The 112,931-nt window shown below is 61.4% G+C and carries 106 protein-coding genes and 4 pseudogenes (1 of these 110 running past the window's edge); 59 read left to right on the top strand and 51 right to left on the bottom strand.

Translation table 11 applies throughout. The annotated features are described in order from the left end of the window. A protein-coding gene (locus tag B5P46_RS17270) for a hypothetical protein (RefSeq protein WP_129419715.1) crosses the window boundary here: on the bottom strand, positions 1-465 show its beginning. Its footprint begins 633 nt before the window's first position; 465 of the gene's 1,098 nt are visible here — the first part of the coding sequence; its start codon is at positions 463-465; the stop codon falls past the left edge of the window. A gap of 81 nt (positions 466-546) precedes the next feature. Here B5P46_RS17270 and B5P46_RS17265 point away from each other — a divergent pair, with 81 nt between their 5' ends. Continuing rightward, positions 547-1,038, top strand: a complete 492-nt coding sequence (locus tag B5P46_RS17265) for a MaoC family dehydratase (protein WP_129419714.1) — start codon at positions 547-549, stop codon at positions 1,036-1,038. Next, entirely contained in the window at positions 1,035-1,502 is a 468-nt protein-coding gene (locus B5P46_RS17260; RefSeq protein ID WP_129419713.1) for a MaoC family dehydratase, read from the top strand. The genes B5P46_RS17265 and B5P46_RS17260 overlap by 4 nt, the downstream gene beginning before the upstream one ends. A 24-nt stretch (positions 1,503-1,526) precedes the next feature. Here B5P46_RS17260 and B5P46_RS17255 read toward each other — a convergent pair whose 3' ends face one another. The 4 genes from B5P46_RS17255 to petA all read right to left on the bottom strand — a co-directional run bounded on the left by B5P46_RS17255 (position 1,527) and on the right by petA (position 4,965). Next, a complete protein-coding gene (locus B5P46_RS17255; protein WP_003561340.1) occupies positions 1,527-2,069 on the bottom strand; it encodes an adenine phosphoribosyltransferase in 543 nt (180 codons plus the stop codon). A 115-nt stretch (positions 2,070-2,184) separates the two neighbouring features. Then, positions 2,185-3,066: a cytochrome c1 gene (locus tag B5P46_RS17250; RefSeq protein WP_129419712.1), complete on the bottom strand. Its 882-nt coding sequence runs from the start codon at positions 3,064-3,066 to the stop codon at positions 2,185-2,187. A gap of 25 nt (positions 3,067-3,091) precedes the next feature. Then, positions 3,092-4,372 (bottom strand): cytochrome b, encoded by a 1,281-nt coding sequence (locus B5P46_RS17245; protein ID WP_129419711.1) that lies wholly within the window; start codon positions 4,370-4,372, stop codon positions 3,092-3,094. A gap of 14 nt (positions 4,373-4,386) precedes the next feature. Further along, positions 4,387-4,965 (bottom strand): ubiquinol-cytochrome c reductase iron-sulfur subunit, encoded by a 579-nt coding sequence (petA, locus tag B5P46_RS17240; RefSeq protein WP_129419710.1) that lies wholly within the window; start codon positions 4,963-4,965, stop codon positions 4,387-4,389. A gap of 283 nt (positions 4,966-5,248) precedes the next feature. Here petA and B5P46_RS17235 point away from each other — a divergent pair, with 283 nt between their 5' ends. Then, positions 5,249-6,181: an endonuclease/exonuclease/phosphatase family protein gene (locus B5P46_RS17235; protein WP_129419709.1), complete on the top strand. Its 933-nt coding sequence runs from the start codon at positions 5,249-5,251 to the stop codon at positions 6,179-6,181. Here the strand turns inward: B5P46_RS17235 and B5P46_RS17230 are convergent. Next, complete coding sequence (locus tag B5P46_RS17230; protein ID WP_129419708.1) at positions 6,137-8,047, bottom strand: ABC transporter ATP-binding protein; 1,911 nt, start codon at positions 8,045-8,047, stop codon at positions 6,137-6,139. The two genes, B5P46_RS17235 and B5P46_RS17230, sit on opposite strands and share 45 nt — an antisense overlap. A gap of 162 nt (positions 8,048-8,209) precedes the next feature. Between B5P46_RS17230 and B5P46_RS17225 the strand changes: the two genes are divergently transcribed. After that, positions 8,210-8,440 (top strand): CopG family ribbon-helix-helix protein, encoded by a 231-nt coding sequence (locus B5P46_RS17225; RefSeq protein WP_129419707.1) that lies wholly within the window; start codon positions 8,210-8,212, stop codon positions 8,438-8,440. A gap of 37 nt (positions 8,441-8,477) precedes the next feature. Here B5P46_RS17225 and B5P46_RS17220 read toward each other — a convergent pair whose 3' ends face one another. From B5P46_RS17220 to B5P46_RS17210, 3 genes are all read right to left on the bottom strand, one after another. Then, positions 8,478-8,792, bottom strand: a complete 315-nt coding sequence (locus B5P46_RS17220; RefSeq protein WP_129419706.1) for a type II toxin-antitoxin system RelE/ParE family toxin — start codon at positions 8,790-8,792, stop codon at positions 8,478-8,480. Next, positions 8,789-9,058 (bottom strand): ribbon-helix-helix domain-containing protein, encoded by a 270-nt coding sequence (locus B5P46_RS17215; protein WP_003541771.1) that lies wholly within the window; start codon positions 9,056-9,058, stop codon positions 8,789-8,791. Before B5P46_RS17215 ends, B5P46_RS17220 begins: the two co-directional genes overlap by 4 nt. Positions 9,059-9,156: 98 nt before the next feature. Further along, the gene (locus tag B5P46_RS17210; protein WP_129419705.1) at positions 9,157-11,013 is read right to left on the bottom strand and encodes an ABC transporter ATP-binding protein; all 1,857 of its coding nucleotides are present in this window, start codon (positions 11,011-11,013) and stop codon (positions 9,157-9,159) included. Between the two features lie 386 nt (positions 11,014-11,399). On the opposite strand from B5P46_RS17210, the gene B5P46_RS17205 reads away from it, so the two are divergent. Further along, positions 11,400-11,861, top strand: a complete 462-nt coding sequence (locus tag B5P46_RS17205; RefSeq protein WP_129419704.1) for a tRNA (cytidine(34)-2'-O)-methyltransferase — start codon at positions 11,400-11,402, stop codon at positions 11,859-11,861. Between the two features lie 214 nt (positions 11,862-12,075). Further along, positions 12,076-13,722, top strand: coding sequence for a Na/Pi cotransporter family protein (locus B5P46_RS17200; RefSeq protein ID WP_129419703.1), 1,647 nt, complete (start codon positions 12,076-12,078; stop codon positions 13,720-13,722). Between the two features lie 3 nt (positions 13,723-13,725). On the opposite strand, the gene B5P46_RS17195 is transcribed toward B5P46_RS17200, so the two are convergent. Then, on the bottom strand, positions 13,726-13,986 hold the full coding sequence (locus B5P46_RS17195; RefSeq protein ID WP_003541775.1) for a hypothetical protein: 261 nt from the start codon (positions 13,984-13,986) through the stop codon (positions 13,726-13,728). Positions 13,987-14,160: 174 nt separating this feature from the next. Between B5P46_RS17195 and hemF the strand changes: the two genes are divergently transcribed. The 3 genes from hemF to B5P46_RS17180 all read left to right on the top strand — a co-directional run bounded on the left by hemF (position 14,161) and on the right by B5P46_RS17180 (position 15,746). Beyond that, positions 14,161-15,072: an oxygen-dependent coproporphyrinogen oxidase gene (gene hemF, locus B5P46_RS17190; protein ID WP_129419702.1), complete on the top strand. Its 912-nt coding sequence runs from the start codon at positions 14,161-14,163 to the stop codon at positions 15,070-15,072. Positions 15,073-15,175: 103 nt separating this feature from the next. Continuing rightward, the gene (locus tag B5P46_RS17185) at positions 15,176-15,445 is read left to right on the top strand and encodes a hypothetical protein (RefSeq protein ID WP_129419701.1); all 270 of its coding nucleotides are present in this window, start codon (positions 15,176-15,178) and stop codon (positions 15,443-15,445) included. Positions 15,446-15,560: 115 nt separating this feature from the next. Further along, positions 15,561-15,746: a DUF1059 domain-containing protein gene (locus B5P46_RS17180; RefSeq protein WP_003565542.1), complete on the top strand. Its 186-nt coding sequence runs from the start codon at positions 15,561-15,563 to the stop codon at positions 15,744-15,746. On the opposite strand, the gene B5P46_RS17175 is transcribed toward B5P46_RS17180, so the two are convergent. The 3 genes from B5P46_RS17175 to B5P46_RS17165 are packed head-to-tail and all read right to left on the bottom strand — an operon-like array spanning position 15,747 to position 18,279. After that, entirely contained in the window at positions 15,747-17,012 is a 1,266-nt protein-coding gene (locus tag B5P46_RS17175) for a CCA tRNA nucleotidyltransferase (RefSeq protein ID WP_129419700.1), read from the bottom strand. Then, the gene (locus B5P46_RS17170; protein ID WP_129419699.1) at positions 17,009-17,659 is read right to left on the bottom strand and encodes a CoA pyrophosphatase; all 651 of its coding nucleotides are present in this window, start codon (positions 17,657-17,659) and stop codon (positions 17,009-17,011) included. The genes B5P46_RS17175 and B5P46_RS17170 overlap by 4 nt, the downstream gene beginning before the upstream one ends. Beyond that, a complete protein-coding gene (locus tag B5P46_RS17165) occupies positions 17,656-18,279 on the bottom strand; it encodes a DUF1285 domain-containing protein (RefSeq protein ID WP_129419698.1) in 624 nt (207 codons plus the stop codon). Before B5P46_RS17165 ends, B5P46_RS17170 begins: the two co-directional genes overlap by 4 nt. Before the next feature lie 158 nt (positions 18,280-18,437). Between B5P46_RS17165 and B5P46_RS17160 the strand changes: the two genes are divergently transcribed. The 5 genes and pseudogenes from B5P46_RS17160 to B5P46_RS17140 all read left to right on the top strand — a co-directional run bounded on the left by B5P46_RS17160 (position 18,438) and on the right by B5P46_RS17140 (position 25,656). After that, the gene (locus tag B5P46_RS17160) at positions 18,438-19,448 is read left to right on the top strand and encodes an AAA family ATPase (RefSeq protein ID WP_129419697.1); all 1,011 of its coding nucleotides are present in this window, start codon (positions 18,438-18,440) and stop codon (positions 19,446-19,448) included. 13 nt (positions 19,449-19,461) lie between these two features. After that, positions 19,462-20,382, top strand: coding sequence for a DUF58 domain-containing protein (locus tag B5P46_RS17155; protein ID WP_129419696.1), 921 nt, complete (start codon positions 19,462-19,464; stop codon positions 20,380-20,382). Beyond that, positions 20,379-23,192, top strand: coding sequence for a DUF4159 domain-containing protein (locus B5P46_RS17150; RefSeq protein WP_129419695.1), 2,814 nt, complete (start codon positions 20,379-20,381; stop codon positions 23,190-23,192). Before B5P46_RS17155 ends, B5P46_RS17150 begins: the two co-directional genes overlap by 4 nt. Before the next feature lies 1 nt (position 23,193). Beyond that, a complete protein-coding gene (locus B5P46_RS17145; RefSeq protein WP_129419694.1) occupies positions 23,194-25,263 on the top strand; it encodes a hypothetical protein in 2,070 nt (689 codons plus the stop codon). A 4-nt stretch (positions 25,264-25,267) separates the two neighbouring features. Further along, a pseudogene (locus B5P46_RS17140) lies at positions 25,268-25,656 on the top strand (GNAT family N-acetyltransferase). Between the two features lie 15 nt (positions 25,657-25,671). Here the strand turns inward: B5P46_RS17140 and B5P46_RS17135 are convergent. Continuing rightward, entirely contained in the window at positions 25,672-26,235 is a 564-nt protein-coding gene (locus tag B5P46_RS17135; RefSeq protein WP_129419693.1) for a GNAT family N-acetyltransferase, read from the bottom strand. On the opposite strand from B5P46_RS17135, the gene B5P46_RS34450 reads away from it, so the two are divergent. After that, the gene (locus B5P46_RS34450) at positions 26,200-26,445 is read left to right on the top strand and encodes a hypothetical protein (RefSeq protein WP_164986504.1); all 246 of its coding nucleotides are present in this window, start codon (positions 26,200-26,202) and stop codon (positions 26,443-26,445) included. The two genes, B5P46_RS17135 and B5P46_RS34450, sit on opposite strands and share 36 nt — an antisense overlap. 56 nt (positions 26,446-26,501) lie before the next feature. Then, the gene (locus tag B5P46_RS17130) at positions 26,502-27,512 is read left to right on the top strand and encodes a glutathione S-transferase family protein (protein WP_129419692.1); all 1,011 of its coding nucleotides are present in this window, start codon (positions 26,502-26,504) and stop codon (positions 27,510-27,512) included. Positions 27,513-27,535: 23 nt separating this feature from the next. Here B5P46_RS17130 and B5P46_RS17125 read toward each other — a convergent pair whose 3' ends face one another. Next, positions 27,536-28,015, bottom strand: coding sequence for an NUDIX domain-containing protein (locus B5P46_RS17125; RefSeq protein ID WP_129419691.1), 480 nt, complete (start codon positions 28,013-28,015; stop codon positions 27,536-27,538). A 70-nt stretch (positions 28,016-28,085) separates the two neighbouring features. Here B5P46_RS17125 and B5P46_RS17120 point away from each other — a divergent pair, with 70 nt between their 5' ends. From B5P46_RS17120 to B5P46_RS17105, 4 genes are all read left to right on the top strand, one after another. After that, complete coding sequence (locus B5P46_RS17120) at positions 28,086-28,994, top strand: metallophosphoesterase family protein (RefSeq protein WP_129420510.1); 909 nt, start codon at positions 28,086-28,088, stop codon at positions 28,992-28,994. Positions 28,995-29,153: 159 nt separating this feature from the next. After that, positions 29,154-29,714, top strand: a complete 561-nt coding sequence (locus tag B5P46_RS17115; RefSeq protein WP_129419690.1) for a tetratricopeptide repeat protein — start codon at positions 29,154-29,156, stop codon at positions 29,712-29,714. A gap of 187 nt (positions 29,715-29,901) precedes the next feature. Beyond that, a complete protein-coding gene (locus tag B5P46_RS17110; protein ID WP_129419689.1) occupies positions 29,902-30,411 on the top strand; it encodes an RNA polymerase sigma factor in 510 nt (169 codons plus the stop codon). 2 nt (positions 30,412-30,413) lie between these two features. Beyond that, positions 30,414-31,259 (top strand): anti-sigma factor family protein, encoded by an 846-nt coding sequence (locus B5P46_RS17105; RefSeq protein WP_064651968.1) that lies wholly within the window; start codon positions 30,414-30,416, stop codon positions 31,257-31,259. 53 nt (positions 31,260-31,312) lie between these two features. Here the strand turns inward: B5P46_RS17105 and B5P46_RS17100 are convergent, their stop codons facing one another. Continuing rightward, on the bottom strand, positions 31,313-32,296 hold the full coding sequence (locus B5P46_RS17100) for a quinone oxidoreductase family protein (RefSeq protein ID WP_129419688.1): 984 nt from the start codon (positions 32,294-32,296) through the stop codon (positions 31,313-31,315). A 5-nt stretch (positions 32,297-32,301) separates the two neighbouring features. Between B5P46_RS17100 and B5P46_RS17095 the strand changes: the two genes are divergently transcribed. After that, entirely contained in the window at positions 32,302-32,787 is a 486-nt protein-coding gene (locus B5P46_RS17095; protein WP_206735364.1) for a winged helix-turn-helix transcriptional regulator, read from the top strand. A gap of 26 nt (positions 32,788-32,813) precedes the next feature. Here the strand turns inward: B5P46_RS17095 and leuA are convergent, their stop codons facing one another. The 3 genes from leuA to B5P46_RS17080 form a co-directional block, all read right to left on the bottom strand. After that, positions 32,814-34,565 (bottom strand): 2-isopropylmalate synthase, encoded by a 1,752-nt coding sequence (leuA, locus tag B5P46_RS17090; protein ID WP_129419686.1) that lies wholly within the window; start codon positions 34,563-34,565, stop codon positions 32,814-32,816. Between the two features lie 428 nt (positions 34,566-34,993). Then, on the bottom strand, positions 34,994-36,223 hold the full coding sequence (locus B5P46_RS17085; protein ID WP_129419685.1) for a benzoate/H(+) symporter BenE family transporter: 1,230 nt from the start codon (positions 36,221-36,223) through the stop codon (positions 34,994-34,996). Between the two features lie 162 nt (positions 36,224-36,385). After that, the gene (locus tag B5P46_RS17080) at positions 36,386-36,970 is read right to left on the bottom strand and encodes an ATP-dependent Clp protease proteolytic subunit (protein ID WP_017961514.1); all 585 of its coding nucleotides are present in this window, start codon (positions 36,968-36,970) and stop codon (positions 36,386-36,388) included. A gap of 232 nt (positions 36,971-37,202) precedes the next feature. Here B5P46_RS17080 and B5P46_RS17075 point away from each other — a divergent pair, with 232 nt between their 5' ends. Next, positions 37,203-37,991, top strand: a complete 789-nt coding sequence (locus tag B5P46_RS17075; RefSeq protein WP_129419684.1) for a DUF2076 domain-containing protein — start codon at positions 37,203-37,205, stop codon at positions 37,989-37,991. Between the two features lie 136 nt (positions 37,992-38,127). On the opposite strand, the gene queF is transcribed toward B5P46_RS17075, so the two are convergent. The 6 genes from queF to B5P46_RS17040 all read right to left on the bottom strand — a co-directional run bounded on the left by queF (position 38,128) and on the right by B5P46_RS17040 (position 45,423). Then, a complete protein-coding gene (gene queF, locus B5P46_RS17070; protein WP_129420509.1) occupies positions 38,128-38,592 on the bottom strand; it encodes a preQ(1) synthase in 465 nt (154 codons plus the stop codon). Further along, entirely contained in the window at positions 38,592-39,506 is a 915-nt protein-coding gene (emfA, locus tag B5P46_RS17065; protein ID WP_129419683.1) for a CDF family cation efflux transporter EmfA, read from the bottom strand. Before emfA ends, queF begins: the two co-directional genes overlap by 1 nt. A 153-nt stretch (positions 39,507-39,659) precedes the next feature. After that, entirely contained in the window at positions 39,660-40,331 is a 672-nt protein-coding gene (locus B5P46_RS17055) for a DUF2161 domain-containing phosphodiesterase (protein WP_129419681.1), read from the bottom strand. 15 nt (positions 40,332-40,346) lie between these two features. Beyond that, the gene (locus B5P46_RS17050; protein WP_003561395.1) at positions 40,347-40,586 is read right to left on the bottom strand and encodes a hypothetical protein; all 240 of its coding nucleotides are present in this window, start codon (positions 40,584-40,586) and stop codon (positions 40,347-40,349) included. Between the two features lie 121 nt (positions 40,587-40,707). Further along, complete coding sequence (locus B5P46_RS17045; protein ID WP_129419680.1) at positions 40,708-42,897, bottom strand: anthranilate synthase; 2,190 nt, start codon at positions 42,895-42,897, stop codon at positions 40,708-40,710. Positions 42,898-43,164: 267 nt separating this feature from the next. Then, a complete protein-coding gene (locus B5P46_RS17040; protein ID WP_129419679.1) occupies positions 43,165-45,423 on the bottom strand; it encodes a TonB-dependent hemoglobin/transferrin/lactoferrin family receptor in 2,259 nt (752 codons plus the stop codon). Between the two features lie 210 nt (positions 45,424-45,633). Between B5P46_RS17040 and B5P46_RS17035 the strand changes: the two genes are divergently transcribed. Next, positions 45,634-46,629, top strand: a complete 996-nt coding sequence (locus B5P46_RS17035; RefSeq protein ID WP_129419678.1) for an extensin-like domain-containing protein — start codon at positions 45,634-45,636, stop codon at positions 46,627-46,629. 333 nt (positions 46,630-46,962) lie between these two features. On the opposite strand, the gene B5P46_RS17025 is transcribed toward B5P46_RS17035, so the two are convergent. Further along, positions 46,963-48,642: a formate--tetrahydrofolate ligase gene (locus B5P46_RS17025; RefSeq protein WP_129419676.1), complete on the bottom strand. Its 1,680-nt coding sequence runs from the start codon at positions 48,640-48,642 to the stop codon at positions 46,963-46,965. 191 nt (positions 48,643-48,833) lie between these two features. Then, positions 48,834-50,543: a hypothetical protein gene (locus B5P46_RS17020; protein WP_129419675.1), complete on the bottom strand. Its 1,710-nt coding sequence runs from the start codon at positions 50,541-50,543 to the stop codon at positions 48,834-48,836. A gap of 479 nt (positions 50,544-51,022) precedes the next feature. On the opposite strand from B5P46_RS17020, the gene B5P46_RS17015 reads away from it, so the two are divergent. Together B5P46_RS17015 and B5P46_RS17010 are read left to right on the top strand one after the other, a co-directional pair. Then, positions 51,023-51,748 (top strand): helix-turn-helix transcriptional regulator, encoded by a 726-nt coding sequence (locus B5P46_RS17015; RefSeq protein WP_129419674.1) that lies wholly within the window; start codon positions 51,023-51,025, stop codon positions 51,746-51,748. Between the two features lie 46 nt (positions 51,749-51,794). Further along, on the top strand, positions 51,795-52,256 hold the full coding sequence (locus B5P46_RS17010; RefSeq protein ID WP_129419673.1) for a PAS domain-containing protein: 462 nt from the start codon (positions 51,795-51,797) through the stop codon (positions 52,254-52,256). Positions 52,257-52,267: 11 nt separating this feature from the next. Here B5P46_RS17010 and B5P46_RS17005 read toward each other — a convergent pair whose 3' ends face one another. From B5P46_RS17005 to B5P46_RS16995, 3 genes are all read right to left on the bottom strand, one after another. After that, entirely contained in the window at positions 52,268-53,398 is a 1,131-nt protein-coding gene (locus B5P46_RS17005; protein WP_129419672.1) for a DUF2333 family protein, read from the bottom strand. 151 nt (positions 53,399-53,549) lie between these two features. Further along, positions 53,550-54,623 (bottom strand): hypothetical protein, encoded by a 1,074-nt coding sequence (locus B5P46_RS17000; protein WP_129419671.1) that lies wholly within the window; start codon positions 54,621-54,623, stop codon positions 53,550-53,552. A gap of 75 nt (positions 54,624-54,698) precedes the next feature. Further along, complete coding sequence (locus B5P46_RS16995) at positions 54,699-55,301, bottom strand: thymidine kinase (RefSeq protein WP_062944413.1); 603 nt, start codon at positions 55,299-55,301, stop codon at positions 54,699-54,701. A gap of 236 nt (positions 55,302-55,537) precedes the next feature. Here B5P46_RS16995 and B5P46_RS16990 point away from each other — a divergent pair, with 236 nt between their 5' ends. The 5 genes from B5P46_RS16990 (at position 55,538) to B5P46_RS16970 (ending at position 59,675) form a co-directional block, all read left to right on the top strand. Beyond that, positions 55,538-56,494: a choline ABC transporter substrate-binding protein gene (locus B5P46_RS16990; protein ID WP_129419670.1), complete on the top strand. Its 957-nt coding sequence runs from the start codon at positions 55,538-55,540 to the stop codon at positions 56,492-56,494. A 72-nt stretch (positions 56,495-56,566) separates the two neighbouring features. Then, positions 56,567-57,412, top strand: coding sequence for a choline ABC transporter permease subunit (choW, locus tag B5P46_RS16985; protein ID WP_129419669.1), 846 nt, complete (start codon positions 56,567-56,569; stop codon positions 57,410-57,412). Beyond that, positions 57,409-58,461 (top strand): choline ABC transporter ATP-binding protein, encoded by a 1,053-nt coding sequence (choV, locus tag B5P46_RS16980; RefSeq protein WP_129419668.1) that lies wholly within the window; start codon positions 57,409-57,411, stop codon positions 58,459-58,461. Before choW ends, choV begins: the two co-directional genes overlap by 4 nt. Before the next feature lie 31 nt (positions 58,462-58,492). After that, complete coding sequence (locus B5P46_RS16975) at positions 58,493-59,242, top strand: HugZ family protein (protein WP_129419667.1); 750 nt, start codon at positions 58,493-58,495, stop codon at positions 59,240-59,242. A gap of 115 nt (positions 59,243-59,357) precedes the next feature. Then, positions 59,358-59,675, top strand: a complete 318-nt coding sequence (locus tag B5P46_RS16970; RefSeq protein WP_003561417.1) for an ArsR/SmtB family transcription factor — start codon at positions 59,358-59,360, stop codon at positions 59,673-59,675. A gap of 230 nt (positions 59,676-59,905) precedes the next feature. On the opposite strand, the pseudogene B5P46_RS16965 reads toward B5P46_RS16970, so the two are convergent. Further along, positions 59,906-61,669: pseudogene (locus B5P46_RS16965) on the bottom strand (PhoX family protein). Next, positions 61,632-61,883 (bottom strand): hypothetical protein, encoded by a 252-nt coding sequence (locus B5P46_RS34935; RefSeq protein ID WP_245456186.1) that lies wholly within the window; start codon positions 61,881-61,883, stop codon positions 61,632-61,634. The pseudogene B5P46_RS16965 and the gene B5P46_RS34935 overlap by 38 nt, the downstream one beginning before the upstream one ends. Positions 61,884-62,174: 291 nt before the next feature. Between B5P46_RS34935 and B5P46_RS16960 the strand changes: the two genes are divergently transcribed. Beyond that, positions 62,175-63,500, top strand: coding sequence for an aspartate aminotransferase family protein (locus B5P46_RS16960; RefSeq protein WP_129419666.1), 1,326 nt, complete (start codon positions 62,175-62,177; stop codon positions 63,498-63,500). 124 nt (positions 63,501-63,624) lie between these two features. On the opposite strand, the gene B5P46_RS16955 is transcribed toward B5P46_RS16960, so the two are convergent. After that, on the bottom strand, positions 63,625-64,539 hold the full coding sequence (locus B5P46_RS16955; RefSeq protein ID WP_129419665.1) for an HD-GYP domain-containing protein: 915 nt from the start codon (positions 64,537-64,539) through the stop codon (positions 63,625-63,627). A 484-nt stretch (positions 64,540-65,023) separates the two neighbouring features. Here B5P46_RS16955 and B5P46_RS16950 point away from each other — a divergent pair, with 484 nt between their 5' ends. From B5P46_RS16950 to B5P46_RS34930, 4 genes are all read left to right on the top strand, one after another. Continuing rightward, positions 65,024-66,127 carry a branched-chain amino acid ABC transporter substrate-binding protein gene (locus B5P46_RS16950; protein ID WP_129419664.1) on the top strand — a complete coding sequence of 368 codons (1,104 nt, stop codon included), beginning with the start codon at positions 65,024-65,026 and terminating at the stop codon, positions 66,125-66,127. Between the two features lie 118 nt (positions 66,128-66,245). Then, a complete protein-coding gene (gene ade, locus B5P46_RS16945; protein ID WP_129419663.1) occupies positions 66,246-67,943 on the top strand; it encodes an adenine deaminase in 1,698 nt (565 codons plus the stop codon). Positions 67,944-68,001: 58 nt separating this feature from the next. Further along, entirely contained in the window at positions 68,002-68,202 is a 201-nt protein-coding gene (locus B5P46_RS16940) for a hypothetical protein (RefSeq protein ID WP_129419662.1), read from the top strand. Further along, complete coding sequence (locus B5P46_RS34930) at positions 68,199-68,453, top strand: type II toxin-antitoxin system RelE family toxin (RefSeq protein ID WP_129419661.1); 255 nt, start codon at positions 68,199-68,201, stop codon at positions 68,451-68,453. The genes B5P46_RS16940 and B5P46_RS34930 overlap by 4 nt, the downstream gene beginning before the upstream one ends. Before the next feature lie 3 nt (positions 68,454-68,456). Here B5P46_RS34930 and B5P46_RS16930 read toward each other — a convergent pair whose 3' ends face one another. Next, on the bottom strand, positions 68,457-70,103 hold the full coding sequence (locus tag B5P46_RS16930) for an alpha-glucosidase family protein (protein ID WP_129419660.1): 1,647 nt from the start codon (positions 70,101-70,103) through the stop codon (positions 68,457-68,459). Positions 70,104-70,390: 287 nt separating this feature from the next. Between B5P46_RS16930 and B5P46_RS16925 the strand changes: the two genes are divergently transcribed. From B5P46_RS16925 to B5P46_RS16900, 6 genes are all read left to right on the top strand, one after another. Continuing rightward, positions 70,391-71,971 (top strand): peptide ABC transporter substrate-binding protein, encoded by a 1,581-nt coding sequence (locus tag B5P46_RS16925; RefSeq protein ID WP_129419659.1) that lies wholly within the window; start codon positions 70,391-70,393, stop codon positions 71,969-71,971. Positions 71,972-72,019: 48 nt separating this feature from the next. After that, positions 72,020-72,943 (top strand): ABC transporter permease subunit, encoded by a 924-nt coding sequence (locus B5P46_RS16920; protein ID WP_129419658.1) that lies wholly within the window; start codon positions 72,020-72,022, stop codon positions 72,941-72,943. Further along, positions 72,940-73,857, top strand: coding sequence for an ABC transporter permease (locus tag B5P46_RS16915; protein WP_064651996.1), 918 nt, complete (start codon positions 72,940-72,942; stop codon positions 73,855-73,857). Before B5P46_RS16920 ends, B5P46_RS16915 begins: the two co-directional genes overlap by 4 nt. A gap of 4 nt (positions 73,858-73,861) precedes the next feature. Continuing rightward, positions 73,862-74,854, top strand: a complete 993-nt coding sequence (locus B5P46_RS16910) for an ABC transporter ATP-binding protein (protein WP_129419657.1) — start codon at positions 73,862-73,864, stop codon at positions 74,852-74,854. Then, the gene (locus B5P46_RS16905; protein ID WP_129419656.1) at positions 74,847-75,833 is read left to right on the top strand and encodes an ABC transporter ATP-binding protein; all 987 of its coding nucleotides are present in this window, start codon (positions 74,847-74,849) and stop codon (positions 75,831-75,833) included. The genes B5P46_RS16910 and B5P46_RS16905 overlap by 8 nt, the downstream gene beginning before the upstream one ends. Before the next feature lie 236 nt (positions 75,834-76,069). Further along, positions 76,070-76,990, top strand: a complete 921-nt coding sequence (locus tag B5P46_RS16900) for a sugar kinase (RefSeq protein ID WP_129419655.1) — start codon at positions 76,070-76,072, stop codon at positions 76,988-76,990. Between the two features lie 126 nt (positions 76,991-77,116). Here B5P46_RS16900 and gstI read toward each other — a convergent pair whose 3' ends face one another. Further along, complete coding sequence (gstI, locus tag B5P46_RS16895) at positions 77,117-77,308, bottom strand: glutamine synthetase translation inhibitor GstI (RefSeq protein ID WP_027664062.1); 192 nt, start codon at positions 77,306-77,308, stop codon at positions 77,117-77,119. A gap of 432 nt (positions 77,309-77,740) precedes the next feature. Between gstI and B5P46_RS16890 the strand changes: the two genes are divergently transcribed. Further along, positions 77,741-78,781, top strand: coding sequence for a glutamine synthetase beta-grasp domain-containing protein (locus B5P46_RS16890; RefSeq protein WP_129419654.1), 1,041 nt, complete (start codon positions 77,741-77,743; stop codon positions 78,779-78,781). Positions 78,782-79,029: 248 nt separating this feature from the next. Further along, positions 79,030-80,211 carry a glycosyltransferase family 4 protein gene (locus tag B5P46_RS16885; protein WP_129419653.1) on the top strand — a complete coding sequence of 394 codons (1,182 nt, stop codon included), beginning with the start codon at positions 79,030-79,032 and terminating at the stop codon, positions 80,209-80,211. A 6-nt stretch (positions 80,212-80,217) separates the two neighbouring features. Here B5P46_RS16885 and B5P46_RS16880 read toward each other — a convergent pair whose 3' ends face one another. After that, positions 80,218-81,231, bottom strand: a complete 1,014-nt coding sequence (locus B5P46_RS16880; RefSeq protein ID WP_129419652.1) for an alpha/beta hydrolase — start codon at positions 81,229-81,231, stop codon at positions 80,218-80,220. Between the two features lie 162 nt (positions 81,232-81,393). Here B5P46_RS16880 and B5P46_RS16870 point away from each other — a divergent pair, with 162 nt between their 5' ends. Continuing rightward, positions 81,394-81,831: a MarR family winged helix-turn-helix transcriptional regulator gene (locus tag B5P46_RS16870; protein WP_129419651.1), complete on the top strand. Its 438-nt coding sequence runs from the start codon at positions 81,394-81,396 to the stop codon at positions 81,829-81,831. 127 nt (positions 81,832-81,958) lie between these two features. Here the strand turns inward: B5P46_RS16870 and der are convergent, their stop codons facing one another. From der to B5P46_RS16855, 3 genes are all read right to left on the bottom strand, one after another. Continuing rightward, a complete protein-coding gene (der, locus tag B5P46_RS16865; protein ID WP_129419650.1) occupies positions 81,959-83,380 on the bottom strand; it encodes a ribosome biogenesis GTPase Der in 1,422 nt (473 codons plus the stop codon). An 18-nt stretch (positions 83,381-83,398) separates the two neighbouring features. Then, entirely contained in the window at positions 83,399-84,082 is a 684-nt protein-coding gene (locus B5P46_RS16860) for a tetratricopeptide repeat protein (RefSeq protein ID WP_129419649.1), read from the bottom strand. Positions 84,083-84,292: 210 nt separating this feature from the next. Next, on the bottom strand, positions 84,293-84,877 hold the full coding sequence (locus tag B5P46_RS16855; protein WP_129419648.1) for an NnrU family protein: 585 nt from the start codon (positions 84,875-84,877) through the stop codon (positions 84,293-84,295). Between the two features lie 121 nt (positions 84,878-84,998). Between B5P46_RS16855 and B5P46_RS16850 the strand changes: the two genes are divergently transcribed. Both B5P46_RS16850 and B5P46_RS35525 read left to right on the top strand, forming a co-directional pair. After that, entirely contained in the window at positions 84,999-85,985 is a 987-nt protein-coding gene (locus B5P46_RS16850) for a polysaccharide deacetylase (RefSeq protein WP_129419647.1), read from the top strand. Positions 85,986-86,031: 46 nt separating this feature from the next. Continuing rightward, positions 86,032-86,173 (top strand): annotated as a pseudogene (locus tag B5P46_RS35525) (endonuclease domain-containing protein); the annotation flags it as partial. Positions 86,174-86,267: 94 nt separating this feature from the next. Here B5P46_RS35525 and sbmA read toward each other — a convergent pair. Further along, complete coding sequence (gene sbmA, locus B5P46_RS16845; protein WP_129419646.1) at positions 86,268-87,533, bottom strand: peptide antibiotic transporter SbmA; 1,266 nt, start codon at positions 87,531-87,533, stop codon at positions 86,268-86,270. 125 nt (positions 87,534-87,658) lie between these two features. Continuing rightward, positions 87,659-88,843, bottom strand: coding sequence for a YbfB/YjiJ family MFS transporter (locus B5P46_RS16840; protein ID WP_206735363.1), 1,185 nt, complete (start codon positions 88,841-88,843; stop codon positions 87,659-87,661). A gap of 166 nt (positions 88,844-89,009) precedes the next feature. On the opposite strand from B5P46_RS16840, the gene B5P46_RS16835 reads away from it, so the two are divergent. Further along, entirely contained in the window at positions 89,010-89,585 is a 576-nt protein-coding gene (locus B5P46_RS16835; RefSeq protein ID WP_129419645.1) for a PadR family transcriptional regulator, read from the top strand. Between the two features lie 242 nt (positions 89,586-89,827). Here the strand turns inward: B5P46_RS16835 and map are convergent, their stop codons facing one another. The 6 genes from map to glpK all read right to left on the bottom strand — a co-directional run bounded on the left by map (position 89,828) and on the right by glpK (position 96,025). Next, on the bottom strand, positions 89,828-90,586 hold the full coding sequence (gene map, locus B5P46_RS16825; RefSeq protein WP_129419643.1) for a type I methionyl aminopeptidase: 759 nt from the start codon (positions 90,584-90,586) through the stop codon (positions 89,828-89,830). A 259-nt stretch (positions 90,587-90,845) separates the two neighbouring features. Next, positions 90,846-91,907: an LLM class flavin-dependent oxidoreductase gene (locus B5P46_RS16820; RefSeq protein WP_129420507.1), complete on the bottom strand. Its 1,062-nt coding sequence runs from the start codon at positions 91,905-91,907 to the stop codon at positions 90,846-90,848. Between the two features lie 253 nt (positions 91,908-92,160). Next, a complete protein-coding gene (locus tag B5P46_RS16815) occupies positions 92,161-92,628 on the bottom strand; it encodes an SRPBCC family protein (RefSeq protein ID WP_129419642.1) in 468 nt (155 codons plus the stop codon). 99 nt (positions 92,629-92,727) lie between these two features. After that, on the bottom strand, positions 92,728-93,987 hold the full coding sequence (locus tag B5P46_RS16810; RefSeq protein ID WP_129419641.1) for an RNA polymerase sigma factor: 1,260 nt from the start codon (positions 93,985-93,987) through the stop codon (positions 92,728-92,730). Then, positions 93,984-94,358: a YciI family protein gene (locus B5P46_RS16805; RefSeq protein WP_011653034.1), complete on the bottom strand. Its 375-nt coding sequence runs from the start codon at positions 94,356-94,358 to the stop codon at positions 93,984-93,986. The genes B5P46_RS16810 and B5P46_RS16805 overlap by 4 nt, the downstream gene beginning before the upstream one ends. Before the next feature lie 173 nt (positions 94,359-94,531). Then, a complete protein-coding gene (glpK, locus tag B5P46_RS16800) occupies positions 94,532-96,025 on the bottom strand; it encodes a glycerol kinase GlpK (RefSeq protein ID WP_129419640.1) in 1,494 nt (497 codons plus the stop codon). 260 nt (positions 96,026-96,285) lie between these two features. Here glpK and B5P46_RS16795 point away from each other — a divergent pair, with 260 nt between their 5' ends. From B5P46_RS16795 to xdhC, 5 genes and pseudogenes are all read left to right on the top strand, one after another. Beyond that, positions 96,286-97,062 (top strand): 3-hydroxybutyrate dehydrogenase, encoded by a 777-nt coding sequence (locus B5P46_RS16795; RefSeq protein ID WP_129419639.1) that lies wholly within the window; start codon positions 96,286-96,288, stop codon positions 97,060-97,062. A 29-nt stretch (positions 97,063-97,091) separates the two neighbouring features. Further along, a complete protein-coding gene (gene xdhA, locus B5P46_RS16790; protein WP_129419638.1) occupies positions 97,092-98,558 on the top strand; it encodes a xanthine dehydrogenase small subunit in 1,467 nt (488 codons plus the stop codon). 181 nt (positions 98,559-98,739) lie between these two features. After that, positions 98,740-101,082, top strand: a complete 2,343-nt coding sequence (gene xdhB, locus B5P46_RS16785; RefSeq protein WP_129419637.1) for a xanthine dehydrogenase molybdopterin binding subunit — start codon at positions 98,740-98,742, stop codon at positions 101,080-101,082. A gap of 36 nt (positions 101,083-101,118) precedes the next feature. Next, positions 101,119-101,529: pseudogene (locus B5P46_RS16780) on the top strand (endonuclease domain-containing protein); the annotation flags it as partial. A gap of 220 nt (positions 101,530-101,749) precedes the next feature. Then, the gene (gene xdhC, locus B5P46_RS16770) at positions 101,750-102,565 is read left to right on the top strand and encodes a xanthine dehydrogenase accessory protein XdhC (protein WP_129419634.1); all 816 of its coding nucleotides are present in this window, start codon (positions 101,750-101,752) and stop codon (positions 102,563-102,565) included. On the opposite strand, the gene B5P46_RS16765 is transcribed toward xdhC, so the two are convergent. Beyond that, on the bottom strand, positions 102,541-102,732 hold the full coding sequence (locus B5P46_RS16765; RefSeq protein WP_129419633.1) for a hypothetical protein: 192 nt from the start codon (positions 102,730-102,732) through the stop codon (positions 102,541-102,543). The two genes, xdhC and B5P46_RS16765, sit on opposite strands and share 25 nt — an antisense overlap. Positions 102,733-102,833: 101 nt before the next feature. Here B5P46_RS16765 and gcvA point away from each other — a divergent pair, with 101 nt between their 5' ends. Further along, positions 102,834-103,730 (top strand): transcriptional regulator GcvA, encoded by an 897-nt coding sequence (gene gcvA / locus B5P46_RS16760; RefSeq protein WP_027664042.1) that lies wholly within the window; start codon positions 102,834-102,836, stop codon positions 103,728-103,730. A gap of 88 nt (positions 103,731-103,818) precedes the next feature. Here the strand turns inward: gcvA and B5P46_RS16755 are convergent, their stop codons facing one another. Together B5P46_RS16755 and B5P46_RS16750 are read right to left on the bottom strand one after the other, a co-directional pair. Beyond that, positions 103,819-104,151, bottom strand: coding sequence for a hypothetical protein (locus tag B5P46_RS16755; protein WP_129419632.1), 333 nt, complete (start codon positions 104,149-104,151; stop codon positions 103,819-103,821). 163 nt (positions 104,152-104,314) lie between these two features. Further along, complete coding sequence (locus B5P46_RS16750; RefSeq protein ID WP_129419631.1) at positions 104,315-105,001, bottom strand: Type 1 glutamine amidotransferase-like domain-containing protein; 687 nt, start codon at positions 104,999-105,001, stop codon at positions 104,315-104,317. Between the two features lie 113 nt (positions 105,002-105,114). Here B5P46_RS16750 and puuD point away from each other — a divergent pair, with 113 nt between their 5' ends. The 6 genes from puuD to B5P46_RS16720 all read left to right on the top strand — a co-directional run bounded on the left by puuD (position 105,115) and on the right by B5P46_RS16720 (position 112,612). After that, on the top strand, positions 105,115-106,353 hold the full coding sequence (gene puuD / locus B5P46_RS16745; protein WP_129419630.1) for a urate hydroxylase PuuD: 1,239 nt from the start codon (positions 105,115-105,117) through the stop codon (positions 106,351-106,353). Next, entirely contained in the window at positions 106,350-107,660 is a 1,311-nt protein-coding gene (gene guaD / locus B5P46_RS16740; RefSeq protein ID WP_129419629.1) for a guanine deaminase, read from the top strand. The genes puuD and guaD overlap by 4 nt, the downstream gene beginning before the upstream one ends. A 125-nt stretch (positions 107,661-107,785) precedes the next feature. Next, positions 107,786-108,928 carry an alpha-hydroxy acid oxidase gene (locus B5P46_RS16735; RefSeq protein WP_129419628.1) on the top strand — a complete coding sequence of 381 codons (1,143 nt, stop codon included), beginning with the start codon at positions 107,786-107,788 and terminating at the stop codon, positions 108,926-108,928. 132 nt (positions 108,929-109,060) lie between these two features. Further along, positions 109,061-110,218, top strand: coding sequence for a PspA/IM30 family protein (locus B5P46_RS16730; RefSeq protein ID WP_129419627.1), 1,158 nt, complete (start codon positions 109,061-109,063; stop codon positions 110,216-110,218). A gap of 4 nt (positions 110,219-110,222) precedes the next feature. Further along, positions 110,223-110,870: an OB-fold-containig protein gene (locus B5P46_RS16725; protein WP_129419626.1), complete on the top strand. Its 648-nt coding sequence runs from the start codon at positions 110,223-110,225 to the stop codon at positions 110,868-110,870. After that, positions 110,867-112,612: a flotillin family protein gene (locus B5P46_RS16720; RefSeq protein ID WP_129419625.1), complete on the top strand. Its 1,746-nt coding sequence runs from the start codon at positions 110,867-110,869 to the stop codon at positions 112,610-112,612. Before B5P46_RS16725 ends, B5P46_RS16720 begins: the two co-directional genes overlap by 4 nt. 187 nt (positions 112,613-112,799) lie before the next feature. Here the strand turns inward: B5P46_RS16720 and B5P46_RS16715 are convergent. Next, positions 112,800-112,931: transposase (locus B5P46_RS16715; protein ID WP_164986507.1), on the bottom strand; the 132-nt coding region annotated here is incomplete at its 5' end.

The raw sequence follows: 112,931 nt of genomic DNA, 5'->3' as shown, positions 1-112,931 counted from the left end.
ATAGAGACCGAGAATGATCGGGAAGCCGGCGACGAACTGCGTCGCCTCCGCCCCGATATCATTGAAGGCTGATGTTCCCGGCTTGAAGAAGAAGGACATCAGCAGGAATGTCCAGCAGAGCAGCGCAATCGTCAGGCTGACGGCCGGCAACGCGAGCCGCTGGCGGCGCACCAGGATTTCCGAAAGCACGATGATGGCAGGCAGCACGGCATAAAGTGCGGCAAGCCCCCAGAGGCCGCCGAGCGCCACCACGACGCCGATGGTGATCAGCACGTCGTGGAAGCCGCGCACGAAGCGTGGCGTCTCGGTATCCGACCAGGCCTGCCCCTCCGCCGCCATTGCCGGCTGTGCCTCAGCGACGACGACCCCGCGCGCCGTCAGGAACGGCAAAAGCCGCCCGCCCGCCTCCGGCGAAATCAGCTCCTGGCGCACGGCCTCGTCGAGTATCGACCTTAGTTCAGTCATGCCGGTTTATCTCCCCGGAATCATTGAGCCCGCGCGGATGCTATTGTAAGCATTGTGCGCTGCATATGGCGGGAGGAGCGAATGTCGGCAGAAAAGCTTTCCTTCGAGGATTTCCAGCCCGGCCGCCGCTTCGCGCTTGGTCCGAAGCCGGTGACCACCGAAGAAATCATTGAGTTCGCAAGCGAATTCGACCCGCAACCGATGCATCTCGATGAGGCTGCCGGCCGCGCCAGCATTCTCGGCGGACTTGCCGCTTCCGGCTGGCATACCTCTTCTATGTTCATGCGTATGATGGCCGACAGTTATGTGCTGCATTCGCTCTGCGAAGGTGCGCCGGGCGTCGATCTGATGGAATGGCGAAAGCCCGTGCTTGCCGGCGACACGCTGTCCGGCCATTCGACCGTGCTTGAAGCCCGGCCGATGCGCTCGCGCGCCGGAATGGGTATCGTCAAGTTTCGCCACGAGGTGGAAAACCAGCGCGGCGAACTCGTCTGCGTCTCGGAGAATTCGGTCATGTTCGGCATGCGCGCCGGGCCCGCGGATATCGGCATAAGCCCGGAGACATCAGCATGAGGATGTCCGAGCTTTACACGGTTGGCGAGAAGGCCGAGATCGGCAGCTACACTTTTACCGAGGAAAACATCATCCGTTTCGCGACGCGCTACGATCCGCAGCGTTTCCACGTCGACAAAGAAGCCGCCAAGGACACCTTCTTCGGCGATCTCTGCGCCTCGGGCTGGCACACCACCGCCGCCTGGATGCGAACCTTCCTCGCTTTTTGGGAAAGGCAGAGCGCCGCACTCGCGCAAAACGGCCTGACGTCGCCGAACCTCGGCCCCTCACCCGGCTTCCAGAAACTGCAATGGCTGCGGCCGGTCTTCGTCGGCGACGTCGTCACCTATTCCGTCGCCTTCCTCTCCAGCCGGGCGCTCGCGTCGCGGCCGGGATGGCACCTCAACACCATCCTCTGCGAGGGCGTCAATCAAAACGGCGATGCCGTTATCCGCTTCGAAAGCGGCGTGCTCGAATTCGACTGACGCTGCAGGCAGTAGGACGAGGGCTCAGTGGCCGGAGAATTCGACCAGCGTATGCACGACGACGCCGAGCTCTTCCAGCTTCTTGCGGCCGCCAAGGTCCGGCAGGTCGATGACGAAACAGGCGCCGACCACTTCCGCGCCGATCTGGCGCAGTAGCTTCGTGGCACCCACCGCCGTGCCGCCGGTGGCGATCAGGTCGTCGACCAGGATCACCTTCTCGCCGGGCTGGACAGCATCGCGATGCATCTCCATCTCGTCGACGCCATATTCCAGGCTGTAGGCGATGCGCACGGTCTCGTGCGGCAGCTTGCCTTTCTTGCGGATCGGTACGAAGCCTGAGGAAAGCTGGTGCGCCACCGCGCCGCCGAGGATGAAGCCGCGCGCCTCCATGCCGGCGATCTTGTCGATCTTCGTGCCCGCATAGGGCTGCACGAGTTCATCGACCGCCCGGCGGAAAGCCCGAGGGTTGCCGAGCAGCGTGGTGATGTCGCGGAAGATGATGCCGGGCTTGGGATAGTCGGGAATGGAGCGGATGCTGGCTGCGAGCTCCGAAGTCGTATTGTTCATGGAAAATCCATATCTGCGAACGCATGAAACTGGCTGGACTTTATCAATTGCCAGGGGCGGAACCAACAAAAAAGGCGGCCCGTAGGCCGCCTTTCGAAATCCGGCGGGGAACCGCTCAATGTTCCTTATTGGCGTAGATCGAGCGCTTCGTCAGGTAGATCAGCACCGTGAAGATCGCCAGGAAGATCATGACCATGAAGCCGGTGCGCTTGCGCTCATCGAGATGCGGCTCAGCGGCCCACATCAGGAAGGCGGTAACGTCCCTCGAATACTGGTCGACCGTCGCCGGCGCGCCATCGTCATAGGTTACTTGGCCGTCAGAGAGCGGCTTCGGCATGGCAAGGACGGCGGCAGCATTGAAGTAAGGGTTATAATGTCCGCCCTGCGGCACCTGGAAACCGGCCGGAGGCTCTTCATAGCCGGTCAGCAATGCGTGGATATAGTCCGGGCCGCTTTCCTGATATTGCGTGAAAATGTCGAAAACGAACTGCGGAAAGCCGCGCTCGACTGAGCGGGCCTTGGCGATCAGCGAAAAATCGGGCGGAGCCGCGCCATTGTTGGAAGCAGCCGCGGCTTCAGCATTGGGGAAAGGCGACGGGAAGTAATCGGAAGGAACCGCCTTGCGGGTAAACATCTCGCCGCTGGGGTCGGGACCGTCCTGGACCTCGTAATTCGCGGCGAAGGCCTTCACCTGCGCCTCGGAATAGCCGAGTTCGTCGAGCGTGCGGAAGGGCACGAGCTTCATCGAATGACAGGCTGCACAGACTTCCGTGTAGACCTTGAGGCCGCGCTGGAGCTGTCCCTTGTCGTAATGGCCGAACGGACCGGCGAAAGACCATTCTTCCTCCTTCGGATGCTTCAGCGGATAATGCGGCGTCTCACCTTCCGCGTGGTGGGCCGGAGCCGCACCGTTGGCGGGCGCCTCCTCGGCCAGAGCCGCGCCGCTGAGACCGGCAATGACAGCGAGCGAGAGAATGCTTGCAACAAGCGTTTTCATGTTTCTGTTCCCTTCCGTCGCGCGCTTACGCATTGGCCGCTGCACTGGCGGCAGCTGTCTTGTTGCGCTTCTCGAGCACCGCTTCGGTGATCGAGTTCGGGATGCGGCGCGGCGTTTCCACCAGGCCGAGCACCGGCATGGCAACCAGGAAGAATGCGAAGTAGAGGAGCGTGCAGACCTGAGAGATCCAGACGAAGTCACCTTCCGCCGGCTGCGATCCGAGCCAGCCGAGGATGATCGCGTTGATCACGAACAGCCAGTAGAACAGCTTGTACCAGGGACGGTAGACCGCGGAGCGAACCTTGGAAGTGTCGAGCCAGGGCAGGAAGAACAGCACGATGATCGCACCGAACATCACGAGCACGCCGCCGAGCTTGGAGTCGATCGGGCCGATGTTGAAGGTGATCGAACGCAGCATCGCGTAGAACGGCAGGAAATACCATTCCGGAACGATGTGGGCCGGCGTCTTCAACGGGTCGGCCGGGATGTAGTTGTCGGCATGGCCGAGGAAGTTCGGCATGTAGAAGACGAAATAGGCATAGACCAGCAGGAAGACCGATACGCCGAGCGCATCCTTCATGGTCGCATAGGGCGTGAAGCGCACCGTGTCCGTCTTCGTCTTGACCTCGACGCCCGTCGGGTTCGTCTGGCCGACGACGTGCAGCGCCCAGATGTGCAGGACGACGACGCCGGCGATCATGAAGGGCAGCAGGTAGTGGAGCGAGAAGAAGCGGTTCAGCGTCGGCTGTTCGACGGCAAAGCCGCCGAGCAGGAACTGCTGGAGCGATTCACCGATCATCGGGAAGGCCGAGAAGAAGCCGGTGATGACGGTCGCGCCCCAGAAGGACATCTGGCCCCAGGGCAGGACGTAGCCCATGAAGCCGGTCGCCATCATCAGGAGGTAGATGACGACGCCGAGGATCCAGAGGATTTCACGCGGCGCCTTGTAGGAACCGTAATAGAGGCCGCGGGCGATGTGCAGGTAGACGGCGACGAAGAAGAAGGATGCGCCGTTGGCATGCATGTAGCGCAGCAGCCAGCCGTGGTTCACGTCGCGCATGATCTTTTCAACGGAGTTGAATGCAATCGCCGTGTCGGCGGCGTAATGCATGGCGAGCACGACGCCCGTCAGGATCTGCACGACCAGCATGACGGAGAGCATGGCTCCGAAGGTATAGGCATAGTTCAGGTTACGCGGAACCGGATATGCCACGAAGCTGTCATAGACCATGCGCGGCAGCGGCAGGCGCGCATCGACCCATTTCTCGAAGCCGGTTGATGGTTCGTAGCTGGAATGGCCACTCATGAATCAGTCTCCCCTCAACCGATCTTGATTTTGGTATCGGACACAAATGAAAAGGTCGGGATCGCCAGGTTCTCAGACGCAGGACCCTTCCGGATGCGGCCGGCCGTGTCGTAGACCGAGCCATGGCAGGGACAGAACCAACCATTGTATTCGCCGGCCTGGCCGAGCGGGACGCAACCGAGATGAGTGCAGGTACCGACCATGACGATCCAGTTTTCCTTGCCTTCGCCGCCCGAGCGGTCGACGCCCGTTGCCTGAGCCTCGGCAGGAAGGTTTGCATTGCGGGCTACCGGGTCCTTAAGGTCCGACACCGGAACATCGGCTGCGGCCTTTACTTCTTCCGGCGTGCGATTGCGGATGAAGATCGGCTTGCCGCGCCACTTGACTGTCAGCGACATGCCGGGCTCAAGGCTGGCAACGTCGACTTCGATGGAGGCGAGAGCAAGCGTCGAAGCGTCAGGACGCATCTGATCGATGAACGGCCAAGCGACCGCGACGGCGCCGACGGCGCCCGCCATACCAGTGGTGAGATAAAGGAAATCACGGCGAGTGGGTTCGCCCGTGCCCTCGCTTGTCGTTTCGTGTTCGCTCACGGCTAACATCCTCTGCGCAAATTCGCGGAATTCCGCCCTGCCCCCTCTACCGGCGAATCCCTCCAGACACAATTCGGCCATAGATTCCCCGGCAATCCGGCGCGTTCTATGCTTGATCGCAAATTATGTCCAGCCTTGGCAAGGGGATGAGGGCACAATGTCGCGGGAAATTTCGGATGAATTTTTTAAGGCAAACACGCGCTTGCCATTATGTTGCATTGCAACAAAAAAGCCCTCGTGATAGGCGCAGTCCAAGCCATGCCAGTGAGCCGGACCGGAGCGGATGAGAGACACGATTTTTTGCGTATTCAGCGTTCTTACGACGCTTGTTCTCGCCATCGTCTCCCTGCGATACGTCACCGATTTCTATCTGCTGTCCTTCTTTTACAGCTTCCAGGTTCATCTGGCGGTGGCCGGCGCGGTGGCCTCGGTCGCTGCCCTGCTCGTCAAGCGCCACTGGTATGGCCTGCTGACCCTCGCGGTATCGGTGATCCTTGCCGTCCACGGTGTCGTGATGATGCGCGAATTCGTCGAACCGGCCGTCGAGGAGAGCCGCCCGACCCTGTTCAGGCTGATGTCCTTCAATATCGAGAACGATAATTTCGCAAACGGCCCAGCGATCGCCGACATGGTCATCGCCTCGGGCGCCGATGTCGTCAACATCCTGGAGGCCGAGCCGCTGCTGTCGGAACTGCCGCGATTGTTGAAGGTCTATCCCTATTATATCGGCTGCGGTGTCGGCATGGAGCAATGCGATACGCTGGTGCTGTCGAAGCGTCCGCTGATCGAACCCCGCATCCGCAATCTCGGCCTGCTCTGGCGCAACCGGCTGACGATCTCGACGATCGATTTCGATGGCCAGAAGGTCAATTTCCTCGCCGCGCACCTGACCAAACCTTATTACGACGAATTCCACGGCCTGGAGGTCTGGGATCTAGCGGAGGTCATCCCTACCCTTTCGGGACCGGTCGTTCTCGCCGGTGATTTCAATACGTCGATTCTGGCGCCCGACGTGCAGTATCTCATGCGCACTCAAGGCTTGGGCACGGCATCGTTGGAGCCCGCGACATGGCCGATCCGCGCCGGTGCTTTCGGCATTCCGATCGATCATATCTTTACCCGGGCGCCCCTGCGGCTGAAATCGGTCCGCCGCATCGAGAACGGCTTCGGATCAAATCATTTTGGCCTCATGGCGGAATTCGTTGTCGACCCTTGAGCCCGCATCCTCATCCGCAAGGAAGCCGCCAGACTGGCGCGCCCAAAGTTCGGCATAGAGCCCGCCGTGGCGAAGCAGTTCGTCATGACTGCCCTCCTCGATGATCCGGCCGAGATCGACGACGATCAGCCGGTCGAGCGCGGCGATCGTCGACAGCCGATGGGCGATCGCAAGCACTGTCTTGCCTTCCATGATCCGATGGAGATTGGACTGGATCGCTTCCTCCACTTCCGAATCGAGCGCCGACGTCGCTTCGTCGAGAACGAGGATCGGCGCGTCCTTCAGCATGACGCGGGCAATGGCGATGCGCTGCCGCTGCCCGCCGGACAGTTTGACGCCGCGTTCGCCGACATGCGCATCGAAACCTCTGCGGCCTTGCTGATCCTGCAGGCGGGCGATGAAGTCGATGGCTTCGGCGCGCCTGGCCGCCTCGACCAGCCCCTCCTCGCCGGCATCCGGCCGTCCGAACAGGATGTTGTCGCGCACCGAACGATGCAGCAGCGAGGTGTCCTGGCTGACGACGCCGATCTGCATCCTGAGGGATTCCTGCGTCACGGCTGATATATCCTGGCCGTCGATGAGAATGCGGCCATCTTGAATATCGTAGAGGCGCAGCAGCAGGTTCATCAGCGTCGATTTCCCGGCGCCCGAACGGCCGACGATCCCGACCTTTTCGCCCGGGTGGATGGTCAGCGAGAAATTCTCGACGACCGGCTGGTGGCCCTTGCCGTAGCGGAAGGAAACATTGTCGAAGCGGACACCGGGCTGCCGGATCACCAGGGTCTTCGCATCGGCCCGATCGACGAGCCCCAGAGGCTGCGAGATCAACTCGGCGGCATTCTGGATGGTGCCGAGATTGCGCATGATGCCGTTGAACTGCGTCATCAGCCGTCCGAGCAGGAAATTCAGCCTGAGCACCAGTGCCAGTGAGAATGCCACGGCACCGGAGCTGACCAGGCCGCGCAGCCAGAGATCGACGCTCAACCCCGCCATCGTCACGATCATCAGGCCGGAGAGCAGCGCCATCGAGGCCCTGACGCCGGTGATGAAACGCGTGAATCGCAGCACCGTATCCTGATAGATATCGAAGCCCTGCCGCATGTAGCGGTCGCTCTCCTCGTCGCGTGCAAACAGCTTCAGCGTCTGCATGTTGCTATAGGAGTCGACCATCCTGCCGTTCAGCATCGATCCGGCTTCCGCCGTTTCGCGGGAATGATGGCGGATCCGCGGGACGAAGTGGCGGGCAAGCAGGCTGAAGGCGCCAAGCCAGAACAGCACGACGGCGGCAAGGGAAAAGTCCAGCCGAGCGACGAGCACGAGCGTCGTTGCGGCATAGATGCCGACGAACCAGACGCTTTCCATCAGCGAGGTGACGAGATCGCCGGTGGCCTGCCCCGCCGACCAGACCTTCGTCACGATGCGCCCGGAAAAATCGCTCTGGAAGAACGACAATGACTGCCTGGAGACGTGAAGATAGGATTGCCAGCGTGCGAGATTATAGAAGCCCGGCGTGATCACCTGCTGGTCAACGAGCGCGATCAGGAAGGCGACGACGAAACGCACCAGCCCGATGAGGGCGAGCATGCCGAACAATTCGCCGCCATGGGCGGCGAGAAGGCCGCTCCAGCCGGCACCCGGCGTGATGCTGCCGAGGATATCGACGAGCCGCCCGACGAACCAGAAGAGCGCCGCCTCGATCGCCGCCGACGTGCCGCCGAGAATGAGCATGGCGATGAACGGCATTCTCGCCTGGCCGATATAGAACCAGATGAATCCGAGCGTCGAGCGCGGCGGCTGGAGATTGGCGCGTGGCCGGAACGGATCGATCCAGGCTTCGAACCGGCGGAGGATGGCGTTCAGCAACATAGAAGCGATATAGGCGGATTAGCCGGACCGGCAAAGGGAATGAAAAGCGGACAGAATGTTATATTTTGGTAATTATCGGTAACATCGGCGGCATACCCATTGAATGCCCCCGAACCGGTCACAATCTGACGTTACGATCGCGCTTTACCGGAGACCACTTCCATGGAAACGAAAATGCTCGATGTGCATGTTCCGCTTCCGCTTGCAGAAAGGCTGGATGCCCTGGCATTCGCCCTGGGGTTGCCGCGCGACGAGATCGTCGCCGAAGCCATTGCCACCTGGATCGATCAGGAGGAGCACCGCCGCCTGGTCGCGCTGCGCACGATCGCCGCCGCCAACACCATGGTGGTCGTCGAAACTCACCGCGTGATCGATTGGGCCGACAGTCTGTGAGCGGAAAAAATGAGCTCCGCATGGTCGTCGGCGGGCGTCAATCCTCGCCAAAAATGGCGATAACATCCCGGCGGCCGTGCAGAACGCGCAAGATCGTAACTGCTTCACTCTCAACGATATAATAAGCGCGAATATCCTCAAAATCTGAAACAGGCCATGATCTAACGCCCGTCAAATGCGAATTGACGAATGTTTTAGGCGTGCCGGAATGAGGATAGTCGAGAAGGCGTGTGAAAGACTGCTCGGTCGCATGCAGGAACCGCAGACCGAGCTCCTCTCCGCCATGCTCCGCAAGATAGGCAAGCTGCAACAGAATATCGTTGCGAGCTGCCGGCTTGACTGTAAGTCTCACGGCGACTTCTTTTTGCTCTGCGCGGCTAGCAACTGCGCGGCATCTTTTCTCAGATCGCTCCAGAATGCCGGCGTTGCCTCCACGGCATCACCCGATGCCAGGCCCTCGAGCAGCAAAGCCTCGAGCCGCGCCTCGTTTTCGCGCGCCTGCGCATCACGAACGAGGCCGCGGAAATATTCGCTGACATTGCCATAGCCCTTGCTAGCCATCTGACTTTCGACAAAAGCCTTGAGGCTGTCTGGCAGTGAAATCGTCACGGTCGCCATGGGCGATATCCTTGTTGAGACCAGGAAATGTAGCACAGCTTCTTAATTGTTCTCAACAGTTAAGCAGCCCTCCCCGTTTCCGCAGGGAAGGCCGAGCTTTATTCCGCGGCCTCTTCCGCTTCGTCGGCGTGATCGGAGAGGAAGCCGCCGGACTGGCGGTTCCAGAGGTCGGCATAGATGCCGCCTGCCTCGATCAGTTCGCTGTGCGAGCCGGCCTCGATGATCCGGCCCTTGTCGAGCACGATCAGCCGGTCCATCTCCGTCAGCGTTGACAGCCGGTGGGCGATGGCGATCACCGTCTTGCCCTCCATCAAGGCGAAGAGGTTTTCCTGGATCGCCGCCTCGACTTCCGAATCGAGCGCCGAGGTCGCCTCGTCGAGCACCAGGATCGGCGCGTCCTTCAGGAAGACGCGGGCGATCGCGACGCGCTGCCGCTGGCCGCCGGAGAGCTTGACGCCGCGTTCGCCGACCTGCGCGTCGAGCCCCGCGCGGCCTTGCATGTCGACGAGGCCTTCGATGAACTCCCAGGCATTGGCGCGTTTGGCGGCCTCGATCACCTCGGCGTCCGTTGCTTCGGGACGACCATAGGCGATGTTGTCGCGGATCGAGCGATGCAGCAGCGAGGTGTCCTGCGTCACCACGCCGATCAGCGAACGCAGGCTTTCCTGCGAGACGCCGGCGATGTCCTGCCCATCGATGGTGATGCGGCCGTCCTCCAGATCGTAAAAGCGCAGCAGCAGGTTCATCAGCGTCGTCTTGCCGGCGCCGGAACGGCCGACCAGACCGACCTTCTCGCCTGCCTTGATGTCGAGCGACAGGTTGTCGATGACGCCCTTGCTCTTGCCGTAGTGGAAGCGGATGCGGTCGTAGCGGATCGCGCCCTTCTTCGCCGTCAGGGTGGGTGCGCCCGGCTTGTCGACGATGTCGTGCTGTTTGCTCATCATCTCCATGCCGTCATAGACCGTGCCGATATTCTCGAACAGCGCCGAGACTTCCCACATGATCCATTGCGACATGCCGTTGACGCGCATGGCAAGACCGATGGCGATGGCGATGGCGCCGACCGAGATCGCCCCGTTCAGCCAGAACCAGATCGACAGGCCCGAGATGACGAAGAGCGCAACGCAGTTGTTCACATAGACGAAGATGTGGAAGAGCGTCACCTTGCGCATCTGCTTGTGCACGGTCTGCAGGAACTCGTCCATGCCCTCCTTGGCATAGACCTCCTCGCGGCCCGCATGCGAAAACAGCTTGACCGTCGCGATATTCGTATAGCTGTCGACCACGCGGCCCGTCATCATCGAACGCGCATCCGCCTGCGCCGCCGCGATCTTGCGAAGCCGCGGCACGAAATAGGCGACGATGCTGATATAGACCGCGAGCCAGACGAGGATCGGGATCATCAGCCGCCAGTCCGCCGCTGCGATCACGATGATCATCGTCAGGAAGTAGGTGACGACATAGACGAAGACGTCGAGGATCTTCATCACCGTTTCGCGTACGGCAAGCGAGGTCTGCATCACCTTGGTGGCGACACGCCCGGCAAATTCGTTGGCGAAGAACGACATGCTGTGGCGCAGCAGGAAGCGGTGCATCTGCCAGCGTGCGATCATCGGATAATTGCCGAGCATCATCTGGTGCATGATGAGCGAATCGAGCCCGGCTACCACAGGCAGGCCGATCAGCACCAGCGCCGCCATCCAGAAAAGCTTGTGGCCTTCTCTCTCCAGGAATGTGGCGCGGTCGGCATTGGTCAGCCAGTCGACGATGTCGCCGAGGAACTGGAACAGCGCCACTTCGCCGATAGCGATCAGCGCGGTCAGCACGGCCATCAGGCCGAGCCAGGGCGCAGCCGGCTTGCTGTAATGCCAGCAAAAGGCAAAGAGACCTTTCGGCGGGGCGACAGGGTCCTCGCTTGGAAAGGGATTGAGTCGCTGTTCGAACCAGCCAAACATGAAATTGCTCCGAAACGTCAGCGTTCCGGCTCCCGGCTTCGCGCCATCCCAGCGCTATGCAAGCACATATGGGAACCGAACGTTCAAGGGGCGAGGCTGAGACAGCCGCACAATGGATCAAAAAAGGAAATTCAGGGAAGAAACCCGCACTATCGGCGGAAAATCGCACCGCTTGGCATCACGGCCGGGAGGCGCACATACAGCAAAATATTCATTCTGGCGCTCCTTGCTGGCGATTGAAGATATGCACCGATAACGCGAAAACGAGGAATTTTCCAGCCCTCTTCTGCCAAAAATTTCATCTCTTCGGGTCAAAACGCGCCCTGTTGCGCCGAAATCACAGTTGCATTAGGCCTTGAGCGGCGAAAGCGGGAAGACGGCGCATCATGATTTCACTCAGACTGGCACTCTATCAGCCGGATATTCCCGGCAATACTGGCACCATCCTGCGTCTTGCCGCCTGCCTTGGCTTCGCGGTCGATCTGATCGAGCCCGCCGGCTTCGACATCTCCGACCGCAACCTGAAACGGGCTGGCATGGACTATATCGCCGCCGCCGCCCTCACCCGCCATGTCAGCTGGGACCGCTTCGAGGCGTGGCGTCTAACCACCGGCCGCCGCCTGATCCTCGCCTCGACCAAGGCTGCGGAGCGCTACACCGATCTTGCTTTCCGCCCGGACGATGTCCTGCTCTTCGGTCGCGAAAGCGCCGGCGTGCCGGACCAGGTGCATGAGAGGGCCGACGCCCGCATCCTGATCCCGATGATCGAAGGCCAGCGGTCGATCAACGTCGCCGTCTCGGCCGCCATGATCGTCGGCGAGGCAATGCGCCAAACCGTCTGGGCCTGACGGACGCCATCTGGCAGAGCGGAGCCCGCGGAATTGCCGATCTGCTCCCGAATATGTCGCAGAATAACGTTGTCTATCCGTCAAACCGGCGTATATTTATTAGCCGGGCAATCAAAAATTGAGCATTGGCTTCCATGATTCCAATAAGTTGGAACGGCCATGTGAGGAAAACAGCATTTCTCCAGATCTGTGAAAGAAGAATAAAAACAACAAAATGGACTCTACAATCATCATGATCAACCTGTTCGGCGCCGTGGCCTTGCTGCTGTTCGGCCTCGCGCAGGTGAAGGATGGCGTGTCCAGGGCCTTCGGCGCCCGCCTGAGAACAGGTCTGGCGACCGGCACGCGCGGCAGCCTTCGTTCTTTCCTGTCAGGCCTCGTCGCAACCATCGCGCTGCAGAGCTCCACCGCGACAGCGCTGATGACGGCCTCCTTCGTCGAGCGTGACCTGATCAAGCCGCGCATGGCGCAGATCGTCCTGCTCGGCGCCAATGTCGGCACGGCGATCACCGCCTGGATCGTGGCAACGGGCATCGAATGGCTCTCTCCGCTTCTGATTCTTGTTGGCATCGTGCTTTGCCGCGGCCGTTCCAGCGCCAGCCAGGGCGGCGGTACAGCGCTGATCGGCATCGGGCTGATGCTGTTGTCGCTGCACCTCCTTGGCCTTGCGACGGAGCCGATGCGCGCTTCTCCCGCCCTTGCCGCCTTCATCGGCCTGCTGGACGGCGCCCTGCCCGTGGCAATGATCGTCTCGGCAGCACTTGCCTTCGCGTCCTCGTCGAGCCTTGCGGTGGTGGTGCTCATCCTGTCGCTCGCCTCGGCCGGTATGGTCTCCGCCGAACTCGTCATCGTGCTCGTGCTCGGCGCCAATCTCGGCGGCGCAATACCGCCTGTCGTCGCGACATTGTCCGGCCCGGTTTCGGCTCGGCGCGTCACCCTCGGCAATCTCGCCGTCCGCACGCTTGGCTGCCTCATCGCCTTGCCGCTGGCGGGATATGGCGCGGAACTCATCCAAATGCTGCCCTTCGGCCCTGCCAAGCTGCCCGTCGACGCCCATCTTGCCTTCAACCTTCTGCTGGCGGCGCTGGCCTGGCCATTCTCCCGGCAGCTCGCCGCCCTGATGGCCCGGCTGGTGCCGGATCAGGCCGAGCCCGACAGCGCCCCGAAATATCTGGATGCGCAGGAGCTTTCGACGCCGGTCGTTGCCCTTGCCAGCGCCACCCGCGAAGTGCTCGGCGTCGGTGACCTCATCGAGCGCATGCTGATCCGGGTCTCCGAAGCTTTCGAGCGTAACGACGCATCGAAGCTTGCCGAGATATCCGCCCTCGAAGAGCGCGTCGACCGGCTGCAGCAGGCGGTGAAGGTCTACCTCTCGAAGCTCGGCCGCGAGGGTCTCAGCGACGAGAATGCCCGCCGCTCGATCGTCGTCATCGATTATGCAATCAACCTCGAACATATGGGCGATATCATCGAGAAGGGCTTGCTGGAGCAGGTGGCGAAAAAGATCTCCCTTGGCCTGAAATTTTCCGAGGATGGTCATCAGGAACTGCGCAAGCTGTTCGACCTGACCATCGACAATCTGCGCGTCGCCCAGACGATCTTCGTCACCCGCGATTTCAATCTCGCGCGCCAGATGATGGAGGTAAAGGTCGAAGTGCGCCGGATGGAGAAACAGTCTGCCGAGCGCCACCTCGAACGCCTGCGTGACGGCCGCGCCGACAGCCTGCAGACGAGTTCGCTGCATCTCGACATGCTGCGCGACCTGAAGCGCATCAACGCCCACATCGTCTCGGTGGCGCATCCGATCATGGATGAAAACGGCCTGCTGATCGAAAGCCGCGTGCGGGCGACTGCAAAGTGACGGTCAGTCGGCTGAAGGCAATCGGCGCATGGTGAATTCGATCTGGTCGCCGTCGAGCTGGCGCCAGCTTTCCACCTCGGTCCAGTAAGCGGCTTTCGGATATTCGTCGAACCATTCGCGCGCCTTGGCGCGTGCGTCCATGAGACCGAGGCAATATGTCTCACGCACGAAATGGTCTTTCTTGCTCGGGGGATTTTCCGCCCGATGTCTCGCTATCCTGCGCTTCAGGCCGTCGAAGGACGGAGGCCCTGGAACTTTTTTCATCAAACTACCTCCTCGGAAAAGGTAATATCGAAATTCTCGATTTGCGAGTCGAATCTTGGAAGCGCCGGGTGCTTGCCTCGGCTTGGCGAGATGCAGCATCAACTGCTAATCATGGCGTGCAATGAAGAATGAGCGAGTCGCCTCTAAAGGAGATGCCGACCGTCGGAGGCGTAAATGGAAAGACCCGAACTGCCGATCGGCTTGCCTGACGATATCGAAGACAAGAAGGCTGCCGCCCGCAATTGGTTCGAGGGATTGCGCGATGCGATCTGCGCCTCCTTCGAGGCCCTCGAGGACGAGTTGGAAGGGCCGCTCTCCGACCAGGAACCCGGCCGCTTCGTTGCCAAGGACTGGTCACGCGAAAATGGTGCCGGCGGCGGTGGCCGGATGTCGATGATGGAAGGTCGCGTCTTCGAAAAGGTCGGCGTCCATACCTCCACCGTCTACGGCGAATTCGCCCCGGATTTCCGCGCGCAGATACCCGGCGCCAAGGACGATCCGCGTTTCTGGGCCTCGGGCATCTCGTTGATCGCCCATCCCGTGAACCCCAACGTTCCGGCCGTGCATATGAACACGCGCATGGTCGTCACCACCAGCCGCTGGTTCGGCGGCGGGGCCGACCTGACGCCGGTGCTGTCGCGCCGCCGCACGCAGGAGGACGAGGATAGCCAGCTCTTTCACAAGGCCATGGAGATCGCCTGCCGCAATCATGCCGTCGCCGATTACGATGCCTACAAGGCCTGGTGCGACGAATATTTCTTCCTGAAACACCGCAACGAGGCCCGCGGCATCGGCGGCATCTTCTACGACTGGCTGCATTCGAGCGAGGAAGCCGGCGGCTGGGACGCCGATTTCGCCTTCACGCGTGATGTCGGCCGGGCCTTCGCCATGGTTTATCCGAAAATCGTCCGCTCCAACTTCAATAAATTGTGGACAGAGGCCGATCGCGACGAACAATTGATCCGCCGGGGCCGCTACGTCGAATTCAATCTGCTGTATGATCGCGGCACGATCTTCGGCCTGAAAACCGGCGGCAACGTTGAATCCATTCTCTCATCGCTGCCCCCCGTCGTGCGTTGGCCATGAAACTGTGATATCTCGTCGATAAATTCGAGGTGATAGACCTTCACGAAAATTCAGTGCGTCCTAACTTTATATGTATGTGCGTAACAATCGGAGGAGGATTGTCATGACGATACAAAGTGGCTCGCCAACGTCTACGGATGTCCAGGAAACATCCCGCACGATCGACACGTCCGAGTTTCTGACGCGCATCGCGGAGAAACTGCGGGCCAAGAGCGGCTCGGATCTGCCGCTGTCCTGCTTCATCGAGCAGGTCAAGCTGCAGCTGGCTGGCGGAAAGTCGCCGGAACAGCTGCAGAACGAAGCAGCGGCCGCCAACAGCAACATGCCCGGCCACCTCTTGGATACCTACAAAGCCTGGGCGATGCCCGACTGACACGGCCTTTACTGGCCGGCATCTCGATTGCCGGCCGGAACCTTCCCTCCCCCCGCACATTCATAAATCGCGTAAGATCGCGATCGTCGTTGTGTTTCGAACAGAGGAGAAGACCATGCGACTTTTCGAATGCGGCACTCTCGTTCCCGGCTGCGCCTGGCATACACGGGCAGATAGCGACGCCGAGGTGGTCCGCCGTGCCGTCGAGCACCTGAAAAATGCTCACGGCGAAACCACGATCCGCGAGAACATGGTGGATAATATCAAGGCTCGCATCCGTGACGAAGTGAACGCAGCCTGATTATTGCACGCGTTCCTGCAGCCGGGCGAGCAGCGCCGCCCGGTCGGCAACGAAGTTTTCCTCCACCCACTGGTTTTCCAGGCCGGCAAGCAGTTCGCCGACGCGCGGGCCGGACGCGATTCCTGCCGAAATCACGTCGCCGCCGTTCAGCGGAAACTGCGGTTTCTTCCAGTGCGTTGCCCTGTCCAGCAGCTTGATAAGCCGCGCCGACCGCGCCATTTCGTCGAATTCACTTTCAGCCTTGCCGCGCGCAACCGCAAGCGCCAGCTTCAGCCGCGTCGTGATGCCGTCGGCGCCGTTGCGGTAAAGCAGCCGTTCGAAGGCCGCCGGTGACATGTCGTCATTAACAGGCGCTGCCATCGTCCAGGCCTTGAGAGTGGCCGCTTCCGCATTCGAGAGCTTGAGCCGGGCGGCAAGCGCCTCCATGCGCGCCGCATCGGGCGGCACGATCGCTGCAAGGCGCAGCAGCGCATCGGGCGTCCAGCCGAGCGCTTTTTCGGTGGTGATCAGCGACGGGATCGCATCGATCCCCCATCGTTCCGATTCCGGCAGGATTTCCGTCAGCACCGCCACCTGCCGCATCCAGAGCAGCGCCCGGCCGGGATCGGCAGCACCTAGCAGCTTTCGCAGTTCAGACCAGACGCGTTCTGCCGAAAGCGTCGTCAGTTTCGAACGCGCGAGGGAACATGCCTTCAGCCCCTCGGCATCCGGCCGTCCGGAACCGTAATAGGCAAAGAAGCGGAAGAAGCGCAGGATGCGCAGATGATCCTCGGCAATACGCCTTGCGGCATCGCCGATGAAGCGGATGTTGCGCGTCTCAATGTCGGCAAGTCCGCCAACAAGATCCACCACCTCGCCCTTTGCATCGGCATAAAGCGCGTTGATCGTCAGATCCCGCCGTTCGGCATCTGCCTTCCAGTCGGTGCTGAAGGCAACCTTGGCATGGCGTCCGTCGGTCTCGACGTCGGTGCGAAGGGTCGTCACCTCGAAGGGCTTGCCGTCGATGACGAGCGTCACCGTGCCGTGCTCGAGGCCGGTTGGGACTGCCTTGATGCCAGCCGCCGCCGCCCGCTCCATCACCGCCTCCGGTCTGAGTGTCGTGGCTATGTCGACATCATTGACCGGCAGCCCCATCAGGCTGTTGCGCACCGCACCGCCAACCACCCGAGCTTCCCCGCCATCGGCCCCACCATCGGCGTTGAGAAGCACTAGGATCCGGCCAAGCGCCGGGTCGCGGAACCATGCTTGCTCGGCGATGCCGGTCATGCATAAAGCCTTTCGTAAAGCGTGCGGACGATGCCGGCCGTGATGCCCCAGATCATTCTGGTTTCATAGGGCACGCGGTAGAAATGCCGGTCGATGCCGTCGATGACACGTCTGTCGCGGGTGTGATTGGCAGGATCCATCAGGAAGGAAAGCGGCACCTCGAACACGTCGTCCACCTCGGTCGGGTTCAGCGTCAGCGCAAAGCCTGGCGAGACGACGCCGAGCACCGGCGTAATGCGGAAGCCCGTCGAGGCAAGGTAATTCGGCAGCCGCCCCACGGTTTCGACGAAGGAACCGGCCAGGCCGATCTCCTCCTCCGTCTCTCGGATCGCCGCCATTTCGGGCGAGATATCGGCGGGATCGATCGAGCCGCCGGGAAAGGCGATCTGTCCGGAATGTTTGCGCAGCGTCGCCGTGCGCTTGGTGAAGATCACAGACGCCTCCTCGCCGTCGTCGACGACGGGCACGAGCACGGCGGCGTCGCGCAGCTTGAAGGTCTCGACCTCGGCGACGATATCGGGATTGAGGATGTGGTCCCCGTGATCGCGCCAGGCATGGTCGACCGGCCCGCCATTCTGGTTGAGCGCGCGGCGCCGGAATTCGGCTGCGGAAAACAGCGGGTAGCGGTGGGTGATCGCATCATTCATCGGCAAAGCGCATCCAGTTCGTCGGCCGGCATGACCGGAAAGACCTCGCCGGCGGAGCGGATCGCAAACATCGCCCGCCCCTCCACCTCGAAAGTCTCGCCGCGCGCGACCAGTTCATACATCACTGCACGCGACACCAGCGCCTCCAGCCGCCCGCGCACATGCAGATAGGGTTTCAATTCGGCATTCTCGCCCGCAATGGCAAAGCGCAGTCGATGCTCTCCTCCCGCCTCCACGACATCGCCGACATTGGTGCGGAAGGTCAGCACCTGCTGGCCTTGCCCCTCCGTTACGCTCATCTCCACGGCGATGAAAGGCGCATCGACGACCCTTATGCCGACCTTTTCCACAGGAGTTACGAGATAAGTCTTCTGGTCGTCGTCTTTTCTTAAAACCGTCGAAAACAGCCGCACCAGCGCCGGCCGGCCGATCGGCGTGCCCATGTAGAACCAGGTGCCGTCAGCCCGGATTTCCATGTCGATATCGCCGCAGAAAGGCGGATTCCACCGCTCGACCGGCGGTAATCCTCGTTTTTTACCGGCATTTTCCTGAGACGCGCGCGAAATCAGTGCGGCAAGTCCCGCCGCATCCGCCAGTCCGCTGATTTTCTCGGCTGCCATTCTTCCGTCCCGGTTTGTCCTTAACGAAGTAAAGTCACGAGATAGTCATTCGCAACGAACTTGTCAGCCCGTCACATCTCCATAACTCTATCGGGTATGAGGCACATGTATAAGTCCGCCGATTCGCTGCCGAATGATTTCAGCCGTTGGAGATACGCATGGGTATGATGAAGACCGAAGCCAGCCTCGATGAAAAGGCGATCGTCGCCGCCGCCGAAAAGGCGCTCTCCGATATCGCCGCCATCCGCGGGGAAGTCTCGAAAGTGATCTTCGGTCAGGAAAGCGTCGTCGAGAACACCATTCTCGCTGTGCTGTCAGGTGGTCATGCCTTGCTCGTTGGCGTTCCCGGCCTTGCCAAGACCAGACTGGTGACGACGCTCGGCGAGGTGCTCGGCCTTGCCGCCAACCGCATCCAGTTCACGCCGGATCTGATGCCCTCGGATATTCTCGGCTCCGAGGTGATGGACCAGGACGACAGTGGACGCCGCTCCTTCCGTTTCGTCAAGGGCCCTGTCTTTGCCCAACTCCTGATGGCCGACGAGATCAACCGGGCCTCGCCGCGTACCCAGTCGGCCCTTCTGCAATCCATGCAGGAATATCACATCACGATCGCCGGCCAGCGCTATGACCTGCCGGCGCCCTTCCATGTACTCGCCACCCAGAACCCGCTCGAGCAGGAAGGTACCTATCCTCTGCCCGAAGCCCAGCTCGACCGCTTCCTGCTGCAGGTCGACGTCCATTACCCCGAACTCGCCGCCGAGCGCCAGATCCTGCTCGAGACGACGGGCCTGGGCGAAACCCGGCCGGAAGCCATCATCGATGCCCAGCGGCTGATCGAGATCCAGACCCTGGTGCGCCAGATGCCGGTGAGCGACACGGTCGTTGATGCCATCCTGGCGCTGGTGCGTTCCGCCCGCCCGGGACAGGGCAATGCCTCGACCGACAAGAACGTCGCCTGGGGTCCAGGCCCGCGCGCCGGCCAGGCGATGATGCTCTGCGCGCGTGCCCGCGCACTCTACGAAGGCCGTCTCGCACCGTCTCTGGACGATATCTTCGCGCTCGCCGAACCCATTCTCCAGCACCGCATGGCGCTGACTTTCGCCGCCCGCGCCGAAGGCATGTCGGTGCGTGATGTCATCGCCGGACTGGTCAAGCAGGCAAAGGGATAAGGAAGCCGGACGCGTGGCATCTATCGGACAGATCGTCAATCCGACACCCGGCAGCGAGGCCCTTTCCCGCGCCAGGCAGCGGGCCACCTTGGTGCCGGATTGCCTGGTGGAAGCCAAGCGCATCGCCAACACTGTGATCGCCGGCTGGCATGGCCGTCGCAAGCGTGGCATCGGCGAAAATTTCTGGCAGTTCCGTCCCTATGCCGAGGGAGAGAGCCTGTCGCGCATCGATTGGCGCCGCTCCGCCCGCGACGATCATACCTACGTGCGCGAGCGCGAATGGGAGGCGGCGCACACGATCTGGCTCTGGTGCGACATGTCGCCCTCGATGATGTACAAGTCGAGCTATGGCAGCGTCTCCAAGGAAAGCCGCGCGCTGGTCATCATGCTGGCACTTGCCGAAATCCTCGCCCGCTCCGGCGAGCGCATCGGTTGCCCCGGCATCATGGAACCCGCCTCCGCCCGCAACGCCGCCGAACGCCTCGCATCCGCGCTCATGCACACGCCGCTGACCGGCGGCCTGCCGGAAACGTCGATGATCCGCGGCTGGAGCGATCTCGTCCTTATCGGCGATTTCCTCGACGATGCGCCGGCAATCATGGAACGGCTCGGCCCGCTTGCCCGCCGCGGCCTGCGCGGCCACGTGGTCGAGATATCAGATCCCGCCGAAGAGATATTCCCCTATAGCGGCCGCACCGAATTCACCGATCCGGAGAGCGGCGCCAAGCTTATCTCCGGCCGCGCCGAACATATCCGCGAGGCCTATCGCAACGCCTACCTCGCCCGCAGGGAGAGCCTCGGCCAGTCGTTGCGCCATCTCGGCTGGACTTTCGCGAGCCACCGCACCGATCATCTTGCGTCGGAGGCGTTGGTCGCGGTGCACATGTATCTGTCCGGCATGCCCGCCAAGGCAACGCATGGAGGGCAGCTATGAACGCCCTTCCCTTCGCTTTCGCCTATCCCGCCATTCTCGGCGCGCTCGTCGCCTTGCCGGTCATCTGGTGGCTGCTGCGGCTGACGCCGCCACGTCCGAAGACCGAAGTCTTTCCGCCGCTGAAAATCCTCGCCTCCGTGCTGAAGCGCGAGGAGACGCCGGCGCAAAGCCCATGGTGGCTGACGCTGCTGCGCATGCTGCTCGCCGCCGCCATCATCCTTGCGATCGCCGATCCGGTTTTCAATCCGCGCACCAGTTCGCTCGCATCAGGTGGGCCGCTCGTGCTCTTCGTCGACAACAGCTGGGCAGCGGCACCCGACTGGGAACGCCGCATCCAGACCGCCGACGCGTTGATAGACGACGCCGAATCCGCCGGCACGCCTGTGTCGATCGCCTTTACTGCCGATCCGACCAACGACGCCGTGCCCGGCACCGCCGCTGCCGCCCGCGACAAGCTGCGCGCCGCCGAGCCGCGACCGCTGGTGCCGGACCGCGAACGCGCCTTCCAGGCGCTGCGCGCCGCGCTGAACGGCATCAAGCCCGGCACTCTCGCCTTCCTGACCGACGGCGCCGCTGCCAAGGCTGACGACGCGACGGTGCGCAGGCTCGCCGAACTCCAGCCCGCCGATCTGCGCCTGATCGAGGGTGATGCCGCGCGGACAGTCGCGATCACCGCGGCCAACAATGCGGCTGATGCCATGACCGTCAAGGTCACGCGGCTCAACAGTGCGCAGACCGCATCGGTAGCGCTGAACGCCGTCGATACCCAAGGCCGCTCGATCGCCAATGGCAGGGTGGATTTCCGCCCCGGCCAGAGCGTCGCGACGAGTTCGATCACCGCCCCCTTCGAGATGCGCAATGATTTCGCGCGCGTCAGCGTCGACAACGGCGCCACGGCAGGCGCCGTCCACCTTCTCGACGACGCATTCAAGCGCCGCCGCGTCGTCCTGCTGTCAGGTGAAGGAGGGGACGAGTTCCAGCCGCTGCTCTCGCCGCTCTATTATATCCAGCGGGCGCTGCAACCCTATGCGGATCTGATCCAACCTGCCGATTCCGATCTTTCGGTCGCAATACCAAAACTTCTCGCCAGCAATCCGTCCATCATCATCATGGCCGATATCGGCCGGCTGCCAGAGGAGACCTATGGGCCTTTGACGCGCTGGATATCGAATGGCGGCATGCTCCTGCGTTTTGCCGGCCCGCGCATGGCGGCAGCCCCCGCGGACGATCCGCTGATCCCTGTCATTCTGCGTCAGGGAGAACGGGCGTTGGGCGGGACCTTGTCCTGGAGCGAGCCGCAGTCGCTTGCCGAATTTCCGAGTTTCGGACCTTTTGCCGGCATAACGCGTCCCGCCGATGTCGTCGTCAAGCGGCAGGTGCTTGCCGAACCGACGCCCGATCTTGCCGAACGCACCTGGGCGAGCCTTGCTGACGGCACGCCGCTCGTGACGATGAAGCAGCTCGCATCCGGCCAGATCGTCCTGTTTCACGTCACCGCGGAAGCGACCTGGTCCGATCTGCCGATCTCAGGCACTTTCGTCGACATGCTGCGCCACCTCCTGCAGATATCGCGCTCGGGCGGCGTGACTTCGGAGGCGCGCGGCAATGCGCGTGTCTCCGAAACCCTACCGCCATTCCGCATGCTGACGGCCAAGGGCACGCTCGTCTCCGAGACGGGATCGGCGCGGCCGCTCATTCCACAGGCCGGAGTCGAGCCGACGGCAAATTTCGACAACCCGCCCGGGCTCTACGGTTCGGAGGATGGTTTCACCTCCCTCAACGTGCTGCCCGAGAACGCCGAACTGAAGCCACTCGACACAACAGGAACCAATGCCGTGCGCGAAGGCCTGATCGGCGGCGAAAGCTGGTCGGCAAAACCCGCACTGTTTCTCGCAGCCTTTCTGCTGCTCTTGGCCGATAGCCTGATCGTCCTCTTCATGAATGGCGCATTCTCGCGATTGCGCCCGGCTGTCCGCACCGCCGCGATGATCGCGGTCGCCGTCGGCGCCGGCTTTCTCGTGCAACCCGGCATGCTTCACGCCGACGACTCCCAGCCCGGCGACGACCTCATCCTGCAGAGACTTGATAATACCCACCTCGCCTATGTCGTCACCGGCGAACAGGATGTGGACAATATATCCGAGCGCGGTCTCGAGGGACTGACCCAGTTCCTGACTTTTCGCACGACGCTGGAGCCGGCGCCGCCCGTCGGCATCGACCTCACCAAAGACGAACTCTCCTTCTATCCGATCATCTACTGGCCGGTTTCGGCGACGGCGCCGATGCCGTCGACGGCGGCGATCAGCCGTATCGATGCCTATATGCGCAATGGCGGCACCGTGCTTTTCGATACGCGCGATCAGATCAGCGCATTGGACAATGGCGGCAATGTCAGCGCCAACGGTGAGAGGCTGCAGGCAATCCTCGCCAATCTCGACATTCCGGCACTCGAGCCGGTACCATCAGATCACGTGCTGACGAAATCCTTCTATCTCCTGTCGAGCTTTCCCGGTCGTTATGCCGGCAGCCCTCTCTGGATCGAGGCCCGGCAAGGCGGTCAGGGGCCGAGCGAAAAATCGGCGGCGACGGCCGACGGCGTTTCGCCGATCCTCATCACCGGCAATGATTTCGCCGGCGCTTGGGCGATCGACGAAAACGGCGTACCGATACTGCCGACCGTACCGTCGGATGAAACGCAGCGCGAATATGCCTACCGTTCCGGCGTCAACATCATGATGTACATGCTGACCGGCAACTACAAGACCGACCAGGTCCATGTTCCCGACCTCCTCGAACGGTTAGGACAATGAGATGACATTCGACTTTTCGCCCTTCCTGCCCTGGTCGGTTCTGGCTGCATTGGCTGTCGTCAGCGCGATCATCGCCGCCTTCGCGATCTGGCGCGGCATTCGCGGCGCCTGGATCAGAACGCTGGCAGCACTCGCCATGCTGACCGCGCTTGCCAACCCTGTGCTGCTGCAGGAAGATCGGGATCAGTTGTCGACCATCGTCCCCGTTCTTGTCGATCGAAGCCAGAGCCAGCAGACGCCCGATCGCGTCAAGATGACCGACGATGCGCTTGCGGCGCTAAAGGGACAGCTTGCCCGCTTCCCCCAGATTGAGCCCCGCTTCGTCGATGTCGAAGGCGACGTCAATTCCGACGTGCCGTCCACGCGCCTGTTCGACGCGCTGTCGGCCAACATTGCCGATGTCCCGCCCGCCCGTATCGGCGGCGCCATCATGCTGACCGACGGTGAAGTCCATGATGTTCCGGGCGCCAATCAGGCGCTCGGTTTCGACGCGCCGATCCATGGCCTTGTAACCGGCAAAGCCAACGAATTCGATCGCCGCATCGAAGTCATCAAGGGACCGCGCTTCGGCATCGTCAACGAAGAGCAGCAGGTGATTTTGCGCGTCTTCGACGACGGCCCGAGCCCCGGCGGCACGGCCGATGTCACGGTAAAGCTGAATGGTGACGAGATCGCCACCCTGCAGGCGACACCCGGGCAGGATACGCCCTTCTCCTTCAAGGTGCCGGGTGGCGGCAGCAATGTGCTCGAATTCTCAGTCGCAGCACTTCCCGGCGAAGTCACCACTGCCAACAACCGCGCTGTCCACGTCATCGACGGCATCCGCCAGAATCTCCGCGTCCTGCTCGTCTCCGGCGAGCCGCATGCCGGCGAGCGCGCCTGGCGCAACCTGCTGAAATCCGATGCCTCGGTCGATCTCGTCCACTTCACCATTCTGCGTCCGCCGGAAAAGCAGGACGGCACGCCGATCAACGAGCTGTCGCTGATCGCCTTCCCGACGCGCGAACTCTTCGTCGACAAGATCAAGGATTTCGACCTGATCATCTTCGATCGCTACCAGCACCGCGGCGTGCTGCCGCTGCTCTATTACGATTACATCGCGCAATATGTCGACAATGGCGGCGCGCTGCTGATCGCCGCCGGTCCCGAGCATGCCGGCCCCGATTCCATTGCACTGACGCCGCTTTCCTCGGTCCTGCCCGCAACGCCCACCGGAGAGATGATCGAGAAGGCCTTCTATCCCCGCCTTTCCGAGGAAGGCCGCAAACACCCCGTCACGCGCGGCCTGGACGGTTCGGGCGAGGACCCGCCGCATTGGGGCCGCTGGTTCCGCAGCGTTGATGTCGACCGGCCGCAGGGCGAGACGATCATGCTCGGCGCCGACAACCATCCGCTGCTGGTGCTGAACCGCGCCGGCCAGGGCCGCGTCGCCATGCTGCTTTCCGATCAGGGCTGGCTCTGGGCGCGCGGCTTCGAAGGCGGCGGTCCGAACGTTTCGCTCTATCGCCGTATCGCCCATTGGTTGATGAAGGAGCCGGCGCTCGAGGAAGAAGCCCTGACGGCGCGCGCCTCCGGCCGGACCCTTGAAGTCACCCGCCAGACGATCGGCGACAATCCCGGCAATGCCACCGTGCGTTATCCCTCCGGCAAGACCGAAACCCTGCCGCTCACCCAGTCCGAACCGGGGCTCTACAAGGCCGAGAAGAGGATGGACGAAATCGGCCTCTTCGAAATCCGCAACGGCCGGCTGTCGACGCTTGTCCATATCGGCGCCGTCGACGCACCGGAATTCAAGGCGATGATCTCGACGACCGATGTACTGCAGCCGGTCGCCGACAGAAGCAAGGGTCTCGTCGCCCGCGTCTCCAACGCAAATGGCGCGATCTCCGTGCCGCCGATCCTGCCGGTGCGCGGCCAGGTCCGCGTCTCCGACAACGATCGCATGATGATCCGCATGACCAACGAGACGGTCTTGAAGGGGATCAACACGCTGCCGCTCTTTGCCGGTTTCGCCGGCGTCGGCATCCTGCTCTTCGCCTTCGGCGCCATGTGGTGGCGCGAAGGGCGCTAATCTAATGCCGGAATTCGAGCTCACCGCCTCGCCCTCGCCAGAGGAACTGGCGGTGATCACCGATGCGCTCTTGGCCTTCAACAACGCCGATGTCGGCCCATCGGATCGCCGGCCGCTCGCGGTCCTCATCCGCGATACCGACGGCAAGGTGACGGGCGGTCTTTCGGGCTTCACCGCCTGGGGCTGGCTGTTCACCCAGATGCTCTATATTCCCGATACGTTGCGCGGCACCGGTATCGAGAGGCGAGAGCCCGGGGGTGCCGCGGCGCCTGGATCGACACATTCAGCCCGCAGGCCCTGCGCGTCTATCTGCGTCAGGGTTATGAGGTTTTCGGAGAGCTTGAGGATTTCCCGGAAGGCCGCACGCGCAGCTTCCTCCGGAAAAGAATCTAGCGGGCTGTGGCAAGATCATTCGCGCCAGGCGATCGTGCCCTTCAGCCGCTCGTGCACGCCCTCGGCGATCGGAACGACGAGCACTCGGCCGGGATCGACGGGGCCTGGAAACGACAGCGCGTTATAGGCGACCTTCTCGAAGCCGAGCGGGCCGTAATAGGGTGGATCGCCGACCAGGATGACGGCTTCCGAGCCCTTGCGTCTTGCCGCTTCCACCGCGATCCGTACGAGCTCGCGGCCGATGCCCTGGTTTTTGTGCGAGGGGCGGACGGCGAGCGGGCCGAGCAGATGGCCCTTCGCCGTGCCGGCCAGCACCGGCGTCATGCGCACGGAGGCGATCGTCTCGCCGTTGTCGGTGCAGATGAAGGAGAGCGACAGATCATGCGGTCCCTGCTCACGGATGCGCGCGGCAGCGCGCGTGAAGCGGCCGGGACCGAAAGCTTCTTCGTTGATGTGTTCGATGGCGGCGTCATGGGACGCGTCTTCGGTGAGGTAGACGAGATCGTGCTTGTACATGATGACAGAAACCGGATGGACAGATTGATGGGTCTCGAACACGCCTTGGGCGTTCGGGAGCATCAGCGTCGTCGCGGGTTTCTGGAAATGAACATCAAGCAGGGTCCGAAAATCGTGAAAAGGCCGATAGCAGGAAAAATTTCCGTCGTCCAACGCAAAATGCACGACCACAGCGCCGCGCATCTTTTCGAGAGCCACAAAGGACGCTGCAACACTTTGAATTATGCGGTGCCCGAAGGATGTGACGCACTGTTCAATCTTTGCTGCCTGTAAAGCCCTGCTATCTGCGATATCTTCCATTCCAACACGCAATCAAGGGAATGAAGATCATGGGAATGCTGGTGGACGGCGTCTGGCATGACGCCTGGTACGACACGAAGGAGAGCAAGGGCCATTTCAAGCGGCAGCCCTCGCAGTTCCGCAACTGGGTGACATCAGACGGTGAGGCCGGCCCTTCCGGCAGCGGCGGCTTCAAGGCCGAGGCCGGGCGTTACCATCTGTATGTCTCGCTCGCCTGCCCCTGGGCGCACCGCACGCTGATCTTCCGCAAGCTGAAGAAGCTCGAAGAGCTGATCTCGGTTTCGGTCGTCGATCCGCTGATGGTCGAGAACGGCTGGGAGTTCAAGGTCGGCGACGGCGCCACCGGCGACCACCTCTTCGGCGCGTCCGCGCTTTGGCAGATCTACGTCAAAGCCGATCCGCACTATTCCGGCCGTGTCACCGTTCCCGTGCTCTGGGACAAGAAGACCGGCACGATCGTCAACAACGAATCCGCCGAGATCATCCGCATGTTCAACGGTGCCTTCGACGGGCTGACCGGCTCGACAGCCGATTTCTATCCCGAGGACCTTCGCTCCGAAATCGATGCGCTGAACGCCACCGTCTACGACACCGTCAATAACGGCGTCTACAAGGCGGGCTTTGCCACCACCCAGGAGGCCTATGCCGAAAACGTCGGCGCGCTGTTCGAAACACTCGACATGCTCGACGAACGCCTCGGCGAGGGCCGCTACCTCTTCGGCAACCGTCAGACCGAGGCAGACTGGCGCCTGTTCACCACGCTGGTGCGCTTCGACGCCGTCTATGTCGGCCATTTCAAGTGCAACATCCGCCGCATCGCCGACTACCGCAACCTGCCTGACTATCTGCGCGACCTTTACCAGACAGCAGGCGTTGCCGAGACGGTGAACCTCAACCACATCAAGCAGCACTATTACCGCAGCCACAAGACGATCAATCCGACCGGCATCGTTCCCGTCGGCCCGGCGCTCGATCTCGACAGTCCGCACGGCCGTGCTACAGCGCCGCGCGTCATTTCAGACGCGCAAAGGGCGCTGTAGCAGTTTGAATGGCTGCCTGAAGTTCACCAGCGGTGGGCGGGCTCCTGATCGCCGCGAAGCTCGGCGAGACGGCGATGCGTCGCCTTGGTCGTGCCCTCGGGCAGGCTGTCGAGGGAAAAGAAGCCGCTGTCGGATATCTCCCAATCCGGCGGCCGCGGCGCCGTCTGCTCGACGGTCGCCCGGTAGAAGACGACATGGTCGCGCCGTGTGGTCGTGGTATTGAAATAGACCTGGAACAGCTGCGGCTTGCCGATGATCCTGAGGTTGCCCTCCTCGCGTAATTCCTTGACGAGCGCTTCCTCGACCGTCTCGTTGCGCTCCAGCCCGCCGCCCGGCATGTGCCAACCGCCGATATAGCTGTGGCGCACGAGAAAGATGCGCCCGTCTGCATCGAAACAGGCAGCCCGCACGCCCACCGTCATGCTGCGGACGAAGCTGAAATAGACATGCAGCAGGCGCAACGCCAGCCTTATGTAAAGGGGCCGGTTCTCTTTATCCACCATCGCTCCGTTTCAGCTCTTCATCGCGCCGGATGTGTTTGATTTGTCAATAAGCTGGTCTATGTCTCGTAGCATGTTCAAGCTCGCGCATATCTCCGACGTCCACCTCGGGCCGTTGCCCAGTCTTTCCATTCAAGAGCTGTTTTCAAAACGCATAACTGGCTTTGTGAACTGGCATCGAAATCGACGCAAGCACCTTTTCGGCAGCACGTTGGATCTGCTGCTCGATGACATCCGCGCCCATCAGGCCGATCACCTGGCCGTCACCGGCGACCTCGTCAATCTGGCGAGCGGCATCGAGATCCGCTCGGCCGCCGCCTGGCTGCGCGAGCTCGGCGATCCCGCAGACACGTCGGTCGTTCCCGGCAATCACGATGCCTATGTGCCCGGCTCTTACGAGAAGTCTATGCGCGCCTGGTACGATTATGTCCGCGGCGATCTCTCTCCGCCGCAATGGCCGGAGAACCGCCATATCTTTCCTTATCTGCGCGTTCGCGGCAAAGTCGCGATTGTCGGTTGTTCGACGGCGGTCGCCACCCCTCCCTTCGCCGCTTCTGGCTTTTTCGGCGCGCGACAGGCCCGCGATACCGTCAACATCCTGCGTGCGGCTGGCGAAGCCGGTCTCTTCCGCGTCGTCATGATCCATCACCCGCCGATCCGCGGCGCCACGGCCTTCTACAAACGGATGATCGGCATCCGCCGTTTCGCTGCCGTGATTTCGACGGGCGGCGCCGAACTCGTGCTGCACGGCCATACGCACCTGAACACGCTGCATTGGCTGCGCGGCCAAATGCAGCCAGTACCGGTCGTCGGCATCGCCTCTGCCTCGCAGGGACCGGGCAGCATCAAGCCGCCCGCCGCCTACAACCTGTTCTCCATCGACGGCTCTCCCGGCGCCTGGGAACTCAGCGGCGAGCGCTTCAGCCTCAACAGGGCCGGCGACGCGGTGATGCCGGAAAGCGCCGATATTTTCGCGTCTTAGCGCTGGTTCCTAGCTCTTTTTACGCAGCACTTGAATCGATCTGCGAGGACATCCGGCCGCCGTCGCAACATTTGCCATGGAGGTTGCTTACCCTCTTGGTATTTTTAGTGGTAAGCGTACAATCCGAGCAACTGCACTGCCTGAGAACGGAGCGCGCCGATGACTTCTTCTTTCCGCCACCTGTCCAGACTTTCGCTCGCCGCCGGCTTTGCCTTCGGCATCGCCACGGCCGCTCTCGCGGCCGGCGACAGCAACGATGATACCAATCCGCCGCCGAAGACCCAGACGACCAAGACCTGCACCGGCGGCAAGGTCTGGGACAAGACCAAGAAGGAATGCGTCAACCCGAAGAAGAGCAGCTTCAACGACGACGATCTCTATCAGTTCGCCCGCGAGTTTGCCTATGCCGGCCAGTATGACAACGCCATCACCGTGCTCAATCTCGCTCGCAACCAGAACGACCCGCGCGTCCTGAACTATCTCGGCTACGCCAACCGCAAGGCCGGCCGCATGGAACTCGGCATGTCCTACTACCGCAAGGCGCTGCAGGCGGACGAGAATTATATCCTCGCCCGCTCCTATATGGGCATGGCGCTGGTGGAACAGGGAGACATCCAGGGCGCTCGCGTCCAGCTTGTCGAAATCCGTGATCGTGGCGGCGAAGGCACCTGGGCCTATCGCTCCCTGCTGCAAAGCTTGAACGGCTACAAAACATATTGACGCAAGCTTTGCAGGCCACAATACGAAAATCCCTTGGGAAAGAGGGATGAAGACGACCGGATGCTTGCGAAGTGCAGGAGACTTGTTTCATAAAGCACATGCATCGACGGCGTCGATAAAGTCGGTTTCGCGCCCGACGGCGAACCCTTCGTCCGCGAAACCATTGTGAATGCTTCTTGGATAGACAATGCGTCAGCCCGCAACGACCATCGATCTCCGGCGTGACCTCGTCGGCCTCCTGCCCCGCCTTCGCCGCTTCGCGATCACGCTCGCGGGTGAGGTTGCTGTGGCCGATGAACTCGTTCAGGCCGTCTGTCAGCGCGCCATCGCCAAAGGTCATCAATGGAGCGGCGAAGGCCGGCTGGAAAGCTGGATCTACACGCTTGCCCGCCAGCAATGGACCGACGACAACCGCAAGCGCAAGCCGAAGGCTTCCGTCCGCGGCAACGTCACCGATATCAGAGAGGCTGCGCGCGAACGCTCGGCCGCGGTCGATCCCGACACCATCCATCACATGATTTCCGATATGCCGGATGGCGTCTCCAGCATGTTCCTGCTGGTCGACGTCGAAGGTCACAGCTACCAGCAGGCCGCCGACATCATGGGCATTCCGGTGGCAAACGTCGTCTCGCAGCTCGCTACCGCGAGGCTGCATTTCGCCGGGCTTGCCGGCACCCACCCGATCCACAGGTTCTGAATTTGCTCGATCTTAGGAAATTGCCGCTCGAAGCCCAGCTCACCGCCCTTCTCGACGGCGAAGTCTCGCCCGAACAGCGGCACGAACTGGAGCAGCGTCTGGCAAGCGACGAGAATGCACGCCGGCTGCATGAGAAGCTGCGCCACGGGGCTGATTTCGGCCGCCGCCGCCTCGACGATATCCTGAAGGAGCCGGTCCCGCTCGCCCTCGTGCGCTCGATCAAGAGCACGCAGCCGCCGAAAACGCCGATCGCCCAGCGCGCCACGCGCCCGCAAGTGAAACTGGCGCCGAGCGGCCCGCAGGCGCTGGCCGCCGCCCTCATCCTCTTTGTCGTCGGTTGTGGTATCGGCTATTTCGTCGGCACCGCGCCGGATGCCGACGAGATTGCCAGCACCGCTACCACCAATGCGGCACCGGCCAATACCAGCGACTGGCTGGGCGACGTCACCGCCTATCAGCGCCTGCTGATCCGCCAGCCCCGTCATCTCGTCGAAGTGCCCGCCTCGCAGGCCGAGGAAATCTCCAGCTGGCTGACGACGGCGATCGGCGTACCCTTCCGCGTGCCGGATCTGAGCGCCGAAGCCTGGACCTTCCAGGGCGCGCGCGTCATCCTTGGCGACAGCCGCCCTGTCGGACAGCTCGTCTATTCTAATTCCGACGGCGACATCATCTCCATTTGCTTCCGCAAGGACGCGCAGCCGCCAGAGACCGACGACTTCAAGGAAACGATCAAGGACGAGATCGGCCTCGTGACGTGGCACAATGCCGGCACCTCCTATGTGCTTGCCGGCCCCTCCGCCGAAGCAACGCTCGGCCAGCTTGCCATGGAGATCGCCACAGCGATCTGATTGCCGGAGCATGATGCCGAGCGGTATCGCACGACATCGTGCGTCGCTTTGATTTAAGGCACCAGCACCACCTTGCCGACCGCCCGCCGCCCTTCGATGGCGCGATGCGCTTCCGCCGCTTGATGCAGTGGGAAACGACCGCCGTCGATAACCGTCAGGGCGCCCGCCGCGGCAAGCTCGAAGAGCTCGGCAAGATCCTCCCGCACCCCCTGAGGCGTCAGCAGCGGCAACAGCGAAAATCCCTTGATTGACTGATTGTCATCAAGCATGTGCTCGACATCGGCCGCCTCAAGCCCGAACCGCCCCATCGCCGCCAGCACCAGCTCGCCGCAAGGCGCCAGCGCATCGAGTGCCGCCCTTGAAAACGCGTCACCGACGGTTTCATAGATGATATCCGCGCCGAGCCCTCCGGTCAGCCTCTTGACGTCCTCCTGCCAGCCGGGTGCCATGTAATCGACCGCATGTTCGGCGCCGAGAGACAGGGAAAGCGCCCTCTTCTCGTCACTGCTCGCCGCCGCGATCACCATCTTCGCCCCGTCACGTTTCGCGAGCTGCACCAGCAGCGACCCGACACCGCCCGCTGCCGCACTCACGAGAACATTCTTGCCTTTCGCCGGACTGCGGCGCAGAAGATGCAGCACCGTCAGTCCCTGCACCATCAGCGCCGCAGCCGCCTCGAACGAAACCGCATCCGGCAGTTGCACCACCGCCCCGCCGTCGACCGCGACGAATTCGGCATAACCGCCCGAACCGCGCCCGATCGCAAAGAGAGGAACGGCAACCCGCATGCCAATGAGCGAGCGGTCGGCAGCACCAGGCCCTGCTCGCTCGATCGTACCCGCGACCTCGACACCGGGAAACATCGGCAGGTCGGGCGTCACGGCATAGCGGTCGGCCCGCATCAACACCTCGAAGAAGTTGACGCCCGCCGCGTGGACGCGGAGAAGCACCTCGCCCGGTCCCGGCTCGGGGACCGGCAGTTCCACGAGCTCGAGGACATCTGGCGGACCGAAGCGAGTGAATTGGACGGCTTTCATGGCAGGTGAACCTCACGTCTGATTGGCGTGGGGCAGGTTTAGCAATAGACTATCAGATGAAAATACACACTCTTTCGTGCCCTACCCACCAGGAGGTGACCATGGCTGAGCCGATGAAAAGACTCCCCGAGCTGCCCGTCGAACGCGCGCTGAAGGTGATCTCGGGGCGCTGGAAGCCGGTCATCCTCTATTACGTCTTCTCCGGCCCGAAGCGTCTGTCGGAGCTGAAACGGATGATGCCCGCCATTACCCAGAAGGTGCTGATCCAGCAGCTGCGCGAGATGGAGGAGCACGGGCTGGTCGCCCGCCAAGTCTTCGCCGAGGTCCCCGCCCGCGTCGAATACAGCGCGACCGAACTCGGCCTCGGCCTCGAACCGGTGCTGTTGGCGCTCTGCGAATGGGGCCAGCGCCACGCGGAGGCACGCAACGAAGCCGGCAATATCGCCGACTGCATCGTCAGGCCGCGCCGCACCGACGCGATCGCGGCCTGAAACTTATCTGGTCAAACCTTGGCCGATCAGGCCTTGCCGGCCTTCACGTCGAGCACGCGGTTGGCGGCCGAGACGATCGCTTCCAGCGATGCCGCGACAATGTTGGTATTGATGCCGGCGCCGAAGAGTTTGCCGCCGGGATAGGAAGTCTCGACATAGGAGATCGCCGCCGCGTTCGAGCCATGCTGGAGCGAATGCTCGGAATAGTCCTCGACCGACATCTCAATGCCGAGATAATGCGACAGCGCATTGATGAAACCGTCGATCGGACCGTTGCCGCGCCCTTCGATGCGCTTGATCTCCCCATTGTCGGTGATCTCGGCTGCGACGATCCGCTGGCCCTTGTGCTCAGTGTCAGGATAGGTGTGATGGTCGACGAAGCGCAGGCGGCCTTCCGGCTGCGTCACGTAGCGCTCGATGAAGCGGTCATAGATGCGCCGGGACGGAAGCTCCTTGCCCTCTACGTCGGTGATGCGCTGGATATCCTCGCGGAATTCCACCTGCAGGTTACGCGGCAGGTTCAGCCCGTAATCCTGCTGCAGGATATAAGCGATGCCGCCCTTGCCGGATTGAGAGTTGATGCGGATGATCGCCTCGTAGGAACGACCGACATCGCGCGGATCGATCGGCAGGTACGGAACTTCCCACACGGGATGATTGGCGACCTGTGCTGCCTTCATACCCTTGTTGATCGCATCCTGATGCGAGCCGGAGAAGGCCGTATAGACCAGTTCGCCGACATAGGGATGACGCTCACCGATCGCCATCTGGTTCGAATATTCGAACACTTCCTTGATGCGTTCGATATTCGAGCAGTCGATCTCGGGATCGACACCTTGCGTGAACATGTTCAGCGCCATCGTCACCATGTCGACATTGCCGGTACGCTCGCCGTTGCCGAACAGCGTGCCTTCGACGCGGTCGGCACCTGCCAGCAGTGCCAGTTCGGCAGCAGCAATGCCGGTGCCGCGATCGTTATGCGGATGCAGCGAAACGATCAGGTTCTCGCGATTGTCGAGGTTGCGGCACATCCATTCGATCTGGTCGGCATAGACGTTCGGCGTCGCCATCTCGACGGTGGACGGCAGGTTGATGATCAGCTTGTTATCGGGCGTCGGCTTGACGACCTCGATGACGGCGTTGCAGATTTCCAGCGCCACATCGAGTTCGGTGCCGGTAAAGCTCTCCGGCGAATATTCGAAACGGTAACCGCCGCCGGCCTTCGTGGCCATATCGGTGATCATCTTGGCGGCATCGACGGCGATCTGCTTGATGCCCCGCACATCCTTGGCGAAGACGACGCGGCGCTGCAACTCGCTGGTCGAGTTGTAGAAGTGCACGATCGGCCGATTTGCGCCTTCCAGTGCTTCGAAGGTGCGGGTGATGAGTTCCGGGCGGCATTGCACCAATACCTGCAGGGAGACGTCGTCGGGCACATTGCCCTCCTCCACGCACCAGCGCGCGAAGTCGAAATCGGTCTGCGAAGCCGAGGGGAAACCGATCTCGATTTCCTTGAAGCCCATCTCGATCAGCAGCTGGAACATACGCGCCTTGCGATCGTGGCCCATCGGGTCGACGAGCGCCTGGTTGCCGTCGCGCAGGTCGACCGAACACCAGACCGGTGCCTTGGTAATGGTCTTCGTCGGCCATGTGCGGTCGGGAATGTTCACCTGCGGATAGGCCCGGTATTTCACCGCGGCGTCGGGCATGCCTTTTGCGGGGCTCATCTCGCTCTTGGAGGCCATCTTATCTCGGGGGGATTGCGTCTTTGCGTCCATCGTATCGTCTCCTCGTCCCGGCATTTGCCCGCTCTTAGCCGATCACGTCGGCTTGGCGATAAACAAATGCGGACCTTGTCGGTCGTTAGGTCAATTTTGAAAGTGAGTCGCGAGGAGCGATGGCCGGGCGGGCTTTCGGCCGCCGGGCGCTCCTCAAAGGACCCGGCAACCGCGCGTAAGGCCGAGGAGAAGAAGCGAGGTCAGGGCGCGCGTATTGTCACGCAGGGCGATGCGGCCGCGTGCAATCGTGTCAGAAATTCTGGCGCCAGTGGTCTTCATGACCGCGCTTATAGCCTCGGACGGTAAAGCTGGCAAGTCCTTGCCCGGCTTTTGGTCGCCGCCAACATTCGATGAACTGCCCACCTATTGCCGGCGGAGCTGCTTGAAAGCACCAGGATCCGGCATTTGGAGAGCACAACGACCTTGCGTTACCTCGACTGAGCTCGGTCTTTCCAAATCTTCACCAGCCGCGACAGCGTGAGCATCAGCCCACCCGCGATCAGGCCCCAGAAGGCACCAGAAATACCGCCGAAGGAAACTCCGGAGGCGGTGACGAGGAAGGTGATTGCCGCCGCCTCGCGCGATTCCGGCGCCTGGAAGGCCGACATCGCCGAGGACGAGAAGGCGCCGACCAGCGCCAGTCCCGCCACCGCCTCGATCAGGATGGGAGGCGCCAATGCGACGAAGGCCGTCACCGCGCCGGCAAGCAAGCCGAGGATGATATAACCGACGCCGGCGATCAGCGATGCCCAGTAGCGCCGCTTCGGATCGGCATGGGCATCTTGGCCCGCGCACATCGCCGCAGTGATCGCCGCCAGATTGACGGCGTGGCCGCCGAACGGCGCCGACAGCAGCGAGAAGAAGCCGGTGACGGCAAAGAGCGGACCGGGCTTCGGGTCGTAGTGATTGACCTTCAGCACCGCGATGCCGGGAATGTTCTGCGAGGCCATGGTGACGATGAAGAGCGGCAGCGCGATCGAGACGAGGCAGGCAAGATTGAACACCGGCCGGACGATCTCCGCCGTCGGCACCAGCGACTGTTCCAGCGAGCCGAGCGCACCGTCAGGGATATCGACGCCGAAGGCGAGCACCAGCACGAAGGCCGCGAGTGCTGCCGGCACTGCCCAGAGCCGCTTGAAGGCGCCGACGACGATCCAGGCGACGACGATTGGCAGGCCGAACAGCGGATTGAAGTCGATCGCCTTAACCGGCGCGAAGCAGAGGCCGATCAGCACGCCGGCGAGCATCGCATTGGCGAGTGGTGCGGGAATGGCGGCAACCGCTCGCCCGAGCGGCTTGAACAGCCCCGCGACGATGATCAGCGCAGCACAGATCAGGAATGCCCCGACCGCCGCATTGAAGCCGCCCTCGATAGCCCCGGTGCTAGCCAGCAGTGCCGCGCCCGGTGTCGACCAGGCGATGCTGACCGGCAATCGGGTCACGGCACTCAGCACGATCGCGCAGATGCCCATGGAAATCGACAATGCCATCAACCCGGAGGCCGCCTGCGCATCCGTCGCGCCGACCGCCTCAAGCCCGTGCAGCACGACGGCGAAGGAACTGGCGGAACCGACGAAGGCGGTCAGCAGGCCCATGAACAGGGCTTGGACGGAAAAATCTTTGAGCATGGCGGGACTCGAGCTGCGCGAATGGCGCATGGAGCATGATGGTTGCCCCAGGTGCAAGTCCGGATTCATTGCTTTCCGTTCAGACCTTGCCGCTAGGAGATCATCTCCGTTCGAGCGCTATCCGAAAACAGAACGCCCTCACCTGCGATCGGCAGGCAAGGGCGGGTTCTTGGCAGTTTTGGCTGAGAAAACTTAGATATCGGCCTGCGACGTCACGATCCGTGAAACGAGGCCATAGTCCTTCGCCTCTTCGGCCGAAAGCCAGTAGTCGCGATCCGTATCCTTGTCGATCTTGTCGAGCGGCTGGCCGGTGGCCTCCGCCATGATCCTGTTCAAGCGCTCGTTCATTTTGATGATTTCGCGAGCCTGGATTTCGATGTCGGATGCCATGCCGCGCGTGCCGCCGGAGGGCTGATGCAGCAGGAAGCGCGTGTTCGGCAAGCACAGGCGCCGCTCCTTCGGAGTGGCGACATAGATCAGTGCACCGGCAGAGGCGACCCAGCCGGTACCTATCATCCAGACCTTCGGCTTGATGAACTTGATCATGTCATGGATGGAATCGCCGGATTCGACATGGCCGCCGGGCGAATTGACATAGATACGGATGTCCTCGTCGCTGGCCGCGGCAAGCGCCACGAGCTGCGAGCAGACCTTCTGCGCCAATTCCTGATTGATCGGTCCGTAGATGAAGATCGAACGCGACTTGAAAAGATTCGCCTCCGTTTCCTTGCCGAGCGGCAGTTCCTTCGTCTTGTCGTCCTGGTCTTCGTCGTTCATTCGAACCTCTTGGAGATGAATTCGGGTTCCTCGCACATAGTGCGACTCAATGCCTAAAACAATGCGGGAAAAACACAAGGCACCGAAGCGATGGAGATATCCTTAAGAAGCCGCGCGCCGTTCTGCAAGCCTTACTGAATTGTAACGGCGAAAGGCTTTGAAAAGCCTAAATCGGTTCCTACCTCAGCCATCACGCGGCAAACGCCGCATCAGATGATTAGGAGGCAGGACAATGTCACCCGAAGAACGCCAATTGCTGACCGCCCTCTTCGACCGCGTACGCACCGCCGCGGCCACGCCGCGCGACCGCGAGGCCGAAGCCCTGATCGACCAGGCGACACGCGAACAGCCCTCCGCCACCTATTATCTGGCCCAGGCCGTCATCGTTCAGGAAAAGGGGCTGGAGGCGGCCGCCAATCATATCAAGGAACTCGAAGAGCATGTCCGCCAGATGGAAGCCGGCGCGAGCGAACACCGCCAGGCCGAACAGGGCGGCGGCTTCCTGAGCTCGATCTTCGGCAACACCCAGACGCAACAGCCGGCCCCAGTTCCCTCCAATCCTGGCCCTTCCAATCCAGGTCCCTGGGGCCAGCAGTCCCGCGGCTATGACGATCCCCGCGGCGACGGCAATGCCCACCAGACGCAGCAGCAGCCGACCGGCCCCTGGACGCAGCAGGCCGATGCACCGTCGGCCGGCGGCAGCTTCCTGCGCGGCGCGCTCGGCACGGCGGCGGGCGTTGCCGGCGGCATGCTGCTTGCCAATTCGCTGAGCGGCATCTTCGGCAACCACATGTCCTCGCTCGGCTGGGGCTCGCCCTTCGGCGCCAATCCCGTCGGCAATGCCACTGCGCCGACCGAGGAAACCGTCATCAACAACTATTACGGCAATGACGACACCCGCCAGGCCTCGGACAATGTCGACGACAAGGACAACGACAACGGCAACTTGCAGCAGGCCGACTATGACGACAGCGACGATTCCGCCGACGACTCGTCCGGCAACGACGTCACGGATGTGTGAGATCTAGCGGCCGGAGAATGGGCGGCAGTTGGTTTTACATTGCCCCACCGTCGCCCGGCCCTTCGCTTGGGCTCAGGGCGTTCGCTGCTGCAATCGATTCACCGGATCGATTGCTCGGGCTGCGCCCGACCGCGGCTCACCCACGGCCGCGGTAGGTGGCAACGCCCTGTTCCGGCAACCACACGCCCTCCGGCGGCTTGCCCGTCTGCCAGAAGACATCGATGGGGATGCCGCCGCGCGGATACCAATAGGCGCCGATCCTGAGCCACCGGGGATCGAGCAGTTCGACGATGCGCTTGGCGATGTAGACCGAACAATCCTCGTGGAAAGCGCCGTGATTGCGGAAGGAATGCAGGAAGAGCTTCAGCGATTTCGATTCCACCAGCCATTCGCCCGGAATATAGTCGATGACGATATGGGCGAAATCCGGCTGCCCGGTCATCGGGCAGAGCGAGGTGAATTCCGGCGCGGTGAAGCGCACGACGTAATCGGTGCCGGCATGGTTGGACGGCACTTTTTCAAGCACCGCCTCCTCTGGCGCTCGCGCGGTTTCGGTTTGCTGACCCAGCATCGACAGGCTGGAAACATCGGTACTCGGCATCATGCCTCCTTGACGACTTTGACGCGGATGCCGTGAGCCTTTTCGCCCTCCGGTTCCACATGAATTGCGATAGTGGCGCCCTCGTGCACCGCCCTGATGGCATCCTCAAGGCGGTCGCATATATCATGCGCCTGCCGCACCGACATCCCGCCGGGCACTACCATGTGGAAATCGATGAAGGTGACGGTGCCCGCCCGCCTCGTTTTCAAGTCATGCACGCCGACCGAGCCCGCCGCATGGGTGGCGATCGCCTGCTTGATCGCCTCCTCCTCCTGCGGCTCGACCGCCTGGTCCATCAGCCCGCCGATCGATTGCGAGATCACCTTCCAGCCCTGATAGAGGATGTTGACGGCAACGAGAATGGCAAGCACCGGGTCGAAGATCGCATAACCCGTTGCCAGCGCCAGCAGCAGGCCGACGAGCACGCCGACGGAGGTCACGACGTCGGACATGATATGCTGCCCATCCGCCGTCAGCGCCGCTGAGCGATGTCTGCGTCCGGTTCTGATCAGCAATCGCGCCCAGATCGCATTGATGACACCGGCTGCGAAGTTGATCGCAAGGCCGAGCACGGGTGCATCCAGCATGCGTGGCTCGGCGAGATAACCAACCGCCTCGTTGACGATCAGCAGGGCAGCGACGACGATCAGCACGCCCTCGGTGACAGCTGACAGATATTCCGCCTTGTGATGACCGAAGGGATGGTCGTGATCGGCCGGCTTCTGCGCATAGCGGATGACGAAGAAGGCGATGAAGGCTGCAACGACATTGACCGATGATTCGAGCCCGTCCGACAGCAAAGCCACCGATCCGGTGACCCACCAGGCCACCATCTTCAGGCCCATGACGCCGAGCGACAGCGGAATGCCCCACATCGCTAGCTTGCGAACCGTAAGATCGCCGTTGTCACTCATATCGTTCCCCTGCGGTTGCGAATGAATTGCAGCTTTCAAGCCGTTGAAACGCAAAACCGCCCACGCGAATGTCGCGCAGGCGGTTCAGTTGATGGTGATATGGGGGAAGAGAGCAGATTTGTCAAAGGGGAATGAGACTCCCTTCCGCGCGACTCAAGGAGCGGGGTCGGCGAGAACAATTTGCGGCCAGCGCAAGAGCGCGGCCTGCCCTTCAGGCGTCAGCGTATAAACGCCCTTCTCCCTGCGTTCGAACCAGCCATAAAAGTTGTCGCGTAGAATCGGGCCGGCGTTGGGCGCAAGCGCCTTCATATCGCGCGGCCGCATCAACCCCTTGTCGAGCGCGGCGGCGCAGACGAGCGCCTGCTGGCGATAGGCCGTCATGATCGGTGCCCGCGTACTGCCGCCGACGGCGGGATCGCCGCGGCGGCGCTGATGCTCCTTGACGAGGCGCGTCCGCCGCTTCGGACTGGTGCGCGGCATAGGAGAGACCGAGCTGACGATGACACTGACCTCGCCACTATCGGAAACGCCGAGCATGCCAATACCGAGCCGCCGGCAGAGGTCGCGGTAACGTTTGTCGGCCTCCCGCCCTCGGCCTTTGGCAGACACGCGAGCCGCGACCCAGACTTCATCGCTCATCGCCGCGCGATCGACCGCCTGGAGAAGCAGTTCGAGGTTGAAGGAGAGTTTCAATTCGCAGACCACCACGACCGGCGGCTCGGCACCGCTCAAGCCGACGAGATCGCATCCGCCGACCTCGCCCTTCACGACATAACCGGCCGCCTCCAGGAAGGTTTTGACCGGCAGGTAGAGCGACGTCTCCATGGTGAAAACGGCGCCTCAGGCGGCGTTGAGATCGGCAATCTCGCCATATCGTGCAAGCAATCGCGGCGACGACATGTCGCCGGTCTCCTCGTCGACGATCACTGCATAGGCCGCTACGCCGACGAAACGTTCAGCCATCGCCGAAGCGATCTTTTCCGCGCTGACGGAGTTCGATGCCTGGCGCATTTCGCCGGGCACGAGATTGCCGCGGTTCTTGCGGTAAGGGAGAACGATGAACTTTTCAGCATTGGCCACGGCGATAGGTTCCAGTTGATCGTTCTTGAAATGTTCTGATTTGCCTGAAGAAGTCAAGTCGCGGCTCGACGGCCTGATGGCTGGCCCTTCCCACAGCAGGAAGGGCCTGGCGAAATTGCGGTCAGGCAGCCTTGGTCTTCACTTTGCGCGCCAGATGCGCCACGACATTTTCGATCATCCGCATCCCGGCATCGCCGCCGAGAGTCATGATCGACTCCGGATGGAACTGCACCGCGGCGATCGGTTCCTTGGCGTGTTCGATGCCCATGATCGTGCCGTCGTCGCTTTCCGCCGTGATGATGAACTCACGCGGCAGCGTCGAGGGATCGGCGAAGATCGAGTGGTAGCGGCCGACCGTCACCTCCTTGGCAAGGCCGGAGAAGACGATGCCCGGTTCCAGCACTCGGATGCGCGAGGGCTTGCCGTGCATCGGCAGCGCCAAATGGCGCAGTTCCCCGCCATAGGCTTCGGCGAGCGCCTGCAGACCGAGGCAGACGCCGAAGATCGGCAGGTTGCGCGCCCGTGCCTTCTTGATCGTCGCCTTGCAGTCGAAATCCTTGGGCGTTCCGGGTCCGGGCGACAGCACGACGAGGTCTGGGTTCAGCCGGTCGAAGATTTCCTCCGGCACCGGCGTGCGCACGGTCGAAACCGTCGCCCCCGTCTGGCGGAAGTAATTGGCGAGCGTGTGGACGAAGCTGTCTTCGTGATCGACGAGCAGGATGCTGACGCCCTTGCCGACGCTCGCAACGTCGCGCTGGACCCTGCCGGAATTGCCCGTCTTGGCGTCTCGGATGGCGGAAAGCATGGCTGAGGCCTTCAGTTCTGTTTCGGCTTCTTCTTCGTCAGGAATGGAATCGTTGAGCAGCGTCGCGCCGGCGCGCACCTCGGCTATACCATCCTTGATGCGCACGGTGCGCAGCGTCAGGCCGGTGTTCATGTCGCCGTTGAAGCCGACCATGCCGATCGCCCCACCATACCATGCGCGTGGGCTCTTTTCATGGCTCTCGATGAAGCGCATCGCCCAGAGCTTCGGGGCGCCGGTGACGGTGACGGCCCAGGCGTGGCTGAGGAAACCGTCGAAGGCGTCCATATCGTCGCGCAGCCGCCCTTCGATATGATCGACCGTGTGGATGAGGCGCGAATACATCTCGATCTGCCGGCGGCCGATCACCTTGACCGAACCCGGTTCGCAGACACGGCTTTTGTCGTTGCGGTCGACATCCGAGCACATAGTCAGCTCGGACTCGTCCTTCTTCGAATTCAAAAGCTTCAGAATCTGCTCGCTGTCGGCGATCGGGTCGTCGCCGCGCTTGATCGTGCCCGAAATCGGGCAGGTCTCGATGCGACGGCCGGAAACGCGGACGAACATTTCGGGCGAGGCGCCGACCAGATATTCCTGATGGCCGAGATTGATGAAGAAGGAATAGGGCGACGGATTGATCGCCTTCAGCCGCTTTGAAATGTCGGACGGCTTGCTATCGCAGCGCTCCATGAATTTCTGCCCGGGCACGACTTCGAAAAGGTCGCCCTTGCGGAAACTTTCCTTCGCCTTGGTGACGAGCTCGGCATATTCGCCCGGCCGGTGATCGCTCTTCGGCGGAATGGCATCCGTGTGTTTGAAGGGCTCGGCTGCGATATCTTGGGCCTTGCCCTCGGTCGTCACGCCGCCTTTTTCGAAGTCGTAACGGTCGACCCAGGCCTTGGCGGCGTAGTTGTCGACGACGAGGATCTCGTCGGGCAGGTAGAGCACCATGTCGCGCTGGTCGGAGGGGCGCGTCAGCTTCAGATCGATCGCGTCGAATTGGAAGGCGATGTCGTATCCGAAGGCGCCGTAAAACCCGAGGCTCGCATCCGCCTGCGAATAAAACAGGTCGGTGACGGCGCGCAGCACGGTGAAGACCGTCGGCATCTTCGAGCGTTCTTCCTCGGTGAACACCCGCTCCGGCGTCTTGACGGTGAGGTCGAGGCGGCGGGCCGAGGAAGCGCCGAGCACGATGTCGGACACTGTCTTCAGCCGCTCGGTCACGAAGCCGAGGATCACCTCGCCGCGTTCGTTATAGGCCTCGATCCAAACGTCGCGCCCGAAGGAAGAGATGCCGAGCGGCGGATCGACGACGGCGGTATCCCAGCGCGTATAGCGGCCCGGATATTCGTAGTTCGACGAAAACACCGCGCCGCGGCGCGCGTCGAGCTTGTCGACATAGGAAGAGACCGCATCGCCGTAGGGGATCGCCCGCCGCTGCCGCGTGACTGATATGCCGCCCTTGGTCTCGTAGATTTCCGCACCATCATCCCGCAGGATCGTTACCATTGTTCCACTCCGTTATCGGGGCCCGGACGACAGGCGGCCATAAAACAAAAAAAGCCGCCTCGAAGTTTCGGGCGGCTCACTCGTCGTCTTTGAACACGATTGATCGAGGCCGCCTTAGCGAACCCACCACCAAACTGCAATGTTCAAGGACTTGATCATGGAAAAAATTGTTAGCCTGAGATCAGCCATTGCGCAAGAGGCGAATGCGGGAATGAAAAAGGGCGGCCCGAAAGCCGCCCCTCCCCAGCCTTGAAGGCGTGATCGCGATCAGAAAGTCTTGGTGATCGAGACCTTGAACGTACGGCCCGGCTCCGAATACCACTCCCGCGGCTGGGACGCCGTCACCGAGCTCAGATTGACCTCGCGCACGGCGAGCGCGTTGTAATGTTCCTGATCAAAGATGTTGTAGACGCCTGCCTGCACGCGCAGGCCCGGCACCTGTTCCGGCGTCCACCAGCCAGTCAGGTCGACGATTGCGTAGCCGGGCGCATCGAAGGTCGTGTCGTTGGTGTTGCTGACGGGCGTATCGAGATGGTCGGTGAGCATGCCGGCCGACAGCGTCGAGGAAAGGTCGAAGCCGAAATTCTCGTTGCTCCAGCCGCCGCCGACGATCGCTTTGAACGGTGCCACCGAGCGTAGGCGCTGAGTGATTTCTTCATTTCTGCCATATGCATAGGCAAGTGACGCATGCAGATTTATGCCGTTATTGAATGTCTTGGCGGCGCTGGCTTCAATACCGGAGATCGTGGCCGCAGACACGTTCGTGTAGTTGAATTCCGTAAAGCCGGTGGCGTCGACGCTCGTCACCGTCTCGATAAAATTCTGGTAGCGGGTGTGGAAGGCCGCAATCCGACCGGTAAAATCGCCCGTGTCAAAATTAGCGCCGATTTCGACACCGCGGCCGATTTCGGGTTCCAGATCGGGATTGCCGAGCTGGGCGTAGCGGCCCGTCGGGTTGTAGAAGCGGCTGTAGAGTTCGTCCACAGTGGGTGCGCGGAAGCCGACTGCCAACTGCATATAGAGCTGCACGTCAGGCGTCAGCTCGTATGTCGCAAGAATCTTCGGCGACAAGCCGGCTTCCGTTCGGTCGTTCAGGTCCCCGAAACGGGTAAGCCCGGTATTGCTTGCGAAACTCCCGCCGGTCGAGGGATTGTAGTTGAACCAGTCGAAGCGGAAGCCGGGTGTCAGCGCGAAGCCGGTATTGCCGATTTCGATCTTGTCTTCGACGGTCAGCCCAAGATTCTGGCTGTCGACATTGGGCACTTCCGCCTGGTTGTTCAGCGACGGGCAGGTCGTCGATGTCGGGCAAAGGGCCCAGCTATACTGGCTCCAGCTCGAAACGGCGACGTCGAGGCCCACCCGAACGGAGTGGCTGAGACCGGAATATTCGAAATCCTTCGTTGCCGTGCCACTGAAACCCCAGGTTTCGTTTTCAATCTCGTTGTTACGACCATAGGCCACATTGGCAGTCGTACGGCCCCTGCTGCCGGCTTCCTTCTTCAAATCCAGCCAGTAGAGCGTGGCACGCGCACTGCTGAAGAACGCGTCGGAGGACTGCGATTCATAATCATAATCGAGCGATACGCGATCGCGGTCACGCAGTTCGCGACCGTCATAATTGTCGATCATGAAGTTGCGAGGACTGGTGCCTCCCTGGAGTTGGCGCAGGTCGATCTTAAGATCGCGGCGGATTCGTTCCGCTGTCAAGCCGATGCGATGGCCGCCTTCCAGCTCCTGGCGTAGTTTGAAGAGCAGGTTGTTCTGATCGAAATCAGCCGGATTCGCCTCGGTGCGAAGAGCACCGTAGCTGTCGTTGTCGCCCATATTGTCGCGTTCATGGCCCTTGCGGTAGCCGCCCTGAAAGAGGATCGACGTGTTGCCGACCTTCTTGGCAGCGGCGGCCGAGCCGGAAATGCTGCGGTCTTCGCTGTCATAGGTCGATTTGACGATCGCACCCCAATCGCGGCCTTCGGGAATAAGATCCTCCGGCTCCAGCGTATTGAGAACGATTGCGCCGCCGAGCATGCCGGAACCGCCCTTGCTCGAATCCGCACCGCGCACGATATCGAGCGAGGACAGTGAATCGAAATCGAAGGTGTCGCCGCCGCCGTTGGCGTTGGCTGGCGCAAAGGCACCCTGGCGCGAGCTGTTCGAAATATAAGGTATCGGAATGCCGTCGATGGTGGTCAGGATGCGAGCGCCGGAAAGGCCGCGTAGGTTGAAGCCTGCGTCACCACGCGAATAATTTACGCCTGCATCGACGCTGCGGCCGATATCGTCAAAATTGGTGACCTGCTTTTCTTCGAGCTGCTTGGCAGTGATCTCGGTGGCAAGCGGCGTATCGGCGACGCTGCCCGGCGCCACGCGTTTGCCCTTGACGACGATCTTCTGCAGGACAGTGCTGTCCTCCGCCGTGGCTTGCGGCGCGGTTGCCGGAGCGCTTTGCGCGAAAGACTGCGAAACAGGAAGAACAACTGTGGCTGCGGTGCAGACCAATAGAACCGAACGCCAATGCCGGACGATCATAACCTACCCTCTTAATGATGATTACCGGGCTGGCTGGTCGTGGCGTGTTGCACGCTCGAGGGGCTGGCTGGGCTTTTGCGGATGAAGACGAAGTAGAACTCCGCCTTCTTTTCGCCGCATAAAAAACATGAGCGGTATTGTCAACATAAGTCGCCGGTTTATGTTGAATACACCTATCAAGTTTTAGCGATCTTCAAGGACGTTGCACAATTGCAACGAAAAACGCCCTCATGCGTTGTCTTTAACCACGGATATGAGGAATCGGACGCGTTGAGAAAACTTTCGACATTGGCGATCCTTCTCGCCGCAACCGCCTTTCTTGCCGGCGCCCGCCTGCCCCCGCAAGGCCCAATGCCCGAACCTCGGCCAGATGCCGGACAGGCGACCAACCCCACCTCCCCGTCCTCGGAAAAGGCGGAGCCGCCCGCGCCCGAAGAGGTCCCGGCCCCTCAGCCGAAACCCGATCTAAAGGATCCGGAGACACCGGCATCGAGCCCGCCGCCAACGCCGCAGGCCGCACCGTCAAAGCCCGGACCGACAGAGCCGATGCAAGGTCCGCCCCGGCCGCCGGGCAGCCCCGAAAGCTCGCAGCCGCCGACCGAAGAGCAGACACTTGAAGAGCAACAACTGACGATAGAACCTGAAAGCGATGCCGAGCATGCCGAATGCACGGCCGCCCTTCAGTCCCTGGGCGTCGTCTTCAAGGACACGCCGCGCATCGACGACGGTAACGGCTGCGGCATCGACAAGCCGATCATCGTCTCCGAAGCCCTGCCCGGCATCAAGCTGAAGCCGGAGGCGACGATCCGCTGCCCGGCAGCCCTTGCCCTTGCCCGCTGGATGAAGGACAGCGTCATCCCGGCGGCCTCCGCCGCCCTGCCGGAGCAGGGCCGCATCACCACCGTCAACCAGGCAACGTCCTATATGTGCCGCCTGCGCAATGGCGCCGGAACCGGCAAGATCTCCGAACATGCCCGCGGCAACGCCATCGATATCGCGAGCTTCCATTTCGAAAAGGGTGAGGATGTCGCCGTCCGCTCCCGTCGCGAGGATTCGACCCTCACCGGCGCCTTCCAGCGCACCGTCAGCGCCGCCGGCTGCCTCTATTTTACCACCGTCCTAGACCCCGAAAGCGACGCTGCCCACGAAACGCATTTCCATCTCGACGTCATCGAGAGGAAGGGTGGCTATCGTTATTGCCACTGATGATTTCAGCGGTAGAAGCTTGCCGTCAAGCGAGAGCTGGCCAGGAACGAAGACGGCGCGGCATCCCCTCTTCTCCCCCTCGGGGAGAAGGTGCCGGCAGGCGGATGAGGGGGCCACACGCAACGCCGCTTCAGTATTAGTCTATAAACACCACGCCGCCGGCAACGCTATTTCCAGCGCCCTGAACATGGCCGAGACGATGCCAGCGCGGTGGAAACCAGCATATGTTAAGAGACCGGTTTCGCGGCCCCCTCATCCGCCCTACGGGCACCTTCTCCCCGAGGGGAGAAGAGGGAATCGAGAGGCCGCGTCCTGTCCCTTCACCACGCCCAATCAGAACAATCCCTCGATATAACCTTGGTCGTTCAAGAAAATCCGTTCCGCCGACGGTGATTTCGGCAAACCCGGCATCGTCATGATCTCGCCGGTGATGGCGACGACGAAGCCCGCTCCCGCCGAAAGCCGCACCTCTCGCACGGTGACGATGTGGCCTTCCGGCGCGCCACGCAGGTTCGGATCGGTGGAGAAGGAATATTGCGTCTTCGCCATGCAGATCGGCAGCTTGCCGTAACCCTGCTCCTCCCATGTCTGCAACTGGTCGCGCACCGCCTTGTCGGCCGTCACCTCGCCGGCGTGATAGATCTTCGAGGCGACGATCTCGATCTTCTCGAACAGCGAAAGATCGTCGCCGTAAAGCGGCTGGAATTTCGCCTGCCCGGATTCGGCCAGTTCAACCACCTTGTGCGCCAGTTCCTCGATGCCGGCCGAACCTTTCGCCCAATGATGGCAGAGGATCGCCTCGGCGCCGAGCCTCGAGACGAATTCCTTGACCGCCGCGATCTCTGCCTCGGTATCCGAGACGAAATGGTTGATCGCCACGACGACGGGCACGCCGAAACGGCGCACATTGGCGACGTGCCGGCCAAGATTGGCGCAGCCCTTCTTCAGTGCGACGACATCCTCCGTGCCGAGATCTTCCTTCTTCACCCCGCCATTCATCTTCAGCGCCCTGACCGTCGCGACGATGACGGCCGCATCCGGCTTCAGCCCCGCCTTGCGGCATTTGATGTCGAAGAATTTCTCCGCTCCGAGATCGGCGCCGAAGCCTGCTTCCGTCACCACATAGTCGCCGAGCTTCAGCGCCGTCTTCGTCGCCGTTACCGAATTGCAGCCATGGGCGATGTTGGCGAAAGGCCCGCCATGCACGAAGGCCGGATTGTTCTCCAGCGTCTGCACCAGGTTCGGCTGCATCGCATCTTTCAACAGCACCGCCATGGCGCCGTCGGCTTTCAGGTCGCGCGCCTGCACCGGCGTCCTGTCGAAACGATAGCCGATGATGATGTCGCCGAGCCGCCGCTCCAGATCCTTGAGATCGGTGGCAAGGCAGAGGATCGCCATCACCTCGGAGGCGACGGTGATGTCGAACCCGCCCTGGCGCGGGAACCCGTTGGCGACGCCGCCGAGCGAGGAGACCATACTGCGGAGCGCCCGATCGTTCATGTCCATGACCCGCCGCCAGGTGATGCGGCGGATGTCGATATTCTCTTCGTTGCCCCAGTAGATGTGGTTGTCGACCATCGCCGCCAGCAGATTGTGCGCCGATGTGATCGCATGGAAATCGCCGGTGAAATGCAGGTTGATGTCTTCCATCGGCACGACCTGCGCATAACCGCCGCCGGCCGCGCCGCCCTTGACGCCGAAGCAGGGACCGAGCGAGGCCTCGCGTATGCAGACAACAGCTTTCTTGCCGATCCGGTTCAGCCCGTCGCCGAGCCCGACGGTGGTGGTCGTCTTGCCCTCGCCCGCCGGTGTCGGATTGATCGCGGTGACGAGGATCAGCTTGCCGTCCTTCTTGCCCGCCTGCGCGGCGATGAACTCGGCGCTGACCTTCGCCTTGTCGTGACCATAGGGAACGAGCTGCTCGACCGGAATGCCCAGTTTCGCCCCGATTTCGAAGATCGGCTTTTTGGCCGCGGCGCGCGCGATTTCGATATCGGATTTGATTGATGGCATGGATGTTCCCCCATCCGACCTCCGCGGCAGCGGAGTCGTTGCTTCTCTTCATCGAGATAGCGAAATATCGGCGGGGTGTGAATAGCGCCACGCCTTGCGGCCGCTAAACGGGCAACACGAGGCGCCTTCGGAGCTTAAACAAACGGCAGCTCGACGCAAAACGCCGAGCTATCCTCTTTCACGTCCTGAAATCAATTGACCGAAACAGCAACAGGAACGATCTCTGCCTCAGCTTTTCTCGGGCATCGAAGGCTTTCCTTCGCCTCCGGCCCACAGACATGCAAGCCGGGCTCTTCATCATAAGGGATGATACCATTGATGATGCCAAGCTTGAGCGCCTCAGTAGGAAGTATGATACTTCCTCGCTCGGTTGATGTGGCGGGCATCATCGTCTCGTATGTCTCGGCATTGACGCCCATCTCGTCGAAATAAGCGAAAAATGTCGTATATTCAGTCGTTGTGGGCCTAACGACGCCGATCGCAGAATATCCGACAAGCCGCGGCGTTCCGCTCATCAGGACAAGAGTACAGGTCGAAAGGCAGTACGCCCGCCCGGCAAAGACTTCGCCCTCGGTCCGTCCGCTTTTGGCAATGCTGGCTTTGCAACGCGGATCCAGCTTTGGACAATTGGGCAACTGCGTTCTGCCAATCGAGGTCTCCAGACCTGCAGCACGGATCATACGCCCCATCGCGAAAGCCGCGTCCATGTCCCCGCCATTAGACTGAAGGACGATCGGCAGCTTTCTGTCGCCGAGCGCCGTCAACATTACCTTCAGCCGAGCCGGCGTATCCGGCGTGATCTCTCCATCCGCAGAAATCCACTGCGTGCATTCTTCCTGGCAGTTGCCATTGGACATCAGGAGGAAGTCCATCGGCCGGGTTTTCGGCAGACTCCCGCTTGTGACTGCAGCCGCATCCTGCACGGGCGCATCAGATACCGGCGTCTTAGATACAGGCGCCTTAGATACAGGCGCCTCAGCCACAGGCGCTTCGGCTGCCGGATGGCTGTGACAGACAGCATCGGCCGCTGCATCCGGCGCGCAGAGCGGCATCCCGGGCCACTCATTGTAAGCCAGCATGTCCGTCGAAAGCCCCATTCGAAGTGCGTCTGCCGGCGCTACGATGTTGATGCTATCAGGCGTGGCGCTCATCATCAGACCAATCAGATCCTCACTGACACCCATTTCTTTCAAATAGGCCGTCAAGGCAGCGGTGGCCTTCTTTCCAAGTTTGGTGGAACTGCTCCGCCCCGCCACCTTGCGTCCGACCTCCTTGCGGGAGGTCTCCTTTTTCTTGCCGTTCACGATCTTGTATTCGATGCGATAGGAAACACGCACCTTGCTGTAGACGGTCGTGATTTGGTGGACGCCGATAAAGGCCCATTGCGATGCGACACGCGACGTACCGCCGGCAAACGCCAGCGGACAAGCAGAAAAGCAGTATGCACCGGACGAATAGGTGTAACCGACCGCGCTACCGTCCTTGGCAATAGCGGCTTGGCAGCGCGTATCCCCAGCCGGGCAATCGTTGAGCCGCGTGCCGCCGACAGCCGTTTCCAGCCCGGCCTTGCGGATCATCCGGCCCATCGCATAAGCGGCATCGACGTCGCCACCCTCGGAACGGAAAACGACAGGCAATTTACGGCCGCCGATCTTCTTGAGTATTTTTCTCAGCCGCGCGGGCGTATCGGACGTTATGCGCCCCTCCGCCGATACCCATTCCGGACAGTTTTCCTGGCAGAGATGACTACGCACGAGGATGAAGCTCATCGGCGGCTGCACCGCCTTCTTCTCCCCGGCAGCCTGCGAGGTTGCCACTCCGATCGGCAAGGTCAAAAGGAGAAAAACAAGTAATAATCGGGAAAATAGAGACTTCACCAAAAAGGAAGCTGCAAAGCGCACGATTAAATTGCCTCAGTTGTACTGAGCATACGATTAGCAATTGAATTCACTGCCAGCAAGTCGGATTTCGCCGCCTGCTGCCGTCTTCTTATCTCTGTTCTCTCACCGCAATCAGGCCGACATGGCGACCCGCTGCGGCCGCGTCCACGCAGTTCAACTGCTCCAGCGCAAAGCGCTGCAGGTAGACCGGTCCACCGCCTTTGCGCCCATGCCGGGAGAGACTAGAGTTTTCCCCCGAAACTCTCCCAAGTGATTCTCTCCTTGCCCGGCTGCGCAAGACCATTGCTGCGCTGCCATGAAAGAACTCAAAGATACCGCAACGCTATTTTCGCAAGTCGAAACTCAACCGAAGCGCGAATTGCCGTGGCTAATTTTTCACAATTCGAATGAATCGGCTTGCGTTAGGTCAATTGGGGCTAGCATCCCGCAGATTTTCTGTATTTGATAGCGGTAACATTGGGGCTGCGGGGGGCGTACAAATGTCTTACATGACCACCTCTGAAAGACAGTCATTGCTTTCGGTAGAACTTTCGACCGCACGAACGCGCAACCTGTTTGCACAGGCGCTTGGCAGGGTCTCCGCAGCCTTCGGATTGTCGCATGCGACGCTGATGCACGCCCCCTCCCAGGAAGACCTCCTCTTGAAACCCCTGCTGATCGAGAGCTCGCTTCCGGCCGCCTATGTCAGGGAGTTCGACCGCGCCCACATGATGCGCGGCTGCCCTTTCGGCGTAAGGTTAAGGGCGTCTGCCGTGCCGCCGGTCTGGCACCTCAACGACACCTCCAATGGTCAGGCCTTTCCGGCCGAACTTCGTGCCCTGATGTTGCGCCATGCCATACCGGCAGGCGTTGCCATGCCGACCATTGCAGCCGACGGCCAGCGTCTGGTCTTCTGGTTCTGCGGCGAGCGCGCCGCACTCGGCCAGAGCGAGATAAACGAGCTGGCAATGATCATTCTCCATGCACTCGATGCATACAATGCAGTCAAGCGCAACGAGGAATGCGCTCATAACGCGCTCTCGACCCGAGAACTAGAAGTTGTTCGCTGGACTGCACAGGGCAAGACCTCGATCGAAATCGGTCAGATCCTGACGCTCTCGGACCATACGGTGAACGCCTATATGACGAACGCGATCAAAAAACTCGATTGCGTCAACCGTACCCAGTTGGTAGCTAAGGCCATTCGATTGAAGCTGATCAACTGAGGAATCAGAAGAGAGTCGGCACGTCGTCCCGTGATCTGGGGGAATCGTGCCTCTTCACTTCGAACAGCCCGTTATTGACAAGACAGAACAATCCCGCGCCCACATCGGCATCACCGATGCGGAAGTCGTCCAGATGCTTGCTGCCTATCGTCTTTTCGGCTTCTGGCGCATCGACATCGAGACCGGACATTTCTTTGCAAGCGAGGATGTCCACGCGATCTTCGGACTCTCCTACAGCGACGGCCCTGTCAACCTGGCAGAGCTGATGTCGCGCATCCACGAGGAGGACCGCAGCCTGATCGCCCAAACCTTCGAAGAGGCGAGCCTTCACGGCGTCGGCTTCCATTTCGTTTATCGCGTCGACAACCGGCTTGGCGGCTACAAGCTGGTGCGCAGCGTCGGTCGCTTCCGAAACGATGAAAGCGGCGGCGGCATCGTCGGCATCACCTATGAATTCGTCGAGAAACTGCGCATCGTCGGCTTCGAGGACAACACGATACCCCGCTGACTCCAGACGTTTTAGCGGTCAAGCACCGAGCGGATCTCGACGAGGTTCGAGCGCACCCTTAGAATATAGAAGCCCATGGTGGCGAGATGGCTCGGCATGATCCAGCCATCCTCGCGGCCGTTCGAGATGATCGCCGGCTGAATGCGCAGTGCGGCCTGGAACTGCCGCGTCGTGCTGCCCCAGATCGCGCCGAGATTGCGTTCCTGCACCACCTGCGAGAAATCCGCCTGCGCGGCGGCAAGGATGGCATAATAGCCGTAGAGCTGACCGTAGGCGAACCAGAACCGGTCGTCGGCACGGGTATCGAACCAGCCGCGATTGTGGTTTTCCGAGCGCTCGGCGAGCATGTCGGAGGTGCCGCCGAGATCGTTGGCAATACGGTCGATGAACTGCATCAGATTGTCGGCGCGGCCGTCGAAAACGACGTTGCAGAGGGCGAGATCGGTGTTGAATTTGCGCAGGCTGCCGATCGCCGAGCGGTAATAGGAGGGCGTCGGCGTCTTCGGCCCGAAGGGGTTCAGGCCGAAATACCAGCTGTTTTCGTCGAACTGCAGATTGCCGCGCGCGCTCTGCAGGTCGTTGTTGATGCCCGAGGTGCCGCGCACACGCCCGAGCGTATCGACAAGCTCCGCCGAAGTCCGCCGGACCGCCTGGTTGATGCCGCGCTGGAAAGAGGCCTTGTTGTCGAGGAAGGGGGTGTGATCCCAGTCGATGCCGAAGAAGCCCATCTTGTAAAGCAGCATGGAGGAGATCCATGCGTTCTGGTTGACATTGAAATCGGTCAGATCGGCCGCGACGTCGACGATCGCCGAGCGTTGGCAGGTCTTCGGCGCCGTCGCATTGGCGCTCTCGGCGGCCGGCACTTCCTGCCCGGCGGCAACCTTGCGTTCGGAAAGCCGGTACTGATCGACGAAGGCGGGGTTGAAATTCGTCCAGACCTGCGTCTGCAAGAAGAAATAACCGTAGAGTACGACCAGCAGCGCCACGAAAGCGATGACCGGCAGCCGGATCATCCAGCTCCGGCGCTGATACCAGCCGTGCGCGGCAAGAAAGGGCCAGAAGGCCCAGGCGGAAAAAAGGCGGGCCCAGCGGCCGATCGTCTGGCCGATCAGCCTGAAAAAACCGGCTATCCGGTCAAGCATCGTCGTCTCCTGTCAGGCGAGGCGAACATCGGGACATTGCCGCCCCGCTGCATCCCACATATGCGCTCGATGGGCAGAGCACAACACGAGCCCTTCGATTTTTCGGAATGAAAGCATTGCGCAAGAGGGATACTACCCGCGCCCTTGCTGGTCAGGAGCGCAGGAAAGGCAGGCTGAAACGAAAAGACCTGCGCGCCGTGTCGATCAGAGGCGCTCCAGATGTTTCCGGCGGCGGTTCGGCATAGGTCGGAAACCTTCTGGCGAATTCGAGATCGGCGCGGCTCTTGCGCCGCTCCAGATCCTGGGCGACCAGCATGCCCTTCTCGAACAACCTGATCGGTGCCGCGATATCGGGAAAGAGCTCCGGCTTGATCCTCACCTTCATGCCCGGCCGGTCGGTATCGACCTGCGCCTGATAGATGATCAGCCGCTCTTCCACGTCGATCAGCAGCTTGCGCAGCAGCGCGTTGCAGGCGGCGATCCGGCCGTTCAGCGAATCGACAAAGGCCTGGAACAGGCCGATGAAGCGCTCGCGCCGCTGGCTGTCGTCGCGCATCTCGCGCTCGCCGGCGGAAATCCGCTCGGCCTCCGCCTTCAGCGCCCGCCGCTCCGCCTCCATCTGCTCCCAATGCGCCCTGTTGCCATAGACGCCGATACGCCCTTGCGTCGTCAGCGCCTTGGCATTGAGCTCCTTCATCTTGAGGCGAGCGATGTCGATGGAAACGACCAGCCGTCGCCGCTGCTCGACGATATCGACAAGGCTGAGTTCGGCGGCCTTGTGCCGTTCGGTGAGCGCGGCGCGCTGGCCGGCGATCAGCCCCGCGAGCGCGTCCGATTTCGTCAAAAGGTCAAGCAACCGCTCGATGACGGGCGCCTCGCGCACGCGTTCGGTATACATGCGCCACATCCGTTGGCGCGACACCCAGCCGGCCATCTTCTCGCGCAGCGTCAGCCCCCGGAAACTGTCGAGATCGGCTGAAACCTCGGCCGTCAGCCGATCAAGGCAAAAGACCAGCTCGGCCAGTTGAGCGTCGAGCGCCGCAGCATCGGCGATATGGGCCTGGAAGCGGGCATTCTGTTCAAGGAAGACCTCGTCGGCCGACTGTGTTTCGTCGCCGCTGAAGGCGCCGATCGCAGCCACACAATAGGCTCCCTCGCCTGCAATCCTTTCGGCAAGGCTGCCAGCAGCTTCATACTGGCTGTCGAATGACGGGGGTTTGCGCACCAAGCCTCTCCAAGGAATCTCCTGGCCCAAACTAGCCGCTTGCGGCGCCAAAGAAAACAGGCGGTGTCGCCGGCTTCAGACCGGCTCGGCGATCCAGGCACCGTTCATGGCGTCGTCCCAATGCCTGCGGCAGAGCGAGACATATTTCTCGTTTCCGCCGACATCGATCTGCGCGCCTTCGTGCAACACTTTTCCTTCCGCGTCGAGCCGCACGACCATCGTCGCCTTGCGCCCGCAATGGCAGATCGTGCGCACCTCCCGCATCTCATCGGCGATCGCCAGCAGTTCCTGCGAGGCGGGAAACAGCTTGCCCTGGAAATCGGTTCTCAGCCCGTAGACCATCACAGGGATGTTGAGCCTGTCGACGACGCGGGCAAGCTGCCAGACATGGACAGGCGTCATGAAATGCGCCTCGTCGACAAAGATGCAGGAAATCGGCGCGCCCTCGCCACTCAGTCCCTTGATCAACCGGAACAGGTCCTCGTGCGACTCGAAAGGAATGGCGCTCGCCTCCAGCCCGATCCGCGAGCCGATGACGCCCCGACCAGTGCGCTCGTCGAAGGCTGCGATCAGCTGCACCGTGCGCATGCCGCGCTCCTGGTAATTATAGGAGGCCTGCAGCAGCATCGTCGACTTGCCGGCGTTCATCGTCGAGTAGTTGAAATAGAGTTTTGCCATCCGATTTCTCCTTGATCGGCTTCTTGAAAGCTCGGAATGGCAAAGAAAAGCCCCGAGGGAGCGATAATCACAGGAATCCGGCTCGAAAACCGCTGAAAGCCTCGAAAAAAAGCCATTGCCAAAAAATCCGCGGACGTCGCAATCGCATGGGTCGATACGGCGCAAACGCACTGAGGTCGCTTGTCAAACTCGGTTATTGATGGTTGGCTTGGGAACTTAAAGACTGGGAGTCTAAAATGAAAACAACAAGCACGTTCAAACTCGTTACCGCAACTGCCGTCGCCGCCCTCTCCGTTGCGACCGCCGCCTTCGCCGCAGACCCTGACAGCTGCGCCACCGTCCGCTTCGCGGACGTCGGCTGGACGGATATCACCGCCACCACCGCCACCGCATCCGTGATCCTCAAGAGCATCGGCTATGAGACCGACGTCAAGGTTCTCTCGGTCCCGGTCACCTACACGTCGCTGAAGAACAAGGACATCGACATCTTCCTCGGCAACTGGATGCCGACGCAGGAAAAGGACGTCCGTCCCTATATCGACGATAAGTCGGTCGAATCCTTCGGCCCCAACCTCGTCGGCGCCAAGTACACGCTCGCCACCAATGCTAAAGGCGCCGAGCTCGGCATCAAGGACTTCAAGGACATTGCCGCCCACAAGGACGATCTCGACGGCAAGATCTACGGCATAGAGCCCGGCAATGATGGCAACCGCCTCGTTATGGACATGATCGAGAAGAACGAGTTCGGCCTCAAGGATCTGGAAGTCGTCGAGTCCTCAGAGCAGGGCATGCTCGCCCAGGTCGCCCGTGCCGACAAAGCGGGCAAGCCCGTTGTCTTCCTCGGCTGGGAACCCCATCCGATGAACACCAACTTCAAGCTGACCTACCTCACAGGCGGCGACAACGTCTTCGGCCCTGACTTCGGCGGCGCTAAGGTCTTCACCAATGTCCGTGCCGGTTATCTCGACGAATGCCCGAATGTCGGCATGATGTTGAAGAACCTGACGTTCTCCCTCGACATGGAGAACCAGATCATGGGCAAGATCCTCAACGACGGCAAGGAACCGGAAGCTGCGGCTTCCGAATGGCTGAAGGCGAACCCCGCAGCGCTCGAGCCCTGGCTTGCGGGCGTCAAGACCCGCGACGGCAAGGGCGACGCGCTTGCGGCCGCCAAGACCGGCCTCGGCCTCTGATGATACGAACGGGGCGGCTCGCCGCCCCGTTTCATTTTTGTCCGATTGTTGTTTTTCTGGATAGGCGCGCCCTTGAATTGGATCACCGAATTTAAGATTCCCGTTGGCCCTTGGGCCAAATCCTTCGTGGATTGGCTGACCTCAAACGGCGAATGGTTCTTCAACCAGATCGCCTTCCTGCTGTCGAGCGCCATAGACGGCCTGCTCTTCGTGCTGCAGAAGCCTCATCCGCTGATCGTCATCGCGGCCATCACCGCCATCGCCTTTTGGCTGCGCCGGTCGATCGCGGTCGCCATCTTCACCTGTCTCGGGCTGCTGCTGATCGTCAACCAGGACTATTGGAAGGAAACGACGGAGACGCTCGCCCTCGTGCTCGCCGCCACCTTCGTCTGTATGGTGATCGGTATTCCGCTCGGCATTGCCGCCGCCCGCCGCCCTTGGGTCTATGCTGCCATGCGCCCGGTGCTCGATCTCATGCAGACCATACCGACATTCGTCTATCTGATCCCGGCGCTCATCCTGTTCGGCCTCGGCATGGTGCCGGGCCTGATCGCGACCGTCATCTTCGCAATCCCCGCCCCGATCCGGCTGACGCGCCTCGGCATCATCTCGACGCCGCCGTCCCTCGTCGAAGCCGCCGTCGCTTTCGGCGCGACGCCGTTACAGGTGCTGCGCAAGATCGAGCTTCCCTTCGCCACGCCGCAGATCATGGCGGGTCTTACCCAGACCATCATGCTGTCGCTGTCGATGGTCGTCATCGCCGCTCTTGTCGGCGCTCCCGGGCTTGGCGTGCCCGTCGTCCGTGCGCTGAACACCGTCAATATCGCCAAGGGCTTCGAGGCGGGCTTCTGCATCGTCATCCTGGCAATCATTCTCGACCGGATGTTCCGCACCACGGGTGAAGGAGGCGCTGCATGACCGCGGTAAGCTTTAACAATGTCAGCATCGTTTTCGGCGATCGACCGGAAACCGCGCTTGCCATGGTCGACCAGGGCAAATCGCGCGACGAGATTGGCGCCGCCACCGGTCTTGTACTCGGTGTGGCCAACGCCTCGCTGACGATCGAGGAAGGCGAGATCCTGGTGCTGATGGGTCTTTCCGGCTCCGGCAAATCGACGCTGCTGCGCGCCGTCAACGGGCTCGCTCCCGTGGTGCGTGGCGATGTCGCGGTCTCGGCGGCCACCGGCCCCGTCAACCCCTATAGATGCAATGCCAAGGCGCTACGCGACCTGCGCACCCACACCGTCTCCATGGTGTTCCAGCAATTCGCCCTCCTGCCCTGGCGCACCGTCGCCGACAATGTCGGCTTCGGTCTGGAGCTCGCCGGCATGCCGGAAGCCGAACGCAAACTCCGCGTCGGCGAGCAGCTTGAACTCGTCAACCTGACAAAATGGGCCGATCGCAAGGTCAACGAGCTTTCCGGCGGCATGCAGCAGCGTGTCGGGCTCGCCCGCGCCTTTGCCACCGGCGCCCCGATCCTGCTCATGGACGAACCTTTTTCGGCGCTCGACCCATTGATCCGCACCCGCCTGCAGGATGAGCTCCTGGAGTTCCAGCGGCGGCTGAAGAAGACCATCCTCTTCGTCAGCCACGATCTCGACGAGGCCTTCCGCATCGGCAATCGCATTGCCATCATGGAAAGTGGCCGCATCATCCAGTGCGGGACGCCGCACGATATCGTCAAGAACCCCGCAGACCAGTATGTCGCCGATTTCGTGCAGAACCTCAATCCGATCAACATGCTGACGGCGGCCGATGTCATGCAGCCAGGCCTAGGCCAGACTGCCGCCGGCATGAGCGTCAGCGCCACAGCCCGCGCCGCGACCCCGCTCATCGATATCCTCGATGCCCTTGCCCGCCAGCCGGGCAGTATCGGCATCGTCGAGAACGGTGCGATCGTCGGCACCATCTCGGCTCAGGATATCGTCGCCGGCCTCACCCGCCATCGCCGCAAGCAGGAAGCTTGATGTTTTCCATCCGCTTTGCCACAAAGCGGATATGAAAGATCAGCCTTCCCCCCTACGCGAAACCGACGACGATGCCCGCAAGCTTGCCCGCGTGCTTCTGCGCTCCGCCCGGCACGCGGCGATTGCCGTTCTCGACCCCGAGACCGGCTTTCCCTCCGCCAGCCGCGTGCTCGTCGCCACTGATATCGACGGCACGCCGGTCATCCTGGTTTCGCAGCTGTCGGCCCATACCAGGGCGCTCGCCAAAGACCGGCGCGCCTCGCTCCTGACCGGCGAGCCCGGCAAGGGCGATCCCCTCGCCTATCCTCGTCTGACGACCCAGTGCGTGGCAGAACCTATCGAGCGCGGCAATGCATTCTACGAGCGCATCCACACGCGCTTTCTCGCTCGCCACACCAAGGCGAAGCTTTATATCGACTTTCCTGATTTCCTGTTCTTCCGACTCAAGCCGGAACAGGCCAGCCTCAATGGCGGCTTCGGCCGCGCCTACCAACTCGATGGGAACGATCTCATAATCCAGTCGGCCGCGAATGAGGAGATTGCCGCGGGGGCAACAGAAGCAGTGCGAGATTTAGTAGAACGTCACCCCGATGTGGAGGAAAGCCTCGCTATCAGGCTAAAGGCGCCGGAATCGGGTTCTTGGCGCATTTGTGGTATCGATCCCTCAGGTTTCGACATGATTTCCGGCGATTTTCTGCTGCGATACGAGTTCGAAACCCTCGCTGTGGATGTCGATCACATTTGTTCAAACATATCTAAAATAGCATACTCGATACCTTAAATTTAGGTATATACAATCTTCGAGCCCAGTTGCTAGTTTTTGATGTCAGTCAAAATCCCGGCTGGCGGCCTGCGCCAACACGCTTGATGTACGTTTCGCATTAGGAAGATAACATATGGAAACCTCTGATTTGGCCGATCACACGAACGTGGCGGCAGCTTTATTGTCGGCCATGGCAAACCCGAAGAGATTGCTGATCCTGTGTAGCCTCGTGAAGGGCGAAGTGGCCGTCGGCGTGCTTGCGACGCAAGTCGGGCTCAGCCAGTCGGCTCTCTCTCAGCACCTGTCGAAACTGCGCGCCCAAAAGCTGGTCAAGACCCGCCGGGACGCACAAACCATCTATTATTCGAGCACCTCCGAGCCGGTCATGAAGATCTTGGCAACGCTCGAAGACATCTACCTCGTGCAGAACCGGAACAGATCCGCCGCTTGATGATAGCGCTGACATGAATGTCGGCCGATGCCATGCTGCAAGGGAATGTTCCCGGAGGCTTGGCAACGATATTTCAGCACGTGAACCTTATGGCACGACCGGCAAATTTGCGATTTGCCGGTCGTGCTTTTGGAATGGCAACCCGGTCGCGCCGGAGCTCCCGTCCCGCAATCGATCTTTTTAGCGCAATTCCAGACGTAAAACTGCCGCGCACTTTTGCCGGAATTGCTTTAACTGCCGACCACGTCGTTGTTGATGCGGCTCAGCACCACCAGCGACGGACGGGCAGGCATGCTGGACTTGAAGTCCGGCCAGTTGGTGCCTGCATCCTCCATCGAGGTCGCATCCTCGTTGTCGGCCATCCGCAATTCGCCCGGATGCTGGACCGAGAGGAAGACGCTGCTGCCGTCCGGGGTGAAGGTCGGCGAACAGGCTTCCGAACCGACGGGCGCAATATAGAACAGTTTCGGCAACGCACGACCCGGGCCTTCGGTATCCATCACATAGACGGAATCGGCAATGCCTTCCGGCGGCGGGCCGTCGGTGGTGACCCAGAGGCGCCCGACCGGATCGACGGCGAGATTGTCGGGGTCGGTGAACCAGCCGGCGGAGGTCGTGGCCGGATGGAACATCGCCTGATCCTCGGTCTTGGCAGGATCGCCGCAGAGAATGAACACGTCCCATTTGAAGCTGTCGGCTGCATAATCCGGTTTTTCGGGACCTCCGGGTGCTGCGAGTTCCAGCAGGTGGCCATGCGGGTTGGGGCCGCGCGGATTGGCGATGTTGACCATCTCCTTCTCGTCGTCGCCCTCACCCTTCGGCAGCCGGTCCTCGTTCTCCGTCATGGCGACGTAAAGCTTGCCGGTGCCGAGATGCGGGATGAAGCCTTCCGGCGCGTCCATCGGCGTGGCACCGACGAGATCGGCCGCAGTGCGCGTCGCCAGCACGACGTCGGCCTGGCTCTTGAATCCAGCTTCCGCCGTCAGCGGCCCCTCGCCCGCACGAAGCGGGATCCAGCGCATCGTGCCGTCGCTTTCGAACTTGGCGACCGACAGCGTGCCGTGGTCGAGCAGATCCTTGTTGGCGGCGCGATCGTTCGGGTTCCAAGGATCGCGGGTGACGAAGCGGTAGATATATTCGAAGTCGTCGTCATCGCCCATGAAAACAACCACGCGGCCGTCAGGGGCGACGCAACACTGCGCGCCTTCATGCGTCATGCGGCCGAGCGCGGTGCGCTTGACCGGCTTTGCCGTCGGATCGAATGGGTCGATCTCGACCACCCAGTCGAAACGCATCCATTCGTTCGGTTCTTCCTCGAACTTGAAGCGCGGCTCGACGCGGCTGACGGAATAGATGTCGTTCTCGTCCTCATCCCAGCCCTGGCGCTCGGCCAGTTCCTGGTTCGCCAGCGTCTTGTAGTCGCCGGCGAAGACATCCATCGCGCCTTCCTCGCCCGAAAGCATCGTGCCCCAGGGGGTAATTCCGCCATTGCAGTTCGAGATCGTGCCGAACACGACCATGCCGGTCGGATCGGCCTTGGTCTTCAGGCGGTCGTCGCCTGCAGCCGGACCGGAGATGCCGATCTCGGTGCTCATATGGATACGGCGATTGTATCTGCCGTCCCTGACGATCGCCCATTTGCCGTCCGTCTTTTTCGCTTCGAAGATCGAGACGCCGAGGGCGGCCATGATGGCGCGGATCTGATTGTCCGTCAGCTTCTCGCGGTAGTTTTCGTCGGTCAGGCCGGGAAACATCAGGAAAGGCGTTGCATATTCATGACTGACGACCATCAGCCCATGGTCGGAACTCTTCTCGCCCTAGGGCAGCGGCAGAAACTGCGTGAAGTCGTTGTTGTAGCCGAACTGTCGCTCCGCCGCCTTGCCGTCCAGAGTCGCGATATCGAATTCCGGGCTGTCGGCAAACAGTGCATCACCCCAGCGCGCCAGGATCTGGCGCTCATAGCCCTCTGGCCAGTGGTCGGCGGTATCGCGCACGCGCTTGAGTTCCGGGAGGGAACGTCAGGCTGGAATCGGCAGCCTCGGCATGCGCGGTTCCGAGCGCCGGCGAAAGTGCCGCAGCGCCCATCGCTGCGAGAAAGCCCTTGAGCACGCTGCGGCGGCGAACGCCCTCTTCGAGAATGGCGCCATAACTTGGCGCGAATGCATGGCGCCGCGTGGGGCGCGCCCTTGTCTTCTGGCGGTCAGACATCAGTATCTCCGATCGAAATATCGTTTTATTTCAGTGAATTGATGAAATGCAATTGCGCCCTGCGAGCCATCGGTTTTTGTAGCAAGCCGAGGCAAAGGATTGATGACGGGCAGCTTGCAGTGCCTGACCCTGGATATTTCCGGATTGATCTAAGCAAGTTGAGCCTTCTGTCAGGAGGGGCTCTGGGGACTTTTCCCGTTGACGCCTTGGGAAGCCCTGATAATTTGACCGGGCAGTAAAAATATGGGCGTGAAGCCCCGGGAAATGGCCGTCGGCGGCCAGGAGAACAGCATGTCCAATCGCCTCAATGCACCGAACGATCTTCGCGCCTTCTGGATGCCGTTTACGGCAAATCGCCAGTTCAAGAAGGAGCCGCGTTTGTTCGTCGGCGCCAAGGACATGTACTATACGACCCATGACGGCCGTCAGGTGCTGGACGGCACGGCTGGCCTCTGGTGCGTCAATGCCGGCCACTGCCGCCCGAAGATCACCGAGGCGATCCGCGAGCAGGCCGGCGAGCTCGACTACGCACCGGCCTTCCAGCTCGGCCACCCCAAGGCCTTCGAACTGGCAAACCGCCTGGTCGACATCGCCCCCGAAGGCCTGAACCACGTTCTCTACACCAATTCCGGTTCCGAATCCGTCGAGACCGCGCTCAAGGTGGCTCTCGCCTATCACCGTGTGAAGGGGAATGGATCACGCTTCCGCCTGATCGGCCGGGAGCGCGGCTATCACGGCGTCAATTTCGGCGGCATCTCCGTCGGCGGCATCGTCACTAATCGCAAGATGTTCGGCACGCTTCTGACCGGCGTCGATCACATGCCGCACACCCACCAGCCCGGCAAGAACAACTTCACCCGCGGCGAGCCCGAGCATGGCGGCGACATCGCCACCGAACTCGAGCGCATCGTCACCCTGCATGACGCCTCCACCGTCGCCGCCGTCATCGTCGAGCCGGTTGCAGGCTCCACCGGCGTTCTGATCCCGCCGAAGGGCTACCTGCAGAAGCTGCGCGAGATCTGCACCAAGCACGGCATCCTTCTGATCTTCGACGAGGTCATCACCGGCTTCGGCCGCCTCGGCGCCCCCTTTGCCGCGCAATATTACGCCGTCAAGCCCGACATGATCACCGCCGCCAAGGGACTGACCAACGGCGTCATTCCGATGGGCGCCGTCTTCGTCACCTCCGAGATCCATGATGCCTTCATGAACGGCCCGGAGCACATGATCGAATTCTTCCACGGCTACACCTATTCCGGCAACCCGATCGCTTCCGCCGCTGCACTCGCCACGCTCGACACCTACAAGGAAGAGGGCCTGCTGACACGCGCTGCCGAGCTTTCCGATTACTGGGCCGACGCACTGCATTCGCTGAAGGATTGCCCCAATGTCATCGACATCAGGAACACCGGCCTGATCGGCGCGATCGAACTCGATCCGATCGCCGGCGAGCCCACCAAGCGCGCCTTCACCGCTTTCCTGAAAGCCTATGAAAGCGGCCTGCTGATCCGCACCACCGGCGATATCATCGCGCTCTCCCCGCCGCTGATCATCGAGAAGCACCATATCGACGAGCTCTTCGGCAAGCTGCGGACGATCCTGCAGAACAATATCTGAGAAGCTCTGAAGTTTCCGGCAAAAGGGCACGCAGCACTTCAAAGTGCTACAGCGCCGCGCGTCTGAAAAGACGCGCACCGCTGTAAGTCCGCGCAGACCCTTTTGTTGCGAAGCTAGATAGACCTCAGGTCAAGGCGGCGACGGAAAGGCAGAGGGCGAATTTCTTCAAGAGCCGGCGATCGAAATGCCCTTCGTTACCAAGCATCCATTTCAGTGCTTGGCTCGCGCTCCATGGCGCCCTGTACGGCCGCACGGAGGTGATGGCGTCATAGACGTCGCAAATCGCAGCAATACGCGCATGGAGGCTGACCTGCGTCTCGGAAAGCTTGCGAGGATAGCCCTTGCCGTCGATACGCTCATGATGGTTGAGGCAAACGTCGAGAACGATCTCCGCCATGCCTTCCTGGCGCGACAGGATTGCGTGTCCCTTTTCCGGATGGTCGCGGATCATCTTGATCTCGTCCTCGTCCAGGGGGCCTTCCTTGTTGAGTATCTCGAGCGGAATTTCGAGCTTGCCGACGTCGTGCAGCAATCCCGCTGTGCCGAGCATCTGAACAGTCGTCTCGTCAAGTCCGAGATGACGGCTGAACAGGATCATCAGCGCACTCACCGAAATCGAATGCAGGAACGTCGCCTCGTCCTTGGATTTCAGACGCGTAACGCTCAGAAAGACCGTGGGATTCTGATCGATAGACTTGGAGACAGAGGAAATCACAGGCGCCACCTGATCGACGCTGATCCCATCGCCATGCTGGAGTCGACCGAAAACGCTTTCCAGCACCTGCATGGATTTCTGGATGGTCTCGCGTGCCGCCTTGGTGTCAATCTCGATATTGCCACCTGGCAGGCCGTCGATGTCGAGGCCTCTGCTGGTGTTGATGATCACGCCTGTCATGCCGCTTTTGCGAAGCTTCTGGGCATCGATTTCACGGCGCAGCAGAAATCTTCGTTTAGACAGAAGAGGATCCTGCCAGGCACCCTCGATCGCCTCTACAAACATTCCGGTGCGCACCTGTCTGGCTTCGACCCGCTTGAGCATCCAGCTCTCTATTCCTGAAATATCTCTCTGTTTATTGTCGACCGCTCTTTTGCATCGCAGCAATATATGCGCGAACAATGGTTCTACTCTAATTAGTAGAATCAAGTGTTAATCTCAAAGCAGAATTCTAATATTCAGACAGATAGAGAGCTTCCGCGAAATTCGGCAGGTACATCGGCGCGCCGCTGACGCGGGTACCGGCATCCTGCAAAGATAGGAAAATTGCGCCGAGATCGATGATTTTTGGACGATCTCGTGCCGAATCGGCTCGATTTTCGTTTCATTTTGTTATCAACTTGCGGAATCTCACCAAAATTCCTAGAAATCTTGCCGTTGCGCCCATTCGAGCCAAATATGGCCGGAGGGCGCATCGATCGCGCCGATATCGATCGTCCTTGGCACGGCCTGGGGCCGTTGAACGATCCGGAAAATCCGGCGCGGCACCTCATCGCGGGTCGAATGACCCCATCCAAGGAGACAGACAATGACCCTCAAGACATTGACGGCGACCCTCGTTGCGTCGCTCGCCTTTGCGCCGCTTGCCCATGCCGATATCACGATCGGCCTGATCGCGCCGCTGACCGGCCCCGTCGCCGCCTATGGCGACCAAGTGAAGAACGGTGCGCAGACCGCCGTCGACGAGATCAACAAGAAGGGCGGAATTCTCGGCGAGAAGGTCGTCCTCGAACTGGCCGACGATGCCGGCGAACCGAAGCAGGGCGTTTCCGCCGCCAACAAGGTCGTCGGCGACGGCATCCGCTTCGTCGTCGGACCAGTGACATCGGGCGTTGCAATCCCGGTTTCGGACGTTCTGGCTGAAAACGGCGTGCTGATGGTCACTCCGACCGCCACGGCCCCCGACCTGACCAAGCGCGGCCTCACCAACGTGCTGCGCACCTGCGGCCGCGACGACCAGCAAGCCGAAGTCGCCGCCAAATATGTGCTGAAGAATTTCAAGGACAAGCGCGTCGCCATCGTCAACGACAAGGGCGCTTACGGCAAGGGCCTCGCCGATGCTTTCAAGGCAACGCTGAACGCAGGCGGCGTCACCGAAGTCGTCAATGACGCGATCACGCCTGGCGACAAGGACTTCAGCGCGCTCACCACCCGCATTAAGTCCGAGAAGGTCGACGTGGTCTATTTCGGCGGCTACCATCCGGAAGGTGGCCTGCTCGCCCGCCAGCTGCATGACCTCGCCGCCAACGTGACGATCATCGGCGGCGATGGCCTTTCCAACACCGAATTCTGGGCAATCGGCACGGATGCGGCAGGAGGCACCGTCTTCACCAACGCTTCGGACGCCACCAAGAGCCCTGATTCCAAGGCCGCAGCCGATGCGCTCGCCGCCAAGAACATCCCGGCCGAGGCCTTTACGCTCAACGCCTATGCCGCCGTCGAAGTGCTGAAAGCCGGCATCGAGAAGGCCGGCAGCGCCGAGGATGCGGGAGCCGTCGCGACCGCGTTGAAGGACGGCAAGGAGATCCCGACCGCCATCGGCAAGGTCACCTACGGCGAGACCGGCGACCTGACCTCGCAGAGCTTCTCGCTCTACAAGTGGGAAGCCGGCAAGATCGTCGCCGCCGAGTAAGCCATCGCTGACCGCACCGACCGGGCGCCCCTGTGGCGCCCGGTTTCCTTTTGCGGCACTCGCTTGTCGCGGCAGATCGGCTATAAGTTTCGGAATCGGTTGTAATGTGAGCAATGCCATGACCAGCAGACTCGAGCGTTTCATCGACCAGGGCGTCGGCCGCGTACCGGCCGATATCGTGCTGAAGGGCGGCTGCTTCTTCGATCTCGTCACCGGCGAACTCGTCCAGTCGGACATTGCGATCGGCGCCGATCGCATCGTCGGCACCTCAGGCAATTATGAGGGCGAAACCGAGATCGATATCTCGGGCAGGATCGTCGTTCCGGGCTTCATCGACACGCATCTGCACATCGAATCTTCGCTTGTCACACCGCATGAATTCGACCGCTGCGTTCTGCCCTATGGCGTCACCACCGCCATCTGCGATCCGCACGAGATCGCCAATGTGCTCGGAACCGAGGGTATCGAATTCTTCCTCGAATCCGCGCTGGAGACGATCATGGACATCCGCGTCCAGCTCTCCTCCTGCGTACCGGCAACACATCTCGAAACCTCCGGTGCAGATCTGCCGATCGAGCGCCTCCTGCCCTTCCGCCATCATCCGAAGGTGATCGGCCTTGCCGAATTCATGAATTTCCCCGGCGTGATCCACAAGGATCCCGTCTGCATGGCCAAGCTCGACGCCTTCCAGGGCGGCCATATCGACGGTCACGCGCCGCTTCTTTCCGGCAACGACCTCAACGGCTACCTCTCGGCCGGCATCCGCACCGAACATGAATGCACGACCGCCGCCGAAGCGCTGGAGAAAATCCGCAAGGGCATGCACATCCTCGTGCGCGAAGGCTCGGTATCAAAGGACCTCACCGCGCTGATCCCCATCATCACCGAGCGGCTTTCGCCCTTCCTCGCGCTCTGCACCGACGACCGCAATCCGCTCGATATCGCCGAACAGGGCCATCTCGATCACATGATCCGCACGTCGATCGCAAGCGGCGTCGAGCCCCTGGCGATCTACCGCGCCGCCTCGATTTCGGCCGCCCGCGCCTTCGGCCTCAAAGACCGCGGCCTGGTCGCGCCGGGCTGGCGCGCCGATCTGGTGGTTCTCGACAGTCTGGAGAACTGCCGTGCCGACATGGTCTTCGCAGCCGGCCGCCGCGTCACCGATGCGCTCTTTTCCTCGCGCAGACCGGTTGCCCCAATCGGCCTCGACAGCGTCAAGGCCCGGCCCGTCAACGCCGCCCATTTCGGCGTCCCGGTCGCCGAGGGCGAGACGCCCGTCATCGGCGTCATGCCGGGCAAGATCATCACCGAGCATCGTCGCTATCGCCTGCCTGTCAGGGGCAACGAGACGACGGTCGACCTTGCCAACGATATCATCAAGGTCGCCGTCATCGAGCGCCACGGCAAGAACGGCAACCATGCCAACGGCTTTGTCCAGGGCTTCGGCCTGAAGAAGGGTGCGATCGCCTCGACCGTCGGCCATGACAGCCACAATATCTGCGTCGTCGGCGTCAGCGAGGACGACATGGCGCGCGCCGCAAACCGCCTCGGCGAGATCAAGGGCGGCTTCGTCGTCGTCGAAGACGGCAAGGTCACCGGCGAAATCGCCCTGCCCATCGCCGGATTGATGAGCCTCGAGCCCTATGAGACGGTCCGCGATACGCTCCACCAGCTGCGCAAAGCTGCCTTCGCGCTCGGCGCCACGCTGGAGGAACCCTTCCTCCAGCTCGCTTTCTTGCCACTGCCGGTTATTCCACACCTGAAGATCTCCGACCGCGGCATGGTTGACGTGGACAAGTTCGCGCTGATCGGGTGACGGAATCCTTGGCAAACTCAGCAGCAGCGCTTATTTTGCAATATCCTTGGAGCCGATCATGACGAAGCTGGAACAGATTGAAAAAATCGTTACCGAACTCGACAAGTTCGAGTTCGAAGCTTTTTCGGCGTGGTTTGAAGCCCTTCAAGCCGAACGCTGGGACAGGCAAATGGAAGCAGACGCGGCAAGCGGCAAGCTCGATCATCTCGCCGAGAAGGCCTTTGCCGATTTTCATGCCGGAAAGACAAGACGGCTTTGAAACATCACGCAACTCCTGCCTTTTGGGAGGCGTATGACCGCTTGCCTGAACAGATACGGAAGCTGGCCGACGAAAACTTCGATCTACTCAAACAAGATCCCAGACATCCCTCCTTGCATTTCAAGCGCGTCGGCCGCTTTTGGTCGGCGCGCGTCGGCACATCCTGGAGAGCTTTAGCTGTCTGGGACGGAGATGATATCATCTGGTTTTGGATCGGCTCGCACGCGGATTACGATAAGCTTCTGAAATAGCCGTCAAACCCGCGCACAAAACCCGTCTAGCGCCGCAAGCTTCACTAGCCCCGCGCCAGCCGCCGCCTTGAAGCCCGGCATCTCAAGCGGCTCCCCGAGCACCATGCCATCGGGCAGGCGGAATTCCGCCGGTTTGCGCGTCAGGTTGAAAATGAAGAGCAGTTTTTCGCCGTTCTTTTCGCGAGTGAAGGCGAGCAGATCCTGGTTGGTGCCGATGAAGGTCATCTCGCCGTCGATCAACACCGGGTGGCTCTTCCGGAATGCGAGCGTCCTGCGGTAGTGATGCAGCACCGAGTTGTCGCTCGCCTCCTGCGTATCCACGGAAAGCGCTGCCTGCTCGTAAGGCACCGGCAGCCAGCTCTTTTCCGCGGAGGTGAAGCCCGCATGCGCCTTGCCGGCTTCCCAGGGCATCGGCGTGCGGCATCCATCGCGGCCCTTGAAGGCCGGCCAGAAGCGGATGCCGTAGGGGTCGCGCAGATCCTCGAAGGCGAGCTCAGCCTCCGGCAGGCCGAGTTCCTCGCCCTGATAGAGGCAGATCGAGCCACGCAGCGCCGCAAGCACCGAGACCGCCAGCTTGGCGATGACAGGCCGTTCTTCCTCCGTCCGTGCGAAACGGCTGACATGGCGCATGACGTCGTGGTTGGAAAAAGCCCAGCAGACCCAGCCGTCCGTGACGGCCTTTTGGAAGGCCTCGACGCAGCCGCGAATATGCTCGGCGGTGAAATCCGGTCCGAGCAGATCGAATGTGTAGCACATGTGCAGCTTGTCGCCGTCGCTCGTATAGGCGCCAACCGTCTTCAGCGAACGCGCGCCATCGCCGACTTCGCCGACGGTCGTGCGATCCTGATACTGATCGAGCAGCGCCCGGAAGCGCTTGAGGAAATCGACATTTTCCGGCTGCGTCTTGTCGTAGAGGTGGTTCTGCATGCCGTAGGGATTGCTGTCGGGCGCATCGAGGCCTGCGTCATCCTCATCAGGCTCGTGCGGCGGATTGCTCCTGAGCTGCTTGTCGCAGAAATAATAATTGACCGTGTCCAGCCGGAAGCCGTCGACGCCGCGGTCGAGCCAGAACTTCACCGTCTCCAGCACGGCATCCTGCACGGCCTTGCTGTGGAAATTGAGGTCCGGCTGCGAGGTCAGGAAATTGTGCTGGTAATATTGCCGGCGCACGCCGTCCCATTCCCAGCCCGGTCCGCCGAAGATCGACAGCCAGTTGTTCGGCGCCGTGCCGTCAGGCTTCGGATCGGCCCAGACATACCAATCCGCCTTCGGATTGGTCCGGCTCGATCGGCTCTCGACGAACCAGGGATGCCGGTCGGAAGTGTGCGAGATCACCTGGTCGATGACGACCTTGATGCCGAGCCTGTGCGCTTCGCCCATCATCTCGTCGAAATCGGCGAGCGTCCCGAAGATCGGATCGACGTCGCAATAATCGGAAACGTCGTAGCCCATGTCGGCCATCGGCGACTTGAAGAAGGGCGAGAGCCAGATCGCGTCGACGCCGAGGCTGGCTATATGCGGCAGCCGGCGGGTGATTCCCCTGAGATCGCCGAGACCATCGCTGTTGGTGTCCTGAAACGAGCGCGGATAGACCTGATAGATCACAGCACCGCGCCACCAGTCCGCACTCCCGCCTGCCTGCAATGCCATCGGCCACATCTCCTGCCTCGTTTGCGCTCGCCACACTAAAGCGGACGAAACAAAAGACAACCATGTGAAGCGGTTATGAAAGGTGTTGTGAAACGCCGCGACGCATCGTCGCGATCCGACAAGGGGGAGACGTATATAGGCTTGTCCACAACCCGAATCCACCCTCCGGATTTGGGGTTGCAACGCAAAGCCTTTGCGATAATGTGCGCACTGACCTGCACGTAAGAGGTCAAATACCGGGAACAAATGTCTAATAAAGGCGCAAAGCCTAGAAAGGTGGACCCACCATGAACCATTTCGCGAAAAAATTTCTCGCCTCTGCAATGCTTGGCACATTGCTGGCGTTTTCGGCCCATGCGGCCACGCTCAACATTCACAATGGTGGCGACCCGCAGTCGCTCGATCCGCAGAAGCTTTCCGGCGACTGGGAGAACCGTATCGCCGGTGACATTTTCGAAGGCCTCGTCACCGAGGACGCCAAGGATAATCCGATCCCCGGCCAGGCCGAAAGCTGGACGATTTCGCCTGATGGCAAGGTCTACACCTTCAAGCTTCGCGACGGCATCAAGTGGTCCGATGGCCAGCCGGTAACGGCAGGAGACTTCGTCTTCGCCTTCCAGCGCCTCGTTGACCCGAAGAATGCCGCCGATTATGCCTATCTGCAATTCACCATCAAGAATGCGGAAAAGATCAACAAGGGCGAGATCACCGATCTCAACGAACTCGGCGTCAAGGCGATAGACGACAAGACGCTCGAAATCACGCTCGAAAACTCGACCCCCTATTTCATCAACGCCTTGATGCATTACACCGCCTATCCACTGCCGAAGCATGTCGTCGAGGCGAAGGGTCAGGATTGGGTCAAGATCGGCAACATCGTCACCAACGGCCCTTACAAGCCGGTCGAGTGGGTTCCGGGCTCCCATGTCACCACAGTCAAGAACGACCAGTGGTACGACACCAAGGACCTGAAGATCGATGGCGCGAAGTTCTTCGTGCTTGAGGATCAGGAAGCCGCGCTGAAGCGCTACCGCGCCGGTGAATTCGACATCCTCACCGACTTCCCGACCGACCAGTACGAGTGGATGAAGAAGAACCTGCCGGGCCAGGCGCATGTCGCCCCCTTCTCCGGCCTCTACTATTACGTCGTCAATTCGCAGAAGCCGCCCTTCAGCGACAAGCGCGTCCGCCAGGCTCTCTCCATGGCGATCAACCGCGAAGTCATCGGCCCGCAGATCCTCGGCACCGGCGAACTGCCGGCCTATTCCTGGGTTCCGCCGGGCACGGCGAATTACGGCGAGCCGGCCTATGTCAGCTGGAAGGACCTGCCCTACAGCGAGAAGGTCGCCGAAGCCAAGAAGCTTCTGACCGAAGCCGGTTTCGGCCCGGACAAGCCGCTTCACGCCGTCCTCAGCTACAACACCAACGACAATCACAAGCGCATCGCCGTCGCCATCGCTTCCATGTGGAAGCCGCTCGGCGTCAATGTCGAGCTCGTCAACGCCGAAACCAAGGTGCATTACGACCAGATGCAGCGCGGCCAGGTCGAAATCGGCCGCGCCGGCTGGCTCGCCGACTACAACGACCCGGACAACTTCCTGAACCTCCTGGTGACAGGCGTGCAGATGAACTACGGCCGCTGGTCGAATCCCGAGTACGACAAGATGATCAAGGAAGGCAACGCCGAGACCGATCTCACCAAGCGTGCCGCGATCTTCAAGAAGGCCGAACAGCTGGCGCTGGATGAATCCGCCGCCCTGCCGATTTATTACTACGTCTCGAAGAATGTTGTTTCGCCGAAGATCGAAGGCTTCGTCGACAACATTCAGGACATCCACCGCACCCGCTGGCTGTCGATGAAAGAGTAAGGGAAAACGGTCCTTTCCGCGCATTGCGGAAAGGACCGGCCCACGACCATGATCAAATACGCCCTCCGTCGCCTGCTATCGACGATCCCCGTTCTCTGGATCGCCGTCACAGCCTGTTTTTTTGTTTTGCGCCTTGCCCCCGGCGGCCCTTTCGATGGCGAAAGGCCATTGCCGCCGGTGATCCTGAAGAACCTTGCGATCCACTACAATCTCGACAAGCCGCTCATCCAGCAGTACCTGATCTATGTCGGTGACCTGCTCCGGGGCGATCTCGGCCCCTCCTTCGCCAGCGAGGATTTCACCGTCGCCCAGCAGATCATGATCGGTCTGCCCTACACCTTCACCATCGGTACGGCTGCCTTCCTGATTGCCATCATTGTCGGCGTGGCCGTCGGCTGTCTTGGGGCGCTCTATCAGAACAAGGCACCGGATTATATTCTGGGCGCGCTCATTCTGGTGGGCGTCGTGCTGCCGAACTTCCTGATTGCGCCCATCCTGCAGCTTGTCTTCGGCATCCATCTCGCTTGGTTTCCGGTCGGCGGCTGGGGCGACGGCTCGATCAAATACCTCATCCTGCCGATCGTCGTTCTGGCGCTGCCGCATGCCGGCCGTATCTCGCGCATCACCCGCGGCTCGATGATCGAGGTGATGAATCAGAACTTTATTCGCACCGCCAAGGCAAAAGGCATCGGCCCGCGGCTGACGGTGATGCGCCACGCGCTGAAACCTGCGCTGATGCCTGTGGTCTCCTATCTGGGTCCAGCGGCAAGTTATCTTCTCACCGGCTCGCTGGTCGTCGAGAGCATCTTCGGATTGCCCGGCATCGGCCGCTATTTCGTCAACGCAGCGCTGAACCGCGATTACGGCATGGTTCTCGGCACGGTCATCTTCTACATGGTGCTGATCGTGTTCCTGAACCTTCTCGTCGATATCGCATATGCGTGGCTCGATCCGAAAGTGAGAAACAGATGATCCTCAACCCCGCAAAGCGCGAGCTGCTCGCCCAGGAACTGCTGGAGGCGGAAGGCCTTGCGCCCGAAAGCCGCTCGCTCACCAAGGATGCCCTGCGCCGCCTGGGGCGTAACAAGGCCGCCGTCCTGTCGATCGTGGTCCTGACGGTTCTGATCCTCGCCGCCTTCATCGGCCCCTGGTTCATTCCCTTCAACTATGAGGATCCTGATTGGGCGGCCTTCCGCATACCGCCCTCGATCGAAACCGGCCACTATTTCGGTACCGACCCGAACGGCCGCGACCTTCTGGCCCGCGTCCTTTATGGCACCCGCGTCTCGCTGGCCGTGGCGCTGACGGCGACCGTCGTCTCCGTCTTCATCGGCGTGCTCTACGGCGCGGTATCGGGCTATATCGGCGGCAGGCTGGATGCGATCATGATGCGCTTCGTCGATATCATGTACGCGCTTCCCTATATCCTCTTCGTCATCCTGCTGATGGTGATCTTCGGCCGCAACGTCTATCTGCTCTTTGCCGCCATCGGCGCGCTGGAATGGCTGACCATGGCCCGCATCGTGCGCGGCCAGACGCTGTCGATCAAGCATCGCGAATTCATCGAAGCGGCCCGCGCATCCGGGCAGCGGCCGTTCAAGATCATCATCAAGCACATCATCCCGAACCTCGTCGGACCCGTGGTCATCTTCGCAGCATTGACGGTGCCTGAAATCATCGCCACCGAAAGCTTCCTTTCCTATCTCGGCTTCGGCGTGCAGGAACCGCTGACCTCGCTCGGCACGCTGATCGCCGAGGGAACCGATGCCATGGAAAGCATGCCTTGGCTGCTGGTCTTCCCGGCAAGCTTCCTCGTGGCCCTGCTGCTCAGCCTGCTCTTCATCGGCGACGGCCTGCGCGACGCGTTCGACCCGAAGGATCGCTAAAAAGATGACGGACACCCTTCTCGAACTCAAAGACTATTCGATCACCTTCAAGACGCCTGATGGAGAGGTCAAGGCCGTCTCCAACATGAACCTGACGGTCAAGCGCGGCGAGCGCATCGCCATCGTCGGCGAATCCGGCTCCGGCAAGAGCCAGACCTTCCTCGGCATCATGGGGCTGCTCGCCAAGAACGGCAAAACGACGGGACAGGCGCTGCTCGAAGGCAAGGACGTGCTGGCGCTGAAACCGCGCGAACTCGACCAGATCCGCGGCAAGGACATGGCGATGGTTTTCCAGGACCCGATGACCGCCCTGAACCCGTCGCTGAAGATTTCCCGGCAGCTGACGGAACAGCTCGAGGTGCACGGCGGTCTGACGGCGCGTGCCGCATCCGCCGCAGCGCTCGACATGCTGAAACGTGTCGGCATCCCCGACCCGACACGGCGCTTTCACCTCTACCCGCATGAGCTCTCCGGCGGCATGCGCCAGCGCATCGTCATCGCCATGGCGCTACTCACCCGGCCGAAGCTTCTGATCGCCGACGAACCGACGACGGCACTCGACGTCACCATCCAGGCGCAGATCCTCGATCTCTTCAACGACCTGACGGCGGAGATGAACACGGCGCTAATCATGATCACCCACGACCTCGGCGTCGTTGCCGGCCTCGCCGACCGCGTCGCCGTCATGTATGCCGGCCGCATCGTCGAGGAGGCGCCTGTCGACGAACTCTTCGACAACCCGGCCCATCCCTATACCGCAGCACTGCATGCCTCGATCCCGCGGCCGGACCAGGATGTCGACGACCTCGTCGTCATCCCCGGGCGTCCGCCGAACCTGCAGCACCTGCCGAAGGGCTGCAATTTCTCGCCGCGCTGTTCGCAGGTCCAGGACGATTGCATCGACCGCCCGCCACCGCTTGAAACGCTGGCGCCGCGCCATTGCGCCGCCTGTTACCACCCCTTCCCGCGTCGCGAGGAGCTGTTGAATCATGGCTGAACGATCGCTTCTAAGGGTCGAGAACCTGACGACCCAATTCGAACTGCCGGCCAAAGGCTTCTTCAAGCCGCCGATCTTCCTGACCGCTGTCAACAATGTCAGCTTCGACCTCAGCGAAGGCCGCACGCTCGGCATCGTCGGCGAATCCGGCTGCGGCAAGTCCACGCTCGGCCGCTCCATTCTGCGGCTGTTGAAATCGCAGAAGGGCCGCATCCTCTGGCAGGGCCGCAACCTGCTCGACCTGTCGGATGAGGAAATGCGCGCCGCCCGCCGCGACATGCAGATCATCTTCCAGGATCCGATCGCCTCGCTCGACCCGCGCATGACGGTTGGAGACATCATCGCCGAGCCGCTCACCGTTTTCGAGCCGAAACTCTCCAAAGCCGAGCGCACCGAACGTGTCCGCGAGATCATGACCGCCGTCGGCTTGGTGCCGGAGATGATCAACCGCTATCCGCACGAATTCTCGGGCGGCCAGGCGCAACGCATCGGCATCGCCCGCGCGGTCGTCACCAAGCCGAAGCTCATCATCTGCGACGAGCCGGTTTCTGCCCTCGACGTCTCGATCCAGGGCCAGGTCATCACGCTTCTGCGCAAGCTGCGCAAGGAATTCGGCCTGACGCTGATCTTCATCAGCCACGACCTCTCCGTCGTGCGCCTGATCTCGGACGATGTGCTGGTGCTCTACCTCGGCAGGGTGGTGGAAGCCGGAGACTGCGCAACGGTCTTCGATCACCCGGCTCACCCTTATACGCAGGCGCTTTTTTCGGCTGCGCCGATCCCCGATCCGAAGCTCGCGCGCCTGCGCACGCGCATCCGCCTGCAGGGTGACCCGCCCTCGCCGCTCAATCCGCCGAAGGGCTGCGTCTTCTCGCCCCGTTGCTGGAAGGCGACCGACATCTGTCGGACCGAAATGCCGCCGACCGAGCACGTCCGCCCCGGCCAGACGGCCGCCTGTTATCACATGGACAGGCCATGAACGGAACGAAGGCCGCGCAAGCGGCCTTCGCCCTGTCTGCGTAGGCGGGCTTTTCATCTGATGCAATATCCGCGCTTGCCACCCCCATGCTCTCCGCGTATCAGCGGATAAAGACCAGCGCATAACCCCGAAAATCGGAATCGATTTTCGGAAAAGATTATGCGCCTATTCAAAGCGATAGAGCGTCCTTAGCGCGTCCGGGTGGACGCGCGGCGCTCTAATGCCTGGAGGACAAGGTGAGCGGACGGTTTCTATCGATCGGTGAATGCATGGTGGAGCTCTCCCAGGCAGGCGACGGCCTGCTGCGTAAGGGCTTTGCCGGCGATACATTCAACACCGCCTGGTATGGCCGCGCCTGCCTTGGCCCCGACTGGTCGGTCGATTATTTCACCGCGCTCGGCGACGACGGCATGTCGGACGAAATGGTGGCCTTCATCGACAAGGCGGGCATCGGCACCAGCCTCATCCGCCGCATGAGAGGCAGGACGCCCGGCCTCTACATGATCAACCTGAAGAACGGCGAGCGCTCCTTCAGCTACTGGCGCGACAACTCGGCCGCCCGCAGCCTGGCTGCCGATCCCGACCGCCTGCGCGAGGCGGTGGAGAGCGCTGAAGTCGTCTATTTCTCCGGCATCACGCTTGCCATCCTGCCGCAAGAGGATGCCGAGACGCTGCTCGCCGAAGTCCGTCGCGCCAAGGCCGCCGGCAAGCTCGTCGTCTTCGATCCGAACATCCGCCCACGCCTCTGGTCGAGCTACGACGTGATGCACACGACGATCAGCGAAGGCGCCCGCTCCTCCGTGCTCGTCATGCCGAGCTTCGACGACGAGGCAGCCCATTTCGGCGACGATTCCATCGAGGCGACGATCCATCGCTATCGCGCGCTGGGCGCCGTCCATATCGTCGTCAAGAACGGCGCGGACGGTGTCACGTTGAATTTTGCCGGCGAGGAGACCTTCGTTCCGGCCGAAAAGGTGGAGAAGGTGGTCGACACGACCAGCGCCGGCGACAGCTTCAACGGCGCTTTTCTCGCACGATATCTCGAAGCAGGCGATGCACCTGCCGCCGCCCGCTTCGCAGCAAAGGTCGCTGCCCGCGTCGTCAGCGAACATGGCGCATTGGTCGTAAGGGAAAAGCTTGGATTGGATGGCGGCTAAAGCGGCGCGATCTTTCAGATTCGCTTAGCGAAACATGCTTTTAGGCCGCACATGCTGACGCAGTATGAACGCCATGTGCGAGCGCTCCCCGCTTTGTCGGCATCGTTTGCCCGCTGCCAGGGGAAATCAGGACTTCGTCGGCCGATCGGCGTCGCGAACTGCCTCGTCATGGTACCAGCAACTATCGAGCGCAGCATCGCAGACGTCTGCGGCCTCGCGCTCCATTAGCCTGGCGCGTTCGAACCGGTTGGCGTTTCGTATCGCCTTAACGGGAAACTGGTAGATCGTTGCGGATTCACGATGGAAACCGGTGGGCATGAGATCGCCTCCATTCAGTTCGGCGCATCAACATTTCAGGACTATCTACATAGCACAATGCACATAGTTTATGCAAATTGCATAAAATAAGGGCAATGGTGCAATTGTAATCGGTCGGTATGCTGTCTCGGCTAAAAGTTTCCGATAATTTGTTTAACACTTCATCATTTCAGCCTAACGCCGCAATTTTCATCCGGTTCCAGACGGGAAAAGTGCGTTTTCATGGGCGATACTGTCTATGAACGTTAAAAACAGCCTGATTTTCCAAAAGGGAAAAAATCGGCTGGCACGCTGATTCGCGATTTTTCTTTCGCACGGCGCCAAAACTGGCACGCTACGTGCTTTTAAAGCGTCATCCCTGGCGGTCGGATGCGCTTGCGCGCCGAGATCACCTCCGGATTTGCTCACCTTCGTAGCATTGAGAGAGTCACGATGACAAAATATAAGCTCGAGTATATTTGGCTCGATGGGTACACTCCGGTACCGAACCTGCGTGGCAAGACGCAGATCAAGGAATTCGACGCATTCCCGACGCTGGAACAGCTTCCGCTCTGGGGCTTTGACGGCTCCTCGACGATGCAGGCTGAAGGCCGCAGCTCCGATTGCGTGCTGAAGCCGGTCGCCATCTATCCCGACCCGGCCCGCACCAACGGCGCTCTCGTCATGTGCGAAGTCATGATGCCGGATGGCGTCACGCCGCACGCATCGAATGCCCGCGCCACCATCCTCGACGACGAAGACGCCTGGTTCGGCTTCGAGCAGGAATATTTCTTCTACCAGAACGGCCGTCCGCTCGGCTTCCCTGAGCAGGGCTACCCCGCTCCGCAGGGCCCTTATTACACCGGCGTCGGCTATGCGAACGTCGGCGACGTTGCCCGCGAAATCGTCGAAGAGCATCTCGACCTCTGCCTCGCTGCCGGCATCAATCACGAAGGCATCAATGCCGAAGTGGCCAAGGGCCAGTGGGAATTCCAGATTTTCGGCAAGGGCTCCAAGAAGGCCGCCGACCAGATCTGGATGGCACGCTACCTCCTGCAGCGCCTGACCGAAAAGTACGGCATCGACATCGAGTATCACTGCAAGCCGCTCGGCGACACCGACTGGAACGGCTCGGGCATGCATTGCAACTTCTCGACCAAGTACATGCGCGAAGTCGGCGGCAAGGCCTATTTCGAAGCGCTGATGGCGCAGTTCGACAAGAACCTGATGGACCACATCGACGTCTACGGTCCTGACAACGACAAGCGCCTGACCGGCAAGCACGAGACGGCTCCGTGGAACAAGTTCTCCTACGGCGTTGCCGACCGTGGTGCCTCGATCCGCGTGCCGCACTCCTTCGTCAAGAACGACTACAAGGGCTATCTGGAAGATCGCCGCCCGAATTCGCAGGGCTGCCCCTACCAGATCGCTTCGCAGGTTCTGAAGACGATCTCGGAAGTTCCGACCGCAAGCTCGGCTTCCGCTGCAGCTTGACCTCCCAGGCGGCGCCGGTCCACGACCGGCGCCGTGACTTTCTTCCTTCAAATGAAAAACAACCGCCGCCAGCCGCCGACATAATCGGGGCGATCAGACCGGCGAAAGCCCTGCAATCCTCGCAATATGGGCTGTAATATTTCCATCATGGTCATGCCTCAAAATAAGCAAGCGGGAATCGCCGTTCCGGAACCCCGCTTAGGGGTTGAGCGTTGGCATATCACTGCGACGCGGATGGAAATCGTGACATGCTGCAACGTCCGGCAAACACTTATAGCGGCGAGAGCTGGGCCAATGCCGCAGCCGCCGGGAACCTGCCTGAGAGGCTGGTGATTGTCACCGATGCCTGGCACCCACAGGTCAACGGCGTCGTGCGCTCGATCGAGAACACCAACCGCGAACTGGCGAAGATGGGCGTCGAGGTTTCGATGGTGACGCCGGAGCGCTTCAACAGCATCCCCTGCCCGACCTATCCTGAGATCCGCCTGTCGATCGCCAATTACCGCCGCATCGCCCGCGAGATCGAAAAGTACAATCCGTCCTACGTGCATATTGCCACCGAAGGTCCGCTGGGGCTGACCGCCCGCCGCTGGTGCCTGAGAAACCGCATGCCGTTTTCGACGAGCTACCACACCCGCTTCCCGGAATACGTTTCCGCGCGCCTGCCGATACCGAAGAGCTGGCTCTACTCCTTCGTTCGCTGGTTCCACAATGGCGGCGCCGGCTGCATGGTGGCGACGCCGAGCCTTGCGCGCGAACTGTCGGAAAAGGGCATCCGCAACCTCATGCCCTGGAGCCGCGGCATCGACGCCACGCAGTTCCGTCCGATGGCGCTCGAGGAAAACCCGTTCGGCTTGGCGCGCCCGATCTTCATGACCGTCGGCCGCGTGGCGCTGGAAAAGAACCTGCCGGCCTTCCTCGATCTCGATCTGCCGGGCTCCAAGGTCGTCGTCGGCGACGGTCCTGCCCGCGCCGAGCTTGAAAAGCAATATCCCGACGTCTTCTTTGCGGGCGTGCAGTTTGGCGAGGATCTGGCGAAAACCTACGCCCAGGCCGACGTCTTCGTCTTTCCCTCGCTCACCGACACCTTCGGCAACACCATCCTCGAAGCACTGGCATCGGGCGTGCCGGTCGCAGCCTATCCGGTCACCGGCCCGCTCGACATCATCGGCGAGGATAGCGAGGTCGGGGCGCTCGACCAGAACCTGCAGGCGGCCTGCCTTGCCGCCCTCTCCGCCTCGCGCAGCAAGGCCCGTGAACTCGCCATGCAATATTCCTGGGAAGCGGCGACACTGCAGTTCATCAACAATATCCGCGCTGCCAACGGCGTGATCACGCCGAAATGGAAGAAGGCCTGGCAGTTTGCCAAATCGCTTCCAAGAAGCAGAAAGCCCGGCGAAACCGCCGGGCCTCTCCCGTCTGCAGACTGATTGGTTTTACTTGTGAAGCGCGCTGCGAAGCGCGTCGTTCGCGACCGCAATCGCGCTGCGTGCGGCAGGCGTTTCGGCAATCGCGTTCAGCAGCACGAAGTCGTGGATCGTGCCGTTATAACGCATCGACGTGACCTTGACGCCGGCCTGGCTGAGCTTGCGGGCATAGGCCTCGCCTTCGTCGCGCAACACGTCGTTTTCGTCAACGATGATGAGGGCCGGCGGCAGCCCGTTCAACTGCTCCAGCGACGCCTGCAGCGGTGAGGCCGTCGGCTCCTTGCGCTTGGCTTCATCGGGCAGATAGGCGTTCCAGAACCACTTCATCGCTTCCTTCGTCAACCACGGGCCATCAGCGAACTCATTGTAAGAACCATTGTCAAAATTGGCGTCGGTGACGGGGTAGAACAGCACCTGCTGGTCGATGGCAGGACCGCCACGCTCCTTGGCAAGCAGCGTCACCACCGCCGCCATGTTGCCGCCGACGCTATCGCCTGCGACAGCGAGCCTGGAGGCATCGACCTTGAACTCCTTGGCATGTTCGGCGACATATTTGGTCGCAGCATAGGCCTGCTCGATGGCAACGGGATAGCGGGCTTCCGGCGAGCGCTCGTAGTCAACGAAGACGACGGCGGCATCGGCGCCGTTGGCGATCTCGCGCACCAGCCGATCATGTGTATCGGCATCGCCCAGCACCCAGCCGCCGCCATGGAAATAGAGAATGACCGGCAGCGTGCCCTTGGCATGTTCCGGGCGGACAATGCGCAGCTTGATGTTGCCTGTCGGACCGGCCCTGATGACCCTGTCCTCTTCCTGGGCGGCAAGCTTCTTCACGTCGCCCTTCTGCGCGCCCGCCAGAACATTGCGGGCATCGGCCGGCGACAGCGTGTAGATCGGCTTGCCGCCGGCAAGCCCGTCGATGAATTTCTGCGTTGTCGGTTCGAGTACCGGATCGGCAAGCGCGCCGACGGCGGAAGCTGCCAGGAGTGCTGCTGCGGAAACTGCGGTCTTGATGGTCGACATTGTCTTGTCCTCTCGGGTTCGATGTTTGTCCTGAACACCGTTTTTATATCGCGCACGATTGTTTATTGGACAATTTAAATTTGCGCATAGCAGCCATGCATAAAAATCGCTTACGATTATTTATCGCGCGATATAACTTCCATCAGTTCTGAAGATAACCCCATGCAGGATCAGCTGAAGCTCGACAATTTCATCTGCTTCGCCGTCTATACGGCAAGCCACGCACTGAACCGCGTTTACAAGCCGCTGCTCGATACGTTGGGTCTCACCTATCCGCAATATCTGGCGATGGTTTCGCTCTGGGAACAGGACGGCCAGACCGTCGGCGGCTTGGGTGAAAAGCTCTTCCTGGAATCGAGCACGCTGACCCCGCTGCTCAAACGCCTCGAAACCGCAGGTTATGTCAGACGCGAACGCAGCCGGGAGGACGAACGCGTCGTCGTCATCCGCTTGAGCGACGAAGGCATTCGCCTGAAGGAAAGGGCGATCGGCATCCCGGGTTGCATCGCCGCTGCCAGCGGTCGCGATGCAGTCGACCTCACCCGCCTCCAGGCCGAGATCGTGGCGCTGCGTGAGGCGCTGAATCGAAGCGTGGTTTAGCTGCTAACCGGACTGGGTATCACAGTGCTTATGGTACCCCCTCTGCCCTGCCGGGCATCTCCCCCACAGGTGGGGAGGTGCCCGGCAGGGCAGAGGGGGTGTTCCCACTACGAAAGGCCCCCGAACCCTACGTTCGTCTCTTCTTGCCTTCGAACGGATTGTCAGGCGAGCGGAAATGGATGCGGATCGGCACGCTCGGCATGTCGAAATCCGCGCGCAACCCGTTGATCAGATAGCGTGTATAGGATTCCGGCAGCGCATCCGACCGGGTGCAGGAGATCATGAAGGCCGGCGGGCGGGCCTTCACCTGCGTCATATATTTCAGCTTGATGCGGCGGCCGGAAACGGCCGGTGGCGGATGCTGGATCTGCTGCGTCTCCAGCCAGCGGTTGAGCCTGGCCGTCGAGATGCGCTTGTTCCAGACCTTGTCCGTGTCGATGATCGACTGCATCAGCTTGTCGAGCCCCCAGCCGGTCTGGCCGGAGATCGGCACGGCGCGGATACCGCGCGCCTGCGGCAGCAGCCGGCCGGTCTTTTCGCGCAGATCCGCAAGCACCGCCTGCCGATCTTCGATCATGTCCCACTTGTTGAAGGCGAGCACGGCGGCACGCCCCTCGCGCAGCACCAGGTCGACGATCTGCAGGTCCTGCTTCTCGAAGGGGATCGTCGCATCGAACACGATGACGACGGTTTCGGCAAAGCGGATGGCGCGCAATGCGTCGGCAACCGAAAGCTTCTCCAGCTTCTCGATCACCCGTGCCTTGCGGCGCATGCCGGCCGTATCGAACATCTTGATGGTGCGGCCGCGCCAGTCCCATTCGACCGAGATGGAATCGCGGGTGATGCCCGCTTCCGGTCCCGTCAGCAGCCGGTCCTCGCCGAGGAAGCGGTTGATCAGCGTCGACTTGCCGGCATTCGGCCGCCCGACGATCGCCACGCGCAACGGCTTCGTATCGTCATAGGTCGGCTCTTCGTCCTCGTCGCCCTCGTCTGATGATTGCGGAATGTCGACGTCGGTAACCGCCACATCCTCTTTCTCGGGATAGGCACGGTCCTCGCCGATCGCCGCGACGATCGCATCGCGCAGGTCGAGCATGCCCTGCCCGTGTTCTGCCGAAATCGGCGTCGGCTCGCCGAGGCCGAGCGTATAAGCGTCATAGAAGCCGCTGTCGGAGCCGCGCGCTTCGGATTTGTTGGCGACAAGCACCACCGGCTTGCCGCGCCGGCGCAGCATTTCGGCAAGGTCGGTATCGACGGGCGTCAATCCGCTCTTGGCATCGACGACGAAAAGCGAAAGATCCGCCTCGTCGATCGCCGCTTCGGTCTGCGCCCGCATCCGGCCCTGCAGGCTTTCCGCGTCGGCCTCTTCCAGACCAGCCGTGTCGATGATCGTGAAAGTCAGGCCCATCAGCCGCGCATCGCCCGGCCGGCGGTCGCGGGTCACACCCGGCGTGTCATCGACAAGCGCCAGCTTCTTGCCTACCAGCCGGTTGAAAAGTGTCGACTTGCCGACATTCGGACGACCGACGATGGCGACCGTGAAACTCATATCTTGTCCTTAACGCGATCAGCCCTGAGCGGCGGGCGCCTTGCCGGATGCGGTAATCAGATCAAGCATCATATGGGCGCGATTGGCAACATTGCGCGGGCTGTCGGTATCGTCGACGATCGACTGGAACCACTGCCGCGCCTGCGCCATGTTGCCGGCTTTGTAAGCGGCAAGGCCGAGTGCCTCGCGCGCCGAATGACGGAAGGCGTTGCCCGGAACGGCCATTGCCTCGATCGCGGCCGAAACCTGTTCGTAAGCGCCGTTCTCGATGAGCAGCCAGCCGGCACGCATCTTGGCGGCATCGCGCACGGCGGCCGGAACGGCATTGTCCTTGCCGATCTCGTTGAAGGCGGCGATTGCCGCGGCGGTATCGCCCTTCTGCACCTGAACGGTCGCGGCCCGCATGCGCGCCAGCACCGGGTAGGCGCCATGGCCTTCCTTCTCGAGCTTGTCGAGCGCGGCCAGCGCCTCGTCGCTCTTGTTCTCGTCGGCTAGCTTCATCGCCGCCAGGAACTGGTCGCCGGTGCCGGAGGAGCGGTTGTCGTCCCAATAGTCGTAGAGAACCTTGCCGGCGGTGCCGACGACGATCAGGATGGCGACGACGACGATATAGCGGCCGAACCGGCGCCAGACGCCCTTCATCTGGTCAGACCGCAATTCCTCATTGACTTCACGGATGAAGCTGTCGTCGTTGAATGCCATTCTCGTCTCCGGCCGCGGAAATACCCATACACCATGCAAAACGCATATTGTCGGGCCTTCTACTCCATTTTGCAGCCGTTGTAAGGGGGATGTGAAAGATTAGAGCGCCGCGCGTCCAACAGGACGCGCTAAGGACGCTCTAACACTTTGAATCCGCGCATAATCCTTTCCAAAAATCGGAATCGATTTTTGGAAAGGATTATGCGCAGGTCAGATGACGAGCGGCGAAACCCCGATCAACCATTGGTGCAGCTTCCAGATGATCAGCGCCCAGACGACGATGCCGATGACGATCGCATAGAGGTCGTATTTGGCCGAGACGAACGGTCGGAGCGTGACTTCGCCTGCCCGCTGCCGCCGTTTCAAGGAAATGCGCAGGATAACGCCCCAGGCGAGAAAGGCGGCAAACAGCAGAACCGACGACGTCTCGCCATTGGAAAGCAGGTGCGCCAGCGCCCAGATCTTCACCGACAGCACCATCGGATGTTTGGTCTTGGTCGCGATATGCCCCGCCGGCAGCAGCGAGGCGACGAGACAGATCATCGCGATCAGCATCAGCGTGATTGCTATATGCGCCATCCAGACCGGCGGACTGTAAAGCATGCCGGTTACCTGCCGCGCCTGCCCGAAGCCGTAGATCAACAGGATCAGCGTAGCGATGCTGGCAATCGAATAGGCCGCGCGCCAGCCCTTCTCGCCGAGGCTTGCGATCATCGAACGGCGAAAGTCCGGCAACAGCACTCGCACCAGATGCACCCCGAGGAAAAGTATGATGCCGACGATAAGCAGTGTCATTGCGGATCCCTTCCGTGCCGTTTGTGATGGCTTAGCTGGTGGTGTGAAAAAATGCCAGCGCGACCGCAGCTTCGCCGCAATTCTGTCGGAGGGAAACCGCGAACAAATTGTCGCGGTGCCCATGTCTCGTTCCCTCCTCTCCGCCTGCCTTTCTGTTTCGCTCCTCGTTCCGGCAATTGCAGAGGCGACCGGCCGGCCGAAACAGCTCGTCATCATTTCCTTCGACGGCGCCCACGACAACGCGCTGTGGCTGAAAAGCCGCGAGATGGCGGCGAAAAACGGCGCCCATTTCACCTATTTCCTTTCCTGCACTTTTCTGATGAACGAGGCGGCGAAGAAGGCCTACCAGGCGCCGCACCAGAAACGCGGAAAATCCAACGTCGGCTTCGCCCAGAGCGACGACGAGATCCGCGAGCGCCTCGGCAATATCTGGCACGCCCATCTCGAAGGACATGACATATCGAGCCACGCCTGTGGCCATTTCGACGGCCGCCTCTGGAGCGAGGCCGACTGGTCGGCCGAGTACGCCACCTTCCACGAGACGCTTGAGAATGCTTGGAATAGCGTCGGTCTCCACGAGCCGGCCGGCTGGCAGGATCTGGTCGATCACGGCATCAAGGGCTTTCGCGCCCCCTATCTCTCCGCAACTGCGGGCGCCGACATGATCGCCGCCGAAAAGAAGGCGGGCTTCACCTATGACGCGAGCCTCGTCACCAAAGGGCCTGCCATGCCTGTCGAGGAAGACGGCATCATCCGCTTCGGCCTGCCGCTGATCCCGGAAGGCCCGAACGACAAGCCGATCATCGGCATGGACTACAATCTCTTCGTCCGCCATTCCAAGGGTGAGGAGGATACGGCCGATTCCGCGGAATTCGAGGACCGCGCCTATGCCGCCTTCAAGGAGGCTTTCGACAAGCAATATGCCGGCGCCCGCATCCCGCTACAGCTCGGCTTCCACTTCGTCGAAATGAACGGCGGCGCCTATTGGCGGGCGCTCGACAGGCTGGTCAGCGACGTCTGCCACCGGGCTGAGGTCGCCTGCGTCAGTTATTCGGAAGCGATCCCGATGATCGAAGCGCGCGGGAAATTGCAGACTTCAGGTCTTTGATGGTGGCTATGGGCGCTGTCGAACCGGCAAGGCGCCCTAGGTTCCCTTGAACGAGACGACGTGCCGTGCCGCCCCCTCATCCGACCCTTCGGGCCACCTTCTCCCCGCTGGGGAGAAGAGGGAGTCGAGACGTCGCGACAAGTCTCTTCTCCCCAGCGGGGAGAAGGTGCCGGCAGGCGGATGAGGGGGTCGGCACGCAGGACATTTCCATCCTGCCACAATAAAACCCGGTAGCCCTATCGACCACCGCCTGCCCTTCCCGATCCGGGAAAATCTTACCCATCAACCGTCGGCGTGCACGACGCCCGTCTCACGCTCCAAGTAGCGCCGGTCAATATCCGGCAGCGGTTCATCATCGATTGCCGCCTCGAAGGCCTTGAGGCGTTTGTGGATCGAGAGCAGTTCAATGATCGTCGTCCAGGAGTTGACGAGATACTGGAACGAGTTGCTGACCTGTCCGAAGGCGGTCGAGATCTGCTGGAAGATACCGTAAGTGATGGTGCCCGCTACGATCGTCGGCACCAGCATGAAGACCACGAAGAGCGCGTCGGCCTGGATATAGAAATAGCGGGCGACATTGAAATACATGTAGTGGAAATACATGCGGTAATAGTTCCGGCGAACGTTGCCAAAGAGCTCCCTGACGGTCAGCGGCTCGGCCCGTTCCGCATGGTCCTCGCCATAGACGAGCTCCTTGCGATACGCCGCTTCGACGCGCTGATTGCGGAAATTCAGCCCCGGCAGCTTGACGCCGGCGACCGCCAGCAGAAGCGTGCCGAACGCCGACCAGAACAGCGCCAGCCAGAAGAGCGAATTCGCAACCGGCCCGATGAACGGCAGTTCGGTCACGTAATGCGACAGCGCCAGAAGGATCGGAAGGAATACCACGAGCGTCATCACCGAGTTGATCAGGCTGATACCAAGACCTTCGAGCGTGCTCGAAAAGCGCATCGTATCTTCCTGAACGCGCTGGGAGGCACCTTCGATGTGACGCAGCTTTTCCCATTTCGACATGTAGAAATTGTTCATCGCCGTTCGCCAGCGGAAGATGTAGTGGCTGGTGAAGAAGTCGGTCATGATCGATACGAACATGCTGAGAAATGCAATCTGGCAGAAGACCCACATCAGGCTGTAGAAATTGTCGACAGAAATGCCTGGCTGCTTCGACAATGCGTTCTGCAGAAGGTCACCAAACGGCCGGCGCCAGTTATTGATCACAACGCTGATCTGGACGCCGAAGTAGGTCACGAAGATGATCAGTGCCGAACCCCAGATCGACCAAATCTTCCACGGGTGATTCAGCGCCTTCAGATGCCATGCGCCGCAGAAGATCACCGCCGACAGAAGGAAATAGCTGTAGAACCAGACATTTTCGGGCAGCAAGAAGAACGAAAGGTCGATCGGCTGCTGCTCTTCCGGAACCGACGCATAGCCGAGCGATGCGCCGAGGCTGGCAGCGAAGAGATACCAGCCGGCAATGGAAATCAGGGTCCAAACGACGAGCGAAGTAAAGAACGCCTTTGGCTGCGGAAAGAAGGAATGAAACACGGGGAGCTTTGCTTTCCTGAACTGTGAGTCTCGGGAGTGTCGTCGAACACTGATTGTGCCGGAAACTAAGGCAGTTCGAAGGAAGCAGCAATGGGTTCAGCCGATTGTTACGGAGTTGTAACCGGTTAAGCGATTTTCTTGATCACAGGCATCACCAGCGCTGCGCAGGCGACGAGTGCCACGGCGGCGATCACCGTCGGGACGGTGAAGTTGCCGCTGCGCTCTGCGATCCAGCCGGCGACAACGGGCCCGACGATCTGGCCGACACCAAAGGCGGCCGTCATCATCGCCAGGATCCGCCGCGGACTGTCAGGCGAAAGCTTGCGGCCGATCTGCAGCCCGTAGGCGGTGATTGCCAGGAACGTCGCCCCGAACAGCGCGCCGCCGATCAGCGGTGCAACGGAAGGCGGCAGCGCCACGGTCGCAAGCACGCCGGCGGCCTCGACCAGAAGGGCTGCGACATAGACCCCGCCAAGCCCGAGCGGCTTGACCAGCGGCTTCCAGGCAAACAGCGCCACCGTCGCAGTCAAGCCGGCGATGAACCAGCAGAGGAATTCGACGAAGGGCCCGGTTGCAGAAAGGCGCGCGATGGTGACGAGGAAGGTCGCGGTGATGACATAGCCGAAGCCGAACAGGCCGTAGGACAACGTCAGCAACACCATCGGCCGGTTCCAGATGAGCGCCGGCTCCTTGCCCGACTGCGCCGATTGCGCCGGCGACGACGGCAGCAGCAGGAAAACGACGATGAGGCTTGCCGCGCAATAAAGCGCCCCGCCGATCCAGTCGGCGCGCCAACCGCCCGGCCCGTCGTGAAAGCCGAGGCCGATCAGAAACACCATGACCGAGGACAGCGCGATGCCAGCACCCGGCCCGCCGAAATGCGCTGCCTGCACATGATCGTTGCCGGCAGCAGCCCCGTGGCTGAGCACGATCGACGAGGTGAAGACCATAGCAAAGGCGCTGGCGAGGCCGGCCAGGAAGCGAATGACGGCAAAGACGGCGACGGAATCGGTAGCGGCCATGGCGGCAAGCAGGATCGCGGTTGCAAGCAGCGACAACAACGCCACCAGCCGTTCCCGCCCCGCTGCCCAGCCATAAGCGGCAAGCACGGCGCCGACGAGATAACCGACGAAATTCGCCGATGCGATAAAGCCTGCATCCGCTGCCGAAAGCGGCACCCCGCTGATCATACCGGGCAGGATCGGCGTGTAGGAGAAGCGCCCGAAGCCCATGGCAGCGGCCATGGCAACGGCGCCGGCAGCGGCGGTGGAGACAAGATTCGGCGGGGAGTGACCGGTGCGCACGAGCATGCAGCGCTTATCGCGCTGCAGCACCCGCATCACAATCAAGTAATTCTGATCGATCGATCAATTTCCCGAAACATCAAAAATTCTTGGTCGCACTTGAAAGACATTATCGTACGATATATGTTTTACGACATATTCAACGATACATCTAACGATGAAAGGAAGAACCATGAGAGGTTTTAAAGGCGGCATGTTCGGCGACGCTTTCCGCATGGGCCGTAAATTCGCGGCCGGCGATCTGCAGCTGGTCATCCTGGCGCTGCTCGCTGAGCAGCCGCGCCACGGCTACGAATTGATAAAGATATTGGAGGAGCGTTCCGGCGGTTTCTATGTACCGAGCCCCGGCGTCATCTATCCTGCACTCACCTATCTGGAGGAAACCGGCCTTGCCGAGGTCGAGGCCGAGGGCGCCAAGAAGCTCTATCGCATCACCGAGGCCGGCCGCCGCCGCGTCGAGGAAAACCGCGATATGATCCTGCACACGCTCGCCAAGCTCGAGCGCATCGGTGAGAAAATGGCCTATGTGAAACGTGTCTTCGAAACCGACCGTCACGGCGCCGACGATGGCGATGACGGCGACTTCATGCAGGACGGCGGCGATATCCGCGCCGCCCGCATGCTGCTGCGCTCGGCGCTGCGGATGCGCTATCCCTGGTCGAAACCCGAAGCCGCCCGCATCGCCGGCATCCTCGAACGCGCCGCCACCGAAATCCTGCAAGGCGGCAGGCCGGGAACGCGGGGCTGAAGATGAAGGCCGCACAGCGGGTGCTTCAGCGTCCGATGGATGCCAGGAGCAGCGCTGCGGCTCGTCCTTCGAGGCTCCGCCCTACAGGCTACGCACCTCAGGATGAGGGACGTTGGAGAATGCCGTGCTCCCAATCGAGATGTTGGAGGATGCCGCGCCGACGCCCAACAGAGCCTCATTCTGAGGTGCCCCGCAGGGGCCTCGAAGGACGAGGCGGGCGCGCTGGCTCAGCCGAGAAAGCCCTACCCCCGCTCATCCGGCAAGGTCAGAACCACCGGCCCGTTGCGCGTCGCGACCACCGTGTGTTCGTATTGCACGGTCGGCGCCTTCGGATCGGCATAGAGCGTCCAGGCATCGTCGCCGCCTTCGGCCCATGTCGCTCCGAGCGAGAGAAACGGTTCGACGGTGAAGACGAGACCTTCGGTCATCATCCGTTTTTCCGAAGGATCCGGCCAGGTCGAGAGCTCGGCCGGCTCCTCGTGCAGCGAGCGGCCGACGCCGTGGCTCGCCAGATTGGCGACCAGCGTATAGCGGTTCTTCTGCGCAAAGGCGCCGACGGCTGTGCCGATCTTTGCCAGCGGCTCGCCCGATTTGACCTGGTTGAGCCCGACCCAGAGCGCCCGCTTGCCGTCGCGGCAGAGCCGTTCGATCTTCGGCTTGATCGGCGGCACCGCGAAGGAAGCGCCGGTATCGGCAAAGAAGCCATCCTTCTCAGCCGAGACGTCGATATTGATGAGGTCGCCGGCGCGGATGACGCGCGGGCCGGGAATGCCGTGGGCGATTTCCTCGTTGATACTGATGCAGGTGGCGCCCGGAAACTGGTAGCAGAACTCCGGCGCCGAGCGCGCGCCCGAATCCTCGAGCACCTTGCGGCCGATCTGGTCGAGCTCCAGCGTCGTCATGCCCGGCTCCATCGCCGCCGCCATCACCTGAATGGCGTTGGCGCAGATGCGGCCGATCTCCTTGAGCTTTGTCAGTTCGTCGTCGTTTGCGATAACCATTCGTCTGTTCCGGCCTTGCGCAGGGCGGCAGCGGCCGCCCTGGAGCATAATGCCGAAAAGTGTGAGCGGTTTTCGGACGACATCATGCTCTAACTATCTAATTTAGAACAGGATTCAAATTTTAGGCCGACCCGGTCTAAAATTATCCTGTTCTAGAGCGCCGCGCCTCCAACAGGAAGCCCTAAGGACGCTCTGTCACTTCGAATCTGCGCATACTCCGTTTCGAAAATCGATTTCGATTTTCGGCGTTATGCGCTCGTCAAGCCGTGGCTTTCGCCTCTTCGCCGCTATCAGTCAACGCCTTTCTGACGATCGGCGCGACTTTCGTGCCGTAAAGCTCGATGCCGCGCATGATCTCGGCATGCGGCATCAGGCCGATGGCCATCTGCAGCAGGAAGCGGTCGTTCTTGAAGAGCGCATGATGGGCGATGATCTTTTCGGCGACCACCTCGGGATCACCGACGAAGAGCGCACCGTTCGGCCCGCGCGACATGTCGAAATGCGCCCGGTTCGTCGGTCCCCAGCCACGCTCGCGGCCGATGCGGTTCATCACCTCTGCCTGCGGCCCGTAGAACTGGTCGGCCGCCGCCGCCGTCGTGTCGGCGATGAAGCCGTGGACATTGATACTGGTCTTCAGCTTCGACTGATCCTGCCCTGCCCGGCGCGCGGCCTCGCGGTAGAGATCAAAGAGCGGCGCAAAACGGCGCGGCTCGCCGCCGATGATCGCCAGCGCCACCGGCAGGCCAAGGGCGCCTGCGCGCGCCACCGACTGCGGCGTACCACCGACCGCGACCCAGAGCGGCAACGGATCCTGCAGCGGCCTGGGATGGACGCCGCGCCCGTTGATCGGCGCGCGAAGCTCACCCTTCCACTCCACAACCTCGCTGTCGCGCAGCGCCAGCAGCAGATCGAGCTTCTCCTCGAAAAGCTGGTCGTAGTCTTCGAGATTGTAGCCGAACAGCGGGAAGGACTCGATGAAGGAGCCACGCCCCGCCATGATTTCGGCGCGGCCGTTGGAGATCAGATCGAGCGTCGAAAACTGCTGGAAGACACGCACCGGATCATCGGAGGAGAGAACGGTGACAGCACTGGTCAGTCGGATGTTCCTCGTTTTGACCGCGGCCGCGGCCAATACGACTGCAGGAGCGGATGCCGCATAGTCCGGCCGGTGATGTTCGCCGAGGCCGAAGACGTCGAGCCCCACCTGATCGGCAAGCTCGATTTCCTCGATAAGATGCTTCAGCCGCTCCGCCCCTTCCGCGCCCTTGCTGCGGGAGGGGTTGGGATTGACGTCGGCGAATGTGTAAAGCCCCAGTTCCATCATCGGCATCCTGTTGAATTCTCGGCTGAGATAAGGATGCCGGGGATAGAGCGCAAATACAAATTCTGGAACGGAATGTTCGAGAATTTCGATAGCGGCATGATGTCTTTGGCGATCTGGAAGATCAATCGGCGACCAATTCGAATCTGAATTCAATGACTTCGAAGCGCCGGCGGAATCATCTTACGAACCGTCTTAGACGGTGCTTCAACTGCCAGGACGACGCGGTCTCGCCGCGCCGTCTCGCCTCCGCTCACATCTTCGCCAGCAACTCCGCCAGTTGGTCCGCAGCCTTGCCCCATCCTTCGTGGAAACCCATCTTCTCGTGCGCTTCCTTGTCCTCGGCGCGCCAGTGCAGCGCCTTGGCCGTATATTTCGTGCGACCGTTGCCGAGATCTTCGAGCAGGATGACGCCCGTGAAGAAAGGTTTCTCGGAAGGCACCCAAGCGCTGGTATAGGCATCGGTGAAGACGATCTTCTCGTTCTCGACGATCTCGAGATAGACGCCGCGGTTCGGGTATTGATTGCCCTCGGGATCATGCATGACGACGACACTGGAACCGCCGGGGCGGACGTCGAGCGTTGCTTTCGCCACACCCCAGGGACGCGGCACGAACCACTGCTTCAGCAGATCAGGATCGGTCCATGCCTTATAGATCTTCTCGCGCGGCGCGTCGAATTCGCGAACGAGGACGAGTTCATGTTGAGTGCTGGCGGTCATTTCGACATCCTTCCATTTGAATGAAACCTGTTTCCTGTCAGGTTGTTACAAGGACGTGTCAGAGTTCGCCGTTCCGACACCGCGCCGGCCTTTCGCATTTTATTTTGCGATTGGCTGCGTGGCCTCTTCCTGCATCTTGTCGATCTGCCGGCGGATATGGGCGGCCTCAGCTGCCGAATGGGCCAATGCAATGGCGCGGTCGAAGGCTTCGCGCGCCTGGCTGGTCAGGCCAAGCTGCTTCAGCAGTCCGCCCCGTAAGCCGTGATAGTAGAAATATCCGCCGAGTTTTTCGCCAAGCGGATCGATGAGGTCGAGCGCATCCTGCGCACCCTGGAGCTTGGAGACGACGACGGCCCGGTTCAGCGTTATGACAGGCGATGGCTGGAGACGCTCCAGCGCGCGATAGAGCAGATCGATCTCCACCCAGTCTGTATCCTCGGCGCACTTTGCGCGGGAATGAACAGCGGCGATGGCAGCCTGAATCTGATAAGGAGCGGGCTTGCGGTGGCGCAGCGCCTTGTCGAGCAGCGCTAAGGCCTCATTGATGAAGGGCCGGTTCCAGAGCGACCGGTCCTGATCTTCGAGCAGCACGATCTCGTCCCCGGCATTGAAGCGCGCCGGCCGGCGCGAGATCTGCAGGAGCATGAGCGCAAGCAGCCCCATCAGCTCCGGTTCGGACGGGAAGACATGCAGCATCAATCGCGCCAGCCGGATCGCTTCGTCGCTGAAGGCAGCCGCCTCATGCCTGGGATCGGCCTGGCTGTAGCCCTCGTTGAAGATCAGGTAGATCATCGTGCTGACGATCGAGAGCCGTTCGGCCCTTTCCTGCGGGCTCGGCGTCTCGAAAGGCACCCCAGCCTTGGCGACGCGCGCCTTGGCCCGGGTGATGCGCTGTTCCATGGCGCTTTCGGAAACCAGGAAGGCACGCGCGATCTGCGGCACCGAAAGGCCGGAGACAATGCGCAGCGCCAGCGCGATCTGCTGAGTTGCCGGCAGATCGGGATGGCAGCAGATGAACAGCAGCCGCAGGATATCGTCGCGATAATTGGAATCGTCCAGCCGCTCGGCGATATCGCTTTCGGCGTCCTCGGTATCGGAAATGAGGTCCTCGTCCGGCAAAGCCTGGATCTTCGCCCGTTTGCGCACCGCATCGATGCCGCTATTGCGGCCGACGAAGATGAGCCAGGCTGTGGGATCGCGCGGTGGCCCTTTCTCCGGCCATGTCCGGATCGCCCTCAAACACGCTTCCTGAAACGCCTCTTCCGCTGTATCGAGATTGCGGAAATAACGCAGCAGCGCGCCGAGCGCCTTCGGGCGGGCCGATGCAAGCGCGAGGTCGATCCAGGCAATGTCTGTCATGATGAAGCATCTCCGGGCCTGAAGACGTAGAAAGGCCGAATTTCGTAAGAGGTGGAACCTGGATTGACGGATGAAAGCTGCTTCGAAAAGGCGATCGCCTCGTCGAGCGTTTCAAAGTCGACGACATAGAAGCCCAGAAGCGCCTCTTTCGTTTCCGCAAAAGGCCCATCGATGACCAAGGGCTCGTCCTTGCCCTTGCGCACTGTGGTCGCAGCCGTCGTCGGCATCAACCGGCCGACGGGGCCGAGCTTGCCGGATGCGGCAAGCGGCTCCTGCACGGCGTAGAGTTTCTCCATGACGGCAGCTTCTTCCTCCTTGCTCCAGGCGAAGACGGTTTCCTCATGGGCGTAACAAAGGATTGCATAAAGCATCGCTCACTCCTCTTCTTGAATGACGAAGGAGTAACCGCTTACCCGACAGGCCGCATCAAAAAATTATCGAGGGGAAATTCGTGAACTTCCCGAGCACGGCGAGGCCGTAGCTGAAGAAAGTACTGGGCATCTCGCGGACACGAGCGGCGTTATATCGCGGCGCTGATCGCCCCTCACCCCTCGCTCAGCGTCCGCTTGACCGCATTCTTCCAACCCTTGAGCTTTGCCGCCCGCACCTTCTCGTCCATCTCGGGCTCGAACCGCCGATCCCGTTTCCAGGTCGCCGAAAAGCCGTCCCTGTCCGGCCACACACCTGCCCGGCTGCCGGCGAGCCAGGCGGCCCCCAGCGCCGTCGTCTCGAGAATGACGGGGCGGTCGACCGGCGCATCGAGCAGGTCGGCAAGGCGCTGCATCGTCCAGTTGGAGGCGACCATGCCGCCATCGACGCGCAGCACGGTGTCCTCCGTGCCGTTCTTCCAGTCCTTCTGCATGGCGTCGAGCAGATCGCGGGTCTGATAGCAGACGGCTTCCAGTGCCGCCCGGGAGAGTTCAGCCGGGCCGCTATTGCGCGTCAGCCCAAAGATCGCGCCGCGCGCCGCGGCGTCCCAATGCGGTGCGCCGAGGCCGGTGAAGGCGGGCACGAGATAGACCTCCTGGGTCGGATCCGCCCTTTCGGCAAGCGCGTTGGTCTCAGCGGCGCTGCCGATGATGCCGAGCCCGTCCCGCAACCATTGCACCGCGGCGCCGGCGATGAAGATCGAACCCTCCAGCGCATAGGTCGTCTCGCCGTTCAGGCGGTAGGCGATGGTGGTCAACAGCCGATTTTTGGACCGCACCATATCGGCGCCGGTGTTGAGCAGCGCGAAACAGCCGGTGCCGTAGGTCGATTTCATCATGCCCGGCGCAAAACACGCCTGGCCGATGGTCGCCGCCTGCTGGTCGCCGGCCACGCCGAGGATCGGGATAGCAGCACCGAAAATATCAGGATCGACCGTGCCGAAATCGGCGGCGCAATCCTTGACCTCCGGCAGCATGGCGGGGGGCACTCTCAGAATATCGAGCAGATCCTCGTCCCACGCGTTTTCGGCAATGTTGTACATCAGCGTGCGCGAGGCGTTGGTGGCATCGGTAACGAAGCTCTTGCCACCCGTCAGTCGCCAGATCAGGAAGGTGTCGATCGTGCCGAAGCAGAGATCGCCCCTGGCAGCGCGCGCTCGCGCGCCCTTCACGTTCGCCAGCATCCAGGATAGCTTGGTGCCGGAAAAATAGGGATCGAGGATCAGGCCGGTCTTCTTCGTGAACAGCCGCTCGAGATCCTGCCGTTTCAGATTGTCGCAATAGCTTGCCGTACGCCGGTCCTGCCAGACGATGGCATTCTGGATCGGCCGGCCCGTCTCGCGCTCCCAGACGACGACGGTTTCGCGTTGGTTGGTGATGCCGAGTGCTGCAAGATCCCTAGCCTCGATCCCGGCATCGCGCAGCGCCGCCTTGACGGTGGAGACGACCGAATCCCAGATCTCCTCGGGATCGTGCTCGACCCAGCCGGAGCGCGGATAGATCTGGGTGAATTCCTTCTGGCCCTTGCCGGCGACATGCATGTCGCCATCGAAGACGATCGCCCGCGTCGACGTCGTTCCCTGATCGATCGCCAGAACATATCCGCTCATGAAAACCCTCCCGCTAGAGCAATTCCAGCTAAAGTGCGCAGCGGTTTTGCGTCCGGAATTGCGTGGAAACAAAGAGATAGAGCATTTCCGTGATTCGGAGAAAAACGGAATTGCTTTAGCATGTCGATTATCGTGACAAATCAATAGGACACGGATGCGGGCGAGAAAAGCGAATAAAGCGGAATTGCCAGCCCGACGGCTTTGGGCATAACTTCGCAGCTAACGCTGCAACGCAGCATCGCGATTTCAGGGAGAACAGCATGAGTAGAACAGTCGTCGTCACCGGTTCCACCAGCGGCATCGGCCTTGCGATCGCCACTGCCTTCGCCGAAACCGGTGACAACATCGTCATCAACGGTTTCGGAAAGGCCGATGAAATCAAGGCGATCGTCGAACGGCTTGAATCATTGTCAAAAGGCCGGGCGCTCCATCATCCGGCCGACATGACGAAGCCCGCCGAGATCGCCGATCTGATCGAAACGGCAGCCAAGACCTTCGGCGGCGTCGATGTCCTGGTCAACAATGCCGGCATCCAGCACGTCGAGAAGATCGAGGATTTCCCGATCGAGAAATGGGACCAGATCATCGCGATCAATCTGTCGAGTTCCTTTCATACCATGCGCGCCGCGATCCCGCTGATGAAGGCGAAAAAATACGGCCGCATCATCAACATCGCCTCGGCCCACGGGCTCGTCGCCTCCCCGTTCAAATCCGCCTATGTCGCGGCAAAACATGGTATATTGGGCCTGACGAAGACGGCAGCGCTGGAGCTTGCCGAATTCGGCGTGACCGTGAACGCCATCTGCCCCGGCTACGTGCTGACACCGCTCGTCGAGAAGCAGATACCGGATACCGCCAAGGCGCGCGGCATGACCGAGGAACAGGTGAAGAGCGAGGTCATCCTCAAGGCGCAGCCGACACATGAATTCGTCAAGGCCGAGGAAATCGGCGCACTGTCGCTCTATCTCGCCAGCGATGCGGCCCGGCAGGTGACCGGAACGCATATCTCGATTGACGGTGGCTGGACGGCGGCTTAACCATTTGGAAAAACAACAACAGGAACATCATGAACGACAGCATCCGCTTCATCCTGAATGGCGAGGACATCACGCTTACCGATGTCAGGCCAACCGAGACGCTTCTCGATTTTCTGCGGTTGAAGCGACGGCTGACGGGCACCAAGGAAGGATGCGCGGAGGGCGATTGCGGCGCCTGCACCGTACTCGTTGGCCGGCTGGCGGACGGCAAGCTCGCCTATGAATCCGTCAATGCCTGCATCCGTTTCATGGGCTCGCTGCACGCCACCCATGTCGTAACGGTCGAGCATCTGGCCGGCAGGGACGGCGCGCTGCATCCGGTGCAGCAGGCATTGGTCGATTGTCATGGCTCGCAATGCGGCTTCTGCACCCCGGGCTTCGTCATGTCGCTTTACGGCCTCTGGCTCGCCAAGGAAAAGCCCAGCCGTCAGGAAATCGAAAAGGCGCTGCAAGGCAATCTCTGTCGCTGCACGGGATATGAACCGATCGTCAAGGCCGCCGAGCAGGTGAGCCTGATGCGGCCGAGCACGCTCTTCGACCCTCTTGAACGGACACGCTCTGAAATCGTCGCGCGGCTTTGGGCAATGCAGGCGAGTGGCACGATCAGGATTGCGAATGGCGAAGACCGGCTGATCGTACCGGCTTCGATCCAGGCACTGGCCGAAGTTCTCTCGCAGGAACCCGACGCGATCATCGTCGCCGGCGCGACGGATGTCGGCCTCTGGGTGACGAAGCAGATGCGCAGGCTGAGCCCGGTCGTCTTCATCAATCATTTGAGCGAGTTGCAGTCGGTCAGAGAAGGCGAAGACGGCGTCACCATCAGCGCCGGCGTCAGCTACACCAAGGCGTTCGAAGCAATCTCTCAGAAAATCCCGGCGCTCGGCCGGTTGATCGATCGCGTCGGCGGCGAGCAGGTGCGCAACATGGGCACGATCGGCGGCAACATCGCCAACGGCTCGCCGATCGGCGACAGCCCGCCGCCACTGATCGCGCTCGGCGCGACGCTGACGCTGCGGTCCCTGGAAGGCCAGCGCAGAATGCCGCTCGAGGATTTCTTCATCGCCTATGGCAAACAGGATCGGAAGCCCGGTGAATTCGTCGAGAGCGTCTTCGTGCCCTATCCGGCAGCAACCAGCCGCTTTGCCGCCTACAAGATCACTAAGCGCCGCGACGAGGACATCACTGCCGTGCTCGGCGCCTTCCTGCTGACGCTCGACGAGGCAGAAATCGTCACCGACATCCGCATCGCCTTCGGCGGCATGGCGGCAACGCCGAAACGCGCCCGCACGGTCGAGGCCGAACTGATGGGCAAACCATGGACGGAAGCGACGATCGAGGCGACCCGGTCCGCCTTCGACGCCGACTACCAGCCGCTGACCGACTGGCGCGCCACGGCGGAATACCGCCAGCTGACGGCGAAGAACCTGTTGACGCGGTTCTATCTGGAAACGGTTGGAGCGCCGGCGGAGCTGAAGCGGTTTGAGGAGGTGGCGTGACGGAGATGATACATGTCAGCGCAAGCCACCCCCCTCATCCGGCTGCCGCCACCTTCTCCCCGCTGGGGAGAGGGGACTGCCGCGCCGTCTCTTTTCCCCCTTCTCCCCTCGGGGAGAAGGTGCCCGAAGGGCGGATGAGGGGGCCGCACGGCACCACACGTCCTCGCGAAGGAGGTATCTAATGGACAAGTCCACCTTCGAAGACCGCAAGCTTATCATATCAGGCCCGATGCACGGCTCGCTGCGGCATGATTCAGCGCATAAGCATGTCACCGGAACCGCTGATTATATCGACGATATTCCCGAACCCGCAGGTCTGCTGCATGGCGCCCTCGGCCTCTCCGACCGGGCGCATGCCGAAATCCTCAGCATCGACCTTTCCGCGGTCGCCGCCTATCCCGGCGTCGTCTGGGTCTTTACCGGCAAGGACGTGCCCGGTATCAACGACGTCAGTTCCAACGGCAGCCATGACGAGCCGCTGCTGGCTGAAACTTTAGTTCAGTTTCATGGCCAGCCGATCTTTGCCGTCATCGCCGAGACGCGTGATGCCGCCCGCCGCGCCGCGCTGCTGGCAAAGATCGACTATCGCGACCTGCCGCATTGGAGTGATATCGACGGCGCGCTCGCCAATGGCAGTCCGCTCGTCATCACCCCGATGACGCTGCGGCGCGGCGAGCCGGACACGGAAATGACCAATGCCGCCATACGTCTGAAAGGTCAGATGCGCATCGGCGGGCAGGAGCATTTCTACCTCGAAGGCCATATCGCCGTGGCGATCCCCGGCGAGGATGACGAGGTCACCGTCTGGTCCTCGACGCAGCACCCGAGCGAGATCCAGCACATCGTCGGCCACGTGCTCGATATCCCCTCGAACGCCGTGACCGTCAACGTGCGCCGCATGGGCGGCGGCTTCGGCGGCAAGGAAACGCAGGGCAATCAGTTCGCAGCGCTCGCCGCCATCGCCGCCAAGAAACTCGGCCGCGCGATCAAATTCCGCCCGGACCGCGACGAGGACATGAGTGCCACCGGCAAGCGCCACGATTTCCTCGTCGATTACGAACTCGGCTTCGACGCCGAAGGCCGCATCCATGCGGTAGACGCCACCTATGCGGCGCGCTGCGGTTTCTCCTCCGACCTCTCGGGACCGGTAACCGATCGTGCCCTCTTCCATGCCGATTCCAGCTATTTCTATCCGCATGTGCATTTGACCTCGAAGCCGCTGAAGACGCACACTGTCTCCAACACCGCCTTTCGCGGCTTCGGCGGACCGCAGGGCATGCTCGGCGCCGAACGCTTCATCGAGGAGATCGCCTATGCCGTCGGCAAGGATCCGCTCGATGTCCGCAAACTGAATTTCTACGGCCAGCCGGGTTCGGAGCGCACACTCACCCCCTATCATCAGGAGGTTGAGGACAATATCATCGCCCGCATCGTCGAGGAGCTGGAGGAAACGGCCGAATACCGGGCGCGGCGCAACGCCATCATCGCCTTCAACCGCGACAGCCGCTACATAAGAAAGGGCATCGCGCTGACGCCGGTGAAATTCGGCATCTCCTTCACCATGACCGCCTTCAATCAGGCAGGCGCCCTCGTGCACATCTATCAGGACGGCTCGATCCACCTGAACCATGGCGGCACCGAAATGGGCCAGGGCCTCTATACCAAGGTGGCGCAGGTGCTGGCCGACAGCTTCCAGGTCGATATCGACAGGGTGAAGATCACCGCGACGACGACGGCCAAGGTACCGAACACCTCGGCCACCGCCGCCTCCTCCGGCTCGGACTTGAATGGCATGGCAGCCTATGACGCCGCTCGCCAGATCAAGGAACGGCTTGTCGCCTTTGCCGCCGAGAAATGGGATGTTGGACCTGCCGACGTCGTCTTCCTGCCGAACCGCGTGCGCGTCGGCGAGATCGAGATCCCCTTCCCCGATTTCATCAAGCAGGCCTATTTCGCCCGCGTCCAGCTTTCCGCCGCCGGCTTCTACAAGACGCCGAAGATCCACTGGGACCGCAAAGCCGGCCGCGGCACGCCCTTCTATTATTTCGCCTACGGCGCCTCCTGCACCGAGGTGTCGATCGACACACTGACCGGCGAATATCTGATCGACCGCACCGACATCCTCCACGATGTCGGCCGCTCGCTGAATCCGGCGATCGATATGGGCCAGGTCGAAGGCGCCTTCGTGCAGGGACTGGGCTGGCTGACGACGGAAGAACTCTGGTGGGACGAAAAGGGCCGACTGCGCACCCATGCTCCCTCGACCTACAAGATCCCGCTCGCCTCCGACCGTCCGAAGATCTTCAACGTGCGCCTTGCCGAATGGTCCGAGAACACTGAGGCCACCATCGGCCGCTCCAAGGCCGTCGGCGAGCCACCCTTGATGCTGGCGATCTCGGTGCTGGAAGCGCTGTCGATGGCCGTGGCAAGCGTCGCCAACTACAAGGTCTGCCCGAGGCTCGACGCCCCTGCGACGCCGGAACGGGTGCTGATGGCGGTCGAGCGGATGAAGGCTCGGGCATGACGACGCGGGACCCACACGTCTCAGCAAGATGAAGCCGATATCACGAAAAGGCGGCCTGGCAAGACCGGCCAGGCACGCAGGCTTCGCCGAAACGAAACCGAGGAGGAATATCGGCTTTGGGGCGAACTACGCAATCGGCAGCTGAACGGATACAAATTTGCACGGCAAGTTCCGCTCGGGGCTTACGTTGCCGATTTTTTATGCCGGGAGCAGCGATTGGTTGTCGAGATTGATGGTTTTCAGCATGCAGCCAATCCCCTTGATAGTATCCGGACACAATGGCTGAACGGCAATGGTTACGCGCTGCTGCGTTTCTGGAACCATGAGATCACACGAGAAAGACGTGCGGTTTTGGAGACGATTTTAGCAGCACTTGAGGGGCAGATATTCGAGAGGGATGATACCCTTCGTTTCTATCCTGCGATCGTTCGTACGGAGAGTTTATAAAAGTAATGCGCTTGAACCAGGCCCCCTCATCCGACCCTTCGGGCCACCTTCTCCCCGCTGGGGAGAAGAGGGGAGCAAGCCTATTGCGCATCCTTCCCACTGCGGACGCTTTTAGGGGGCAAGACGTTGCCACATACCTCTTCTCCCCAGCGGGGAGAAGGTGCCGGCAGGCGGATGAGGGGGTTTTCGCGGCATATTCCGAGGGGCGCGAGGCCATCCCATGACCGACATCCGCCGCTTCCTCATCGCCCACCCAGACTGCATAATCGTCGACATCATCGGCACACAAGGCTCGACCCCGCGCGAGGCCGGTACCTTCATGCTGGTATCGCAAACCGCATTGTGGGGCACGATCGGCGGCGGGCAGTTCGAGTTCATGGCGATCGCGAATGCGCGGGACATGTTGGCGGGAACCGGCGGGATGGCGGAGATGGATATCCCGCTCGGGCCTGACATCGGTCAGTGCTGCGGCGGACGCACGCAATTGCGGTTTCGCCGGGTGACGCCGGCGGTTGCCGAAGAAATCGCGGCCAGGCTAACCAGTGAGATCAAGCGTCTGCCGGAGGTCTATCTCTTCGGTGCTGGCCATGTCGGCCGGGCGCTGGCAACGGCCCTTGCGCCGCTGCCGCTGTCGGTGACCGTCGTCGAGACGCGACAGGAGGAACTCGCCAACCTGCCGCCCGAGACGAAGACGCGGCTCATGCCGATGCCCGAAGCGCTGGTGAAGGATATTCCGGCTGGGGGCGCGGTCGTCATCCTGACGCACGACCACGCGCTGGATTTCCTCATCGCCCGCGAAGCGCTGGAAAAAACGGATCTCGCCTATGTCGGCATGATCGGCTCGGCAACCAAGCGCGCCACCTTCGCCAGCTGGCTTTCCCGTGAAGGCGGCGGCGAGCGCGGCTGGATGGAGCGGCTGACGCTGCCGATCGGCGGCGCGGCGGTCAGGGACAAGCGCCCTGAAGTGATCGCCGCCATGACCGCCGCCGAGATCCTGACGGCGCTTGGCGCCTACCGCATGCGCTCGTCTTCGTAATAGGGATCGCGTCCGTCGAGGAAACCGAGATCGCGCTTGACGCGATCGGGCGCCGTGTCGAGATCGAGGCTGGGCATGCGCCAGATCCGCGCCAGCCGGCCGCCGATGCGCCGGAAAATTCCGATGGTCGGCTGCGGCAGGCTCTGTTCGATAGCATAGCAATCCATGACATCACCTCGATGGTTTGATGGTATGAGTTGCAGTTTGCCGGTAAAAATGCTGCAATTCCAATCGAACAACCGTCTGCCTGCATCAAGAGAACTTATCCATGAAGCTGTCGAAGCAATTCCCGCTGAATGCGTTGCGCGTCTTCGAAGCCGCTGCCCGGCTCGGAAGTTTCACCAAGGCGGGCGACGAGCTCGGCATGACGCAGACCGCCGTCAGCTACCAGATCAAGTTGCTGGAGGAGAATGTCGGCGAGCCGCTCTTCCTGCGCCGTCCCCGCCAGATCGCACTGACAGACACCGGCGAGCGGCTGGCGCCGAAGGTGACCGAAGCTTTCGCCATGCTGCACGACGCGATGGCAACGGCCCGCGACAGCGTCGAAGGCACGCTCGCCATTAGTTCCACCCATACCTTCGCCTCGAAGTGGCTGGCGCCGCGCCTTGGCTCCTTCCATTTGAAACATCCGGCCATCGCGGTGCGCTTTCAGGCGAGTTCGGATATCATCGACTTCGCCCGCGAGCAGATCGATGTCGGCATCCGCTGGGGCGACGGCAACTGGCCGGGGCTGGCGCTGCACCGGCTGATGGGCCTGGAGTTCACGCCGATGCTAAGCCCGAAGCTGGCGGAGGCAGCAGGCGGCATCAGGGAGCCGCGCGATCTCCTGAACTTCGATCTCTTCGACGCAGGTGACATCTGGTGGAAACAATGGTTCGAGGCAGCCGGCGTCACAGACACGGATCTCGATCGGCGCCCGCGCAACCAGCTCGGCTCTCAGGCGGTGGAAGCCGATGCGGCGATCGCCGGCCATGGCGTCGCCATCCTTCATCCTGCCTTCTATGCGGCCGAGATCGCGCTTGGACGGCTCTATCAACCCTTCGAACTGACCCGCAGCGACGGCAAGGCCTACTGGCTCGTCTACCCCGAAAACCGTCGCAACGTGCCCAAGATCAAGGCCTTCCGCAACTGGATCCTCGAAGAGATGAAGGCAGCCGGAAATTGATGCATGTCACCTAAAAATGTGCAGCCATTTTCGGACAACGACATGCCGGACCCGGTTCGTGAGCCGGGTCCGGTCCAGTGGCTCAGCTTCAAAATCCCATTTCCGGCGCATAGAAACAGCGCGGCGTATCCTCGTTCGGGAACAGACAGAGATGATAGTCGTTATCGCCGGATTGCATCGCCTTCGTCATCGGCAGCAGGAAGACATGAGCATGCGTGACCAGCCGGTGGTCGCCCGGCACCAGCGTCACACGATATCCGCCTGGCGTTACCGCCACGCTTTTCGAAGGGATCATTTGGCAATCGCCGTTATGACTGTTGCCGTTGCAACAATAGGGGTCGTAACTCCACCCCGAGGGTGCGTCGTGAGCCATCGCCAACGACGCATACGCAATCATCACACACGTCAGAATGCTGCGCATGGGCATCTTCTCCGTTGATGAATGCGCCGCCGATGATCTAACGGTTCTTATTTTATTCCGGCGGCCTGCAAAATAACTGTAATCGAGTCGTCGCAGTTCAAGGTCTGCTGAATTAGCAGATCATGTATAAGGCAGGGATAATGCACAACCTTCTCGGCAGCTTTTAGGCACGCGACAGCAGATCGACGATGCGGCCGCGATCGGCAGCTTCGGCAAAACCGCCGGAAATCGTCAGCGGAGCGCCGAAGATCTCGACGAGCCCGTTGCCGAGGATGAGACCTTCGCCGTCCCGGCATGCGAGAATGGGGGTTGCCGTCGTCTCGCTGTAGCGCAGCAGCGCGGAGAAATAGCCGGAATCGCCGTTCAGATGCGGGACGAATTCGAAGGGCAGGAGATCAAGAGCCTCGCCGTCCTGCACCGCGTCAGGCGAACCGCCGGAAAAGAGCGCGTCGACGGCGATTGTCGGCGTCATCAAAATCGCCCCGGCGCTGGTTCCGACGACGATACCGTCATCACGCGCCCATGCGCGTAGCTTCTCCAGCATGCCGCTTTGGCGCAGCCGTCTCAGAAAATCGCCGGTGTGGCCGCCGGTGAGATGAATGGCGCTACAGGAAAACAGCCGGCCGATCTCCTCGTCGCCGGCAAGCGCGTCGAGATCGAAGAAGAGATCGAGGGAAAGCCCGTAGCTGAGATAATACAGCCGTTTCTCGTTGAAAAACTCCCGCTGCGGCTCCGGACCGGAGGCGATATAGCCGATGCGGTTACCGCGCGACAGAATCAGCGCGGCAAGCCGCCGGTCCATCGGCGCGTTTTCGGCGATGAACTGATCGCTGTAGAGTGCGGTGATCATTCCGTTGCTCCTTTGGCCGCGTCAGCGATTGAGCGTGTGGTCCTTCAATCTCCTCTTCCCTCCCCGCCAAAATTTCCGCAATGTCACGAGTCGGAGGAAGATAGGGGAACTCGATGTATGAATATGCCATAGCATGGGAATGGCTCGCCTTCGCGGCGCGCTGGTTCCATGTCATTACCGCGATCGCCTGGATCGGATCGTCCTTTTATTTCATCGCGCTCGATCTCGGATTGGTGAAACGCCCGCATCTGCCGCCCGGCGCCTATGGCGAGGAATGGCAGGTCCATGGCGGCGGCTTCTATCATATCCAGAAATATCTGGTGGCGCCCGCTCAGATGCCCGAGCACCTGACCTGGTTCAAATACGAGAGCTATTTCACCTGGATATCAGGCTTCCTGATGCTGTGCATCGTCTATTACGGCGGCGCCGACCTCTTCCTGATCGATCGCCACGTGCTCGATATCAGCCCGCCCGTCGCCATCCTGATCTCGCTGGGGTCGCTTGCCCTCGGCTGGGTCGTCTACGATCTGCTCTGCAAGTCGCCGCTCGGGCGGAATACCTGGGGACTGATGGCGGTGCTCTATGTCGTGCTCGTCTTCATGGCCTGGGGCTATACGCAGCTCTTCACCGGCCGCGCCGCCTTCCTGCATCTCGGCGCCTTCACCGCGACGATCATGTCGGCCAACGTCTTCATGATCATCATTCCCAACCAGAAGATCGTCGTCGCCGACCTCATCGCCGGACGGGTTCCCGATCCCAAATATGGGCAGGTCGCCAAGCAGCGTTCGCTACACAATAACTACCTGACGCTGCCCGTCATCTTCTTCATGCTGTCGAACCATTATCCACTGTCCTTCGGTACGCAGTTCAACTGGGTGATCGCGGCTCTGGTCTTCCTGATGGGCGTCACCATCCGCCACTGGTTCAACACCACGCATGCCAGGAAGGGCCGGCCGACCTGGACCTGGATCGTCACCGTCATTCTCTTCATCCTGATCATGTGGCTTTCGACTGTGCCGAAGCTGCTGACCGGCGAAACCGATGCGGCGGCTGTCGCGCCCGCCTTCCAGCAATTCGCCGGCGATCCGCATTTCCCCGCCGTCAAGCAACTGGTCTCGACGCGCTGTTCCATGTGCCACGCGGCCGAGCCGGTCTATGAGGGTATCGTGCGGCCGCCCAATGGCGTGATGCTCGAAAACGACGCGGAAATCGCCGCCCATGCCCGCGAGATCTATATACAGGCGGGCCGCAGCCATGCCATGCCGCCCGGCAACATCACTGACATCACGCCGGACGAACGCAAGCTGCTGGTCGCCTGGTTCGAGAGCGCAGTCGAAGGCAAGAAACAATGACGACGACACTCCTGCGCGGCCGCCTGCTTTCCTTTCACCGCGCGCCGTTAAGCCTCGCCGACAGCCAAAGCTATCTTTACGAGGAGGATGGCGGCCTGCTGGTCGAAGATGGGCTGATCACGGCAGTCGGCCCCTATGCCGACGTCAAGGCAAAAGCAGCCGCGGACACGGCCGAGATTGACCACCGCCCACATCTGATCATGCCCGGCTTCATCGACATGCACCTGCATTTTCCGCAGATGCAGGTGATTGCCTCCTACGCCGCCAACCTGCTCGAATGGCTGAATACCTATACCTTTCCCGAGGAATGCCGTTTCGTCGAAAGCGCGCATGCCGAAAGGATCGCCACGCATTTCTACGACGAGTTGATCCGCCACGGCACGACGACGGCGGTCGCCTATTGCTCCGTGCACAAGACCTCGGCCGATGCCTTCTTCGCCGAGGCGATGAGGCGCAATATGCGCATGGTCGGGGGCAAGGTGATGATGGACCGCAATGCCCCGCAGGGCCTGCTCGACACGCCCGAGATGGGCTATGACGAGACCCGCCAGGTGATATCGGACTGGCATGGCAAGGGCCGCAACCACGTCGCCATCACCCCACGCTTCGCTATCACCTCGACACCGGCGCAGATGGAAGCGACATCAGTCCTTGCCCGCGAATTTCCCGATCTGCACATCCAGACGCATCTTTCGGAAAATCACGACGAAATCAGATTCACCTGCGAACTCTATCCCGACGCGATCGACTATACCGACATCTATGCCCGCTACGGCCTGCTCGGGCCGAAAAGCCTCTTCGGCCATTGCATACACCTGTCCGAGCGCGAGGCCGACGCGATGAGCGAGGCGGGCGCCGTCGCCGTCCACTGCCCGACCTCGAACCTTTTCCTCGGCTCCGGCCTGTTTCCGCTGAAGGCGCTGACGCGGCGGGAAAAGCCGGTTCGCATCGGCGTGGCGACCGATATCGGCGGCGGTTCCAGCTATTCGATGCTGCGGACGATGGACGAAGCCTACAAGATCCAGCAGCTGCTCGGCGAACGGCTGAACCCGCTGGAAAGCTATTACCTGATGACGCGCGGCAATGCCGAAGCCCTGTCGCTGGCGGACCGGATCGGCACGCTGGAACCCGGCACCGAGGCCGATCTCGTCGTTCTCGATGCAACGGCGACACCCGCCATGGCGCTGAAGATGGAAGTCGTGAAGACGCTGCCTGAGGAACTCTTCCTGCTGCAGACGATGGGCGACGACCGGGCGATCGCCGAGACCTATGTGGCCGGCGTTGCGTCAAAGGCGGGGCTTTGCTGACACGCCCTGTTACTCTCGAATTCGGACCGTGAAGGCAGCCCGGCGCGGCCCCAATTTCTCCCGTAACGCTCCTGCCAAATTCATGTTATGGCCGATGGCCGCATTCAGATGTGAAGGTTCAATTCATGGCCACTCCTCTCACCATCGCTGACTTGAAAAAGCTCGCACAGCGCCGTGTGCCGAAAATGTTTTTCGACTATGCGGATTCGGGCGCCTGGACGGAAGCGACTTACGCGGCGAACGAGAGCGATTTCAGCCAGATCAAGCTGCGCCAGCGGGTGATGGTCGATATGACCAACCGCACGCTGGCAACAACGATGATCGGCCAGAAAGTGTCGATGCCGGTGGCGCTGGCGCCAACCGGCCTGACCGGCATGCAGCATGCCGACGGCGAGATGCTGGCGGCACGCGCCGCCGAGGAATTCGGCGTTCCCTTCACGCTTTCGACGATGAGCATCTGCTCGATCGAGGACGTGGCGTCAGCGACGACACGGCCCTTCTGGTTCCAGCTCTACGTGATGAGGGACAAGGATTTCGTCTTCAACCTTATCAATCGCGCCAAGGCCGCCCGATGCTCGGCGCTGGTGCTGACGGCTGACCTGCAAATCCTCGGCCAGCGGCACAAGGACCTGCGCAACGGTCTGTCGGCGCCGCCGAAATTCACGCCGAAACATGTCTGGCAGATGGCGACCCGGCCCTTCTGGTGCCTGGACATGCTGCAGACCAAGCGCCGCAACTTCGGCAATATTGTCGGCCATGCGAAAAATGTCACCAATATCGCCTCGCTCTCCGCGTGGACGCACGAGCAGTTCGATCCGCGGCTGTCCTGGACGGATGTCGCCTGGATCAAGGAAGAATGGGGCGGCCCGCTGATCATCAAGGGCATACTCGATCCGGAGGATGCGAAGGCAGCCGCCGACACCGGCGCCGATGCGATCGTCGTCTCCAATCACGGCGGCCGTCAGCTTGACGGCGCACCCTCTTCGATCAGCATGCTGCCGAAGATCGTCGATGCCGTCGGCGACCGCATCGAGGTCCATCTCGACGGCGGCATCCGCTCCGGGCAGGACGTGCTGAAGGCCGTGGCGCTCGGCGCCAAGGGTACCTATATCGGCCGCCCCTTCCTTTATGGTCTCGGCGCCATGGGCAAAGAAGGCGTATCTCTGGCGCTCGACATCATCCGCAAGGAGATGGATATCACCATGGCGCTCTGCGGCAGGCGCGACATCAACGATGTGAATTCCTCAATCATCGCCGGACGGCAGTAAAGCTGCAGTCCGCGGCGGGCGGACGCCACCACGGTTCCCTCAATTCCCGAAAATGGACGCTGCTCATTCCTACTAACTGCACGTTAAGCTTAGGTTGTCTTTTTAGCGCAACCTCTTGAAAGCACAAAAGCGGTGCTTTATGTTTTGTCTATGGCTACCACAGGCAAGACACCGCACCCATCGCTGCTGCGCTACACGCTGGCGCCTGACGACAGTGCCCGGCAGGCGCTGGACGACACCATAGCCGCCTATCTCAGGATGATCGAAATCCTGACCGGCCTCGTCTCCGACAGGACGGGCGCCAATCTCGTCGTGCTGCATGACCTTGCCTATGAAACCGTCCGCGAGCAGACGGGCTTGCCGGCAAGGCTGGTCACGCTCGGCCTTCGCGATTTCGCCGCCAATCGCGGCGTGACCGCCGATCCGCCGCATCTGCCGCTCGATGACAAGCTCTTCGCCATCAAAGGCCCCTCGGACCTGACGATCGCCACGGTGCACGGACGTGTTGCCGTGCCCTTCGATGTCGCGGGTTATTCACGGGGATGGGAGAGTATTTTTCCGGCCTACCTCGTTGCCGGCCAGGATCGCTACGAGATTCACATCGGCGTTACGCCGAATTCCGCTCGGATGGAGGAAAACATGACGAACGAAGGCATTCTCTCACGCATGGGTCGCCTGATCGCGGGCATCGCGAATGCGGCGATCGACAAGGCGGAAGGCGTAAACAAGATCGCCGTCATCGAACAGGCGGTCCGCGAGATCGATGCGGCGGCTGATGAGGCCCGCACCGATCTCGGCAAGGCGCGTGCGGAGGAATACCGCATCCAGAGCCGCAGGGACGAAATCGTCGAAGACATGAACGCGCTAGACCAGAAGATCCGTCTCGCCGTCTCCTCCGGGCGGGATGAGCTGGCAAAGGCCGGCGTCGCCCGTCAGATCGATCTCGAATCCCAGATCGCAGCGCTCGATAAGGCGCTGGCCGATGCCAGTGAACAGGTGGACGAAGGCCAGAAAGCCTTGCAGGCCGTGCTCGCCACGCGCCGCGAGGCGGACGCTCGCCTTGCCGATTTCAAGCGCAGTATCGCCCGGCATCCCGAACAAGCAGCGACCGGTCACGGCCAGCCCGCACCGGGTGCAGATGCTGCCCGCGCTGCCGCAGCCGTCTCGCGGCTGACCGGAGTTCCCGCCGGCGAGCATGGCCACAGTTCCGAATTGGACGAACTCGACCGACTGCACCGCGAACAGGCAATCGAAGCCCGGCTCGCGCGCTTCAAGGCGGATAACCGATAACACGATGGCACTCCTTTTCTCCCCTGAATGTGCGCCCTTTGCCATCGCCGCAGCGATCCTTGTCGGCCTGACCGCGATCGAGATGCTCGCGATGGTGATGGGTTTTTCGATGACGGAATTTCTGGGAAAGCCGGAGGTTCATGGCCATGACGGCGTCCTGGCTTACCTCTCCTGGCTCAATCTCGGCGGTGTTCCCCTGTTGATTCTCCTGATGCTGACGCTTGGCTTCTTCGCGATGACGGGCTTTGCCTTGCAGGCGGTCGCCAACGCCTTCTGGGCGCCGCTGCCAAGCTTCATCGCCGTCATTCCTGTCGCCCTGGCAACAATCCCCATGGTCCGGGCATCGAGCAGAACCGTGGCGCGGCTCGTACCACACGACGAAACCTATGCCGTCGATCTCGACGCCTTGCTCGGCCGGACAGCCGAGGTGTCGATCGGCCCGCTCGATCAGGGACTGCCGGGCCGCGTCCGCGTCAAGGATCAGCATGGAAACTGGCATGTGCTTCGAGCCCGAGCCGCCAAGGGCGAAGGTCCGCTCGCGATCGGCGCTTCGGTTCTTCTCGTCGATCACAAGGCTAATGTGTTTATCGCCATTCCCGCGCCGGTCGACCCCGCCGATGCGGACAATCAATCTTTGAGGGAGCAGCAATGATGTACGACGTTATTCTACCAGCCGGCATTGGTATTGTTCTGATCTTCGGCATCGGTTTTGTCCTCGCCTCTCTTTACACGCGCTCCAGCCGCGATGAGGCCTATGTGCGCACTGGTCTCGGCGGCCAGAAGGTCGTCCTCGACGGCGGTTCGGTCGTCCTGCCGATCTTCCATTCGACTGCCCGGGTTAACCTGAAGACACTGCGCCTCGAGGTTCGCCGCGGCGAAGGCGATGCACTGATTACCAAGGACCGTATGCGCGTCGATATCGGCGCCGAATTCTATGTGCGCGTGAAACCCGATGCCTCCTCGATTGCGCTTGCAGCTCAGACACTCGGCAACCGCACCAATGACGCCGAGGCTCTCCGCATCCTGATCGAGGCGAAATTCGTCGACGGCCTTCGCTCAGTGGCCGCGACGATGAATCTCGACGCGCTGCAGGAACAGCGCATGGATTTCGTCAAGGCCGTGCAGGAAGCTGTCGGCGCCGATCTCCAGTCGAACGGCCTCGAACTCGAATCCGTGTCGCTGACACGCCTCGACCAGACCGACATCAAGCATTTCAACGCCAACAACTTCTTCGATGCGCAAGGTCTTGCAGCATTGACCCGCATCACCGAGGGACGCAAGAAGGAACGAAACGAGATTGTTCGCGACACTGAAGTCGCCATCGCCCAGAAGGATCTCGAGGCCCGCCAGCAATCGCTGACCATCGAGCGGACGAAGCGAGAGGCCGAACTCAGCCAGGAACGGGACATCGCCAACAAATCGGCAGCGACACGCGCCGAAACCGCGCAGCAGGAGCAGGCCGCAAAACGCGCCGAGGAAGAAGCCCGCATCGCTTCCGAACAGGCGATCGCCGAACGCGAGGCATCTGCCAAGCAGGCTCGCGAAAGCGCCAACATCGACGCCGCCCGCGCCGTCCAGCAACGCGAAACCGAAGCCAAGCGTGACCTCCAGATCGTGGCACAGGAGAGCGCGATCGCCGTTGCCAACAAGAGCCGTGAAGAATCCGAGGCGAAGGCGGCTGCGGAAACGGCCCGCGCGCTGGCGATAGCGGCAGAAGAAAAGGTTGGCACCGCCAAGGCGATCGAGATTGCCGAACGCGAAAAGCAGATTGCCGTCATCGACGCACGCAAGAAAGCCGAGACGGAAGCGACCGCCGTCACGGTTGGCGCTGAAGCCGAAAAACAGGCAGCAAGCGACCAGGCCGAGGCCATCAAGACGCTTGCGACCGCCGAGGCGGATGCGGCGATCATCAAGGCCAAAGGCATTCTCGAAACCGGCAAGGCAGCGGCCGAGAGCGAGGCATTGCTCAACGACGCTCGCAACAAGTTGAGCTCTGCTATCATCGAGTTCGAGATCACCCGAGAACGGATCCGCATCATACCGCAGGCGCTCGCCGAGGCGGTCAAGCCGATCGAGAAGATCTCCGATATCAGGATATTCGACACCGGCGGCATCCTCGGCCGCGGAAACGGTGCGGCCGGCGGAAACGGCATCGGGCTCGGCGAAGGACTGGCCGGCCAGCTCCTCTCCTACCAGGCGAACAAACCGATCCTCGACAAATTGCTGAAGGAAGCCGGCTTCGAAGGCGACGATGCCATCTCATCCCTCCTTGGAAATCTCGACGGCGCAAAACCGGCAAGACCGCCAGTCCCGGCAAAGCCGGCAACACCGGCCGTAGCCCCGACACAAACGATCATCCCTCCGGCACCGAAGCCGGCACCAAAGAAGGACTGATCGCCGCGCAAGCGAGTCTGGGCTAGAACAGGATGATTTTAGGCCGGTTCGGCCTAAAATCTGAATCCTATTCTAAATTAAATAGTTAGAGCAATTCCAGGAAAAGTGCGAAGCGGTTTTCCGTCCGGAATTGCGTGAAAACAAAAGGTTAGAGCGGTTCTGCGCTTCTGTGAAAAGCTGAACCGCTCTAGATGTGGAGCCTCAACAGGTTGTCTCGGTTGAGACCGAGGCGACCGATGGGTGTTTTTGATTTCAGGCTACCATGAGGACGATGCCAATTGTACATGTGGGTCCAGTTTGGCAGATGGGCTTTTCGGTG

Origin of the sequence: Rhizobium leguminosarum (assembly GCF_004123835.1) — a bacterium.
Classification (GTDB): domain Bacteria; phylum Pseudomonadota; class Alphaproteobacteria; order Rhizobiales; family Rhizobiaceae; genus Rhizobium; species Rhizobium leguminosarum_M.
This window is presented reverse-complemented; position numbering and strand designations above follow the sequence as displayed.

Bases quoted from the DNA above. Each gene is read 5' to 3' on its own strand.
- B5P46_RS17265 (WP_129419714.1), top strand. From the start codon at position 547: ATGTCGGCAGAAAAGCTTTCCTTCGAGGATTTCCAGCCCGGCCGCCGC.
- B5P46_RS17260 (WP_129419713.1), top strand. From the start codon at position 1,035: ATGAGGATGTCCGAGCTTTACACGGTTGGCGAGAAGGCCGAGATCGGC.
- B5P46_RS17255 (WP_003561340.1), bottom strand. From the start codon at position 2,069: ATGAACAATACGACTTCGGAGCTCGCAGCCAGCATCCGCTCCATTCCC.
- B5P46_RS17250 (WP_129419712.1), bottom strand. From the start codon at position 3,066: ATGAAAACGCTTGTTGCAAGCATTCTCTCGCTCGCTGTCATTGCCGGT.
- B5P46_RS17245 (WP_129419711.1), bottom strand. From the start codon at position 4,372: ATGAGTGGCCATTCCAGCTACGAACCATCAACCGGCTTCGAGAAATGG.
- B5P46_RS17235 (WP_129419709.1), top strand. From the start codon at position 5,249: ATGAGAGACACGATTTTTTGCGTATTCAGCGTTCTTACGACGCTTGTT.
- B5P46_RS17230 (WP_129419708.1), bottom strand. From the start codon at position 8,047: ATGTTGCTGAACGCCATCCTCCGCCGGTTCGAAGCCTGGATCGATCCG.
- B5P46_RS17225 (WP_129419707.1), top strand. From the start codon at position 8,210: ATGGAAACGAAAATGCTCGATGTGCATGTTCCGCTTCCGCTTGCAGAA.
- B5P46_RS17215 (WP_003541771.1), bottom strand. From the start codon at position 9,058: ATGGCGACCGTGACGATTTCACTGCCAGACAGCCTCAAGGCTTTTGTC.
- B5P46_RS17210 (WP_129419705.1), bottom strand. From the start codon at position 11,013: ATGTTTGGCTGGTTCGAACAGCGACTCAATCCCTTTCCAAGCGAGGAC.
- B5P46_RS17205 (WP_129419704.1), top strand. From the start codon at position 11,400: ATGATTTCACTCAGACTGGCACTCTATCAGCCGGATATTCCCGGCAAT.
- B5P46_RS17200 (WP_129419703.1), top strand. From the start codon at position 12,076: ATGGACTCTACAATCATCATGATCAACCTGTTCGGCGCCGTGGCCTTG.
- B5P46_RS17195 (WP_003541775.1), bottom strand. From the start codon at position 13,986: ATGAAAAAAGTTCCAGGGCCTCCGTCCTTCGACGGCCTGAAGCGCAGG.
- hemF (WP_129419702.1), top strand. From the start codon at position 14,161: ATGGAAAGACCCGAACTGCCGATCGGCTTGCCTGACGATATCGAAGAC.
- B5P46_RS17185 (WP_129419701.1), top strand. From the start codon at position 15,176: ATGACGATACAAAGTGGCTCGCCAACGTCTACGGATGTCCAGGAAACA.
- B5P46_RS17180 (WP_003565542.1), top strand. From the start codon at position 15,561: ATGCGACTTTTCGAATGCGGCACTCTCGTTCCCGGCTGCGCCTGGCAT.
- B5P46_RS17175 (WP_129419700.1), bottom strand. From the start codon at position 17,012: ATGACCGGCATCGCCGAGCAAGCATGGTTCCGCGACCCGGCGCTTGGC.
- B5P46_RS17170 (WP_129419699.1), bottom strand. From the start codon at position 17,659: ATGAATGATGCGATCACCCACCGCTACCCGCTGTTTTCCGCAGCCGAA.
- B5P46_RS17165 (WP_129419698.1), bottom strand. From the start codon at position 18,279: ATGGCAGCCGAGAAAATCAGCGGACTGGCGGATGCGGCGGGACTTGCC.
- B5P46_RS17160 (WP_129419697.1), top strand. From the start codon at position 18,438: ATGGGTATGATGAAGACCGAAGCCAGCCTCGATGAAAAGGCGATCGTC.
- B5P46_RS17150 (WP_129419695.1), top strand. From the start codon at position 20,379: ATGAACGCCCTTCCCTTCGCTTTCGCCTATCCCGCCATTCTCGGCGCG.
- B5P46_RS17145 (WP_129419694.1), top strand. From the start codon at position 23,194: ATGACATTCGACTTTTCGCCCTTCCTGCCCTGGTCGGTTCTGGCTGCA.
- B5P46_RS34450 (WP_164986504.1), top strand. From the start codon at position 26,200: ATGGGTCTCGAACACGCCTTGGGCGTTCGGGAGCATCAGCGTCGTCGC.
- B5P46_RS17135 (WP_129419693.1), bottom strand. From the start codon at position 26,235: ATGCTCCCGAACGCCCAAGGCGTGTTCGAGACCCATCAATCTGTCCAT.
- B5P46_RS17130 (WP_129419692.1), top strand. From the start codon at position 26,502: ATGGGAATGCTGGTGGACGGCGTCTGGCATGACGCCTGGTACGACACG.
- B5P46_RS17125 (WP_129419691.1), bottom strand. From the start codon at position 28,015: ATGGTGGATAAAGAGAACCGGCCCCTTTACATAAGGCTGGCGTTGCGC.
- B5P46_RS17120 (WP_129420510.1), top strand. From the start codon at position 28,086: ATGTTCAAGCTCGCGCATATCTCCGACGTCCACCTCGGGCCGTTGCCC.
- B5P46_RS17115 (WP_129419690.1), top strand. From the start codon at position 29,154: ATGACTTCTTCTTTCCGCCACCTGTCCAGACTTTCGCTCGCCGCCGGC.
- B5P46_RS17110 (WP_129419689.1), top strand. From the start codon at position 29,902: ATGCGTCAGCCCGCAACGACCATCGATCTCCGGCGTGACCTCGTCGGC.
- B5P46_RS17100 (WP_129419688.1), bottom strand. From the start codon at position 32,296: ATGAAAGCCGTCCAATTCACTCGCTTCGGTCCGCCAGATGTCCTCGAG.
- leuA (WP_129419686.1), bottom strand. From the start codon at position 34,565: ATGGACGCAAAGACGCAATCCCCCCGAGATAAGATGGCCTCCAAGAGC.
- B5P46_RS17085 (WP_129419685.1), bottom strand. From the start codon at position 36,223: ATGCGCCATTCGCGCAGCTCGAGTCCCGCCATGCTCAAAGATTTTTCC.
- B5P46_RS17080 (WP_017961514.1), bottom strand. From the start codon at position 36,970: ATGAACGACGAAGACCAGGACGACAAGACGAAGGAACTGCCGCTCGGC.
- B5P46_RS17075 (WP_129419684.1), top strand. From the start codon at position 37,203: ATGTCACCCGAAGAACGCCAATTGCTGACCGCCCTCTTCGACCGCGTA.
- queF (WP_129420509.1), bottom strand. From the start codon at position 38,592: ATGCCGAGTACCGATGTTTCCAGCCTGTCGATGCTGGGTCAGCAAACC.
- emfA (WP_129419683.1), bottom strand. From the start codon at position 39,506: ATGAGTGACAACGGCGATCTTACGGTTCGCAAGCTAGCGATGTGGGGC.
- B5P46_RS17055 (WP_129419681.1), bottom strand. From the start codon at position 40,331: ATGGAGACGTCGCTCTACCTGCCGGTCAAAACCTTCCTGGAGGCGGCC.
- B5P46_RS17045 (WP_129419680.1), bottom strand. From the start codon at position 42,897: ATGGTAACGATCCTGCGGGATGATGGTGCGGAAATCTACGAGACCAAG.
- B5P46_RS17040 (WP_129419679.1), bottom strand. From the start codon at position 45,423: ATGATCGTCCGGCATTGGCGTTCGGTTCTATTGGTCTGCACCGCAGCC.
- B5P46_RS17025 (WP_129419676.1), bottom strand. From the start codon at position 48,642: ATGCCATCAATCAAATCCGATATCGAAATCGCGCGCGCCGCGGCCAAA.
- B5P46_RS17015 (WP_129419674.1), top strand. From the start codon at position 51,023: ATGTCTTACATGACCACCTCTGAAAGACAGTCATTGCTTTCGGTAGAA.
- B5P46_RS17005 (WP_129419672.1), bottom strand. From the start codon at position 53,398: ATGCTTGACCGGATAGCCGGTTTTTTCAGGCTGATCGGCCAGACGATC.
- B5P46_RS16995 (WP_062944413.1), bottom strand. From the start codon at position 55,301: ATGGCAAAACTCTATTTCAACTACTCGACGATGAACGCCGGCAAGTCG.
- B5P46_RS16990 (WP_129419670.1), top strand. From the start codon at position 55,538: ATGAAAACAACAAGCACGTTCAAACTCGTTACCGCAACTGCCGTCGCC.
- choV (WP_129419668.1), top strand. From the start codon at position 57,409: ATGACCGCGGTAAGCTTTAACAATGTCAGCATCGTTTTCGGCGATCGA.
- B5P46_RS16975 (WP_129419667.1), top strand. From the start codon at position 58,493: ATGAAAGATCAGCCTTCCCCCCTACGCGAAACCGACGACGATGCCCGC.
- B5P46_RS16970 (WP_003561417.1), top strand. From the start codon at position 59,358: ATGGAAACCTCTGATTTGGCCGATCACACGAACGTGGCGGCAGCTTTA.
- B5P46_RS34935 (WP_245456186.1), bottom strand. From the start codon at position 61,883: ATGTCTGACCGCCAGAAGACAAGGGCGCGCCCCACGCGGCGCCATGCA.
- B5P46_RS16960 (WP_129419666.1), top strand. From the start codon at position 62,175: ATGTCCAATCGCCTCAATGCACCGAACGATCTTCGCGCCTTCTGGATG.
- B5P46_RS16955 (WP_129419665.1), bottom strand. From the start codon at position 64,539: ATGCTCAAGCGGGTCGAAGCCAGACAGGTGCGCACCGGAATGTTTGTA.
- B5P46_RS16950 (WP_129419664.1), top strand. From the start codon at position 65,024: ATGACCCTCAAGACATTGACGGCGACCCTCGTTGCGTCGCTCGCCTTT.
- ade (WP_129419663.1), top strand. From the start codon at position 66,246: ATGACCAGCAGACTCGAGCGTTTCATCGACCAGGGCGTCGGCCGCGTA.
- B5P46_RS16940 (WP_129419662.1), top strand. From the start codon at position 68,002: ATGACGAAGCTGGAACAGATTGAAAAAATCGTTACCGAACTCGACAAG.
- B5P46_RS16930 (WP_129419660.1), bottom strand. From the start codon at position 70,103: ATGGCATTGCAGGCAGGCGGGAGTGCGGACTGGTGGCGCGGTGCTGTG.
- B5P46_RS16925 (WP_129419659.1), top strand. From the start codon at position 70,391: ATGAACCATTTCGCGAAAAAATTTCTCGCCTCTGCAATGCTTGGCACA.
- B5P46_RS16920 (WP_129419658.1), top strand. From the start codon at position 72,020: ATGATCAAATACGCCCTCCGTCGCCTGCTATCGACGATCCCCGTTCTC.
- B5P46_RS16915 (WP_064651996.1), top strand. From the start codon at position 72,940: ATGATCCTCAACCCCGCAAAGCGCGAGCTGCTCGCCCAGGAACTGCTG.
- B5P46_RS16910 (WP_129419657.1), top strand. From the start codon at position 73,862: ATGACGGACACCCTTCTCGAACTCAAAGACTATTCGATCACCTTCAAG.
- B5P46_RS16905 (WP_129419656.1), top strand. From the start codon at position 74,847: ATGGCTGAACGATCGCTTCTAAGGGTCGAGAACCTGACGACCCAATTC.
- gstI (WP_027664062.1), bottom strand. From the start codon at position 77,308: ATGCCCACCGGTTTCCATCGTGAATCCGCAACGATCTACCAGTTTCCC.
- B5P46_RS16890 (WP_129419654.1), top strand. From the start codon at position 77,741: ATGACAAAATATAAGCTCGAGTATATTTGGCTCGATGGGTACACTCCG.
- B5P46_RS16885 (WP_129419653.1), top strand. From the start codon at position 79,030: ATGCTGCAACGTCCGGCAAACACTTATAGCGGCGAGAGCTGGGCCAAT.
- B5P46_RS16880 (WP_129419652.1), bottom strand. From the start codon at position 81,231: ATGTCGACCATCAAGACCGCAGTTTCCGCAGCAGCACTCCTGGCAGCT.
- B5P46_RS16870 (WP_129419651.1), top strand. From the start codon at position 81,394: ATGCAGGATCAGCTGAAGCTCGACAATTTCATCTGCTTCGCCGTCTAT.
- der (WP_129419650.1), bottom strand. From the start codon at position 83,380: ATGAGTTTCACGGTCGCCATCGTCGGTCGTCCGAATGTCGGCAAGTCG.
- B5P46_RS16860 (WP_129419649.1), bottom strand. From the start codon at position 84,082: ATGGCATTCAACGACGACAGCTTCATCCGTGAAGTCAATGAGGAATTG.
- B5P46_RS16855 (WP_129419648.1), bottom strand. From the start codon at position 84,877: ATGACACTGCTTATCGTCGGCATCATACTTTTCCTCGGGGTGCATCTG.
- B5P46_RS16850 (WP_129419647.1), top strand. From the start codon at position 84,999: ATGTCTCGTTCCCTCCTCTCCGCCTGCCTTTCTGTTTCGCTCCTCGTT.
- B5P46_RS16840 (WP_206735363.1), bottom strand. From the start codon at position 88,843: ATGCTCGTGCGCACCGGTCACTCCCCGCCGAATCTTGTCTCCACCGCC.
- B5P46_RS16835 (WP_129419645.1), top strand. From the start codon at position 89,010: ATGAGAGGTTTTAAAGGCGGCATGTTCGGCGACGCTTTCCGCATGGGC.
- map (WP_129419643.1), bottom strand. From the start codon at position 90,586: ATGGTTATCGCAAACGACGACGAACTGACAAAGCTCAAGGAGATCGGC.
- B5P46_RS16820 (WP_129420507.1), bottom strand. From the start codon at position 91,907: ATGGAACTGGGGCTTTACACATTCGCCGACGTCAATCCCAACCCCTCC.
- B5P46_RS16815 (WP_129419642.1), bottom strand. From the start codon at position 92,628: ATGACCGCCAGCACTCAACATGAACTCGTCCTCGTTCGCGAATTCGAC.
- B5P46_RS16810 (WP_129419641.1), bottom strand. From the start codon at position 93,987: ATGACAGACATTGCCTGGATCGACCTCGCGCTTGCATCGGCCCGCCCG.
- B5P46_RS16805 (WP_011653034.1), bottom strand. From the start codon at position 94,358: ATGCTTTATGCAATCCTTTGTTACGCCCATGAGGAAACCGTCTTCGCC.
- glpK (WP_129419640.1), bottom strand. From the start codon at position 96,025: ATGAGCGGATATGTTCTGGCGATCGATCAGGGAACGACGTCGACGCGG.
- B5P46_RS16795 (WP_129419639.1), top strand. From the start codon at position 96,286: ATGAGTAGAACAGTCGTCGTCACCGGTTCCACCAGCGGCATCGGCCTT.
- xdhA (WP_129419638.1), top strand. From the start codon at position 97,092: ATGAACGACAGCATCCGCTTCATCCTGAATGGCGAGGACATCACGCTT.
- xdhB (WP_129419637.1), top strand. From the start codon at position 98,740: ATGGACAAGTCCACCTTCGAAGACCGCAAGCTTATCATATCAGGCCCG.
- xdhC (WP_129419634.1), top strand. From the start codon at position 101,750: ATGACCGACATCCGCCGCTTCCTCATCGCCCACCCAGACTGCATAATC.
- B5P46_RS16765 (WP_129419633.1), bottom strand. From the start codon at position 102,732: ATGGATTGCTATGCTATCGAACAGAGCCTGCCGCAGCCGACCATCGGA.
- gcvA (WP_027664042.1), top strand. From the start codon at position 102,834: ATGAAGCTGTCGAAGCAATTCCCGCTGAATGCGTTGCGCGTCTTCGAA.
- B5P46_RS16755 (WP_129419632.1), bottom strand. From the start codon at position 104,151: ATGCGCAGCATTCTGACGTGTGTGATGATTGCGTATGCGTCGTTGGCG.
- B5P46_RS16750 (WP_129419631.1), bottom strand. From the start codon at position 105,001: ATGATCACCGCACTCTACAGCGATCAGTTCATCGCCGAAAACGCGCCG.
- puuD (WP_129419630.1), top strand. From the start codon at position 105,115: ATGTATGAATATGCCATAGCATGGGAATGGCTCGCCTTCGCGGCGCGC.
- guaD (WP_129419629.1), top strand. From the start codon at position 106,350: ATGACGACGACACTCCTGCGCGGCCGCCTGCTTTCCTTTCACCGCGCG.
- B5P46_RS16735 (WP_129419628.1), top strand. From the start codon at position 107,786: ATGGCCACTCCTCTCACCATCGCTGACTTGAAAAAGCTCGCACAGCGC.
- B5P46_RS16725 (WP_129419626.1), top strand. From the start codon at position 110,223: ATGGCACTCCTTTTCTCCCCTGAATGTGCGCCCTTTGCCATCGCCGCA.
- B5P46_RS16720 (WP_129419625.1), top strand. From the start codon at position 110,867: ATGATGTACGACGTTATTCTACCAGCCGGCATTGGTATTGTTCTGATC.